Source organism: Leifsonia sp. NPDC056824 (genome assembly GCF_042789575.1).
Classification (GTDB): Bacteria; Actinomycetota; Actinomycetes; order Actinomycetales; family Microbacteriaceae; genus Leifsonia.
Genome location: NZ_JBHUAV010000001.1, coordinates 1,666,665 through 1,775,809 on the forward strand (window position 1 = coordinate 1,666,665; position 109,145 = coordinate 1,775,809).

A 109,145-nucleotide genomic window follows, 5' to 3' on the forward strand; every position below is an offset into this window, starting at 1 on the left:
GGGGAGCCCCGGCGGGCGGAGCCGGTCGACCGGCTCCGCCCGCCGGGGCTCCCCGGCGCGAGGCCGGGGAACTCTGGGTCGGGTCAGGAACCCGGGACCGAGCCGATCTCCGGCGGGGTCGGGATGGCCGAGTCGGTCACGGTGCCGAGCGTGGTCTTCCACGCCTGGCCCCACTGGCCGCCCTTCTGGATGGTCTTCAGCCAGTCGTTGACGAACGACTTGAAGTCGCTGTCGCCGTGCGGGAGGCCGATGCCGTAGGGCTCCTTGGTGAACGGCTGGCCGACCACCTTGATCTGCTTCTCGCTGGCGGCGTCGCTGGCGAGCAGCGTGTAGTCCTGCACGTAGGCGTCGCCGCGGCCCTGGATGAGCGCCTGGACGGCGGCCGGGTCGGTGCCGAACGCCGTGACGATGGCCTTCGGCGCGACCTTCGGCACCTCGGTGACGGCCGGCGTGTTCGCGCCGACGATCACGTTCTTGCCGTCGAGGTCCTTCTCGCTCTTGATCGACTTGTTGTCGCTCTTGACGGCGACCGACAGGCCGGACTCGAAGTACGGGCCGGCGAAGTCGACCTGCGTCGCGCGCTGCGGGGTGATCGTGTACGTGTTGAAGACGACGTCGACGGTGCCGTTCTGCAGCATCGCCTCGCGGGTCTCCGACGCCGGGGGGACGATCTCCACGTTCGGCTTGCCGAGGATGTAGATCGCGAGCAGCTTGGCCAGGTCGGCGTCGAAGCCGGTGATCTTGCTCGGGTCGGTCGGGTCCTGCTGCGAAAGCAGCGGGGCGTCGAGCGCCTCGGCGACGATGAGCTTGCCGCGCTTCTTGATCTTCTCCATCGTGGAGCCGGGGATGATCAGGGCGGCCTTGGCGACGGGGGCGCCGGAGAAGACCGTGTCGGTCTTGGCCGTGGAGCCGGCTCCGTCGCCGGGGAGGGCCGAGGTGCCGGAGGAGCAGGCGGTGACGGCGAGCGTCACGGCCGCGAGCAGGGCGCCGGCGAAGGCGGCCCGGCGGCGGGTCGAGCGGATCGAGCTGCGGGTCATTGCATCCCTTTCAGTGTTCGGACGGGTGTGGTGCTGTGGAGGGGTGGTGCGGAGGCGTCAGTGCGAGAGCACGGAGGCCAGGAACGACTTGGCCCGCTCGGTGCGGGGCGAGTCGAAGAACTCGGCGGGCGTCGCCTGCTCGACGATCTGCCCGTGGTCCATGAAGACCACGCGGTCGGCGGCGCGGCGAGCGAAGCCCATCTCGTGGGTGACGACGATCATCGTCATCCCGTCGCGGGCCAGGGAGGTCATCACGTCGAGCACCTCGCCGACCATCTCGGGGTCGAGCGCGCTGGTGGGCTCGTCGAAGAGCATCACCTTCGGCTGCATCGCGAGCGCGCGGGCGATGGCGGCGCGTTGCTGCTGGCCGCCGGAGAGCTGGGCCGGGTGGCTGCCCGCCTTGTCGGCGATGCCCACCCGGTCGAGCAGCTCGAGGGCCTGGCGCTCGGCCTCGGCCTTCTTGACCTTGCGCACCTTGATCGGCGCGAGGGCGACGTTGTCGAGGACGGTGCGGTGCGCGAACAGGTTGAACGACTGGAACACCATGCCGACCTCTGCGCGGAGACGGGCCAGGTCGGCGCCCTCCTGGGGGAGCAGCTCGCCGTCGACGCGGATCTCGCCGCCGTCGATGGTCTCCAGCCGGTTGATCGAGCGGCAGAGCGTGGACTTGCCCGAGCCGGAGGGCCCGACGACCACCACGACCTCGCGCGGCGCGACGTCGAGGTCGATGGAGCGGAGGACGTGCAGGTCGCCGAAGTGCTTGTCGACGCCGCGCAGGCTCACCATCGAGTGAGCGTTCGGTGTTTCCATCGGTTCCTCGTATCGTCATCGGTCGGGATGCGATGAGCGTACTAAGTAAGTCATGTTCTTGCAATTTCCGAATTTGGTTGGTTCGAAATCGAAGAAAGTCGGTACAGTATTCTCAACCGAGACCAGCACGCGACGGATGCGTGCGAACAGGGGGATGCGCTGAAATGAGCGGCACGCACACCGCGGCACCCGGGAACGCACCGGCGACACCCGGCGGCATCCTCCACCTCGTCCGTTCGGGCCGCGCCGGCTCCCGCGCCGACATCGCCCGCCACACCGGCCTGTCGCCCTCGACCGTCGCGCAGCGGGTCGACGCGCTTCTCTCCGCGGGCTTCCTCCGGGAGGCGGGGGAGGGCGTCTCGCACGGCGGCCGACGCCCGCGGGCGCTGGAGGTCGACGCCGGCTCCGGCGTCGTCGCCGCAGCCGACCTCGGCTCGCACCACGCCACCTTCGGGCTGTTCGACCTGTCCGGGCGGCTGCTGGCCTCCCGCACAGCTGCGATGGACATCGGATCGGGACCCGACCGGGTCCTCTCCTGGATCGCCGCGAGCGCCGAGGAGCTCCGCGCGATGCACGGGGCGCCCGGCCAGGAGCTGCGCGGCATCGGGATCGGCATGCCCGGCCCGGTCGACTCCTCCACCGGCCGGATGGTCTCGCCGTCGCGGATGCCCGGCTGGAACGGCCTCGACGTCGCGGCCGCGTTGGCCTCCCGCACCGGGCTGACCGTCGCCGTCGACAACGACGCCAACCTGATGGCCCTCGGCGAGTTCGACGCCACCGCCCAGACACCGGATGCGCTGACGGCCGACGGCCAGCTCGTCTTCGTCAAGGCCGGTTCGAGCATCGGCTGCGGGATCGTCGCGTTCGGCGGCGTCTACCGCGGCCACCACGGCATGGCGGGCGACATCAGCCATGTCACCGTGCCGGGCGCCCCGGACGTGCTGTGCTCCTGCGGCCGGGTCGGCTGCCTCGACGCCGTCGCCGGGGGCGCCGCCATCGTGCAGGCCCTGCGCCGCGCCGGGGTGGAGGTCGCCGACACCCGCGACGTCCTCGCGCTCGCCAGGGACGCGCACCCGCTCGCCACGCTCATGCTGCGGGAGGCCGGCCTCCGGACCGGCGGCGTGCTCGCCACCATCATGAACTTCTTCAACCCGCAGCGCCTGGTGCTCGGCGGCATCCTCGGCGAGGCGGAGGCGTTCGTCGCCGGGGTACGGTCGGCGATCTACTCCGACTGCCTGCCGATGATCACCGACCAGCTCGACATCGCGGTCAGCGCGGCGAAGCAGGAGGCCGGCATCCGCGGCGCCGGACGGCTCGTGCTCGACGCCCTGTTCGATCCTGCGCAGGTCGACCGCGCGGTGCGATGAGCGGGGAGGCCGCCGCTGCGCACGGCGCGATCGTGGTCGGCGCCGGCCGGATGGGCCACGCGCACGCGGCCGCCTGGGCGGCGTGCGGCGTCCCGGTCCGGTGGGTGGTGTCGCCGCGTCGGCGCCCCGACGTCCCGGACGCGCCGGACGCGCGCTGGGCGACCTCCCTGGAGGAGGCGCTCGCCGACCCCGCCGCCGACCTCGTGTCGATCTGCACGCCGACCCCCACCCACGCCGACCTCGCCGTGCAGGCGCTCGCCGCGGGTCGGAACGTGCTGCTCGAGAAGCCGATCGCGCTCACGGTCGAGGACGCCGAGCGGGTCGCCGCCGCTGCGGCCCAGGCCGCCGGGGCGCTCATGGTCGCGCACGTCGTGCGCTTCTTCCCGGGGTACGCGGCGCTCGCCGAGCGGGTCGCGGCAGGCTCGGTCGGGATCCCCCGCGCCGTGCTCGGGTCGCGCCTCTCGGCCGCACCGGACGCAACGGAGTGGCTGGCCGACGAGTCCCGCTCCGGCGGCATGATCGTGGACTTCGCCATCCACGATGTCGACCAGGCCGGCGCCTACCTCGGCGAGCCGGTCGCGGTCAGCGCCGTCCGTGCGCCGGGCGACGGGTTCGGGACACCCGTCGCGATCACCGTCGAGTACGCCTCCGGCGGCGTGGCCCAGCTCCTCGCGGTCTCCGACCTCCCGGTCGGCACGCCGTTCCGCACCACGCTGGAGGTCGTCGGCGACCGCGGGACCGACACCCTCACCGACCTCCCGGGCGACGCGTTCGCGGCGCAGGCCGGGTACTTCGTGCAGTGCGTCGAGAGCGGCGCCGAGCCGGCCCGCTCGCCGGTGGCCGCCGCGATCGACGCGCTACGGGTCTGCCTGGCGGCGCGGGAGTCGGCGCGAACGGGCGTGCGCGTCGTGCTCGACCCCCGCCACCGCTGAGCGGCCCGCGCCCCGCGAGTAAGGTGGGCGGGTGAGCGAGACATGGTGGAAATCGGCGGTCGTGTATCAGGTCTACCCGCGCAGTTTCGCGGACAGTGACGGCGACGGCATCGGCGACCTCCGCGGGATCATCCAGCACCTCGACCATCTCCAGGAGCTCGGCGTGGACGTGGTGTGGCTGTCGCCCATCTACGCCTCCCCGCACGACGACAACGGCTACGACATCAGCGACTACCGGGCGATCGACCCGCTGTTCGGCACCTTCGACGACTTCGACGAGCTGCTGGCCGGCCTGCACGCGCGCGGCATCAAGCTGGTCATGGACCTCGTCGTCAACCACACCTCCGACGAGCACCCCTGGTTCATCGAGTCCGCCTCCTCGCTCGACAGCCCGAAGCGCGACTGGTACTGGTGGCGTCCGGCGCGCGACGGGCGGCAGCCCGGCGAGCACGGCGCCGAGCCGAACAACTGGGGGTCGTTCTTCTCCGGCCCCGCCTGGCAGCTCGATCCGGCCACCGGGGAGTACTACCTCCACCTGTTCTCACGCAAGCAGCCGGACCTCAACTGGGAGAACCCGGACGTGCGCGACGCCGTCTACGACATGATGAACTGGTGGCTCGACCGCGGGGTCGACGGCTTCCGAATGGACGTCATCAACTTCATCTCGAAGGTGGTCGAGCTCCCCGACGGCGAGATCCCGGCCGGGCGGCTGTTCGGCGACGGTTACCCGTTCTTCGGTCAGGGGCCGCGCATCCACGAGTTCCTGCACGAGATGCACGAGCGCGTGTTCGCCGGCCGCGCCGACCGCATCCTCACCGTGGGGGAGATGCCCGGCGTCTCCGTCGAGGCGGCCCGGCTGTTCACCGACCCGGCCCGCGCGGAGCTCGACATGGTCTTCCAGTTCGAGCACGTCGACCTCGACCACGGGCCCGGCGGCAAGTGGGACGACCGACCGGCGAGCGTGCTCGACCTCAAGCGCAACCTCGCCAAGTGGCAGGAGGGCCTCGCCGACGTGGGCTGGAACAGCCTGTACTGGAACAACCACGACCAGCCCCGCGTCGTCAGCCGGTTCGGCGACGACCGGCCGGAGCACCGCGTCGCCTCGGCGAAGGCGCTCGGTACCGTCCTCCACCTGATGCGCGGCACGCCCTACGTCTACCAGGGCGAGGAGCTCGGGATGGCGAACGTGCCCTTCGAGTCCATCGACGACTTCCGCGACATCGAGTCTCTCAACCACTACGCGGAGGCCGTCGACATCCAGGGCCAGGACGCCGGCACGGTGATGGCGGCGCTGCGCCGGACCAGCCGGGACAACGCCCGCACGCCGATGCAGTGGTCGGCCGCGCCGGCCGCCGGCTTCACCACGGGCACGCCGTGGATCGAGGCCAACCCGGACTACGTGCTGGTGAACGCGGAGGCCGAGCGCCGGGCTCCCGACTCGGTGTTCGCCCACTACCGGCGGCTGATCGACCTCCGCCACAGGTCCGACGTCGTCGCCGACGGCGACTTCACCCTGGTGCTGGCCGACCATCCCCAGCTCTTCGCGTACATGCGCGAGCGGGACGGCCGCCGGCTGCTGGTCCTCGCCAACCTGAGCGGCGAGACAGCGCGCTACGACCCGGCGGAGCTGGACGGCTGGGAGGGCGCGGCGCTCGTGCTCGGCAATCTCGACGACTCGGCCGGCCGGGGCGTGTCCGGCTCGGTGGAGCCGTGGGAGGCGCTCGTCTTCGAATACGCGTGATCCGCGGGGTTGTGCTCCCCGCGCCGTGAGGTGTGTGATGGGCGTCAACGTCGCCGAGGCGGCGACGGGAGCGGGAGTGGCGCGTCATGGGGAACTACGTCGCGAGGGCCGAGGCGGACATCCGCGCGCCTCGACGGGAGGTCTGGAACCTGCTGACGACCAACGGTTCCCATCCCGAGATCCTGTTCGGGGCGGAGGTCGTCTCCGAGTGGAGGCTCGGCTCGCGCATCGTCTGGCGCGGCGAGTGGCAGGGGAAGTCGTTCGAGGACCACGGCCGGGTGATCGAGCTGGACGACCGTGACGAGCCCTGGCGGATCGTGCTCACGCACTTCAGCCCGCTGAGCGGCCTCCCCGACATCCCCGAGAACTACCACGCGCTGCACTTCGAGCTCGACGCGACCCCGGAGGGCACCCACGTCACGCTCGATCAGGACAACAACCCGACGGTGGAGGCCGCCCGGCACTCCCGCGACAACTGGGTCGCCGTGCTGGAGGGCGTCAAAACGGTCGCCGAGCGCTCAGCGGAGCGCCGGCCGGCCTGACCTGGCTGGGCCCGCGGGAGCTTAGCCGATCAGCCGTTGCCCTTGCCCTTGCCCTTCTGAGCCGGAGGCGCCGGCGGCGCGGCCGGCGGGGCCGGAGCCTTGGGCGCAGCCGGGGTGGCCGCCTTCGGCGGTGCGCTCACCCCGAGGAACTTCGGGAGAGGAGCGGGGAACGCCGTCCCGCCGTACGCGGCGTCGAGCGCGGTCTGGATCTGCTTGACGATCGAGAACTTGACGTTGCCGCCGCCGACGCCCTGGAAGGTCTGGCTGCGGAGGGCGACGCCGCCCGAGATGTTACCGACCCAAGTGGCCTGCGCGACCTTCGTCGTGGAGGTCACCAGCCAGTTCTCGACCGAGTTGTCCGTCGTTCCGGTCTTGCCGAAGATCGGGACGCCGTCGTTCGGGTTGGCCGAGGCCGCGGTGCCGCCGCCGCGGAGCACGCCCTGGAGGGCGTAGATCGCGGCCGCCGCGACTCCCGGATCGATCGGGTTCGTCGAGCACTGGGTCTTGGGCACCGCGTGTTCGGCGCCGTCGGTGGTGACGATCTTGTCGATCGCGACCGGGCTGCACGCCTTGCCGTTGTTGGCGATGCCGGCGTACGCCGTCGCCATCGTCAGGGGGGCGATGTAGTTCGTACCGAGCACCGACGACGGGTTGGCCATGTACGGGTTGGTGGCCTCATCCGCGCCGTGGACTCCGAGGGCCTGGGCGCCTTCCTTGATGCCGCAGAGGTCTATCTTCGTGGCCATCATGGCGAAGATCGAGTTGATGGACGCCGCGGTGGCGTTCATCACCGTCGTGGAGGTCACCGACTCGCCCTCGTCGTTCGCGACGTTCCACGGTGCGCCGCCGATGTCGTTGCAGGGGTCGCTCTCGTGGAATGCGGTCTGCGGGAAGACGTGCTGCGTCCCGTTCACGACCTCATTGAGGGTGTGGCCCTCCTTCAGCCATTCGAGCAGGTCGAACGCCTTGTAGGACGAACCGGTCTGGAAGCCCTCCGAGCCGCCGTAGTCGTAGTCGGCGTTGTAGTTGACCGCCGTGGTCCCTGCGGCGGGCGCGGCCGTGTTGTCGTAGGGCCTGTTCTGGACCATCGTGACGATCCGGCCGGTGCCGACCTCCACGGAGACGTTGGACGAGCCGAGGTCGAGGTTGGGGCTGGACGGCGGGATGTACGACGACACCGCCTGCTGCGCCTGGGTCTGGAGGTCGAGGTTGAGCGTCGTGTAGATCTTGAGCCCGCCGCGCGTCAGGTAGCTGGACCGGTCGTCGGCGGTCTTGCCGAAGATCGGGTTCTGCTCGATGGTGCGCTCGACGTAGTCGCAGAAGAACGCCGCGTTGAACTGCTGCGCCGTCATGCAGCCGTTCGACATCTGGCTGATCTTGGGCACCACCTTGGTCGCCTTCGCGACGTCGTGCTCCTCCTTGGTGATCTTGCCGTTCACCAGCATGCGGTCGAGCACGTAGTTGCGCCGGGCGAGGGTCGCCGCGTAGCCGTTCGCCGCACCGTTGTCCTTGCTGTCCGGACGGTCGATGCGGAGGTTGTCCGGGTTGTTGAGGATGGCGATGAGCGTCGCGGCCTGGGGGAGCGAGATGTCCGTCGCCGACACCCCGAAGTAGTACTCGGCCGCCGACTGGACGCCGTAGACGCGGCCTCCGAACAGAGCGATGTTGAGGTAGCTCTGCAGGATGTCGTTCTTCGAGTACTCCTTCTCGAGCCCGATCGCGTAGCGCATCTCCTTGAGCTTGCGCGCCGGGTCGACCGCCGTCGCGTCGTTGTAGCAGGCCTGGTAGGCCTTGTACTGCTTCTTCTGGACGGCGTCCGTCGCGGTCGGGTCGGGCTGCTTGTTCTCGCAGCGCTGCACCAGGATGTTCTTGACGTACTGCTGCGTGATCGACGAGCCGCCCTGCACCGACTTGTGCAGCGCCGTCAGCACCGCTCCGCGGATGGTGCCGGTGACGTCGACGCCGCCGTGCTCGTAGAAGCGCGGGTCCTCCGTCGCGATCGCCGCGTCCTTGAGGTTCTGGGAGATGGCGTCCCAGCCGACCTCCACGCGGTTCTGCGAGTAGAACGTGGCGATCGGCACCGGCTTGCCGCCGGAGGTCGCGTACATGGTGGACGCCTGCGCCAGCGGCTCCACCTTCATGTACTCGGGGAGGCCGTCGAAGACGTTGATGGTCGTGTCCGCTGCCGACCCGGTGAGGGCGACGGCGGGTGTGACCGCGGCGGCCGCGAGGAGTCCGGCGACAGCGCTCAGTGCCACGAATCCGAGCAGCGCGGGCGCCCACTTCCATCTTCTGCGTCCGTCAGCCGTCATGCGCGCAATGATACGCGTGCGCGATGTCGGGTCCCCGAGGGTCCGCCCGCGTTGTGGAGAACTTATTCAGGAATGAGAATGTGGAGGAGGAACGGCCGTCAGCCGTCGCCGCGCAGTTTGTCGCACAGGGCGGCGAGCTGCTCCAGCTCCTCGGCGTCCAGCCGGGTGCCGACGCGTTCGGCGATCGAGCGCATGTGATCGAACGCGACCCGGCGGAACATCTCGAACCCGGTGTCGGTCATCGTGATGACCGTCCCACGCGCGTCGGACGGCTCAGGTCCCTTGATGACGAGCCCGCGGTCGACCAGCCGGTCGATGAGCCTGCTCACGCTGGGCTGGGTGAGGAGGACGTGCTTGTTGAGGTCGCGCAGGCGCAGCGAGCGGTCGGGCTGACGGGAGAGGTTGAAGAGGACGTCGTACTCGTTGAAGGAGATGTCCCTGGTCGGGAACTCGGCGGCCAGCGTCCGCATGACGGCGACCTGTGCGCGGAACAGCGACTCCCACGCCGAGACCGCATTGGCCCTGGATCGCTTGGCCGAACCGGCCGCGGTCGTCCCCGTGCTCATGACCCCACCTCTTCGCGCTCGAGTAGTCGATGCGTTCGCATCTTCTCATCATGCGCCGACAGCGCTCATCCGTGCCAGCACGGCATTCGGGACGGGGGAGGGAGAGGACGGTGGGATTAAAAGATTGAGGGCCGGCCGCAGAGGCTAGCGGCCGGCCCTCTCCCTTGCACCAAGAGTGTCCTGCAATCACATTCCGCGATGGCTGCCACAGCAAACAACCATTGCTCTTGAACTATATAACGAAGAGGTAACGGGTGCTAGTTATCAAGTCGTTATTTTTGCTGCGAGTTCCCTTTGGGGCGGTTATCCCCTTGCTGAGGGTGGACAGGTCGGTCTGAGAGGAGTGCTTGACGCGCTACTCGAAAGCGAATACTCTAAGCAAAGTATTCGGAGGTGAGCAATGACGAAACGAGCGGTGGCCAACCCCCTGGCGCTGGCCGTCCTGGCCTGCCTCTGGGAGAAGCCGATGTACCCGTACGAGATGACGACCACCATGCGCGAGCGCGGCAAGGAGGACAGCATCCGGCTCAACTTCGGCTCCCTCTACGCGGTCATCAAGTCCCTCGAGAAGCACGGCTTCATCGAGGTGACGCAGACCGAGCGGGAGGGCAACCGGCCCGAGCGCGTGGTCTACGGGATCACGGACGCCGGGCGCGCGGAGGCCGACGACTGGATGCGGGAGCTCATCGCGTTCCCGGTCAAGGAGTACCCCGCGATCGAGACCGGGCTCTCGCTGCTGCCCATGCTGTCGCCGGAGGTCGCGGCCGACCTCCTCGAGCGCCGGCGCGACCTGCTCGACGCCGACCTGACGGAGCGGGCGCGGGTCTACGACGCGGCGCTGGCCATGCCGCTCCCCGAGCTGTTCATGATCGAGTCCCGCTACCGCGTCGCGGTGATGGAGGCCGAGCGCGCGTTCGTCGCCGACCTGGCCGTGCGCATCCGCGACCGCTCGCTCGGCGGTATCGACTGGTGGGAGCGGCTCTGGGAGCTGTTCGGCCAGGGCTACGACATGTCCGAGATCCGGGAGCGGATCGCGGCAGGCGACTTCGGACCGGAGGTGACCGAGTTGCTGGGGTCGTAAAACAGAACGATGGCCGGAGAGCGGCAACTCTCCGGCCATCCACACCTTCGATTCGTTCCTTGCGGAACCTGCGTCAACAGTCACCGAGGGCTTTTCCCATGATATGCCCGCGACGGTGGCTGCCCGAGATGAAAGGAAGCCACCCGTGGCATCACAGAACGGCTCGGCGATCGTCGCCGAGCACCTCGTCAAGTCCTACAGCGGAGGCCGGGGCAAGCCCGCCGTCCGCGCCGTCGACGACCTCGGCTTCGAGGTCGCCGCCGGCACCGTCTTCGGACTGCTCGGCCCCAACGGCGCCGGCAAGTCCACCACCATGAAGATCCTCTCCACGCTGACCCGTGCCGACGCCGGCAGCGCGTTCATCGCCGGGATCGACGTGAACCGCAACCCTGGCAGGGTGCGGCGCGCACTCGGGTTCGTCGCCCAGAAGCCGGTGTCGGATCCCAACGACACCGGGGCCGAGAACCTCGTCCTCGCCGGCCGGCTCCAGGGGATGAGCGGCCGCGACGCGAAGGCCCGTGCCCGCGAATTGCTCGACCGCTTCGGCCTCGCCGAGCACGCCAAGCGCCAGGTGAAGGCCTACTCCGGCGGCATGGCCCGCAAGCTGGACGTCGCGATCGGGCTCATGCACCGCCCGGAGGTGCTCTTCCTGGACGAGCCGACCACCGGGCTCGACCCGGAGGCGCGCGCCGAGCTGTGGGCGGAGCTGGAGCGGATGACCGGGGCCGAGAACCTCACGGTCCTCCTCACCACGCACTACCTGGACGAGGCCGACCGGCTCGCTGACCGGCTGGCGATCGTGGACCACGGCCGCGTCGTCACGGGCGGCACTCCCGAGGAGCTGAAGAACGGCCTCCGCGGCGATGCCGTCATCGTGGAGCTGTCGCCGGACGCCGACCCGTTCGCCGCCCTGACGGCGCTCGAGCGCGTGGACGCCCTCCGCGAGGTCGGCGGCGACGGCCGGACGCTGCGCGCTCGCGCGGACAACGGGGCTGCGACCCTCCCGGCCGCGCTCGCCGCCCTCGAGGCCGCGGCCGTCGCCGTCGCCTCCGCCACCGTCGCCCGGCCCAGCCTCGACGACGTCTACCTGCGGCACACCGGCCGCACATTCACGCGGGCGCAGGAGTCCGCCGAGCACGTTCTGGAGACCGCATCATGACCGCCATCGCAATCCCGCCCGCGCGCACTGCACGCCGCTCGGGGCCGACCTTCCTGACCCACACGCTGCTGCTCACCGGCCGTCAGCTCCGCTGGGCGATCCGGATGCCCGCGTTCCTGGTGATGAACCTGGTGCAGCCGGTGATCTGGCTGCTGCTGTTCGGGCAGCTCTTCAAGTCCGTCATCGAGATCCCCGGGTTCGGGGTCGGGCAGAGCTACCTGGAGTACCTGACGCCGGGCGTCGTGATGATGCTCGCGCTGTTCGGGAGCGCGTGGTCGGGCACCGTGTACATCCAGGACATGGACCGCGGCGTGATGGACCGGTTCCTCACCTCGCCGACCAACCGCGGCGCGATGATCGTCTCGACGCTCGTCTACCAGTCCATCCTCGCCGTGGTGCAGTCGCTGATCGTGGTCGGCATCGCGTTCTGGGCGGGTGCGCGCTTCGAGGGCGGGCTGGGCGGGATGCTGCTGCTCCTGCTCGGGGTGGTGCTGCTCACGGCGGTGTTCTGCTCGTTCTCGAACGCGGTGGCGCTGCTCGCCCGCGACCAGACCGCGCTGATCGGCATCTCGCAGCTCATCACGCTGCCGCTGATGTTCCTCAGCTCGGCGATCATGAACACGAAGCTGTCACCGGAGTGGGTGCGGAACGCCGCCGCCTACAACCCGTTCGAGTGGGCCGTGATCGTCGGCCGCGAGGCCCTGAGCGCCGCCCCCGACTGGCCCGCCCTCTGGGCACACGCCGGCCTCCTAGCCGCCCTAGCGGTGCTCATGGCCGCCCTAGCCACCAGCGCCTTCCGCGCCTACCAACGCACCGCCTGAGCCCAGCCAACAATTCCGGAGTTGTGTACGCGACACGCCGTCGCTTTACGTACACAACTCCGGAACTGTGGGTTTCAGAAGAGGTCGGGGGAGGGGGCGCTGGCGTGGCGGATGGAGACGTCCGCGTGGCGGTCGAAGCGGTAGCCGACGCCGCGCACGGTGCGCACGATGTCCTCGTAGCGCGCCAGCTTGGCGCGCAGGCGGCGGACGTGGACGTCGATGGTGCGCTCGTTCGGGATCTCGCCCTCGTCGGCGTTCGACCAGAGCGAGGAGATCAGCTCGGCGCGCTCGATGGTGCGGCCCTCGCGCAGCACCAGATACTGCAGCAGCTCGAACTCCTTGTAGGTGAGCGACACGGTCTGGTTGTCGAGGATCAGGCGCTTGCGCGAGATGTCGACCACGACGCCGGAGGCGGCGCGGTCCTCGTCCTCGTCGACCGTTGCGGTGTGGCGGTGCTTGGCGATCGCGGCCGGGTCCTGCAGGGCGAGGCGGACGACGTCCACGTCGCGTCCGCCGGCGCCGGCGGGGGCCAGCGCCACGGCGGCGTAGGTCTCGGAGGACGGCGCGAGCTCGGCGGTGAGCTGCTTGAGCGCCTCGACGATGCGGCCGAGGTCGGTGCCGGAGGCTGCGGCCTTCAGCTCGTCGATGCCGACGTAGAGGACGAAGCCGCGGGCCTCGGTCCCCTCGGGGACGGCGCGGAGGCGGGGCGCCGGAGCGGCAGGAGCGGCTGCGACAACGGGGGTTGCGGGGCGGAAGGTGTCGACGGTTGCGAGAGACATGGGAGGGGAGTCCTTCGGTGATGATGATGCGTCCGGACCCGGATACGACTGTCCTCCAGCGGTTCAGCTCCGGGAGAGCTGCTGCGGAGGGTGCGCCGGTGACGGGTTTTCCGGTATGACGAGGTGTCCCTGTTCAGAAAGGGACTGATGCACGGGTGCGTTCGTGTGGCGCGCCCGGGGAGCTGTGCCCGGAGCCGACGCTCGTCTGCGTCGGAGGGCGACCGCTCGGCGAAAGGGTCGTCAGATTAGCGACACATTCGGCAACACATGACCGAGTCGCGGCCGGGCATCATCATGCCGGCATCCCCAGGGGCCTCGAAGGAGGTCAGGGTGCGCGAGTTGTCAGTCATGTTGAGAAGTAAACCGTCCCGTGACACGTCGTGTCAAATCGTTACGGATTGTTGCGGAGAGGCTCGACACCCTACACAGTGCCGTACAGACGGTCTCCTGCGTCGCCGAGACCGGGCACAATGTATCCGTTCTCGTTCAGCCGCTCGTCCAGCGCGCCGAGCACGATGGTCACGTCGCGGCCCTCCGTCGCCTTCTCCAGGGCCGCCAGGCCCTCGGGTGCGGCGAGGATGCAGATGGCCGTGACGTCGACGGCGTTGCGCGCGAACAGGAAGTCGATCGCGGCCCCCAGCGAGCCTCCCGTGGCCAGCATCGGGTCGAGCACGAAGCACTGCCGGTCGGAGAGGTCCATCGGCAGGCGCTCGGCGTAGGTGGTCGGCTCGAGTGTCTCCTCGTTGCGCGCCATCCCCAGGAAGCCCACCTCGGCGGTCGGCATCAGCCGGACCATGCCCTCCAGCATCCCGAGCCCAGCCCGCAGGATGGGGACGACCAGCGGACGCGGCTGGCTGAGGGTGACGCCCATCGTCGTGGTCACCGGGGTCTCGATCTGCACGGGCTCGACGCGCACGGCGCGGGTGGCCTCGTAGGCCAGCAGGGTGACGAGCTCCTCCGTGAGCGCCCGGAACACGGGCGACGGGGTCTCCTTGTTGCGGAGCACGGAGAGCTTGTGGGTGATCAGGGGGTGGTCCGCTACGTGCACTCGCATAGGCTCAAGGCTAGCCGAACCCTCCCCGGACGAGGACCCCACCCAGGAGCAGCCGTGACCCTTCCCGTGCCCGCCGACTACGAGCGGTGGATGCGCCGCGCCGTCGCCGACGCGCGGCTCGCCTTCGACACCGGTGACGTCCCCGTCGCGGCGCTCGTGCTGGACGAGCACGGCGAGGTCATCGGCACCGGACGCAACGAGCGCGAGTTGCACCGTGACCCGACCGCGCACGCTGAGATCCTCGCGCTGCGGGCGGCGGCGGCGACGCGGAGTGACTGGCACCTGGAGGGCTGCACGCTGGTCGTGACGCTGGAGCCGTGCGTGATGTGCGCGGGCGCGGTGCTGGCGGCGCGTGTCCCGACCGTGGTGTTCGGCGCCTGGGACGAGAAGGCCGGCGCGGGAGGCTCGGTCTACGACGTGCTCCGCGACCGCCGCCTCAACCACCAGGTCGCCGTCTACCCCGGCGTCCTCGCCGAGGAGTGCGCCGACCTCCTCCTCGACTTCTTCCGCGCCAAACGCTGACCCCCGACTTCCGCATCCATCTCTCCCGGACTTATGTACGCGACATGCCGGTCGGCGGCGTACACAACTCCGGAAACGATGGCTGGGGTCAGTGGGGGAGGGAGTCCAGCCACTCGGAGAAGGCGGCTCGGGAGGCGTCTTGCATTCTGGCCGAGTAGAGCTCGCGGTCCTCGCGGAGGGCCTTGGGGTCGAGGGCGTGCTCGTCCAGTTCGTTGTAGCCGTCGGAGACCCACTGCTCGTGCATCTCGTCGGTGACCTCGGGGTGGAACTGCACCGCCAGCGCGAAAGCGCCGATCGCGAACGCCTCGTTCGAGTAGTCGCTGGAGGACGCCAGCCGGGTCGCCCGCTCGGGCAGCTCGAATGTGTCGCCGTGCCACTCCACCACCGGCACGCCGTCGAAGTGCCGGATGGGCGACGCCGCGCCGGCCTCCGTCGTCTCGACACGGCGGTAACCGATCTGCATGGTGTCGCCCTTGTAGACGCGCTCGCCGAGGGCGCCGGCCATGAGCTGCGCGCCCAGGCACACGCCGAGCGTCGGCCGCTCGGCGTCGAGGCGGCTGCGCAGCAGGTCGCGCTCGGCGGCGAGGAACGGGAACTCGTCGGTCTGGTACGCGCCCATCTCGCCGCCGAGCACGACGACGAGGTCGGCCTCCTGCGGGTCGAGCGCTGAGACATCCTGCGTGGTCACGTCGACGATGCGCAGGTCGTAGCCGTGCTCGACGAGGATCGGGCCGATGTTGCCGAGGTGGATGGACGGGTCGTGCTGCAGGATCAGCGCGGTGCGGGTCACTCGAGTCCTTTGAGGATGATGGTGTCGGTGGCGGGGTGCTGCTCGTTCGGGTCCACCCAGACGTCCGGTTCGATGTAGATGACCCGGGCGACGGGGACGGCGTCGCGGATGCGGCGCTCGATCGTGTCGATCGCGGCAGAGACCTCCAGCATGTTCTGCTCGCCCGCGACGGCGAGCTTGGCGCCGACGAGCAGCTCGTCCGGCCCCAGGTAGAGGGTGCGCATGTGGATGATGCGCTCGACCTCGTCGCCGGCCAGGATCGCCCGCTCGATGGCGGCGACATCCACGTCGGAGGCGCCCTCGCCGACCAGCAGGCTCTTGGTCTCGATGCCGAGCACGATCGCGACCGCGACCAGCAGGAGGCCGATCAGGACGGTCCCGATGCCGTCCCAGACGCCGTTGCCGGTGATGACCGTGAGCCCCACGCCGATCAGCGCGAAGACCAGGCCGATCAGCGCGGCGACGTCCTCCAGCAGCACCACCGGCAGCTCGGGGGCCTTCGCGCGGCGGATGAACTGCGGCCACGACATCCCCTTGCGGAGCGGGTTGGACTCCTTGACCGCCGTGCGCAGCGAGAACGACTCCAGGCCGATCGCGATGAACAGCACCAGCAGCGGCAGCCACCAGTTCTCCAGCGGGTGCGGGTGCGTCAGCTTCTCGACGCCCTCGTAGAGCGAGAAGACGCCGCCGACGGAGAACAGGATGATCGAGACGACGAACGCATACACGTAGCGCTCGCGGCCGTAGCCGAACGGGTGCTCCTTGTCGGCCTTCTTCTTGGCCTGCCGCCCGCCGAGCAGCAGGAGCAGCTGGTTGCCCGAGTCGGCGACCGAGTGCACGCCCTCCGCGAGCATCGAGGAGGAGCCGGAGAACGCCCACGCGATGAACTTGGTCAGGGCGATCCCCAGGTTGGCGGCGAAGGCCGCGACGATAGCCCTGGTACCACCTTCTGCGCTCATGACCTCATCCTAGGATGGGGCCCATGAGCGACACGAAGAACGTCACGCTGCCCACCATCGCGATGCTCGGGGCGGGCTCGATGGGGCGCGCCATCCTGTCCGGCCTGACCGCGCCGGGGGTGACCGTGGACGGCGGCATCCGGGTCACCAACCGGTCGAAGGCGCGCGCTGCGGAGCTCGCCGGCATCCCCGGCGTGACCGCGTACTCGACGGAGCACGACGGCGACGCGAACCGTGCGGCGGTGGACGGCGCCGAGCTCGTGATCGTCGCCGTCAAGCCGGGGATGGTGCCCGACCTCCTGCACGAGATCGCCGACTCGCTGACGCCCGGCGCCATCGTTGTGAGCGTGGCGGCCGGCGTCACCATCAAGACCTTCGAGTCGCTGCTGCCGTCGTCGGTGATCGTGGTCCGCTCGATGCCGAACACGCCGGCGGTCGTGGGCAAGGCCGTCACCGGGATCAGCCCGGGCACCCGCACCGAGCCGGACGACCTCGAGCTGGTCCGCGCCCTGTTCGAGACCGTCGGGGAGGTCGTGGAGGTGCCGGAGTCGCAGCTCGACGCGCTCAGCACCATCTCCGGCTCGGGACCGGCTTACGTGTTCTTCCTCGTGGAGGCGTTGACCGCCGCTGCGATCGAGAAGGGCTTCACGCCGGAGCAGGCGCGGACGCTCGTGAACGGCACGTTCCTGGGCGCGTCCGAGCTGCTGGTCTCCTCCGGCGAGGAGCCCGCCGAGCTGCGCCGCCGCGTGACCAGCCCCAACGGCACCACCGAGCGCGCCATCGCGGTCCTCGCCGACGCCGACCTCCCGGACCTCTTCACCCGCGCGACCTCCGCTGCGCTAGCGCGCGCCCGCGAACTCGCCGCCTCGTAGCCCCCACGCAATCCGTTCCGGAGTTATGTACGCAACACGCCGGTTGCGGGCGTGCATTACTCCGGAACTGATCGCGCGAGTGCTCGGCGGACGGTGAGGAGGGCGCGCGGCACGGGAGGTTTCAGGTCGTCTGCGGTGAGGAAGACGACGTTCCAGCCGCACTCGGTGAGTCGCTCTCTTCTCGCGATGTCCTCGCGGAATGCGCTTTGGTCGGTGCGGTGGATGTCGCCCAGGTATTCGATCGCCACGCGTCGATCCGGGTAAGCGAGATCGACCATCGCGACGGGTCGTCCGTCCCGGAGGACCCGGTAATTCAACTCGGGCTCGGGCAAGCCCGCGCCGACCAGAAGGAGACGGAGGCGCGTCTCCTGAGGCGAGAGCGACCCGTACCGGACGGCCTCGAAAGCCTGACGCAACCGACGGATGCCCGGCCGCCGCGCGTGGTGGCGCACGGCCCGATCGAGATCCACCAGCTCCCACGCGGAAGCGACGTTCGAGTGCGGCTCATCGCCGGTCACGAGCCAGTCGCCGATGACGACCAGATCCTCGAATGGGAGGGTCCGCGAGAGCTGCGCCCAGGTGTCCTCGGCGGCGATCACGCGCAGGCCGTCGACGGTGACCACCTTGTGACCGATCGCCCGCAACTCGTGGCCGACGACCCCGATCATCTGCGGAGGCTTCGCCGGAGCGAACACGGCGACGTGGATGTCTGTCGGGACCGCCCAGTGCGGGAGCGGGAAGCCGTGGATCATCGCTGCGGACTGGTGGCTGAACGTGTGTCGCCCACGCTCGAACGCCGAGTAGGCACGGCACGATTCCGTATGGTCGCGATATTCGATGCCGACGCTGCGCACGCCCCGGAACGGCCGCTGCAGCCCGTCGCCGTCGAGTTGTCGCCGAGTCAGCCCCGCTGCGCGGCCTTGCTCGACCGTGAACCCCGTCTCGTCGACGAGTGTGTCGTACGTCTCCATCCCAAAACCCTGCCGCGCCGACAGTCACGCATCCGACTTATCCACAGCCCAGCCATCTCTCCCGGAGTTATGCACGCAACACGCCGGTTTGAGGCGTACACAACTCCGGAATTGTTGGAGGGGGGAGGGGGCGTGGTACTCGGGGGGTCGTACGACTAGCCTGGGGGGATGGCCGACATCTTCGATGTGATCGCCGACCCTACGCGGCGCGACATCCTCAAAGTGCTGCTCGACCGCAACGCGGATGACGCGCGTCCCGTCGGGGAGATCTCGGTGTCGGAGATCGTGGCCACCCTGGAGCTCAGCCAGCCCACCGTGTCCAAGCACCTCAAGGTGCTGCGCGAGGCCTCGCTGGTGTCCGTCCGCGAGGAGGGCCAGCACCGCTACTACCGGCTCGACCCGACGCCGCTGGAGGCCGTGGAGGACTGGGTCATCCCCTTCACCGCGTCCGAGATCGACCTGTCCGCCTACTCGGTGCAGCTCGCCGACGAGACGCGCGAGTTCGCCAGCACGGTCGGCAAGGTGCTCGCCGACACCCGCCGCCGGGTGGAGCGCGTCACGCCGAAGAAGTGGCGCAGGGACTGATCCGCCGCTGGAGCCCGAGCCCGCGCACGGACTAGAGTTCGCTAGTTCCCCGTCGTCACTACCCGAGTACGATGACGGGCAAGAAAGGGACACCGCATGGTTCACGATGGGGGCTCGAACGCTCTTCGCGAGGTGCGCTTCCTGACGGTCGCCGAGGTGGCCGACATGATGCGCGTCTCCCGCATGACCGTCTACCGGCTCGTCCACTCCGGTGAGCTCCCGGCGATCCGTTTCGGCCGCTCGTTCCGTGTTCCGGAGTCCGCCGTGGCGCAGACGCTGGAGGCCGTGCGGCCGCACCTGGACGGCGGCGTCGCAGACTCGGCGTGATGTCGGGTAGACTGTTTGCTTGTGTCGCCGCGTTCTTCGCGGCAAACCCCTAACTTTGTGAGGTCTACGTGGGTTCCGTTATCAAGAAGCGTCGCAAGCGTATGGCGAAGAAGAAGCACCGCAAGCTTCTTCGCAAGACGCGCCACCAGCGTCGCAACAAGAAGTAGACCTCAGCGTCTGCTGCTCGAGCGCCGGTCCGTGAGGTCCGGCGCTTTCTGCTGTCCGCCGGCGGGTTAGGGTGGATTCCGTGTCCACCGTCACCGTCACGCTCATCGGCAAGCCGGGCTGTCACCTGTGCGACGACGCACGGGAGGCGATCCACGCCGTGATCGGCGACCTCCCCGCCGGCGCCCCCGAGGTGCGCGTGGAGGAGCTCAGCATCCTGGAGGACGCCGAGCTGCACGAGCGCTACGTGGAGGACATCCCGGTCGTGCTCGTGGACGGCCGGCAGCACACCTACTGGCGCGTCGACCCGGCGCGCCTGCGCACCGCCCTGCTGGAGGAGGCCCGTTGACCCTGCGTCACGTCGTCATGTGGAAGCTCGCGTCGACCGTGGAGGCGGAGCGCGCCGATCAGGCCGCCCGCATCAAGGCGGGGCTGGATTCGCTGCCCGCCGTCGTCCCGGAGATCCTGCGCTTCGAGGTGGGGATCAACTCCCTGCCGGTGAACGAGTTCGACGTCGTGCTCGTCAGCGACTTCGAGGACGAGGCCGCGCTGCAGCGCTACGTGGTGCACCCCGAGCACGAGAAGGTCGCGTCGTACATCCGGTCCGTGGTCTCGGGCCGCGCGGCCGTGGATGCCGAGTACTGACCCCATAAAGCACGCGTGCCCGGCGCCTGAGACAGGCGCCGGGCACGGGTGGACGGAGGTCGCTCAGACCACGGGGCTCTCTTCGATGTCCTCGTCGCTGCGGCGGTAGTCCGAGAGGAACTGCGCGAGCGTCGGCGCGTACAGCGCGCGCACCAGGTCGCCGGCCTTCTCGCCGTCCTTCGCCTTGGCGGCATCGTGGATCTCGGTGACGCGCGCCGGCAGCTCGTCGGTGTCGAACGGGCGCTTCCACACGGCGATGTAGCGCAGCACCTGCGGGCTCAGGCCCTCGCTGATCGCGAGCAGCACGTCGTTGCCGCTGTTGCGCTCGAACTCCAGGAAGAAGTCGTTCACCGCACGGCCGAGGGCCGGGAGGTTGCCCGACTTGGCGGCCTTGCGGATCTCCTTGACCGCCTTGTCCTGACGGCCGAGGGCCGCGCTGTCGAGACCGGCGGCCGAGTTCCTGGCCGCGTACTCGTGCAGGAGGCCGGTCGTGTAGATCGCCTCGTCGATCGCGCGGAGGTCGATGGGCGCGACCCGCGTGTAGCGGTTCGGCGCCATCTCGACGAGCCCGATGTCGGCGAGCTTCATCAGCGCCTCACGGATCGGCGTGCGGGAGACGCCGAGCCACGCGGTGAGCTTCTCGTCCAGCAGGGTCTCGCCCGGCTCCAGCGTGCCGTCGAGGATGCCCTCGTAGAGGCGGTTGTAGACGACGTCGCGCAGGAGCTGGCGCTCGACGGGTGCGGAGTCTTTGACGGGGAGCGGCATCAGCGGGCCTCTTTCGTTCCGAACTCGTCCACCACGGTGACGAGCCCCTTGTTCCAGAAGTCGGACACGCCCTTGGCGGCCTTGGCGCCGTTGCCGGCGATGGCCGCGTCGACGGCGGCTGCGAGGTGCGGCGCGCCCTTCTGGTACGCCTTCGACGACGGCGCCGCGATCAGCGCACGGCGCACCTCGGGGAGGTGGCGCGTGAACAGCTTCGCGAGGGTGCGGTTGTCGAGGCGGCGGAGGAAGACGTTGACGAAGCCGTCGGTGAGCACGCGGTCCTTGACGAGCTGCGCCATGTCGTCGCCGTCGCCCACCCGCTCCGTGCAGGCGCGGAGGGCGGCCTTGTCGTTCTCGGTGAGGAGCGGCGTGGCGTCGCGCACGATGCCGACGAGGAGGCTGCCGACGGTGTCGATGAGAGCACGCAGGCGCACGGGGTCGATCGGCGTGACGCGGGTGCGCTTCTGGGGCATGATCTCCACCAGCCCCATTGCCGCGAGCTGGTTCAGGGCTTCGCGGACGGGGGTGCGGGAGACCCCGACCCACTTCTCGATCTCAGCGTCGTAGAGCTGTTCTCCTGGCGTGAGGTCCCCGTCGACGATTGCGTCGAGTAGACGAACGAAAACTTCGTCCCGGATGAGCCGTCGGGGACTGACGGCCTCTGCGATGGGTACAGGCATACATGAATATTACATCCACCTGCGTCGGATGCAAGGCCATCGCGTGATGAAGTCAGGCGTGTCGTATCGCAGGATAGCCTGCCAGGCGCTCAAAAGCGTCCGAGTCGCGCTCAAGAATCGCTGGAGATGTGCTCAGAAACGGTTGCCGAGCGCTTTCGCCTTGAGCGCGTCGAACTCGTTCTGGCTGATCACGCCCTTGTCCAGGAGCGCTTTCGCCTGCTCGATGTCGGCGGCCGGCGTCGCCGACGGCGTGGGGTGCGTGTAGTAGTCGGTGTCCTCCGGCACGGTCCTGCGGTCCCGCGCGTTGCGCTCCGCCATGCCCCGGCCGCGCGCGATCAGGTACACCAGGGCGGTGAGGAAGGGCACGAAGATGAGGAAGATCACCCACACCGCCTTCCACCAGCCACTCAGCTTGTCGTCGCGGAACAGGTCGACCAGGATCGTGAACAGCACCATCAGGTAGGCGACGAAGGCGAACGCCCAGAAGATCAGCCAGATGAAGTTCCAGAAACCGTTCACGACGGGCTCCTCTCGATCGGTGTGCACACCGTAGCCGCGCCGCGGCGCGCCTGGCTAGACGGCAGTGCTCGGCCGTCGCGACGGTGGGCGCGGTTAGGCTGACCGCATGCTCAGCCAGCTGCCCCCGCGCGTATGGCGGGGGAGGACGCCCGGCGGCTGGGCGGCCCTCGTCGCCGGCCTGATCGTCGGCGTTCCCGTCGCGCTCGCGGCGGGGCTGGCGCTGCTCGCGCTCGGTGTCGTCGTGGTCGTCGTCGGTGCCGTGATCGCCATCCTGGCGCTCGCCGCCGAATGGGTCTGGTACCTCGTTCAGCGCGCGTCGCGCGTTCGGTACCCGTTCCCCGTGCCGGCGCCGCGCCGCCGCCGCGCCAGGCGCACGGCGCTGAGCGCCCTCTACCTCACGGCCGCGCCCCGGCTGACCGGCGGGCTCGCCAGGGTCGCCGGCTGGGTGCTCGGGCCGGTCGCCCTGCTGATCGGGCTGGTCGGGATCGTCCTGCCGCGCTGGCGCGCCCGGCCCTACCTCGCGGTCTTCACCCTCCCGGCGCTGCTGCGCAAGACGGTCGCCCTCGGGCGCAGGCGCGGGCTGCTGCGCGACGGGCACGACGCCGTGCTGCTCGGCTACGACGACCTCCTGGAGCGCCGGTTCCCGCTCCTGCACGACTTCCTGACCTGGTGGGGCGACCCGGGACGCGGCGACGACTACACGCCGACGCCCGGCCTCCCCGACGTGCCGGCTGGCCTGCTCGGCCTGGAGCTCGGCCCGTCCCCCGACCCGCTCGGCCAGCCGGGGCTCGCCGCCGGGGCGATGCGGCGCCGGTCGGTGCACACGCTCCGCGACCTGCTGCTCAGCCAGCGCGAGATCGACGACCTCTGCGACCCCGACCTCGACGAGCGCATCGACACCGCGGTCATCCGGCTGGTCGAGCGCGAGCACGAGGGCGTCCGGCACTGGATCGTGCAGTTCCCGAGCACGAAGTCCTGGAGCCCGCGGCCCGGCATCGCGCCCAACGACCTGACCGCCGACCTCGTCATCGGAGCCGAGCACGAGGCGACCATCACGCGGGCGGCGCTGGAGGCGATGCGGGAGGCCGGCATCCGCCCGGGCGAGCCGATCGTGCTGGCGGGGTTCAGCCTCGGCGGGATGGTCGCCTCACAGGTCGCGGTGCGGGCGCACGCGGCGGGCTTCGCCGTGACGCACCTGGTCGTCGCCGGCACGCCGCTCGGGCGCCTGCCCATCCCGGCCGGCATCCGCACCCTGGCCATCGAGCATGTGCTCGACCTCGTCCCGCGCATCGACGGCCGGGAGAACCCGGTGCGCCTGGACCTCGACGGCGCGCGGGTGCTGGTCACCGTCAAGGCCGGCCCTGCGCTCGCGCCCGGCTTCCGGCTCGGCGCGCTGCACCAGGCGATCGCGTACGCCGACACCGCCGGCGCCATCGAGACCGACCCGCCGGGGGACGCCGTGGCCGCGCTCATTGGCGAGCTGAGGCCGTTCTTCGGCCCGGGGCAGCGCGTCCACGACCGCTCGGCGCTGCGGGCGGGGAGCCTGACGGCGCAGTCCGCCGTCCCGCTGTACCTGCACAGCACCGTGGACGAAGGCATCACGCGCGGCGCGCTCCGGCAGTCCCTGCGCCGGCTCGCTGGCGTCTACGCGGTCGACGTGTACCAGTCGCGCGGCGGCCTCGCGACGACGATCCTGTGGAGCGCCGACGTGCTGGTCCGCGCGCTCGGACCCTGGCTGGCCCCGACCAGGCGCGCGGCGATCTACCGCGGCCTGCTGTCGCTGCTCGGCCGGCGGCGCGCGGTCGGCATCCACCTGCGGCTGCAGGCCCGCGAGACGCCGGGACTGACCTGGGAGGCCACGCTCCAGCGGATGCCGGACGGCCGCTGGCGGGAGACCATCGACGTCATCGTGGACGATCGCGCCCGGCCGGAGGACGTGTCCCGGCTGTTCCCGGAGGGCGTGAGGACGCGGGTGGTGCTGCACCGACCGGACGCGTTCGAGCCCGTCCTCGACGCCGCAGGGGTCTGATCGCGTCGTACGATCGGCGGGACGGTCCACCGCGGAGGGTGCGACCCCGTGGCGAGGAGGGGACATGGGACGCGAGACGTTTTGGGCCGAGGACCCCGACCCGCTGCTGCGCGTCGGCGAGGGCTACCTTCTCGCCGACAGCGACACCGCGGGGACGCCGGGGTTCGACGGACGCAAGAAGGACGGCGCGGCGGCGCTCGCCGAGGGCGCCGCTATCCTGGCCGACCTCCAGGAGCGACTGTTCGCGGCGGGGACGCTCGGCGATCGGCGCAGCGTGCTGCTCGTCCTGCAGGCGATGGACACGGCGGGCAAGGGCGGCATCGTGACCCACGTCGTCGGGCAGATGAACCTCGGCGGCGTGCGGTACGCGGGCTTCAAGAAGCCGACGCAGACGGAACTCGCCCACGACTTCCTCTGGCGGATCTGGAGCCGTGTGCCGGCGGCGGGCGAGGTCGGCGTCTTCGACCGCTCGCACTACGAGGACGTCCTCATCGGCCGGGTCCGCAAGCTCGCGCCGGAGGAGGAGATCGAGCGTCGCTACAGCGCGATCAACGAGTTCGAGCTGGAGCTGGCGGAGTCGGGGACGACGATCGTCAAGGTGATGCTGAACCTGGGCAAGGACGAGCAGAAGAAGCGCCTGGCCGACCGGCTGGAGCGCGTCGACAAGCAGTGGAAGTACACCACCGGCGACGTGGACGAGCGGCTCCTCTGGGACAGCTACCAGGACGCGTACCAGGTCGTCTTCGACCGCACGTCGACGGCGTACGCGCCGTGGTACGTCGTGCCCGCCGACCGCAAGTGGTACGCGCGGCTCGCGGTGCAGCACCTGCTCATCCACGCCCTGGAGGAGCTGGAGCTGGAGTGGCCGACACCGGACTACGACGTGCAGGTCGAGAGGGCACGGCTGGCGGCGAGCTAGGGGACCGGCCTGGTGGTCGTCGTCGCTGTCAGCCGAAGGCTTCGACGATCGGGCGGAACTTCATGGTCGTCTCCGCGTACTCCGTGGCGGGGTCGGAGTCGGCCACGATGCCCGCGCCCGCGTAGGCGGTGAGGTCACCGGTCTCGCCGAGCTGCGCGCAGCGCAGGGCGATCGCCCACTCGCCGTCACCGTCCCCGCCGACCCAGCCGACCGGCCCGGCGTACCGCCCGCGGTCGAACGGCTCCAGCTTGCGGATCAGCGCGAGCGCCTCCGGTGTCGGCGTCCCGGCGACGGCGGCCGTCGGGTGGAGCGCGTCCGCCAGGTCGAGCGAGCTCGACCCGTCGCTGAGCGTGCCGGCGATATCGGTCGCGAGGTGCCAGAGGTTCGGCAGCTTGAGGGTGAACGGCTCGTCGCTCGCCCCGAGGTCCGCGCTGTGCGGGCGGAGCGCGTCGAGCACGCTGGAGACGGCGAAGCGGTGTTCGCCCTGGTCCTTGGCCGAACCCGCGAGGGCCAGCGCCGACTCGCGGTCGCTGTCGGCGTCGCGGCCGCGGGACATCGTGCCGGCGAGCACCCGGGCGGTCACTGTGCCGTGGTGCACGCGCACCAGCGTCTCGGGGGAGGACCCGACCAGCCCGTCGACGGCGAACGTCCAGCAGTCGGGGTAGCCGAGGGCCAGCTCCACCAGCGCGCGCCGCACGTCCGACTCGAGCGGCAGGTGCGCGGACAGCTCCCTGGCCAGGACCACCTTGGAGAGGTCGTGCTCGCGGATGCGCGCCACCGCCGTCGCGACGGCGGACTCGTAGCCGCCCTCGTCCAGTCCGGCGGGGAGGAGGCTGAGGCGGTACTCGTCCCCGAACGCGATCGGGCGCGGAAGGTCCTGCGCGCCGCGCGATCGCCGGTCGGACGCGTTCGCCGCCCCGGGGGAGTCGTCCAGCGGCGTGATCCGGGTGATCCAGCTGCGGCCGCCGCGGCGCCCGAGGACGGTCTGCGGAACGATCAGCACGCTCGTGGCCGTGCTCTCGTCGTCGAACGCGAACGTCCCGAACGCGACCAGCCCGGTGCCCGGCGTGCGCACCTCGTCCGAGACGGTCGCCGCCTGGACGGTCGCCCGCCACGCGTCCGACGCCTGCCGGATGCGGTCCGGCCCGCGGAACTCCAGCCGCAGGGCCTCCCCGATGCCGGCGATCCCCTCGCCTTTGCGGACCCACACGAGGGGCCGACGCGAGTCGAGGAAGGGAACGAGATGCCGGACGTCGTCGAGGGGGGTGGTCTCGACCGACAGGGCGGTCACGCCCGTAGCCCGGCGGGTGGTCGAGGGTGCGGTCACCGGACCAGCCTACGCCCGGGCCGCTGGGCGCCGGATGCGCGACGGCTGGGCGTTGGCCCGGTGCCGGATGCCCTGTGCGAGCCCCCGAAATGCACGGCATGTCGGCGCAGCCTAAGCTGGGGGGGTGAGTAAGGCCGACCTCAGCAAGCAGCCCTCCCAGGTCGCCGCCATGTTCGATGAGGTGTCGACCCACTACGACCGGACCAACACCGTCCTCTCGATGGGCAACGCGACGCTGTGGCGGCTGGCGACGACCCGAGCCGTCGGGCCGCGCGCCGGCGAGACGATCCTCGACGTGGCGGCCGGGACCGGCACGTCCAGTGCGTCCCTGGCGCGCAACGGGGCCAGCGTGGTCGCCGCCGATTTCTCGGAGGGCATGATCGAGGTCGGCAGGCGCAGGCAGGCCGGCAACCCGTTCGTCACCTTCGTGCAGGCGGACGCCACGAAGCTCCCGTTCGACGACGACACGTTCGACGCGGTCACGATCTCGTTCGGCCTGCGCAACATCGTCGACCCGCGGGCGGCGCTCGCCGAGTTCTACCGGGTGACCAAGCCGGGCGGCCGGGTCGTGGTGTGCGAGTTCTCCCAGCCTCCTGTGGCCGCGATCCGTGCGGGCTACGGCGCGTACCTGCGCTACGGGATGCCCGTGCTCGCCCGCGTTGCGAGCTCGAACCCGGCGGCGTACGAGTACCTGATGGAGTCCATCGAGGCCTGGCCGAACCAGCCCGCGCTGGCGGCCTGGCTGCGCGAGGCCGGCTTCGAACGCGTGGCCTGGCGCAACCTGACCGCGGGCATCGTGGCGCTGCACCGCGGGTGGAAGCCGGTGGAGGTGGCGAAGCCTGTCGCGAAGAAGCCGGCGGCCAAGAAGCCTGCAGCGAAGAAGCCCGCAGCGAAGGGGCCCGCAGCGAAGAAGCCCACGACCGCCATCCCATCCGAGGGGGAGTAAGTGCCACGTAGCGTTCCGGCCGTGCGGCGACAGGCGTCGCTCAGCAGCCAGCTCGGCCTGACCGAGCGGATCTTCGTCCGCGGCGAGGACCGCCAGGTCGCCAACGCCGTCGACGACGGTCTCGCGCAGGTCGAGGAGGCGCTGCACCGCGAGATGCGGTTCGCCGACAACCTCGCCGACGTCACCACCCGCTACCTTCTGGAGGCCGGCGGCAAGCGCGTCCGCCCGATGCTCACGCTCCTCACCGCACAGCTCGGCGAGGGCAACACCGCGCGCGTCCTGCAGGCAGCACAGGCGGTCGAGATCACTCACCTCGCCTCCCTGTACCACGACGACGTCATGGACGACTCGCAGATGCGGCGCGGTGTGCCAACGGCCCAATTCGTTTGGGGCAACTCCGTCGCGGTCCTCACCGGCGACCTCCTGTTCGCCCGCGCCAGCAAGCTCGTCTCTGCGCTTGGCGAGCGCGCCATCCAGCTCCAGGCCGACACGTTCGAGCGGCTGTGCCTCGGCCAGCTCCACGAGACCATCGGTCCGCAGGACGGCGAGGACCCGATCGCGCACTACATCCGGGTGCTGGAGGACAAGACCGGCTCTCTCATCGCCGTCGCCGCCCAGATGGGCGTGGCGTTCTCGAACGCCGACACCGCCTACGAGCAGCCCGTCGTGACCTTCGGCGAGAAGATCGGTGTCGCCTTCCAGCTCATCGACGACGTCATCGACCTCTCGTCGGTCGGCGTGGCCGAGACCGGCAAGACCCCGGGCAACGACCTCCGCGCCGGCGTCGCTACGCTCCCCGTGCTGAAGCTGCGGGAGCGCGCCGACGCCGACTCCGACGCACGCGCCCTGCTCGAGCGGCTGGAGCGCGACGTCATCGGCACGGCCGAGGATGGCGAGATCACCCCGGAGGCCACCGCAGCCATCGCCGCGCTCCGGGAGCACCCGGTCACCGCGGAGACTCTCGAGGAGGCGCACCGCTGGGCCCGGGAGGCCGTGGAAGCCCTCGAGCCGCTGCCCGACGGCCCCGTGAAGAAGGCGCTCGTGCGGTTCGCCGACACGATCGTCGAACGTTCGAGCTGAGCACGAAGGAATCAACGCATGACCAAACTGCGACTGGCGATCGTCGGCGCCGGCCCGGCCGGGATCTACGCCGCTGACATCCTGCTCAAGGCGGAGCGCGGCTTCGACGTCTCGATCGACCTGTTCGAGGCCCTCCCCGCGCCGTACGGGCTGGTGCGCTACGGCGTCGCGCCCGACCACCCGCGCATCAAGGGCATCATCACCGCGCTGCGCGAAGTGCTCGACCGCGGCGACATCCGGATCTTCGGCAACGTCACCTACGGCGTCGACATCACGCTCGACGACCTGAAGCGCCACTACAACGCGGTGATCTTCGCCACCGGCGCGGTGCACGACTCCGACCTCGACATCCCGGGCATCGACCTCGGCGGCTCGTATGGGGCGGCCGACTTCGTGAGCTGGTTCGACGGCCACCCCGACGTGCCGCGCACCTGGCCGCTGAATGCGAAGTCCGTCGCTGTGATCGGGAACGGCAACGTGGCGCTCGACGTCTCCCGCATCCTGGCGAAGCACGCGGACGACCTGCTGCCGACAGAGATCCCCGACAACGTCTACGACATCCTGAAGGAGTCGCCCGTCACGGACGTGCACGTCTTCGGACGCCGCGGCCCTGCGCAGGTGAAGTTCACGCCCTTGGAGCTCCGCGAGCTCGGCGAGCTGCGTGACGTCGACATGATCCTCTACGAAGAGGACTTCGAGTACGACGAGCACTCCAAGGACGCCATCGCGAGCAACAAGCAGGTGATGGTCATCGACCGCGTGCTGCAGCAGTGGCGGCAGCGTGAGGTGGGCACGGCCTCCCGGCGCCTGCACCTGCACTTCTACGCCAAGCCGCTGGAGGTGCTCGCCGACGAGGACGGGAACGTACGGGCGTACCGCTACGAGCGCACCGAGTCGGACGGCGCCGGCGGTGTGCGCGGGACCGGCGAGATCCGGGAGCTGGAGATCCAGGCGATCTACCGCGCGGTCGGCTACTTCGGGTCGCCGCTGCCCGGTATCCCGTTCGACAAGAAGCACGGCGTCATCCCGAACCACGAGGGCCAGGTGTTGCGCAACCGCGACAACGAGCGGATGTACGGCGTGTATGCGACGGGGTGGATCAAGCGGGGCCCGGTGGGCCTCATCGGTCACACCAAGTCGGATGCGATGGAGACGATCAAGCATGTGATCAACGATCAGGGCAACTGGTGGTCTCCCGCTGACCCCTCCGAGGAATCTGTTGAGAACCTGCTGCGCGAGCGAGGTGTGGAGTACACGAACCTCGAGGGCTGGCACAACCTCGACACCCACGAGCAGGCGCTCGGCGCCGAGCGCGGCCGCGCGCGGATCAAGGTCGTCCCGCGTGAGGAGATGCTGCGCGCGTCGAACGGCACCGCGGTGGAGGCGACGGCGGCGGAGTAGGCCGGGATCCGCCCGTTGGGGCGGACGCCCTCTCGCGTCCCGCCCCTCCGATCTGGCACGCTGGTGACATGGTCGGCCCAGTGGAGTGGCGCCCCGACGTCCTCGGCGCCGGGTTCCAGCAGGCGACGCTCCCGCTCGGCCACGACGCCGAGGGCGAGGTCGTCGCGACGCTCGTGCGCTACGAGCCGTGGCCGCACCTCGCCGACCTCCGGCCCGGCCGTCCGGCCGACGAGACCGACGTGCTGTACGTGCACGGCTGGTCGGACTACTTCTTCCAGACCGGGCTCGCGCGGTTCTGGCACGACCAGGGCGCACGGTTCTTCGCGCTGGACCTGCGCAAGTACGGCCGCAGCCTCCGCCCCGGCCAGACCCCCGGGTTCATCGACTCGCTCGACGCCTACGACGCCGACATCGAGGCGGCGCTCCGCGCGATGGGCCACGCGGAGGGCGAACGGTCGCACCGCCGGCTCATCCTGCTGGGCCACTCGACGGGAGGCCTCACGCTGAGCCTGTGGGCGGACCGGCACCCCGGCCGGGCGTCGGCCGTCATCCTCAACAGCCCGTGGCTGGAGTTCCAGGCGCACTCGGCCGGCCGGGCGATGCTCGCGCCGCTCATGGACCTCCAGTCCCGGATCGAGCCGAAGGCCGCCATGCCGAACGTCGACCTCGGCTTCTACACCCGCTCGGTGTCGCGGACGCTGGACGGCGAGTGGGACTACGACCTGACCTGGCGTCCGGTGCGCGGCTTCGCGGTGCACCCCGCCTGGCTCACCGCCATCCTCGCCGGGCACACCCGCGTCGCGGCCGGGCTCTCGATCGACGTCCCGGTGCTCACGCTGCTCTCATCGCGCTCGACGCTGCTGCCGTACTGGACGACCGACATGCTGAGCTCGGACGTGGTGCTCCTGGTGCAGGACATCGCCGTGCGCGCACTGCGGCTCGCGCCGACCGTGACGGTCGCGCGCATCGACGGCGCGCTGCACGACGTGTTCCTGTCGCAGGAGCCGGCGCGCGTGGCGGCTTACGGGCAGGTCGCCCGCTGGCTGCGCGGAGCGCTCAGCGGAAGTTCACGAACTGCAGGGCCACGTCCAGGTCGGCGCCTTTCAAGAGGGCCATTGTCGCCTGGAGGTCGTCCCGGCTCTTCGAGCTGACGCGGAGCTCGTCGCCCTGGATCTGCGACTTGACACTCTTGGGCGCCTCGTCGCGGATCAGCTTGTTGATCTTCTTGGCGGCGTCCTGCTCGATGCCGTCCTTCAGGCCGACCTCGATGCGGAACTCCTTGCCCGACGGGTAGGGCTTGCCGGTGTCGAGCGACTTGAGGGTGATGCCGCGCTTGATGAACTTGGACTCGAGGACCTCGAGCACCGCCTTCACGCGCTCCTCGGTGTTGCCCTTGAGCAGCACCTTCTCGCCGCTCCACTCGACCGAGGCGCCGACGTTCTTGAAGTCGTAGCGCTGCTCGACCTCCTTGCGGGCCTGGTTGACGGCGTTGTCCGCCTCCATCTTGTCGACCTTGCTGACGACGTCGAACGAGGAGTCTGCCACTGTACTGTTCCTTCCCGCGCAGGTGTCCGGCGATCGGGCCGGACGGCATCCAGTCTACGGGCGGCGCGCGTCGCGCGCGGTGGTCAGGCCGTCTGCTGGAGCTCGGCGTAGTAGGTGACGTGGCAGCCGTCACCGTTGCACTCGACGCAGACGGCGATCTCCTCGGAGTGCTGACGGGGGTCGGCGCCCGTCCCGTCGCATCGTTCGCAAATCTCCAACGTTCTCATGCCCCCGATTGTGCGCGCGGCCACCGACATCGGCGGCAGGAGCCGGGGAGTGTCGCGAAGTCGCGGGCGGCCGCGCGGATTCTGCTGTGGGCGGAATCCGAAAATCGGATCGGCGCGGACGCAGGCGTCCGGCTTAGGCTTCAGGCATGTTGATGCGGCACGCGATCGGCTCCGTGCTCCGCCGCTTGCGGACGGAGCGGGGCGCGACGCTGCGCGAGCTCTCGGAGACCTCGCGCATCAGCATCCCGTACCTGTCGGAGATCGAACGCGGCCGCAAGGAGGCGTCGTCCGAGATCCTCGCGGCGCTGTGCCGTGTGCTCGATGTGACCGAGGGGGAGCTGCTGTCGGAGGTCGTGGCGGAGTTCGCGCGCGTCGAGGTGCTGAGCCTGGTCCCGGAGCGGGTCCACGCGGCGGCGGTTGTCGATGAGCACGCGGTGTCCGACGCTGCCCAGCCCGTGCTGCTGGCCGCCTGAGCCTCCCGCGCGCCGTGCCGCTCAGCCGGCGAGCGCCCGCGTCGAGCCGATGACCTCGTCCACGAAGCCGTAATCCCTGGCCTCGTCGGCGGTGAACCAGCGGTCGCGGTCGCCGTCCTCGATGATCTGCTCGACCGACTTGCCGGTCTGCTCGCTGGTCAGCTCCGCCATCCTGCGCTTGAAGTGCAGGATCTGCTTCGCCTGGGTCTGGATGTCCGCACTCGTGCCGCCGAACCCGCCGTGCGGCTGGTGCATCACGATGGACGAGTTCGGGAGCGCATACCGCTTGCCCGGCGCGCCGGACGACAGCAGGAACTGCCCCATCGAGGCCGCGAAACCCAGCGCGACGGTCGCCACGTCGGCGCGGACGAAGTTCATCGTGTCGTAGACGGCGAACCCCGCGGTGATGGAGCCGCCAGGCGAGTTGATGTAGAGGAAGATGTCGCGATCGGAGGCGATGGAGTCGAGCAGCAGGAGCTGCGCGCAGACCTCGCCGGCCGACTCGTCGTTCACTTCGGTGCCGAGGAACACGATGCGCTCCTTGAGCAGCCGCTGCACGGGGGAGAAGGTCTCAGGAGTGGTCATGGCGTCATCCTGCGACCGGGGGTGAGCGTTTGTCGCGTGGTTCTGCCGTGTGCGAATTCGCGGGAGGCAGACAGGCGGTTGTTGGTGCGGCCCGGCCGATTTCGTGAGACGGCGCGCGCCGAGTATTCTTACATGGCGCCTTTGCGGCGCATGGCGAGTTACCCAAGCGGCCAAAGGGATCTGACTGTAAATCAGCCGGCGTAGCCTTCGGGGGTTCGAATCCCTCACTCGCCACGTTTGTACGAAGGGGACCCGATTGATCGGGTCCCCTTCGTCGTTCTATCGCTACGGGGTCATGCCCTGCCGAATCCAGGTCTCAACGGCCCAGATGATGTTGTAGAGGTTCCACGGGGCGACGTCGTAGGTGTCCCACGGCTGACCCACCCGCGAGGTCCACTCGGGAACGCGGCAGCAGACGCGGTGGCCGAAAACACGGAAGAGCGTGTCGCAGGCGAGGCGTCGAGGTCTCGACGGCGCGGCAGACGTGTGGTCGCCGTCGACAAGACGGACGAGAAAATTATCGAGCGCAGACTTCATAGGGTCTCCCTATTCGGTGTCGCCGGCCGCCGAATGCGGCTAGCGTTGCGTCGCGCTCATGCCGCAAGGATAGCCGCAAGCATGTGAATAGTGTTCGCACCCGATCGATGCCAGGCTTGTCCCCATGCCCACCCCCAACGAGCTGCTCGAGATCGCCACCACCGTCGCGCGTCGCGCCGCCGCTCTCGCGCTGCAGCGCCGCAGGGACGGGGTGGAGATCGCGGCCTCCAAGTCGACCATCACCGACATCGTCACGCGCGCCGACCAGGAGGCCGAGGACCTGATCCGCGGCGCGCTGGAGGCGTCGCGGCCGCGGGACGGGTTCCTCGGGGAGGAGTCCGGCGGCGAGCGGGGGAGCAGCGGGCTCACCTGGGTGGTCGACCCGATCGACGGGACGGTCAACTACTTCTACGACATCCCGGCCTGGGCGGTCAGCGTCGCCGTCGTGGAGGGCGACCCCGATCCGGCGACGTGGCGGACGCTGGCCGGGGCGGTCGTGAATCCGTCGACCGGGGAAGTGTTCACCGCGTCCCTGGGAGGTGGTGCCCGGTTGAACGGCGAGCCGATCCGGGTCAATGAGGGGGTGGAGTTGCCGCTCGCGCTCGTCGGGACCGGGTTCGGGTACGACCCGGAGATCCGGCGCAAGCAGGCGGCGTTCGTGACCGAGCTGATCCCGCAGGTGCGCGACGTCCGGCGGATCGGGGCGGCCTCCCTCGACCTGTGCTCTGTCGCGTGCGGGCGGCTCGACGCCTACTACGAGCGTGGGCTGAACCCGTGGGATCACGCGGCCGGCGCGCTCATCGCGCAGGAGGCGGGGGCGACGGTCGGCGGGCTGGACGGTGCTCCGGCCGGCAAGGCGCTGCTGCTCGCGGCGGCGCCCGGCCTGTACGGGCAGCTCGACCCGCTGGTGCAGGCGTACTACCAGCGCTGGGAGTGACCGGCCGGCCTCCCGAGTGGTGAGGCAGTTACCGTTTCGTTATATTGGGTCGGGTGCCCCAGACCCCGACCCGCCGCGAGTTCCGGCAGCGTGAGCGAGCGGCCCAGCGGGCACGCGAGCCGCGCTTCGGCCGCGGGGTGAGCACGCTCGCGATGCTCTCGGTCCTCGGGATCGCGGTCGCGACCACGGTCCCGGCGATGGCGCTCCTGACCGAGGACCAGATCCGCGCGCGCACCGCCTCGGCCACGTTCTCCAGCGCTCCTGCGTCGGAGGGGGAGGTCCAGGCGCTCGACAGCATCGCTCCGGCCGACCGGGAGGCGATCGTCCGCGACGGGGGTGCCGCGACCTCCGGCGACCAGCTCGCAGCGCTGCGGTCGATGCGGATCGCGGACACCTTCCGCAACAACCCGGCGGGCGCCATCCAGTGGCCGTTCCCGGTCGGCGTGCCGATCACCTCCGGGTTCGGGCCGCGCGCGGCGCCGACCGAGGGGGCCTCCACCGATCACCGCGGTGTGGACTTCGCGCCTGGGGACGGCGTGCCCATCCAGATCATCGCCGACGGCGTGGTGCGGGAGGTCGTGACCGGCGACCGCGGCGGCTGCGGCGTGAACGTCACCATCGACCACCGGATCGACGGGCGGCTGGTCAGCAGCAAGTACTGCCATATGCAGACGGGATCGGTGCGGGTCGCCGAGGGTCAACAGGTGCGGGTGGCCGACATCGTGGGCAGGGTGGGGAACACCGGGGTCTCGACGGGGCCGCACCTCCACTTCGAGATCCGGCTGGACGGTACCGAGGCGGTCGATCCTGTTGTGTGGCTGCGGGCCAACGCGAGTTGAGGGGCGTGGGTAACGGAGGAGATCCGGGCCGCCACGCCGGGCGGGGACAGCTAACGGAGGAGACCCGGGCCTGATCGGGGTGGATCTCCTCCGTTGGGGGCGGCTGTCAGACGAGCCAGGCGGTGGTGTCCTGTGGGAGCATGCCGTCCTGCAGCGGGCCGCTGGCCAGGATGACGGTGCCCTCGGGCAGCGGCAGCGGGGCCCTGCCGAAGTTGACGGCGACGGTGACCTTCCCGGAGCGGAACAGCAGCGCGTCCGCGCCGGCGTTCGACCACTGCAGCTCGCCGAACGCGAGGTCGTGCTCGCGGCGGGCGGCCAGCGCCTCCTGGTACATGCTCAGCGTCGAGCCGGGCACGCCCTCCTGCGACGAGCGGGTGTACTCCGCCCAGGTCGCGGGCTGGGGCAGCCAGCTCTTCGGGCCGGGGCCGAAACCGTACGACGGGTCGGCGCCCTCCCACGGGATGGGCACGCGGCAGCCGTCGCGGCCGTAGCGCTCGCCGTTCGTGCGGAACCAGGTGGGGTCCTGGCGGGCGTCGTCGGGGAGGTCGATGGCCTCCGGGAGGCCGAGCTCCTCACCCTGGTACAGGTACGCCGAGCCGGGGAGCGCGAGCATGAGGGCCGTCGCGGCGCGGGCGCGGCGCAGGGCGAAGGCCGGGTCCGGGATGCCGGTCGACGTCGGGCCGATGCCGTGACCCTGCGGGTTGTCGCCGGTCAGGGCCAGCCGGGTGGCGTGCCGGACGACGTCGTGGTTGGAGAGCACCCAGGTGCTCGGAGCGCCGACGCTGCCGAACACGGCGATCGAGCGGTCGATCACCGCACGGAGCGCGACCGCGTCCCACGGCGTCTCCAGATAGCCGAAGTTGAAGGTCTGCTGCATCTCGTCGGGGCGGACCCAGTTGGCGAGCTTCTCCATCGGCTCCACCCAGGCCTCGCCGCAGAGCACGCGGTCGCCCTCGTACTCGTCGAGGACCGTGTGCCAGTCGCGGTAGATGTCGTGGACGCCGTCCTGCCCGAAGTACGGGGGCGTGACGGGCTCGCCCTCGGCGTGCGCGCTGATCTGCGGCTCCAGCACGATGCCGCCGGTCGTGGTCGCGATCGCGCCGCCGCCCATGCTGCCGGCATTCGCGGGCGGGGTGTAGTCGGGGAGGCCGGCCTCCTTGATCATGCCGTGGGCGACGTCCACGCGGAAGCCGTCGACGCCGCGGTCCAGCCAGAACCGCAGCACGCCGCGGAACTGCTCCCGCACCCACGGGTTCTCCCAGTCGAAGTCGGGCTGCGACTTGTCGAACAGGTGGAGGTACCACTGTCCGTGGGTGCCGTCGGCCTCGGTGATGCGGGTCCAGGCGGGGCCGCCGAAGATGGACTCCCAGTTGTTGGGGGCCTCGTCGCCGTTCGCGCCCGTGCCGTCGCGGAACAGGTAGCGGGCGCGCTCTGCACTGCCCGGAGCCGAGGCGAGGGCCTCCTGGAACCAGACGTGGTCGCTGGAGGAGTGGTTGGGGACGATGTCGATGATGACGCGCAGCCCGAGCCCGTGCGCCGTCTCCAGCATCGTGTCGAAGTCGGCGAGCGTGCCGAAGCTGGGGTCGACGTCGCGATAGTCGGCCACGTCGTAGCCGGCGTCGTTCTGGGGCGACGTGAAGAACGGCGACAGCCACACGGCGTCGACGCCCAGGTCGCGCAGCGCGGGGAGGCGGCTGGTGATGCCGTTGAGGTCGCCCATGCCGTCGCCGTCGGCGTCCGCGAAGGAGCGCGGGTACACCTGGTAGATGACGGCGGAGCGCCACCACTCGCGGCCGGGGGTACTGGGCGAGAGCGTGCGGGAGGATTCGAAAGTAATGGGGATCACCTGTCTTGGCTTCAGGACGGGGAGTCGCTGCGGGCACGCGTGGCGGGAACGATCGGGGGGCGCCGTCGTTCCTCGCACGCCGCCGCTTGCGGCACCGGGATCGGCGCGCCGACGTCGGCGCTGGCAGCAATGCTAGCCCCCTCGACTGGGTGCGGGCTTGTGTGACGGGCTGCGCGGCGTGAACGGGGCGCGTGCAGACTAGCGCGACGGAGTGAGCCAGTGCGACGGACGGTGAAGTGCGGCGGGCAGCCGGGTGCTCGCATCCCCTCGTGCCGCGTCGACCTGGGGCTGAGTGAGGTAGATGGCGCGGTCGAGGACGGTGCCTTCCAGCCGGGCATCGCGGAGGTCGGCGCCGATGAGCTCGGCGGCGGTCAGGTCGGCGTCGCGGAGGTCGGCGCCGATCAGGAGGGAGCCGCGCAGCTCGGCGCCGCGGAGGTCGGCGCCGCGCAGGTCCGCGCCGAGGAGGTGGGCTCCGGGGGAGAGGCGGGAGCGCTTGACGCGGAGCGGGGTGGAGGTGCGTCGGGGTTCGCGGGTCGCTGCCTCGCTCGCTGCCTCGCGGGTCAGCCGGGCGGCCTCCCGGAGCAGGGCTGCCGCGGGGGCGCGGAGTTCGTCGACGTCGAGTTCGAGGATGAGCGCCGGGGCCGCGTCGGCCGCTGCTGCGACCTCGTCCCAGGAGGCACGCAACGCGTCGTGGAGCGGCGCCGCGGCCGGCATCGCGAGAGCCTCGCGGAGGTACCAGAGCAGCTCGTGGAGCTGACGGACGATCGGGAAGACGGCGAACGTTTCGGCGCGGACGCCCGCGTCGTCGCGCCACGACCGGCCGCCGAAGGTGTGGCCGGTGACGAGCTGGCCGGCGCCGAAGCAGTCGAACACCGTGCAGCCCTTGAAGCCGCGCTCGCGGAGCTGCGGGTGGATGCGGCAGCCGAAGCCGTCCTCCAGGTTCACGCACTCCTCGCCTGCCGGCTTGTCGAACGCGAAGTCCGCGGAGCGGGCGAAGGCGAGCGCGACGCAGCAGAGCCCCGAGCAGGAGGCGCAGTCGGCGGCGAGAGCGCGCTCGGGTGCGAGGGCGGGGGACATTCCTCCACAGTAGGGCTGCGCGTGTGACCTCTCCACATCTTCGACACATTCGGAATAGCCACGGACACCCCGCGTTAGCGTGGAAGGACAGCCACGAAAGGATCACGGAATGACTTCACCGCGCCGCGCCATCGGAACCTCCGACCTCCAGGTCTTCCCTCTCTCACTGGGCGGAAACGTCTTCGGCTGGACGGCCGACCGCGACACGTCCTTCGCGGTGCTCGACGCCTACACGGCGGCGGGCGGCAACTTCGTGGACACCGCGGACGGCTACTCGGCCTGGGTGCCGGGCAACACCGGCGGCGACTCGGAGCGCATCCTCGGCGAGTGGTTCACGGCCCGCGGCCGACGCGACGACGTCGTGCTCGCGACCAAGGTCAGCCAGCACCCCGACTTCAAGGGACTGGCCGCCGACAACATCCGCCGCGCCGCCGACGCCTCCCTCGAGCGCCTGCAGAGCGATTACATCGACCTCTATTACGCGCACTTCGACGACCAGTCGGTGCCGCTGGAGGAGACCGTCGCCGCGCTCTCCGGTTTGGTGGACGCGGGCAAGGTCCGCCACATCGCCATCTCGAACTACTCCCCGGAGCGCATCGAGGAGTGGTTTGCGATCACCGAGCGCGAAGGCCTCCACCGTGCGGTCGCCCTCCAGCCGCACTACAACCTGGTCGAGCGCGCCTACGAGGAGAAGTACCGCCCGATCGTCGAGCGCGAGGGCCTCGGTGTTATGCCGTACTTCGCGCTCGCCGCAGGCTTCCTGACCGGCAAGTACCGCGACGGCGTGACCGTCGACAGCCCCCGCGCCGGCGGCGCCGCCAAGTACCTGGACGAGACCGGCCGCAGCGTACTCGCCGCCCTGGACGAGGTCTCCGCCGCGCACGGCGTCTCCGTCGCGACCACCGCTCTCGCCTGGCTCGCCGCCCAGCCGACCATCACCGCGCCGATCGCGAGCGCCCGCACGCTGGAGCAGCTCCCCGACCTCCTGGCCTCGGTGGACCTCGTGCTGACCGCCGACGAACTGGACGCGCTCGACGGCGCCTCGGAGGCAGCCAAGGCCGCGTGATCCCGGTGTGATCCGGGGGTTCGGGTGGTATTTGGCACCCTCGCGAGGATGGTATCCTCGTACGGTTGCCGAAAACGGCCCGGACCATTCCGGATGCCCGGCTTCGCCCCCTTAGCTCATTGGTAGAGCACTTCCTTGGTAAGGAAGAGGTAGTGGGTCCGATTCCCACAGGGGGCTCCGTCTCCCGGTCGCGACACCGGGAGGCTACGGCGGGGTAGCTCAGGTGGTTAGAGCACACGGCTCATAATCGTGGTGTCGCGGGTTCGAGTCCCGCCCTCGCTACAAAACCAGTGAATCACTGGGAACGGCGGCTGTTGAACAGCCGCCGTTTTGTCGTTTGATGGGACGATTCGCCCTAGTCATCCAGTCCCTCGCGCCAGCCGGCCTCGAATGCTTCAGTGCCGCGGAGGGGCCCGAGATGGCGGTCGGCGAGAATGGCGTCGAACGGGTGCGGAGCCACACCCAGCGAGCGACGCAAGCGGGCGGCTCTGGCCGCGAGGGCGCCGGCCCGGCGGGGATCGCCCGTCCGGGCTGCGACATGAGCCTGACCCTCGAGGGTCTCGGCGAGGCCCCAGCGGTCGTCGGCGTCCCTGACGATCGCGAGGCTGTCCTCGAGCTCTCGGGTCGCGCCGTCGAGGTCTCTGGTGAGGAGCCGGACTGCCGCCAGGTGCCTGAGCGCGCGGGCCTGGTACGTCTCGTCGCCGAGTTCGGCGAACATGTCTCGCGCCGCGGAGAATCGGCGGCCTGCCTCGACAAGGTGGCCTGAGTGGGTGAGCCCTGCGCCGTCGTTGAGCGTCGATATGGCTACGAGCCACGGTTCGCCGGCAAGCCCCCGTGCGAGCTCGGACGCCTCGCCCAGCAGCGCGGAAGCTTCGAGAGCTCGACGGTCGGCGAGGGCGATCATGCCGCGGAGAGTGAGCGCGTTGCGTCGTTCGACCGCTCCGACGACCTCGGCAAGGCGTCGCAGCTCGCTCGCGTGGAGCCGCGCCTCGGCGTAGTCGCCCTGGTGGTACGCGAGCCAGCCCGCGCCCCACCGGGCACGGGCAACGAGGGCGGGATCTGCGTCACCCGCAGAGGCCATGGCGGTGCGAAGCCATGCTCGCCCCTCCGAGAGCCCGCCCTCCCACAGCCAGAACATCCACAGCGAGGTGGCCAGCCGCAACGCCTCCGCTCCCCGGCCGGAGTCGGTGAACCGGCGGAACGCCAGGCGGAGGTTGCCGAGGTCTGCCGAGGTCTCCTTGTGGGCTCCGCGCTGGCCCGTCTGCCTGATCGCGGTAGCCGCGGATTCGGCAGCGCCGAGGAAGAATCCGGCATGGCGGGCCCGGGCGCTGTCGTCATCGCCGGATTCCACGGCCCTCGCTGCCCCGAACTCCCGGACGGCGTCGAGCATCCGGTACCGCCCATGCGCGTCGGTCGGTGACGGCGCGACCGTCAGGCTCTGGTCCACGAGGTCGCTCACGTCAGGAAGCGGGTCGCGGTCGAGGACGGCGCGGGCAGCGGCGAGCGTCCAGCCGTCGAACACCGCGAGCTGCTCGAGGGCCTGCCGCGCCGTCTGTCCGAGCAGCGAATAGCTCCACGCGACGGTGGCCTCGATCGTGCGGTGCCGTACGTCATCGTCGACAGGTCCGCCGGTGAGGATCTCGAGCTGGTGGCCCAACCGCTTCAGGAGGTCTTCCAGGCCGAGGTGGGCGACGCGGGCGGCGGCGAGCTCGAGGGCGAGCGGGACCCCTTGCATCCGCGCGCAGATCTCGTCCACGAGGTGCAGCGAGCCCGAGAGGTCGGTTCCCGGCCGCGCGGCTGCGGCGCGCTCGACGAACAGCTCGCGTGCTGAGGGCGCCACGAGTGGTTCGACCGGCTGGAGGTGCTCCGCGACCAGCCGCAACGGCGTCCGGCTGGTTGCCAGAACGCTCGTGTGAGGGCAGCGTGCCAGGATCTCCCCGACGAGCGGCGCCGCGCCGACGACGCCTTCGAAGGTGTCACAGACCAGGAGCAGCCGGCGGTCCCCGATCGCGGCGCACACCATGTCTTCCACAGTTCCGTGCGCGATGTTGGCGCCGACCGCGGTCGCGACGGCGAGGCCGGCCGCGTCGGCGTCGCGGCAGCTCGCGAGCTGGACGAAGGCCACCCCATCCTCGAACAGCGGCGCACACACCTCGGCCGCAGCGAGGGCAAGCCTGGTCTTGCCTACCCCGCCGGGACCCGTCAGGGTCACCAGCCTCGTCGCGGGGTCGCGAAGGAGGGCGACGAGGACGTCCAGGGCCTCTGTGCGCCCGAGCAGCGGGGTCTGGTAGCCAGGCAGCGCCGCCATCCGGCCGCCGGGTCCGACGATCCCGCGGGCAAGGGCAGCGAATTGCTCCTTCTGTGCCTCGCCCAATCCGAGCGCATCGGCAACCCGCGCAGCGGTGGCCGGATAGAGCCGTCGGCGAAGACCGCGCTCTGCATCGCTCACGGCACGAGCGCTGATGCCGGCACGCTCGGCGAGTTCCTCCTGGGTCAGCCCAGCTGCGGTGCGCAGCCGACGGAGCTGATGGGACAACGCCGCCTCTGCCTCCATGGGAACCTTCCTTCAACGCCAAGGCTAGGCCAACTCGGTGGGTAAGTCGGTGGGTTCACGTCGTGGTCCCAGACCTCCGAGCGGAGCACGATGACTTCACCGGAAACTCTGAAGGAGGACCACATGTCAGCAGAATCGCGCACCCTCGTACGCCGCATGTACGACGAGGTGCTCAACGAACGATCCCTCGAGGTGATCGATCAGATCGCCGTCGAGGACTACATCGAAAACGACCCGATGCCCGGACAGGGCGGAGGCCGGTCAGGACTGCGCGATCGCGTGTCGATGCTCGTGACGGCGCTCGAACCGCGCTTCACAGTCGAGGACGTGATCGCAGAAGGCGATCGCATCGTCGTCCGTTGGCGAAACCGCGGGACGCACGTTGAGCCGTTCCTTGGGCTCCCCGCCTCAGGCAGGCAGTTCGACATCGCCGGCATCGACATCTACCGCGTTGCCGGCGGCCGCCTCGCCGAGCACTGGCATGTCGTCGATCAGCTCGCGATGCTCACCCAGCTCGGGTTCATCCCATCGCCCGAAGGAGCGACACCGTGAACTCTGAGCGAACGACGGCGCTCTCACTGCCCGCGCCCGTCGAAGATTCCCCGCCGGTCGCCCCGCCAGCCGTGCTGCATCAATAGAGCTCTTCCCCGGTTCCCGTGACTCGAATCCGTCCTGATTTCGGGATAGTGACGGTGATCGACGATGGCCGCCCCGTTTCGGCGCCCTGCTCTATGGTCACTTCCCCGGGCGCTGCGAGGTGGCCGCCCTGACGCAGGTACTCGCCGAGTCCCGCTGCGGCCGAACCGGTCGCTGGATCCTCCCGTATTCCTCCGCGAGGGAACGGGTTCCGGCTTGCGAAACGGGCCCCGGAGATCCGATGGACGACGGGAATGGTGCCGTCCCAGCCCTGACTGTCCTGAAGGCGCAGCACGGCCTCGGCGTCGTGGTCGAGTCGATTGAGCACGCCGCCCCGGACGGGGACGAGCGGATGTGGATTGCCGCCGCGGATGAACGCGGGCGGCAGCGCGGGATCCAGGTCCGAGGGCGTCAGTCGGAGCGCATCGAGAAGCTCGACCAGCGCCTCGGGGTCTAGGGGTTCGACGGACGTTTCCACAGCCGTCAGGGTCGCTCGATCTGGTGAGACCTCAACCGGCACGACACCCACATTCGTCGACAGCGCGACCATGCTGGCGGCGCCCTGTCGCGCGAGGACGACCCCCGACGCGATGGTCGCGTGACCGCAAAACGCAATCTCGGCCCGCGGGGTGAAGTAGCGCACACGCGCGGAATCGGGAGCGATGTCGAACAAGAACGCTGTCTCGCTGAAGCCGAGGTCGGCTGCGATCGTGAGCATGTCGGCCTCGGACAGCGACTCTGCGTCGATGACGACGCCGGCCGGGTTCCCAGATTGTGCGTCATCGGGCCGGGTGAAAGCGCGGAATCGCAGGATCTCCATGAAACCGTTCTATTGCCACGGCGCTCCTTAGGTCGCGGGCCAATCCTGAATTGCTGGACTCATCTGCGGAGTGCGGGCGGCGTTGGAGCTGTCCTTCACCGAGGGCCCACGAACTCGAACGCCTCGCCTGCCACGTCGGTCCACTCGAGGTCGGACGACGCGTCCACGGACAACCACTCGCGCATCGGCCGTCCCCGGCGTCCGTCGTAGTGATCTCCGAGACCCTCGCGCACCAGCTCCCGTACCCGGTCGGCGGGGAGCTTCACAATGAGCCGATCGTTCGAGAGGAAGGCGAAGATCCTCCCGTTTCGGCGGAGGCTGGCGGAGCCGAACCCGCCGCCGCCCTGTGGGACGGTCACCTCGGGAACGGCGACATAGAGCGCGACGAGGTCGGCGAACCGTTCGTGTGGATTCACGCTCCGATGATCGCGCGCACCACCGACAGCCATCGCGACCGCAGCCGATCAGCGGGCCGGGCGCCTCCACGTCGACCACAGCGCCGCCGCGATCAGGAGGGGCTGGAAGGCGAGTCGGACGAGCCGCTTACGATCCGTGTCGAGCCCGAATGCATCCCGGCGATGTCGCCACTGCGAGAGGTTGCCGGGAAAGACCGCCGTGAAGAACGCCGCGGCGACCCAGCCCATCGTCCTTCGCCAGGGCGAGGCCACCAGCGCCGTCCCCAACGCGATCTCGGCAGCGCCGGACAGCACGACCGTGGTGTCGTCGTCGATCGGGACGAACTCCGGAACCAGCGCAGAGAACTCCCGACGCGCGAAGGTGAGATGGCTCAGTCCGGCGAAGACCAAGGCCGAACCGAGAAGCACGCGAACGAGAGTTCGAAGATGAGACATGCCTGCCATCGTGGCCCACAACGGCCGACGTTGGAATGGTTGCCGCTCATTCCTCCCGAGGAGTAAATTCGCGGCCAGCCGGGGGAAGGCCAATATGAGGGACCGCGGTCTCTTGGACCCGTCGCAACAGATGGTCGGCCCATGTGATCCCTCTTCCAAAAGAAGAGAAGAGAGACAGGGATCGATCATGTCCAAAAGATTATGGAGTTCTGTCGCGGCCGCCGGCCTGCTTTGCGTGGCCGCGATTTTCGTTGGAGCCACGCCGGCGTCGGCGACGACAACCCAAACCGTCCATTCCACTCAGATCAGCGGGGACATCCCCGTGACCTGCGACGGTCCCGGCGACACCGCCTACGCGGGCACGGGCAATTCGGTGTTCCACATCACTGTCAACAACGCGGGAGACTCGTGGGTGACCGGTACCCAGGAGGGAACCGTGACCCTGCAGACGACGTGGGGCGGCGTGACCGGCCTCTGGACAGGTCACATGGCGACGTGGTTCGGCGACGAGTCCAACAACAAGAACAACGTGAATCACGCGACGTTCGATTTCCATGGAACCAGCACGGCTGATCCGACGAAGTCGATCAGCATCCACGCGGCACTTCAAGTCACGTTCAACGCGAACCTGGTCATGACGGTCAACAACGCCACGATCAGCTGTCGCTGACCTGCAGGAAATGCTTCAGAGAGCCCGGCCGTCGGCCGGGCTCTTCGACTGCACCCTGAACAGGGCGCTCACCCCTTGAGCGCCCCCGAGAGCACCCCGTCGATGAACTTGCGCTGGAAGATCACATAGAGGATGAGGATCGGCAGCGCGACCAGGATCGCCCCAGCAGACATCAGGTTGACCTGCTGCGTGTACCGGGTCGCGAACTGCCCGAGGGCGACCGTGACCGGGAGTTGGTCCGGGTTGTTCACGAGCACGAACGCGAGGAAGTAGTCGTTCCAGACCCACATGAAGGTCAGGATGCCCAGCGTGATGATCGCCGGAACGGTGATCGGCAGCACGATCTTCCGCAGGGTCTGGAAGTCGCTCGCACCGTCGATCCGCGCGGCCTCGAGGATCGCCGGCGGGATCGCGCGGAACGACGCTCTCATCCAGAAGACCCCGAAGCTCATGCTGAGACCGGTCTGCGCGATGATCAGCGCCGTCAGGGTGCTGGCGAACGGGGTGGCCTTCATCGCGAGGTAGAGCGGCACGATGATGCCCTCGAGGGGGATCATGATTCCCGCGAGGAACACCGTGAACACCCACTTGTGCCCGGGTGCGAGCAGGATGCCGAGGCCGTAGGCGGCCAGCGGGGCGAGGACGAGTGTGAGCAGCACAGTGGTGCCGCTGACCAGCGTGCTGTTCAGGAGGTGATCGGCGAAGTCCGCTCCCTGCCACGCCCGGAGGAAGTTCGAGAACCGGAGCTGGCCGAGGTCGATGCCGCCGCTCTGGTTCGGGCTGAGTGACGCGCCGAGCAGGAGCACCAGCGGAATGAGGACGACCGCCGCGAACACGATGAGGACGAAGTAGTTGAGCGTGCGTTCGGCGCGACTGATCATAGGGATTTCCGATCGGTGATCTTCACGATGATGAGCGAGATGAGAAGTGAGGCGACCGCGAGCGTCACGCCGATGGCGGAGGCGGCTCCGACGTTCCCGTAGACGAACGCCTGGTTGTAGAGCAGCACGGCCGGGGTGAGGCTCGACGAACCCGGTCCGCCCTTGGTGGTCAGCCAGACGAGGTCGAAGACGCGCAGCGCGCCGATCAGGGTCAGCGTCAGCACCACGGCGAGCTGGGGGATGAGGCCGGGGAGCGTCACCGAGAAGAACTCGCGCACCGGGCCGGCGCCGTCCACGCGCGCGGCGTCGTAGAGCTCACCGGGGATGTTGCCCGTCCCGGCGACGAACATCAGCATGCACATGCCCATCGCGGTCCAGGTGCCGGCGAGCCCGAGCACGGGAAGTGTCCACTGGAAGCTCCCGAGCCAGGGCTGCACCCAGGTGCCGAGCCCGACCGCGGTCAGGGCGTCGTTGATGATGCCGCCGGTCGAGAAGAGCTGCCGCCAGATCACGACGATCACCACGGACGTCAGCACCTGCGGGATGAAGATCACCGACCGGAAGAAGCCGGAGCCTCTGACGCTGGAACGCGAGACCAGCGCCGCCGAGATCAACCCGAGGACGATGGGCAGGAGCGAGAAGAAGACCACCAGCACGCCGGTGTGGGAGAGCGCCTCGCCGATGTCCGGGTCGGTCAGGAAGCTGAGGTAGTTGGTGGCCCCGACGAACGTGGCGCGGGAGACGCCGTCCCAGTTGAAGAGCGAGAACCACACGCTCTGCAGCGTGGGCGACAGCACGACGTACGCGTAGAACCCGAGGGCCGGGATGATGTAGAGCCACGCGATGATCCCGCGCTTGACGAGTCGCCACCGGTTGCCTGGGCGGCGGGAGGGGGCCGCACCGGCCCGAGCCGGTGCGACCTCCTTCGTTGGTGCGGCCGAGGGCGCCGGGGCGACCTCTTCGGTCGGAATCATCCTCAAGGACACGTCGGCCGCCTCGTTACTTCTTGGTCGCCCGGAAGGTGTTGTACTCCGCCTGCGCTGCGGACGTGACGCCCGCCGGAGGCAGCGAACCGTTCAGCAGGAGCGCGACGTTCTTGGTCATCACGCCGGACATCTGCGGGGTGGTCCAGTTGAAGTACGGCACGTACCCGTTGGACTTGGTCACCTGGCTGAGCACCTTGAGCCCGTCGTTCATCATGGGTGAGCTGGTGTTCGCGGAGTAGTTGCCGTAGGCGGGGATGAGCCCGTTGTCGATGGCGATCTGACCCGCGTCCTTGGACGCCATGAAGTTGAGGAACAGGGCGGCCGCGTCCTTCACCTTCGACTTCTCGGCGATCGAGAAGTTCTGCGACGTCGAGGCGACGGAGGTCACCGGGGCCGAGTCGCCGCGGGGCATCGTGAACATGCCGAACTTGTCCTCCTGCGCCTGGTCGGTGAAGGGCAGGAAGCCGGAGTACCAGAAGTAGAACAGTCCGTTCCCGTTGACGAAGCTCTGGCTCGCGTCGCCGGAGGCGGTGCCGACGAAGTTCTTCGGGTAGTAGCCCGCCTTCATCCAGTCGACGTACTTCTGTGAGGCCTCGGTCAGCGCGGTGTTCTCCGCGTTGCCGCTGCCCTTCGAGAACACGAAGTCGGCGACTCCGTTGCCCTTGGCGAGCGACGCCTGCAGCGCGTTCAGCATCGGGAGGGCGCTCCAGCCGTCCTGGACGCCGAGCTGGATCGGCGTGATCCCCGCGGCCTTCGCCTTAGCGGCGTCCGCTTCGAAATCGGACATCGTGGTCGGGACGGACACGCCCAGCTTCTTCATCAGCGCACGGTCGTAGAAGACCGTGATGAGTCCGCCCTGGTTGATCGGAACGCCGAACGCGCTCCCCTCGCCGATGTTCTTCCCGTCGGTGGTCACGAGTCCGTGCTTGTACAGGGAGGCGGGGATGGTCTTGTCCCAGCCGTAGGCCTTCGCGTACCCGTCGAGGTTCGCGATCAGGTTCTCGGAGGAGAAGTCCCCGATGCCGTTCCAGCCGTTGTTGGCCGGCACGATGTCCGGTGTCGCGGCGTCGGCCAGCCGGAGCTTCAGCGTCGACGACGGGTCGGCTACCGATTCGGTCTTGATGGTGACGTTCGGGTACTTCTTCTCGAACGTCTTGACGATCTGGGTGTACCAGCGGTCGATCGGGGAGGTGTTGTCGGAGTAGGTGTTCAACACCTTGACCGTCGCCTTCCCGATCTGCCCGGGGTCGGTGACGACCTTGCCGGAGGCGGCGGACCCGCTCGCGGCGTCGGACCCGGGGGTGCAGCCGGCCAGGGCCAGCATCAGTGCGATCGCGCCGGCAGTGCCGACAACGGCTCTCTTCACGAATAACTCCTTCGTTATCTGACAGATTCGGGACGGCCGGTCCTGGGTAGATCGGTGCCCCCGCAGAGGGCGGGGAGGAGGCGACCGAGTGTCACCGTATCAGAAAAAACGTTTTTGTGAAATGATGTCCACAACGACATGGGAACAAGGAGGAACCAGTGAGGAATGAACCGCTGGGCGTAGCCGTCGTCGGCTGCGGCAACATTGGTCGCACGCACGCGAACACCGCACTCGAGTGCGAGGAACTGCGCGTCGTCGCGCTCGTCGACCCGGTGCCCGCGTCCGCCGACGCGCTCGCCGACACCCTGGAGCAGGGGGGACACCGCCGGCCGGCGACCTATCAGGAGCTGTCCGAGGCGCTCGCCGACCCCGCGGTCGACCTGGTCGTCGTCGCGACGCCGAGCGGGCTGCACATCGAGCAGAGCCTGGCCGTGCTCGCGGCAGGCAAGCACCTCATCGTCGAGAAGCCGCTCGACGTCGACCTCACCCGTGCGCAGGAGATCGAGAAGGCGGCCCTGGCGGCCGCCGAGCGGGGAGTGATCTCGTCCGTGATCAGCCAGCGCCGGTTCGATCCCGCCAGCGTCGTCATCACCAAGGCGCTGAAGGCGGACCGGTTCGGCCGACTCACCTCCGCCGTCGCGACCCTGCCGTGGTGGCGCTCCCAGGGCTACTACGACTCGGGTGACTGGCGCGGCACCTGGGCGATGGACGGCGGCGGCGCGCTGATGAACCAGGGAGTCCACACGATGGACCTCCTGCTCTCGTTCCTGGGCCGCCCGGTCGAGATCTACGCCCGCACCGGGCTGCTGGCCCACGATCGTGTCGAGGTCGAGGACACCGCGGTGGCGACGATCGCCTTCGAGTCGGGAGCGCTCGCGGTGCTCCATGCGACGACGGCCGCGTACCCGGCCCTGCCCAACGGCCTCCATGTCATGGGGACGACCGGGTCCGCCCGGATCTTCGCCGACGAGCTGGAGTACTTCCACGCCGCAGGCGAGGGCGACGACATCGGCCAGATGGGCTTCGGCTGGGGCTTCAACCCGACGCTGGAGGGCAACCAGGCCGACGAGGAGCTGCAGCAGCTCGGCGCACCGCTGACCGTGTCGACCCACTCGGCGTCGCTGGGGCACCTCCGCCAGTACCGCGACGTGCTGAGCGCCATCGAGAACGGCACCCAGCCGGTCGTGCGGGTGTCCGACGCCGTCCTCGCCCTGGCGGCGGTGCGCGCCGTGTATCTCTCGGCCACTCTCGGCGTCCCTGTCGATTTCGACGAGGTCGTCTCGGGCAAGTTCAACGACGTCGTGGTGGCGACGGGTTCGTAGCGGGTCCACAGCGCGAACGCAGAAGGCGGGCAGGGATTCCCTGCCCGCCTTCTGCGTCGCCGCCGGCCCGCTACAGCGACGGAACCGCTTCCGGGACGGCCCAGTCCGCGAGCGGCGTGAACCGGTCGACGCGGAGGGCGTCCGGTTCGATCCCCACGCCGAACGGCGCGTCGACCACGGTGTCCAGCCGGATGCTGCCGTCGCGGATGCGCAGCGTCGGGAAGCCTCCCGGGTGCTCCGCGTAGAGGTCGCCGTGGGCGGTCTGGACCGCACCCTGCAGGTCGTCCGGGAAGCCGCTCAGCCCGCGGAAGTACTGGTGCCCGTTGCGTTCGACGTGGCTCATGCCCAGCGACGAGACCACGGCCAGGTCGTGCAGGAGCGCGACGGGACCGATGTTCGTGAGGTCTTCGGCGGACTGGACGGCGCGATGGCCGGCCCGGCGTCGGCTCTCCAGCAGCATCGCGTTGGCGACGCCTTTGAAGACCCCCTTGCAGTTCTTGTGGCTCGCTCCGATGTAGCCCGACGAGAGCCCCGACGACACCGAGTCGAGCGCGGAGTCCGACTCGTCGATGATCATCTCCGGACGTCCCTCCCACGCCGCGAGGTCGGCCGCGGTGGTCCCCGACAGCGCGACGGAACGGTGCAGGGGCTGCTCCAGGAAGAGGAGCTGCCGGAAGAACCCCGCCAGAGCGGGCGCCGACGTGAGCTCGCCCCAGTACTCGCGGAACTGCGGGACGTCGGTGAAGTGCTCGTTCCCGTCCAGCGTGAATCGCACGTCGCCCTCCCGGACGGCCGTCGACGTGAGCTCGTGGATGCGGCTCAGCCGCTCCGCATCCGCTGCGACGTTCCCGGCGACCTTGATCTTGAGATACGTGATCCCGTACCCACGGAGGTTGGCTTCCAAGGACTGCGGGAGACCGTCGTCGAGCCGTTCCGCCTCCGGGATGTCCGCGTCCGTCAGCGGATCGCCGAAGCCGACGGTGTGGCGCACGCGCAGCGAACGCCTAGCAGCCGGCAGGAGCGACCCGGCCGTCGACCCGGTCAGGCCGGGATGAATCTGCGCCACGTCGAAACCGAGGACGCCGGAGCGGATGGCCGAGTGGAAGGGAACGGACGCGGCCCGGCAGGCGGCGTCGATGAGGGCGCGCTCGACGAGCGACGCCGCGAACGAGGTCAGCAACGGCGCCAACGCCCGCTCGGCACCCCACCGCGTCAGCTCGTGGTGGACGTGGTACCAGGTGTCGAACGCCGTGCCGGCCGGCGCGTCCTCTGCGGCGGAGACCGCGGCCTCCAGCACCGTCTTGAACTCGCGGAGGTCCGCCTCGATGCTCGACGCGGGGTCTTTGGTGAACCACTTGGGAGGCAGGTTGTCGGCCGCGATCCCTTCCACCGAACGGCCGTCGATGACGGCTTCGATCCGCACGAAGGCGTGCGGGAGCACCGTCATCTCGGCGATCCCGTAGCGGAACGGCATGCGGTTGCGCAGCGTCGTGACGAAGACCTCCACTCGCCGCACCGAGATCAGCGCTGCCATGCGGACCCCTCCGCGCTCGGGGATGCCGGCGTCGCCGCCTCACACAAGGGAGACGCCGAGCGAATCGGTGAGACCCCGGAGGGCGCGCGCGGCGCGACCGAACTCGGCGGCCCCGTTGCCGCCCTCGTTGTGCACCTCGGCCAGGTGCGGTTCCAGCGAGGCGAAGCCGGAGTAGCCGTCGTCGCGCAGGGCCGCCAGCGTCTCGCGGAGCTGCCCATCGCCCTCGCCGGCGGGGGTCTCGGCCATGTCGACGGCTCGCGCGTCCTTCACCTGGAGGTATTCGAAGTAGGGCCGCAGGAGCGCGTAGCCCTCGTCGAAGGGGCGTGCCACACCGGCCTGCACGAAGTTCGCGCTGTCCCACGCCACCTTCAGGCTGGCCGAGCCCACCGACTCCACGATGTCGAGGCAGCGGGCCGGGGTGTCCCCGAACAGGCCCTTCTCGTTCTCGTGGAGCAGGATGACGCCGGCCTGCTCGGCGGCGACCGCGAGAGCGCGCATCCGCCTCAGCACCTCGTCGCGCGTTGTCGACTCGTCCACGCCGGCCGGCCGGAAAAACGAGAAGACCCGCACATAGGGCGTGCCGAACTCGCCGGCCACCCGGAAGATCCGCTTCAGGCGCTCGACCTCGTGCTCGACCGGCACCGCCAGGTCGATCTTGCCGATCGGCGACCCGATCGCCGAGACCCCCATGCCGTGCTCGGCGTAGATCCGCTTCAGGCGCTCGACCTCGTCGTCGGTGAGGTCGATCACGTTCGTGCCCCACGCGCTCCGGAACTCCAGGTGGCGTGCGCCCAGTGCCTGGAGGACCGAGAGCTGCACGACCGGGTCCTCCGCGATCTCGTCGCCGAAACCGGAGAGTCGCCACTCCAGCGTGCTGTTGTCCGTGCCGTCCACCGTCATTCCCGAATCTCCGATCTCGTGTGTGAACCAACGCTAGACCAGGATGGCTGATAAGAAAAACGTTTTTATGAGAAGCTATGTCCAGACCTCGCCCACGCCTGTGAACGGAGCACCAATGGAGCAACTCCTCGGCCTCACCTGGAATCACCCGCGAGGGCTCGATCCACTGGTCGCAGTGAGCGCCGAGTACGTGCAGAAGGGCTACGGAGCCGGGGTCCAGTGGGACACCCAACCGCTCTCCGCGTTCGAGGACCGGCCGCTGCGCGAGCGCGCAGCGGGCTACGACCTGATCGCCCTGGACCACCCGTTCATCGGGGACGCGATCCACGAGGCGACGCTGACGCCGCTGGACGAGCTCCTGGGGCCTGAGCTCTTGGATGACCTCGCGACGGACTCACCCGGCCCGACCCAGGCCAGCTACCGGATGGACGGCAGGCACTGGGCCGTCGGGGTCGACGCGGCGTGCATGGTCAGCGCCTTCCGCGAAGACCGGGTTCCCGAGCTCGGCGCGGTACGGACGTGGGAGGACGCCTTCGCCGCCGCCGCGGAGCTCGGACCGGAGCGGGTGCTGATCGCGGCGAACCCGACCCACCTCTACGGGACCTTCCTGTCGCTGTGCGAGTCCGTCGCAGGAGACGGGACCCGGCCATCGCCGTTCCAGCCGACGTGGTGGAGCGCGGCGGGGCTCGATCCCGCGGTGTCCCACGCGGCCATCCAGCAGCTGACACGCCTGCTCGCGCTGTGCCGCGACGACTCCTGGGACACCGATCCGATCGCCGCGCTCGATCGGCTGGCGGAGCCGGGCGGCGAGATCGCCTATGTTCCGCTCGTCTTCCAGTACGTGACGTATTCGCGTGACAACGCCGCTGTGACCTTCGCTCCGGCCCCGTCCGCCACACCCGACCGCAGCGCCGGGACGCTCACCGGTGGAGTCGGGCTCGCGGTGTCCGCCGGCTCGGAGAAACTCGAATCGGCCGCGTCGTTCCTGCGGTTCGTCACGCGTCGCGAGATCCAGTCCGGCACCTTCGCGGCCGCAGGAGGCCAGCCCGCCCGGCTGTCCGCCTGGCAGGACGCCGCGCTGAACACTTCGTCGAACGGGTTCTTCGAACGCACACTGCCCACGCTGTCGGCGTCGTTTCTGCGCCCCCGGTTCCGTGGGTACCCGCTGTTCCAGTCGCTCGCGAGCGAGCTCATGCACACCGTGCTGAAAGGCGGCGGCGACACGGAAGCGCTGGTGGTCGCGCTCAACCAGCTCTGGCGGAGGACGGTCCATGCAGAGTGACGCCACGGCCGCCCGCGTGATTCCGCAGTCGCAGCCTTTCGGTCCTCTCAGTAATACTCTGATCTGATGACAGGGATCGCAGATGTCGCGCGCGCGGCGAGCGTCACGGTCGGGACCGTGTCCCGAGTCCTCAACGAGGACCCGACGGTGGTCGTCCGTCCCGAGACGCGCGAGCGCATCCTCGCAGCGGCCCGTTCGCTGAACTACACCCCGAACCACGCCGCACGATCGCTTCGCCAGGCGCGCGTCGGCGCGATCGGGCTGGCGTTGCACGACGTGGGGAACCCCATCTTCGCCCCCCTCATCCGCGGAGCCCAGCTCGCCGCGTCCGAGGCGGGATTCGCCCTCGTGCTCGCGAACGCGCCGGAGCTCACCGAGGACCCGACGGCGTTCAACAAGCTCGCCAGGAGCGGCCTGATCGACGGGCTGCTCCTGCTGCCGGACGGCGTGCCGGAGGACCGTCAGCTCGCCCAGTCGCTCGCCGGGGTCCTCCCGACGGCGATCCTCAACGACACCTCCACGTTCGTGAGCAGTGTCACCCTGGACGACGCCCACGGGATGGCGCTCGCGACCGAGCACCTGATCGGCCTCGGTCACCGGGACATCGGCCTGCTGCACATCGACGGCGATTCGGAGCGGGCGTCCTCCCGTTTCCAGGGCTGGTCGAGCGCGATGAAGCGCGCCAGGATCGACACCCGCGACTCCTGGGTCCTCGACGGCGGGCACACGATCGAGTCGGGCAGGAGGGCGGCGCTGGACCTCTTCGCGCAGGAGGAGCGGCCGACCGGGCTCGTCGTCGCGAACGTGATCGCCGCCATCGGCGCGCTCGCGGCCGCGCGCGTGAGCAATCTGCGGGTGCCGCACGACATCTCCATCGTCGCCTTCCACGATGTCGCCTTCGCCGACCAGCTCGACCCGGCGCTGACCGTCGTGGCGATGCCGCTCGAGAAGCTCGCGATCGAGGGGGTCGCGGTGCTGCAGCGACTCCTGGCCGGCGGGGAGATGGTGAACACGATGGTGGACTCGCCGGCGCCGATTCTCCTCCAGCGGGCGTCGACGAGCTCCCCCCGGCTCGACGCTCCGTGACGAGACCGCCCTAGCGGCCCAGGAACTGCGGCGGTCGTTTCCCGACGAAGGCGGAGATCCCTTCGCGTGCGTCCTCGGTGGTGAAGACGGTGTCCAGGGCGTCCTGCTCCGCCGAAAGGCCGGCGGCCAGCGGGGTCTCCGCCGCGAGCCGCACGAGGCGCTTGATCTCGCGGAGCGCCACGGGGGCGTTGCCGGCGAGGCGCTCGGCGCGGGTGCGAGCGCGGGCCGCCAGCTCGTCGTCCGGGACGACCTCGGAGGCCAGGCCGCGATGCCAGGCCTCCTCCGCAGAGATCTGGCGTCCGGTCATGATGAGGTCGGCCGCGACCCGCGGCCCGACCGCGCGGGTGAGCCGCTGGGTGCCGCCACCGCCCGGGATCAGGCCGAGGCGCACTTCGGGGAGGGCGAACCGCGCCGATTCGGCGGCGAGCAGGATGTCGCAGCACAGCGCCAGCTCGAACCCGCCGCCGAAGGCGAAGCCGTTCACCGCTGCGATGGTGGGGATGCCGAGGCCGTCCAGCGCGTCGAACACCGCTCTGGACCGTCGCTGATAGCTGCTGAACGCGGCGGGGTCGGCGTCGGCGTACTCGCCGATGTCGGCGCCGGCGACGAACGACCGCCCCGTCCCGGTGAGGACGAGCGCGCGGGCGGAACGGTCCGCGTCCGCGAACTGCTCCCCGAGCGCCGTGACGAGGGAGGACGACAACGCGCCCAGCTTGTCCGTCCGGTCGATGCGGACCGTCCGGACCCCCTCGAGGTCGGACACGACGAGGTTCTCGTGCACGCGTCGCTCGGTCATCCGGCCACCACCGCATCGGCCACGAGCGCACTCACCGCATCCGCGTCGAGCACGGTGGCGAGGATCTCGGCGCTGTGCTCGCCGATGCGGGGCGGCGCGAGCCGCTGCCTCCACGGCGTCTCGCTGAGCCGGATCGGGCAGCCGACGAGCTCGATCGGCTCCCCGTCCGGTCCGTCGACCGTGACCAGCAGGTCCGAGCCGAGTTCGCGGAGCTCGTCGACCGCCTCGCGGGTGGAGCGCACCCGCGCCGCCCACACTCCGGCGTCGAGCAGTCGCGCGACCCAGGCGTCCGCGGTGTCCCCGTGCAGCACCTCCTGGATGGCGTCCTTCGCCTCGTCGCGCTGCGTCCATGCGTCGAAACGCGTGAGGGAGTCGTCCCCGATCACGTCGCCGATGACGTCCAGGGACGCCATCGCGATCGCGATCCAGCCGTCGGACGCCGCGTAGATCCCGAACGGGGCCGACAGCCACGCCTGACCGATGCCGGAGCGGGATCGTTCGTAGTCCATCCGCTGGTTCACGGATGTCGAGATCTCCTGGCACTGCATCGCGATGGCGGTCGAGTAGAGGTCGATCTCGACGCGCTGGCCGACACCGTGCGCGGTGCGCGCGACCAGTGCGGCGAGCACCCCGGTCGACAGCGTGAGGGCCGTGGCGTGGTCGACGATCGCCGTGCCGGCGGGCGTCGGCGGGTCGCCTGCGCGTCCGGTCGCCGCCGCGAGCCCCGACATCGCCTGGATCAGCAGGTCCTGGCCCGGCCGTCCCGCCCGGGAGAACGGGGTGTCCTGGCCCCAGCCCGAACCGGAGCAGAAGATGATGTCGGGCCGCACCCGTTTGAAGTCCTCGTAGCCCAGTCCGAGGCGGTCCATGACTCCCGGGCGGAAGTTCTCCACCACCACATCGCAGGTGGCGCCGAGAGCGAGGAGGGCCTCACGCGCGCGGGCGTCCTTGAGGTCGAGCGCCAGCGAACGCTTGTTGCGGTTCATCGCGAGGAAGGCCGCGGACTCACCGGCGACGTAGCCTCCCATCATCGCGAGGCTGCGCTCCCATTCACCGTCCGGGCGCTCGACCTTGATCACGTCGGCGCCCAGGTCCGCGAGGATCTGGGTCCCGAACGGGCCGAGCATCATCTGGGTGAAATCCAGGACGCGGATGGAGTCAAGTGCTTGCATGGTGGTCGCTTTCCGGAGCGGAGAGCCGCTCGCGCAGTCGGTTGCGGTCGAGTTTCCCCGCGGCGTTGCGCGGGAGGTCGGGGAGGATGCGGACATCGAGGGGCTTCTTGTAGCCGGCCAGGCTCGTGCGCGTGCGGGCGACGAGAGCGGCGAGCAGCCGTGCCCGGCCGTCGTCGCCCGCGTAGCGCTCGTCGTGCGCATCGTCGAGGACGACTGCCGCCACGATCCCGTGACCCCAGCGCGGATGGGGGAGGCCGACGACGGCGACGTCCCGGAGGCCGGGCTCCGCCGCGAGCACGCGCTCCACCTCGCCCGGGTAGATGTTGAACCCGCCGGAGACGACGACGTCGTCCGCCCGGCTGAGGACGGTGAGCCGGTCGTCGTCGAAGCGGACCAGGTCGCCCGTTCTGAACCACCCGTCCGCGAAGACCCTTCGGTTGAGTTCGTCCCGCCGCCAGTACCCGGACGTCACCACGTCGCCCGCGACGACGAGTTCGTCGCCATCCGTCCGTGCCTGCACGCCGTCCACCCAGCGGCCCGCGGAGGACAGCACGTCCGCGGCGCGCTGCTGCTCCCGTGCGTCCCCGGCGAGCAGCCGCACCGCCTCGTCGTGGTCCGCCGGACTCAGCACCGCGAGCGGAGCCAGCGCCTCGGCCAGTCCGTAGAACTGCACCAGCCGGCCGGGCAGGAGGCGCGTCGCGGCGACCAGGTGGGCTGTCGCGATGGACGAGCCGCCGTAGGGGACCGTCCGGAGGCGCGACAGGGCCGCCTCGTGCTCCGGCCCGGCGGTGACGGCGAGTTCAGCGAGCATGACGGGCGCGAGCGGCAGGATCGTGGGGCCGTGCCGATCGAGAGCGGCCAGCAGTTCTGCCGGACCGGCGTAAACCAGCGGAATCGTCGCGGCTCCTGCGGCGGCGCAGTCGAGTCCGATCGAGCCGGCGAAGTGGGTCATCGGCGCCACGGCGAGGACGATGTCGCCGGGGCCGACGGGCGGGAGCTGGCGCATGGCCCGCTCCCACTGCTCGAGCCAGGAGCGATGGCTCACCGTCGCGCCCTTCGGGCGGCCGGTGGTCCCCGAGCTGTAAAGCAGCATCGCGAGGTCGTCCGGCGCCGGCGACGCCGCCGGCGGAGCGGAGACGGCGGCCGCCTGGAGCGTGCCAGGGGTGAGGGGCGCGGCCGTGTCGGCGCAGGAGAGCACGGCGACGTCGATCCCTCGCTCGTCGACGGCTGTCCGGAGTGCGTCGACCGCGTCGGGATCGCAGCACACGACGCGCGCCCCGGCATCGTCCGCGATCGCGGCGATCTCCCTGGCGTGCAAGCGCGGGGAGACGGCGACCCGGACGAGACCGCCCTCGAGGACGCCCTGTTCGAGGATGCGGAGCACCGCCGAGTTTTGCAGCGCCAGGACGACCCGGTCGCCGGCACCGCATCCGGACTCCGCCAGGACGCCCCTGGCGCCGTCTGCCGCTGTGCCCGCCTGCTCGAACGTGAGCCAGCCCTCCGGGGTCAGCAGGCACGGCTCGTCGGCGAACGCCTGCCGGGCGTTCGCGAACTGTTCGGCGACCGTCGTCACGAGCCCGCTCCGGGTTCGGAGGCGAGCTGCGTCAGCTCGAAGGTCAGGACGTACTCGCGCGACTCGCCCGGCGCGAGGACCGGCAGGGTGCCGTTGGCGCGCGCTTCGGCCTGCCCGTCGAGGGCGATCGCGTTGGCCGGCTCGATCCCGAGGGCGTAGCGGCCCGCCGCGGCCTGCTTCCACTGGTAGAGGACGGGGAGCTGGGCACTCTCGAAGCGGAGCGAGAACGCCAGACCGGTGTTCGGGCTGACCAGGCGTGCCGTGACCGTCGCCGGGCCGTCGATCGGGTGGCGGAACACCTGCTCCGGATAGGCGTCCTGGGGAGCGGGCATCCTCGCCCAGGTGTCCGCGCCGGCGGCGGCCGCCTCGTCGCGCGGGATCGGCGGACGGAGCCGTCTTTCACCCGCCTCCGCGGCGACGTGGAGGTCGAGGCTCGCGTCGGCGTCGAGCAGGGGCCAGCCGAGGTTCACATGGTAGAGGATGAGCTGCGGCCAGGCCTCCGGCGCCTCGTTCGTCACCCGGTCGCGCAGCGTCAGCGTCGCCCCGTCCGAGGACAGCGTGATCACCCGGTCCAGTCGCAGGCATTCGCCGAGCGCCGTCACCTGCCGGGTCGTGCCGGAGAACCCGATGCTGCCCTGGTCGCCGAGCGGATCGGCCCAGGTGCGCACGTCGGAGGCGGCGAGAGTGTGAGCGCGGCCGTGCATCGGGAGGTACGCGCCGGCCTCGGATCGGGCCGGCCTCCCGAACTGGTCGAGGCCGCAGGTGGTGACGAGTCCGCCTCCGAAGCCGCGGTCCCAGGCGTCCTCGGAGGCACCGAGGCGCTCTGCGGAGATGAGGCCGGTCGGGGAGCTCCAGGCGAGCGGGACCCCGCGCCAGGAGACCATGCCGAGATCCATCCCGCGATCGGGAAGCACCTCCACGTCGAAGCCGTTCGCCGCCGTGAGCCGCGCGACCCGGGAGCCTCGCCCGGGGCCGTCGAGGAGCTCGAACAGGTCCGCCCGGCCGAGCTGGCGGGGCGAGCCGACGAAGCGACGCAGTTCGGTGGGGTCGGGGCGTGTCATCGCGGGCTCCCCGATACGGGGCGGGTGGAGTCGCGGACGACGAGCAGCGGGGCGGGGGAGGAGACGACCTCGTGTGTGGCTGCGCCGCCGTCGAGCTGCTCGAGGAGCATGCCGACCGCGCGGGCGCCCATCTCCCGGAGCGGCAGCCGCACCGTCGTGAGTGTCGGGCTCAGGTAGGCGGCGAGCCCGAAGTCGTGCATCGCGACCACGGAGAGGTCGTCTGGAACCGTCCGGCCGGAGTCTCGCGCGCGGGAGACGGCGCCGATCGCGGACAGGATGTTGGCGACGAAGACGGCGGTGAAACCGCCCTTCGCCAGCAGGGTGCGCATCCCGTTCGCGCCGTCCTCCGGGGTGTGCCCGCCGTTCGCGATGAGGGCCGGGTCGGGAACGAGCCCGGCCGCGGCGAGGGCGTCCTCCCAGCCGCGTCGTCGCCGGTCGGTGCGGCTCTTCGGGCCGTCCACCTGCAGGAGCGCGATCCGCCGGTGCCCGAGCTCGGCCAGGTGGCTCGTCGCGACATGCGCGGCAGCGTAGTCGTCGACCGCGATGCTGCCGATCGATCCGCGCGTGCGGTCGTTGAGCAGGACGGTGGGCACGGTCCGGGAGGCGATCTTGGCGATGAGCGCGTCGGACTCGGTGCCCGCGCGCTGCAGCAGGAGTCCGTCGATCGCCCCGCCTGCGACCACCCGGCGGAACGCGGCGTCGTCATGGGCGAGGGCATCCACGTCGGCCAGCATCAGGGCGTAGCCGGCTTCGCTCGCAGCGGCCTCCGCGCCCTCGGTGATCGCGCTGTAGATCGGATTGCCGGCGTCGTGGACGCCGATGGCGATGAGTCCGGAGCGCGCCCGCCGCAGGGCTCGCGCGACGGCGTTCGGCGAGTAGTCGAGCTCCTTCGCCGCGGCCCGGACGCGCTCCTCGGTCTCGCTGCGGACGCGCAGGCTGGTGTCGCCGTTCAACAGCCGGGAGACCAGTCCGGGGGACACCTGGGCCAGGCGTGCGACATCGGAGATGGTCGGCGTTGAGTCCCGCATGCGTTCGATTCCTGAGTCGGGTCGAGGCCCGGTCGAGTGAGCGTTAAATCCTTTTACCGCTAGGATAGCCGACAGCGCGGGGTGACCCGCACGGCGAAGGGAATGCGATGAAGCGGCTGCACGAGAGGGCGTACATCGTCACGGGAGCCGGTGCGGGCATCGGGCGCGCCGTGGCCGAGCGATTGGTGGACGAGGGCGCCGCGGTTCTCATCACGGACCTCGACGGGTCGGCCGCCGAGGGTCTCGCACTCGCTGTGCGGGAGCGGGGTGGGCGGGCGGAGGCCCTCGCCGTCGACGTCTCCCGACCGGAGGACGTCGAGGCGATGCCCGAGCGGTGCCTCCGAGCCTTCGGCCGGATCGACGGCCTCGTGAACAACGCCGGTGTCGCTGTGCCGGGGAGCGTCACGGAGCTCGGTCTCGACGCGTGGCAGACCGTGATCGACACGAACCTGCGCAGCATGTGGCTCGCGATGCGCGCAACGCTGCCGCACCTGATCGCTGCCGGCGGCGGAAGCGTGGTGAACATGGCCAGCGGCCAGGCGCTCATGGGCTTCCCCGGGTGGGCCGGATACGCGGCGAGCAAGGGCGGCGTCATCGCCCTCACCCAGCAGGCGGCCGTCGACTATGCGAAGGACGGCATCCGGGTGAACGCCGTCGCCCCGGGCACGATCCTCACCCCGATGAACGAGCGCATCTTCGAGACCGCGCCGGACCGCGACGCGTTGATCGCGGCGTGGGGCCGGCAGCACGCGCTCGGCCGGTTCGGGCGTCCGGAGGAGGTGGCGTCCGTCATCGCCTTCCTGCTGTCGGACGACGCCTCGTTCGTCACCGGCGCGTGCATCCCGGTCGACGGAGGAATGACCATCCTCGGCCCGTCCGCCTAGCCGTCCCCCGGAGCTCGACCCCCGCGCGAGAGGTGAGTAGTTGCGGGTTCGGGGCACGCTTTTACCGCAACTACTCACGTCTCGCTGGTTGGAGGGTGGGGGGAAGGGGTCACTCGGTGCCGAGGTAGACCGTCTTCTCCCAGCTGTAGAAGTGGGTCGCGGTGTGGCCCTGCTCGCGGAAGGTCCCGGAGGACGAGTCCTTGATCCCGCCGAAGGGGACATGCAGGTCGAGGCCGGCGGTGGCGCGGTTCACCTTGATGACGCCGGCGCGTGACCGGTCGGCGAAGTCCGAGGCGTGCGCGAGGCTGGTGGTGCAGATTCCTGCCGTCAGCCCGTACGGGGAGTCGTTGATCGCGGCGAGGCCCGCCTCGTAGTCCGGCACCTCCATGACCGCGATGATCGGCCCGAAGATCTCGTCAGCGGCGAAGGGGGAGGCGTGGTCGACGTCGACGGCGACGACCGGTTCGAAGAACAGCCCGTCGCTCTCCGGACGGCCGTGCAGCAGCGTCGCGCCGGTGTCGACGGCCCGCCGGACGGCTCCGAGGTTCCGCTCCAGCTGCGCGTCGCTCGCCACCACGCCCATGGCCGTGTTCAGCTCCAGGCCGTCGCCGGGCGTGTAGTTCGCTGCGATGGCGGTGAGCTCTTCGAGGAACGCCGCGCGGATTCCGGGGGTCACGTAGACGCGGGAGGTGGCGGTGCAGGCCTGTCCGGTGAGCCCGAAACCGCCCGCGGCCACGACCTGGGCCGCGCGGCGCGGGTCGGCGTCGTCCACGACGAGGACCCCGTTCTTGCCGCCCATCTCCAGCTGGCTGCGGGCGCCGCGCTCGTTCAGGACGCGGCCGATCTGGCGGCCGACCCTGGTCGAGCCCGTGAACGAGAGGGCCGCGATGCGCTCGTCGTGCGTGAGCACCTCGCCGACGGTGCTGCCGGTGCCGTGCACCACGTTGAGGACACCGGCCGGGAGGCCGGCGTCATGCAGCGCGGAGGCGAGGTGGCTCGCGGACATCGGCGTGAGGTCGGAGGGCTTGAGCACGACGGCGTTGCCGGCGAGGAGGGCGGGAGCCGTCTTCCAGGCCGGGATGGCGATGGGGAAGTTCCACGGGGTGATGAGGCCGACGACGCCGAGCGGCTGGCGCCGGGTCGAGATGGTCGTCCCCGGCAGTGCGCTCTCGAAGGTCGTTCCCGTGGCCGCCCAGCCGAGGGAGCCGAAGAACTGCAGCACGCCGACGGCGCGACCGACCTCGCCGGTGGCCTCCGTGAGGGTCTTCCCCTCCTCCCGGACCAGATCGGCCGCGACCTGTCCGGCACGCTCGCGGAGGAGGTCCGCAGCGCGCATCAGGACGGCGCCGCGGCCGGGAGCCGGAACGGCGGCCCATTCGCGCTGGGCGGCCTCCGCCGCCGCGATGGCCGTTTCGGCGTCGGCGCGGGTGCCGGATGCCGACACGACGGCGACCTCGCCGGGTCGCGCCGGGTTGCGGCGCTCCAGCACCGCATCGCCGACGAACTCCCCGTTGATGAGGTGCTGGGCGGTTGCTGTCGATGACATCTGATGGTCCTTCCGATGGGTGTTACTGAGTGCGGACGAGGCCGCCGTCGCAGCGCAGTGCCACTCCGGTGATGTAGCCGGCCCGTGCGCTGCAGAGGAACGCGGCGGCGTCCCCGAATTCGTCCGCGGTGCCGTAGCGTCCGACCGGGATGGTGGATCGCGAGCGGCGGGCCACGTCCTCGGGGGCGACCCCCTCCCGTTCCGCCTGCGCCGCGTCGAGCCGGGCGACCCGATCGGTGGCGATGCGGCCGGGGAGGAGCATGTTCACGGTGACGCCGTCGGCGCCCACCTCGCTCGCGAGCGTCTTCAGGTAGCCGGCCAGCGCAGCCCTGCCGAGGTTGGAGCCGGCGAGGTGGGGGAGGGGCGCGACGACGCCGGTGGAGCCGACCGCCAGAATCCGTCCCCAGCCGCGAGCGCGCATGCCGGGCAGCGTGCGCTGGATGAGGTTGTGTCCCGGCGAGACGAGCTGTTCGACGGCGGCCGTCAGGTCGGCGGCGCTCAGGTCGGCGGCGGTCGACGGGCTCGGACCCGGTCCGTTGATGACGAGGATGTCGATCGGGCCGAACGCCGCTTCCGTCGCGGCGATCGCAGCTGCGCGGGAGGCGGCGTCGGTGACGTCCAGTTCGACCGCGATGGCGGAGGGGAGCGCTGCGGCGACCTCCTGGGCGGCGGCGAGCCTGCGACCGGTGACGACGACGTTCGCGCCCTCGCGTCCGAGCGATTCGGCGACGGCCCGTCCGAGACCGGCGGTGGACGCGGCGACGAAGGCGGTGCGTCCGTGGAGTCCGAGGTCCATCAGCCGGCCTTTCCGATGAGTTCGGCGCGAGCGAGCTGGTCGGCGGCGATCGCGCGCAGCTGCTCGGGGAACGGCGCGGCCGGCGGGCGGACGGCGCCCTCGCTCAGGAGCCCCCGGCGGGCCAGGAGGTCCTTGCGGAGCGCGAGCGCCACCCGGGGCTGCTGTTCGAAGTTGACGAGGGGGAGGTAGCGGAGGAACGCCTCACGGGCGCCGTCCCTGTCACCGGCGTGCCACGCGCTCACGCAGGCGACGAGCGCCTCGGGGAAGGAGAATCCGGTCATCGCCCCGGCGGCGCCCGCGGCGAGCTCGTCGAGCAGGCTCTGACCGCCGAGCCCGCCGAACACGGAGACGTCGACGCGCTCGACGATGCGGGCGATGGCGGCGGCCGTCGGCGGCGCCTCGGCCTTGACCGCGCAAATGAACGGGCACGCTTCGACGATCTCGATCAGGCTGTCGGTGGAGGCCGTGACGTGGCTGGCCACCGGGTAGTCCTGCAGCACGATCGGTGTTCCGACCGCGGCGTGGATGGCGTGGAGGTGTTCGATGACGACCGCGGGGGAGGCGCTGTTGAGCTGCACCATGACGGCGCGGACGCTGTCGCCGACCGCGCTGAGCGCCGACACGATCTCGGCGATCGCGGGCGCGGTCGCGAGGGCGCTCACGCCGACCACCATCGGGAGGTCCGTGGCGTCGGCGACGGTGCGCAGGACGGTCGTGCGCTCCTGGGGGCTGAGCGAGGAGGCCTCCCCGAACACCCCGAGCACCGTGAGGCCGGTGGCGCCGCAGGCCTCGTAGAACCGGACCAGCCGGGTGAGGCTGGGGAGGTCCAGGTCCCGGACCGGCCCGGCGAAGGGCGTGGCGACGACGCCCCACACGCCGCGTTCCAACGGCGCCGCGGCCGTCATCGGCCCTTCCATTCCGGCCGGCGCTTCTCCTGGAAGGCGGCGATGCCTTCGACGGCGTCCTCGCTGTCCAGGGCGGCCATCAGCGCGGGGAGCCGCATCCCGCGCGCCTCCGCGGCGGTGAGGTGCGCCGTGCGGCTGACCATCTGCTTGACGGCGCGCACCGAAGTGGGCGCGCAGGCGAGGATGTCCGCGATCCAGCGCTCCGTGGCGTCGTCGAGCTCGTCGGCCGCGACCACCTCGTTCACGAGGCCCATCGCCGCCATCTCGGCGGCCGACGCCTTCCGTCCCGTCAGCAGCATCCCCATCGCCTGGGTGTACGGAACCCGCCGGACCAGGAGGTGGATGCCGCCGTCCAGGGCGAGCCGTCCGACCCGGGGCTCGGTCAGACCGAAGCGCGCACTCTCGCTCGCGATGACGATGTCGGCGCCGAGCACCATCTCCATGCCGCCGCCGAGAGCGTAGCCGTTCACCTTCGCGATCACCGGGATGTCGAGGGTGCCGCGCAGGCTCAGGCCGCCGAACCCGTTCGGGTCCAGCTCCGCCCAGTACTCCAGGCCGGTCTTGCCGACGCCCGAGGCGGACATGTCCGCGCCCGTGCAGAACGCCTTCTCACCGGCGCCGGTGAGGACCACCGCCCGGACCGCGGGGTCGGCCTCGATGGCGGCCCAGATCTCGTTCAGCCGCTCGTGCGTCCGGCGGTCGACCGCGTTGAGCACCTGCGGACGGTCGATGGTGACGGTCGCGATCCCGCGTGCGTCGAGCTCGTAGCGGACCTCGTCGGTCATCCCAGCACTCCCAGCCCCTGCAGCTTTCCGATGGTCTCCTCGTCGAAGCCGTGCTCGCGCAGCACCTCCACGTTGTGCTCGCCGAGGCGGGGCGCGACGCGGCGCACGGAGGCGGGCGTCTCGGAGAGGTGGATCGGCGCGTTCAGCATGCTGAACCGGCCGGCCACCGGATGCTCGGCTTCGACGATCATCCCGTTCGCGACCGTCTGCGGGTCCGCGAGCGTGTCGGCGAGGGTCAGGACGGGGGCGTTGAGGACGCCCTCCGCTTCGAGGCGGGCCGTCCAGTGCGCCGTGGTGTTCGTCGCGCACTGCCGGGCCAGGAGGCTCTGCAGCTCGGCGCGGTTCTCCACCTGCTTCTCGAACGTCGAGAACTCCGGGCGCAGGGTGAGGTTCTCCCCGAACTCCAGGGCGGTGCTGATCCGCAGGAGCGGGTCGGGGGAGAAGCCGCCCACGAAGCACACCGCCGAGTCGGTCGTGGCGAAGACGCCGGTCAGCGGCATGGCTCCCCAGTTGACCTCGAAGCCCCGGTTGAGCTGCATGGACGCCTCCTGCATCTGCATGTGCAGCATGGAGTCGTACATGCTCACCTCCACCCGCTGCCCCTCACCGGTGGCGTCGCGGGTGCGGAGGGCGAGCAGGATGCCCTGGAACAGGTGCATGCCCGTCGTGTAGTCGCACAGGGTCGTCGGGTAGACCGACAGCGGCAGCTCCTCGGAGCTGCGCCGCCACATCACGCCCGAGTAGGCCTGGTTGATGACGTCCTGACCGCCCAGGTCGGAGTGCGGCCCGGTCGGCCCGAACCCGGTGCCCGACGCCCAGATCAGCCGCGGATTGAGGGACCGGAGCTCGTCGTAGCCGAAGCCCATCCGCTCCATCACGCCTGCCCGGAAGTTGCTGACCACCACATCGGCGCCCGCGATGATCTCCCGGAGCACGGCGCGGCCCTCCTCCTGCTTGGTGTCGACCGTGATGCCGCGCTTGTTGCGGTTGATCGAGAGGAAGATCGGGTTGTCCTTGCCGTGGCGGTCGGGCAGCGAGTTGCGCGACGTGTCGCCTGTCCCCGGTCGCTCGACCTTGATGACGTCAGCGCCGAAGTCGCCGAGCATCTGCGTGCAGCTCGGCCCCATGAAGACCTGCGTGAAGTCGACGACCGTGATCCCGGCCAGCGGGAGTGCGGCGTCGGCGGATTCCTGTGCCAGCGGGGTCATGAGGCGACCTCCACCGACTCGGCGTCCACCGACTCGATGAGCGCGTTGGCGGCGGGGCGGTCGCCGGGGTCTGCGTTGTGCTCGCGCATCCCGCGCTGGATGTCGGTCGCCTCCACCTCGCGCACGGTGATCCCCTTCTGCACGGCCAGGGCGGCGGCCACGGCGGTCGCCTGACCCATCGCCATGCACGGCGGGATCTCCCGCGACGACTTCTGCGCGTCGGAGGTCGCAGAGAAGTGTCGGCCGGCGACGAGCAGCTGGTCGACGTTCTTGGGGAGCAGGGAGCGGTACGGGTAGTAGTAGTCGCGGCCGCGGGCGACCGTGTCCGCGAAGTGGCGGCGCTGCACCACATCGTCCTTCGTCATGACGTACTCGCCCTGCAGGAGCCTGGTCTGCCGCACGCCGATCTGCGGGGCGGTGTCGAGCACGTAGGAGTCCTGGAACCCCGGGAGGAACTCCCTCACGTAGGCGACGGCCTCCACGATGCGGTCACGGCCCGCGAAGTCCGCCTCGGTCAGCGACCGGGGATCGGTGCCGTCGAACCCGCTCATGTGCGGGGCGTTGCACCAGACGACCCCGGGAAGCGGCGTCTTCAGCCACCACAGGTCCCAGGCGCCGCCGAGGATGCGCTTGACCTGCTTGTTGATGGCCCGCGCCTCCTTCGGGTTCTGCTGCTCGTACTCCTCGGCGAGCCGGGTGTCCACGCCGCCGAGCCGGAACACGAGGGTCGTGATGTACGAGCCCTGGATGAAGTCGGCGCCGGCGCGGGACGCCACGTCGATGTCGCCGGTCGTGTCGATCACGACCGTGCCGAGGTGCGCCTCCGGACCGGCCTTCGTCTCGACGATGACGCCCTTCATCACGCCGTCGTCGACGATCGGCCGCGAGAAGAAGGAGTGCAGCACGAGGTTGACCCCGGACTCCCGCACCAGGTCGTTGGAGACGCGCTTCCAGCCGTCCGGATCGAAGGCGGCCGCGTAGCAGATCGGCTTCGGGTGGGAGTGGCTGTGGAAGTCGAAGGTGCCGTACCGGCCCCACTTGTTCCACAGCTCCTGCGACATGGCCCGGTCCTCCGCGGGCGGGACGACGGCCAGGCCGAGCTTCTGCATCCGCTCGATGTACTCCGAGACGATGCCGGTGACGGTGATCTCCTGGCCGTTGATCATGTCGTCGAGCACGAGCACCATCCCGCCCGAGGCGAGGCCGCCGAGGTAGGAGTAGCGCTCGATGAGGGTGACCGACATGCCGCTGCGGGCCGCGGTCACCGCCGCCGACACCCCTGCGGGCCCCCCGCCCACGACGAGCACGTCGGAGCGGGAGACGATCGGGGCGGAGTTCTCGTCCGAGTGGATGAGCAGGTGTTGCGAGGACATTGCTTTTGTTACCTTCCGATGTGGAGGCCGTTGATCCGGCGCGCCAGGACGTAGAGGACGATGCTGATGACCATCAGGACCGCCCCGTAGACGGAGAACAGCCAGGTCTGGTGGATCGAGGCGCACCAGACCACGAGGTACGCGGCCGTGCCGCCGAAGATCGCGACGCCGAGGCCGTAGCCCAGGGCCGTGCCCGCGCCGCGCGACGCCTTGGGCATCAGTGTCGAGGTCACGACGTTGTAGAGGGTCATGTTCAGCACCATGACGATGGAGCCGCCCAGCATGACCCAGGCGAAGGCGCCGATTCCGGGCTTGACGTAGAGCAGGATCAGGAACATCGACGGGACGGCGAGGGCCCGCGTCCAGATGAACCACGTCGAGAGCGCCTTGCCGTCGACCAACTTGCCGACGATGAGGGACCCGACGACCATGACGACGGACAGCAGCGTCGTGATCCCGAAGACGGCGGTGGGGGATTCGTTCATGACGGTCCGCGCGGTGCTCGGCAGCCCGGTGGTCCATGCGTAGTTGTAGACCTGGACCGCGCCGACGACGAAGACGATGGCCAGCACGCTCAGCCAGTTCTTCCCGACGCTGCTCCAGATCGCGCCGGTCGAGGACTCTTCGAGCTCCTCGCGCGTCATGGTCTCCGGCAGGCGGCGTCGCAGGTACAGGACGACGACGCTGCCGACCACGGCGATGGCGAACGGGACGCGCCAGCCCCAGTCCGCCATCGCGGTCGGGCCGAGCACGAGCACGGTCAGGAAGGTAAGGAGGGAGGCGGCCAGGATGCCGAAGTTGACGAACGCGCTCATGGTGCCCGCCACGGTGCCTTCGCGGCCTTCGGGGACGAGCTCGAGGCCTTGCGCGGTCGCGAGCGGCCCCTCCACGCCGGTGGAGATGCCCTGGACGATGCGGGTGAGCAGCAGGATGATGCCTGCCCAGGGGCCGATCTGCGCGTAGGTCGGGCACACGGCGATGACGAGGGTGGTGATCGCCATCAGGCCGATGCTGAGGATCATGATCTTCCGGCGGCCGATGCGGTCGGCGAACGTGCCGAGGATGATGCCGCCGACCGGGCGGAAGAAGAACCCGACGGCGAACACCGCGAGCGCGCTCAGAGTGGCGGCGACGGGGCTTCCGGCGGGGAAGAACTTCGGGCCGAGGTAGGACGCCATCAGGCCGAACAGCATCCAGTCGTACCACTCCAGAGTGCCGCCGAGTCCGAGGGCGGTGAGGCCTCGGCGCGTCTCCGGGGTGAGCCGGGTGCGGGTACTCGGTCGGGTGCTGACTTCGTTGTCAATCAATGTCTTCTCCTCTTCGAGAGCATGGAAACATCACTTGCGCATCGCCCCCGCTGGGGCGGCGCCGCGTACGTCGAAGGTCGGCTCACGAGGGGGTAGCGCCTCGTGCGGACGATCCGGTGGGGGTTCCGGCGTAAGGTTCGTTAACTATATCGAGAGCGTTAAAAATAGTAAAGAAACTAGCCGACGACTTTCCTGGCCTTCAAGTCGGCCACGACCGAGGGGGAGTAGCCGAGCTCGTGCAGCACTTCCGTCGTGTGGGCGCCCAGCCGCGGGGGAGCGTGGCGCACGGCCGGGTCCACGGCGGAGAGCGCGACCGGAGGGGCGATGGTCCGCACATTCCGGCCGTCCTCGTCGACGAACTCGAGGATCATGCCGTTGTGGAGGGTCTGCGCGTTCTGGAGCGCCTGGGAGAGATCCAGCACCGGCCCGCACAGCACGTCCTCGGTCTCGAGCGCGGCCAGCCAGTGCTCCGTCGTCCGCTCGAGGAACCGGCGCGCCAGGATGGCACGGATCTCGGCACGGTTCTCGCGCAGGCCGGCGAGTGTGCTGAAGCGCTCCTCGAGCGAGAGGTCGGGCAGTCCGAGTGCGGCGCAGATGTCGGCGAGCGGGTTGGGCTTGAACGCGCCGATGACGACGATCTCCGCGTCGAGGGTGGGGAAGCAGCCGGTGAGCGGCATGAGGGCCCAGTTGAGCTCCTCGTCGATGGTCAGGCGTGCGGTGGCCTCCTGCATCTGCAGGGCCAGCATCGAGTTGAGCAGGCTGACGTCCACGACCTGACCGACCCCGGTGCGCTCGCGCTGAAGGACGGCGAGGAGGATGCCCTGCACGAGGTGCTGGCCTGCGGTGTAGTCGGCGATCGGCGTCGCGTAGATGGCGATCGGGTGCTCCGGGTCGGCCCGGCGTTTCATGACCCCGGAGTACGCCTGGCCGAGGATGTCCTGGCCGCCTTTGTGCGCGTACGGGCCGCTCCTGCCGAACCCGGAGCCTGCGGCCCAGATGATCCGCGGGTTGATCGCGGCGAGTTCGTCGTAGCCGAGCTCCAGCCGTTCCATGACTCCCGGCCGGAAGTTGCTGACGATCACGTCGGCGTCGCGGACCAGATCACGGACGACGGATCGGCCCTCCGGCGTGGAGAGGTCGATGACGATGCTGCGCTTGTTGCGGTTCAGCGCCGAGAAGACGGGGTTCTCGTCGGCGCCGGCGAAGACCCCGACGCGGGAGAGGTCGCCGGCTCCCGGACGCTCGACCTTGATGATGTCGGCGCCGAAGTCGCCGAGGGTCTGCGTGCAGGACGGCCCCAGCATCACCTGGGTGAGGTCGATGACCCGCAGGCCCTCCAGTGGCAGTGTCATGCGGCTCCGTCACCAGCTCGGCGGCGAGATGACCCAGACGGCTGTGCAGACCTCGTCCGAGGTGTTCTTGTACCAGTGCGGGATCGTCGAGTTGAAGGTGATGGAGTCTCCCGCTTCGAGCTCGTACTTCTCGCCATCGATGAAGACTTCCTTCTTCCCCGAGATGATGATCCCGAACTCCTCGCCGCGATGCGTGAAGGGGGTTCCGCTCGAGTCGTGCCCGGGGGGAGTCTCGACCCAGAGCGCCTCCAGCGTCCCGTGCAGGTCGGGCGAGAGCAGCTCGAAGACCGTGCGGCCGCGCGCCTCCGCCACGGTCGAGAGCAGGTTGCGTCTGTCCGCCTTCCGCACGACGGGCGAGCGGGAGACCGCCTGCTGGGAGAAGAGCTCGCCGACCGGGATGTCCAGCCCGTGGGCGATCTGGGCCAGCGTCGAGAAGGACGGATTCGCGAGCCCGCGCTCGACCTGACTGATGATCGCCGTGCTGAGCCCGGTCCGCTGGGTCATCGCGCTGAGGGTCAGTCCTCGCGCTTTCCGCCGCGCCCGCACGGTGTCCCCGATGCCCTCGAGGATCACTTCCAGTGACGCGCCCTGAGGGGAGTCGGCCTTGCTGTTCGACATTGACCACCCTTTCGTCCTCAGTATCCTAAACGCGTTAACTGAGACGTCGGCGGCCACTCAATCGCGGGAGAGCGTCAGCGCGATCTCGAAGCTTCGCGCCCACGGCAGATCGACCTCGGTCACCCGCCACGGGGACCCGGGCGCGACACGCGTGAGGAAGGCCTGGAGTCCCGCCACGATGCGCTCGCGGGCGACGGCCTGGGCGGCCTCCTCGACCGGGCCGATGCGGCCGCCGAACACGTCGTCGTGCAGCGAGCGGCGGATCGCGCTCTGGTAGGCGCAGTCGTCGAGGACCCGGGTCAGCAGGGCCCGTTCGGCCGCCACTGCGTCGAGCGAGCCCGTCCGCGTGCCGACCCAGCGGGCTGCGGCCTGGGCGACGACGCCTCCGATGGTGTTCCCCGCGGTGTTCCAGCCGCCGTACGACGACAGAGCGAGCAGCAGGCCCTCCTCGGCCAGGCGGTCCACGAGGAGCGGGTCGCCGCCGTTGCTGAAGCGGACATCCGCCAGGGCCACAGGGGTCTCGTCGTCCAGTGCGGCCCGGACGAGTTCCACCGTGCGCTCGACGGCAGCGGGATCGGACAGCGGAAGAGCGCCGAAGCAGTCGCCGCGGCCGGGGTCCGGCGCGTGGACGACGAGCGCGATGTCGCGATGTCCTCCGTCGTCCGCCACGACACCGCCGGCGGCCTCGACCTGCCGGCGCACGCTGTGGATCAGCGGGAGGTTCTCGAAGTTCGGCACCCGATCGAGACCGTCCGGTTCGCCGCACAGCACGGAGAACACGGGGACGGCACCGGAGACCAGCGCACGCGCCACCAGCACGGCGCCGACCTCGTCGGCGCCCGGATACATCATGACGCTGCGGCCGCCGGGCAGCGCGCGCCGCCAGTGCCGCAGCCAGACCTGCTCGGCCGACCCCGCCGAGTGCGGCGCGGTGTCGTCGGCGGTGATCGCCAGAGTGTCCAGGTCGCCGCGTTCGTGGAGTGCGAGCGTCTCCAGGTTCACGAGGTGGTTGCGCAGCCGCCGCAATTCGAAGTCGCGCACGACGTCGCTGGCGATCGGGCAGTCGACGCTCCCCGGCATCCCGTCGGCTCCGGCGACCTCCCGTTCGAGCGCACGATGCAGGTCGCCGCCGAGCCGATGGAGCTCGCGCCCGGCCGTGGACCAGTACTCCGGCTCCTCGACGTCGGAGTACGAGTCGCTCGCACGCACGACCAGGGACGCTGCCGACACCGTCAGGTCCGGGCGAAGGGAACGCAGCTCGCCGAAGATCCCGAGTCGGCCCAGGGCGTCGACGGTCGAGTCGTCGGAGATCCTGGCCGGGATGATCCCGCCGTGGACGACCGTGTCGACGCACGCGATCAGGTGCGTGGTGGCGGGGTCCTGCGCCTGGTCGCGCATCCATTGGTGGAGTCCGCCCAGCGCCGCCGGCGCCCGCATCGCCGGCATCACGTCGGAGGGCGGCGTCGCCAGCGGGACACCCGCGATGGCGGCGACCTGGCGAGGCAGGTCCACATTGACCGGTCGCTCGTCGAGCGGGACGAGGCTGAGGCGCATCGGTGCGCTCCTTCCGCTGGGCCGCGCCTCAGCGGGCGCGACGGATCTCGAGTTCGTAGTGGTAGCGGTCGCCCCGGTAGGTCGACTCTGCGTACTCGATGGCGATGTCGCGCGCGTCGTAGCTGGTCCGCTCCACGAAGAACGCCGGGGAGAACGGTGGCGCGTCGAGCAGCCGCGCCTGGTCCGGGTCGAGGACGCTGGCGCGGATGCTCTGCTCCGCCCACTCCAGCCGGAGGCCGTAATCGTCCTCCATGATCTTGTAGAGCGACTCGGTCCCCACGTTGTCGATCAGGCCCGGGAAGAGCAGCGGGTTGAGGTACGAGTCCTCCAGGGCCATCGGCTCGCCGTCGGCCGTGCGGGCGCGGCGGATGTGGAAGACCTCCGCCGACGGGCTCATCCGCAGCCGCGCGCCCAACTTCACGCCGGCCGGGATCGTCTCGCTGACGAGGATGGTCGAGCCGGGCACCAGGCCGCGCGCCCGCATGTCCTCGCTGAAGGAGGTGAGCTCGACGGATTTCGTGATCCGCGGCGCCGCGACGAACGTTCCGGCGCCCTGGACCCGGTAGACCAGGCCGTCGTGCTCCAGGCGGTCGAGGGCGCGCCGCACGGTGAGCCTGCTGACGTCGAACTCCACAGCGAGGTCGCGTTCGGCGGGCAGCTTGGTGTGCGGCTCCAGCCCCTGGTCGATCACGTCGACCAGGTGCTGGCGGAGGCGCTCCGACTTCGTGTGCTGCTCGGCCATGCGTTCTCCCGCCTGACGGACGTTATTGGTAGATACCATTTTAGGACTTTGGAGGATCTCTTTCGCAAATTTCGTGTCGAGTCGGCGAAATCGTTGACAGCCTCTCATCGAATGGAGTACACCAATCCTAAGCAATCTTCATTCCGTTCCCACCAACCCCCGAAGGATACCCATGAAGAACGGCAGAAACTCGCGGCGCTTCGCTCTCCGCGCCGCAGCGGTCTCCAGCGTCGCCATCACGGCGATCGCCCTCACCGGGTGCGCCGGCGCCCAACCGTCGGGCCCGACCAAGATCACCTTCTCCTACCTGTGGGGAGGCCCCGAGGCCAAGGCCCTCGAGAAAGTCATCGCCGACTTCAACTCGAGCCAGACCGCGATCAAGGTCGTCGGCGTCTCCAGCCCCGACGCCCAGAAGCAGCTCACCTCGATGTCGTCGAGCAACGGCAGCTTCGACGTCTCCGACAACTTCGGCAACGTCACCGGGTCGTGGGCCGCGAAGGGCATCCTCGCGCCGCTCGACCAGTACCTGGCGGGGGACGGCGTCAAGCTCAAGGACTTCGAGCCGGCCGCTCTCCAGCAGATGCAGTACAAGGGCAAGACCTACGCGCTCCCCATTGCGGTGCACACCCAGGAGCTCCTGTACAACAAGGACCTCCTCGCCGCGGCGGGCGTGCAGCCGCCGACCACCACCGACGAGCTCGCGACGGCGATCGCCAAGCTCACCAAGACGGATGCCAACGGCAACATCACCCAGATCGGGCTCGGCAACCCGTCGGCCACGACCCTGATGACCGCACTCGGATACGCGTTCGGCGGCACCTGGGACGGCCCCAAGAACGACAAGCCCAGCCCGGACGACCCGAAGAACATCGAAGCGCTCAACTGGTACACCGACAATGTGACGAAGAAGTTCGGCGCGGCCAAGATCGCGACCTTCACCAGCGGCCTCGGGCAGTACATGTCCGCTCAGGACCCGTTCTACACGGGCAAGGAGGCGATGGTCCTCGACGGCGAGTGGCAGGCCGTCAACATCCCCCAGGTCGCACCGAACCTCCACTACGGCGTCATCGACCTCCCGACGGCGGACCCGAGCCTCGCCGGCACCACGGCGGTCTCCACGAGCACGCTGTTCATCCCGAGCAACTCGAAGCACAAGGCGGAGGCCGCGAAGTTCCTCGCCTACATGATGAGCGACAAGGCGATGACGGCGTTCACCCTGGCTCTCGGCAACCTGCCGTCGAAGACGTCGCTCCTGACGGACTCGGCGTACAGCGCGATTCCGAACTTCGACGCCTGGCTGAAGCCGCTGGGCGGGAAGAACGCGCAGGCGATGGCGAGCCAGCCCTACAGCGCCCAGTACTCGACCGATCTCGGAACGGCCTTCGACGACGTGGTCCGCGGAGTGGCCACGCCGGAGGCCGCGATGAAGTCCGTCGCGGACAAGGCCTCCTCGTACGATGCCGGCTGACGTCCGGCCTCTGCACAAGCGCGGCGCGCGACGCCAGACCCTCCTGGGTCTGGCGTTCGCGTCGCCGTTCATCATCGGCGGTGCGGTCTTCATCGTCTACCCGGTGCTGGCCTCCGCGGGCTACAGCTTCACCGACTTCAACCTGTTCCAGTCGCCGACCTTCGTCGGGCTCGACAACTACGTCAGGATGGTCGGGGACTCGACCTTCTGGAAGAGCCTGGCGAACACGCTGTTCCTCACCGTCCTCGGCGTGCCGCTGACCATCGGCATCGCGATCGCCGGCGCGCACGCCCTGAACTTCCCCGTGCGCGGCCAGCCCCTCTACCGAGCGCTCGTCTACCTGCCCACGATCGTCCCGGTGGTCGTCGGAGGCTACCTGTGGCGCTGGCTGCTCAACAGCCAGTACGGGTTCGTGAACTACTTCCTCGGCCTGCTGCACCTGCCGCAGCCCGCGTGGCTGGAGGAGCCCGACTGGGGCAAGCCCGCCATCCTGCTGATGTGCCTGTGGACGATCGGCGGCTCGATGGTGATCTACCTCGCGGCCATCAAGGAGGTCCCGCGCGAGCTCTACGAGGCGGCGGAGATCGACGGCGCCGGCTGGTGGGCGCGGTTCCGCTACATCACCTGGCCGACCGTGTCACCGATCACCCTCTTCCAGATCATCGTGACCGTGATCGCCTACCTCCAGATCTTCACGCAGCCGTACCTGCTCACCCAGACCCGGCTGAACGCGGCGAGCGGAGGCCCGGGGCAGTCGATGATCAGCTACGCGATGTACCTGTTCCAGAACGCTTTCGACTTCCTGAAGATGGGCTACGCCTCCGCGATGGCGTGGGTGCTCTTCCTGATCACACTGGCGATCACCCTGATCCTGCTGAAGACGTCGAAGAGGTGGGTGCACTATGACTCTGAACGCGACTAGAGACGCAGAGCGGCTGGAGGTCGAGCCGCCGGCTCCGGAGCCGCGCACGCCGCGGCGGCGACCGCTCGGCACAGGCGCGAGGTTCGTCACGGTGTGGGTGCTGGCCCTGGTCTTCGCCTTCCCGTTCCTCGTCATGCTGAGCACCGCTTTCACCAAGCCGGCGGACATCTTCAGCTCGCCGCCGTCGCTGTGGCCCAAGGAGTGGACGCTCGCCAACTTCGAGGCGGTGTTCCAGGCCATCCCGTTCTGGCAGTACCTCGGCAACACGCTCCTGGTCGCGGGGCTCTCGGTCGCCGGGATGCTGATCGCGTCCCCGCTCGTGGCCTATTCGCTCTCCAAGATCGGCTGGCGCGGAAAGCGCCCGCTCCTCATCGTCGTGATGGCCACGATGATGCTGCCGCCGCAGGTGACAATGATCCCGTTGTTCCTGCTGTGGAACGGGCTGGGCGCGACGAACTCGTACCTGCCGCTGGTGGCTCCGGCGTTCTTCGGCACGCCGTTCCTGATCTTCATGATCCGGCAGTTCCTGATGTCCGTCCCCGACGAGCTGCTGCAGGCGGCGCGCATCGACGGAGCGTCGGAGCTGCGGATCTACCTCTCGATCGTTCTGCCGCTCGCGCGTCCCGCGCTCATCACGGCCGCGATCTTCCAATTCGTGTGGGCGTGGACCGATTTCCTGAACCCGCTCATCTACTTGAACGACGCGTCGAAGTACACGCTGTCCATCGGCCTGTACACCTTCTTCGGCGAGCACACGGTCGAGTGGGGGCCGCTGATGGCCGCCTCGGTGCTGTTCACGGTCCCCGCGCTCGCGCTCTTCGTCGTGTTCCAGCGTTACTTCGTAGGGGGGATCAGTGCCGGTGCACTCAAATAGCGAGCAGTACGAACTCGACCTCGAAGGCGCGGCCGTCGCCCAGGAGCCTCGCCTGTTGGTCGAGGCGCTCGCCGGGCGCCTCGTCGTGTCGTGCCAGGCGTCGGCGAACCACCCGATGCGCAGCACCGAGGCGATCGTGCGGATGGCGGAGAGCGCGATCCTGGGGGGAGCGGCCGGCCTGCGGATCAACAGCCCCGACGACGTGCGGGCGGTCAGGCCGCTCACCGGTCTGCCGATCATCGGGCTGGACAAGGAGCAGGGCGCGCGCCGCAACGTCATCACGGCACGCATCGACCAGGCTGCGGAGCTGGTCGGCGCGGGCGCCGACATCGTGGCGATCGACGCGACGACGGAGGTGATCGACGACATCGCAGGGCACGTCCGCAGAATGATCGACGCGATCGGGGTGCCGGTCATGGCGGATGTCTCGACCCTCGACGAGGGCCTCCGAGCCGCGGAGGGCGGCGCGACCTTTGTCGGCACGACCCTCTCGGGATACACGCCGTACACGCAGCGCCTCGACCAGAGTCCTGACGTCGAGCTCGTGGGCGCCCTGGCGGCCTCGGGCATCCGGGTCGTCGCCGAGGGGCGCTACGCCTCGCCCGCCGACGTCAGGAGGGCGTTCGACGCCGGCGCGTTCGCGGTGGTGGTCGGGGGAGCGATCACCGACCCCGTCGCGATCACCCGGCGATTCGTCGCAGCCACGAGGAAGCGGTGATGACCCCGCGCCGCGCGCTCGGCATCGACATCGGAGGCACCAAGATCGCAGCGGCGATGGTGGACGAGGACGGCACGACCGCGACGCCGCTCATCGTCCCCACGCCGGCGGCAGATGGGCCGGACGCGATCCTCGACGCGGCAGCGGCGCTGGCGCGGCGCGTCATGACCGAGGCAGGGTCCATCCCGGAGGCCGTCGGGCTCGGGAGCGCCGGAGCGTTCGACCTGAGGGGAACGGTCATCCATTCGACGGACCACCTCGCCGGCTGGCTCGGCACGCGCGTCGGCCAGGGGCTGGAAGCCCGGCTCGACCTCCCCGTGACGGTTCTCAACGACGTGCACGCGGCCGCATTGGGAGAACTCTCGGTCGGCCCGGATCGCGGCGTCGGCCCACAGCTGTTCGTCGCGGTCGGGACCGGCATCGGAGGGGCGCTCATCGTGAACGACCGATTGATCCGTGGCTCTTCGGGGATGGCCGGCTCCGTCGGGCACGTCCGCGTGCGCTCGGAGCTCTCCCGTCAGTGCTCGTGCGGTGGACGCGATCATGCCGAGGCGTTCGCAAGCGGCCCCGCGATGGAGCGGACGTATCGCGAGCGCACCGGTATCGACGCACGGCTCCCCTCGATCGGCGAGCGATCGCGACGAGGCGATTCCGACGCTGCCGACGTCATCGAGTCGGCGACGGGCCGACTCGCTGAGGCGCTCGCAGCCGCCATCAGCGTCTGCGATGTGGAGACGATCATCCTGGGTGGGGGCGTCTCCGGGTTGGGGACGATCTTCACGGCGCCGCTTTCCGCGTCGCTGCGCGCTGAGCTGGGCGCTCGGTCTCCGCAGGTCCGAGTCGAGCTCGCCGCCCTCGGCGATCGGGCGACGGTCGTCGGGGCCGCGACGGCGGCGTGGCGGATCGGCACCGGGTCGACGATCGAGGAGCTCTTCGTCTGATTCCGGGCGTGGAGCGGCCACGCGGTATCACCGCGGTCGCGGCGAGGTCAAGCCCACCAGGGTCCACTCCGATCTGTCTTAGCTTCGTCGAGAGCGGACGGCACCTCCGACCGCAGCGCTCTCGACAGAAGGAGTCAGTGATGACGATCGCAATGGACCGCCCCGGAGCCGAGCTGACGCCGGCGGACGCGCTCGCGCCTGCTGCGGCCACACCCGAGACCGTGTCGTGGAGCACTCCGGCCCGCTGGCTCTGGGTGGCCGGGACGCCGACCCAGTACGTGGGAATGGTGGATCGCAATCTCGACGGGTATGTCGCCACCGGCTTCGACGGTCACGATCTGGGGGTGTTCGCGGCGCGTTCCGACGCGCAGGCGGCCGTCTGCCGGCACTGGTCCGCGGCAGGTGACGAGGGCTGAAGCCCGTGACACGGCGCGAAGCCGGCGGGGATTATAGAACGTCGATTGCGATTGGGCAACGGTCACGGGTTTTGCCGTCGATACGACACACTGGAGCGAACGACGACACGAGCTGGGAGGTCCGAGGTGCGCAGTGACGACCGTCGCGCCCAGCTGGAGCGCGACCTCCCCGGCGCCGCGAGCCGCGGCGAGATCATCGCCCTGTTCCAGCCGCAGTTCTCGCTGGAGACCGGCGAGGTCGTCGGCGCGGAGGCGCTGAGCCGGTGGATCCACTCACGGTTCGGTCTTATTTCTCCTGGCGAGTTCATCCCGATGGCCGAGCGCCTGGGGCTGGTCGGCGCGATCGGGGATGTCATGCTGCGGCTCGGCTGCCACGCCGCCCGCGATTGGCGGGACCAGGGCCACCCGATCGAGGTCGCCGTCAACGTCTCGATCCTCCAGTTGCGGACGACCGCGATCGTCGACACGATCGCCGGGCTGCTCGACGAGTTCTCCCTCAGCCCCCGGCTGCTGACGCTGGAAGTGACCGAGACCACCCCACTGACCGACGTCCCGGAGGCGATCGACACCGTCCACCGGCTGAGCGAGCTCGGCGTGAACATCTCCGTCGACGATTTCGGAGCCGCCTACGCGTCGCGCGAGCAGGTCATCGCGCTGCAGGCGACCGAGTTGAAGGTCGACCAGTCCCTCGTGCAGGAGACCCAGGGCCCGCACGCCGAGGACCTGGCGCGGGCGGTCGAGTTCGGTAAATCACAGGGGATGCGTCTGGTCGCGGAGGGCATCGAGACCGAGGCCCAGTTGGCACGGGTCCGCGCCCTGCACTGCGATCGCGGCCAGGGGTATCTGCTGTCGCGCCCGACGACCAAAGCGGATGTGGACAGCCTCCTGGTCGGCGCCGGAGGCCCCCTGCTCAAATGATTAACGTGTGGCAACTTGACGATTGCCTCACGAACAGTCACTCTCAACACATGCACTTCGACCGGTCACGCATTTGAGAGCCGATGTGCGCGACGAGGTCGCGCGCATGCAGCCCTTCCCCCGAGCCCTCGTGGACCGATCCCACACCATCGTGGACGCCAACATGGCGCTGGAGGTCTGGGCCAGCCGCCAGTCCGACAAGCTGGTCGGGACGCCGCTCGCCAACGTGCTCGGCGTCGATCCCGACGAGCTGGCAGCGGCGCTGGCGACCGGTAACCCCGGCGGCATCCGGCTCGCGTCCAGCGCCCACGGGTACCAGGAGACGCGGAGCTCGGTGGTGATCCGCGCGGTGCGCATCTCCGGCGGCCACACGATCGTCGCCTTCGACCCGGAGCTGGCCGCGGTCGGCGAACGCACGGTGGCGCTCGGACGACGCGAGAGCGACCGGCTCCAGCTGCTCCTCGCCGCGTCCGTGGCGTTCGCGAAGACGCGGACCGAGGAGGAGCTCGGTGAGCTGCTGTCGGAGACCGCCCGCCGGGCGTTCAACGCGACGGCCTGCAGTGTTCACACCGGCGAGCCGGGCAATTACGAGCTCGTCGCGGGGGAGGCCCTCCTGGAGGCGGAGTGGCCGGAGGACGCCAGGGATGAGAGCGTGCAGCTCGGGAGTGTGGTGACGATCCAATCGCCCGCCGAAGCCGACGTCGTGGCGCCGGGCCTCGGATTGAGCGGCGTCTTCGAACGGTCGGGCGTCTCCGCGATCATCGGCGTGCCGATCATCGAGGACGACATCCTCTACGGCGCGTTCGCCTGCTACTTCGACCAGCCCCGCGCGTTCGACGACCAGGCCGTCCCGCTGGCCGAGGCGTTGGCCCAGCTCGCCGGGCAGGTCCTGGTGCGGCTCCGCCTGGAGGCGCGGCTTCGGCGTGCGGCGATGCTCGACGAGGTCACCGGCCTGCCGAACCGACGCCTGTTCGACGAGAACCTGCAGCAGACCGAGCGCGCCCACGCGGATCAGGTCGCGGTGCTCTTCGTCGACCTCGACGGCTTCAAGGCCATCAACGACACCCTGGGGCACGCCGCGGGCGACACCGTGCTCAAGGAGGTCGCGGAGCGGCTGAGCCGGGTCTTCCGCCAGGAGGACATGATCGCGCGCTACGGCGGGGACGAGTTCATCGCCGCCCTGCACGTCGCCGACACGACGGACGCGCTCGAGCTCGCCGACCGGGCGCGAGTGGCCATCGCCGAAGACTTCGCCGGCATCCCGCCGGAGCTGAGCATCACCGCGAGCGTGGGCATCGCCATCACGGACGACGTAGCGGGCCAGTCGATCGATCACCTCATCCGGCTCGCCGACCAGGCCATGTACGCGGCCAAGCGCGGCGGCGGCGACCAGGCCGTCGTCTACGGAGCCGAGCGGTAGCGGGTCACTCAATACCAGGGACCGGCGTCCCCGTCTACCGGGGGGCGGAGAATTTCCGAATGTCGGAGAATGTCCAATGTGAGTGCACCCGACACCCCGGTCCCCCTCCTGCTCGAACGGTACCGGCCGCAGCGGTTGCTCGCGCGCGGGGGAACCTCGATGGTCTTCCGTGCCCGGGATGAGAACCTGGGCCGCGACGTCGCCGTCAAGCTGTTCACGTCGGGTAGCCAGGGCGATGTCGCGCGCTTCCGGGCCGAGGTGGGCGTGCTCGCCGGCCTCCGCCATCACGGTGTCGTGTCGATCCTCGACGCCGGGGTCGACGACTCGTCGCCGAAGGACCCGCGTCCCTTCCTGGTCATCGAGCTGGTCGAAGGCGACACGCTCCGCGCAGTGCTGAACGGGGGCACGCTGACGACGCGCCAGATCGGTGAGATCGCCTTCGAGGTCGCCGAGACGCTCGAATACGTCCACGCGCGGGGCGTCATCCATCGCGACGTGACGCCGACGAACATCATGATCGTCGACTACGGGACCCGGTTGTCGCGGCCGCGGGCACGGCTGACGGACTTCGGCATCGCTATCCACGCGACCCTTCCCCAGGAGTTCGCGGAGGGCACGTTCGGGACGGCCGCCTATCTGAGCCCCGAGCAGGTGCGCAGCGAGAGCCTGACCCCGGCGTCCGACATCTATTCGCTCGGCCTCGTCCTCCTGGAGTGCTTCACGGGGACCGTCGCGTTCCCGGGGACGCCTGTGGGATCCGCGCTCTCCCGGCTGGAGCGCGACCCGGAGACGCCCGACACGGTCCCCGAGCGCTGGCGCGCGCTCATCCGGTCGATGACGCACGCCGACGCGTCGCTGCGGCCGTCCGCCGCGGACGTCGCGACCGCCGCGCGCGGGGCCCTGCGCGCCGACAGGGAACACGACCCTGCCGCGAGCACCGGATCGACGGACCAGGCGGCATATGATCAACAGGCCGGCGTGACCCGCACCGGCGGCAGCCCTCGGAAGGAGAGCACCGGTTGGGCACTCTGATTTACGGCACCGGCGCGAAGATCGACATCGACGACCGCCTGCTGGCCCACCTCCAGCTCGTCATCACGTCGAAGCTGCGCCGCAACGAGCAGTTCCTCTTCGAGTGGGACCACGACGAGGCTTACTCGCGCGGCCGCACCGCGATCTGGATCAACCCGGCCGTCCCCGTCCACTTCCAGTACGTGGGCAGCCGCCGGCCGGCGCTCAACCGGGCGTGGACGGAAGCGCTGATGGACGCCGCCAACAGCGTCGGCGGTCTGCGCGTCGTTCCAGAGCCTCCGGCGCACTGATGGGGACGCTCTTCTACGGCGACGCGGCGTCGTCGGTCGAGTTCGACGACCGCCTGCTCGCGCACCTGCAGCTCGCGATCGTCACGAAGCTGCGGCGCAGCGAGAGCTTCGTCTTCTCGTGGGACGTCGCGGCCGCGGCCGGGAGCGGCTCCAACTCGGTCTGGATCTCCCCGACCGTGGGCCTGCGCTTCACCTATCCCTCGCACACGCGCGAGCCGATCAACCGGGCGTGGGTCGAGGCGCTGGTCCGCACGGCCAACAGCGTCTCCGGACTCCGCATCGTCGACGAACCTGGAGCGGGCGTAGAGTCGCCGGCGCAGGCCCAGAGCAAGACCGACCGAATGGATGAAGAGTGATCGTCAACAGACTGACCGTCGATGGCAAGGACTACTTCCTGCCCGGATCGGTGACGGAGCTGCGCGAGAAGATCAAGAACGCGATCCAGGCGGGCGGCGACTACGTGAACATCCCGCCGCTGCGCTCCGGCCCCGGCATCGACATCCTGTTCTCGCCGGGCATGCCGGTGGTCTGGAGCCAGATCGACGTCGGAGGCGACCCGATCGCGGACGCCGAGGGCGCGCAGGTCTCGGAGTCGAGCATCGACGACGACACGTTCGACGGGCTGTGAGCTCGGCCGGGGCTCACGAGTAGACCGGGCTCAGCTGCCGGCCGATTCGTCTTATGCGTGCGTGCTCATGACAATAAAGCGCGCCCCTGCGGAGGTGACCTTCAGTTGTCAGCTTCGCCCGTGAACTCCGAAACGGTGTCGCCGAAGGCGGCTTGACTCTCATCCTCCGTCAGCTTCTCACCCAAAGAGAATTCCCCTTGCCGGACCATCCCGAGAACAGGTGCTGGCACGTTGAGCCTGCTCGCGGAACTGTAAATCGACGCCCGAATAAACGGATACGCGGCCATAAACGCAACTCGTTCTGCAAACTCGCGGATCACGGCTTCATCGACCGTGATTTCCTGATCCGCGCTATATACAGCCTCAACATCGGCCACAAACTCCGCCCGCTCGTCGCTGAACACCGACCGAAAACGGAAACGAACTTCTGGGCCTTCCTCTCGCATGCCGAGCGAGTTCGCAGTGATCGGGAACTTCAACTCATCCCGCTGAGAATCGGTCCAATAGATTCGCCGCCCACGCTCTTCGTGCAGGACTATGTCTGTGAGATTGACAGCGGCGACCAAAGCGTGGACGTCCTCGATGCGGAGAGCAACGGGTTCAGTCCTCTTCTTACGCGGCAAGGGCGAAATCCGCTTTCTGCGACGCAGGCGCTGAATAGCTCAGTGTTTGTTCGAAGCGATACGTTCGCGCAGACCAGTCTGCTACGTGGTCATACTGGCCGTTGTCGACTTCAACTTGGTGGGTGACAATCGCCCCGACCGCGTGAGCATACCTCCGAATCGTTGACAGTTTCGGATCCGCGTCTTGCCGTTCGAAGTCAGCGATCGTCGGCTGGGAGACGCCGAGCTTGTCCGCGACGTCCTTCTGCGTCATTCCGCGAGCCTTTCGGACTCCCACAAGCCCAATCAGCAGACGGTAGTCCGCCTTGGCGAGCTCCTTAGCTCGTCGCTGAGAGGGTGACATGCGGTCGGAGAACAGCAGTTCGCTTAGCTTCGACATAGACTCAAGTCTATATCGTGTTTTGCTGTGGTCAATACCATCATGCGCCCCAGTTGCGCGACTCGCCCCCCTTGTACCGCATGATTGCGTGACTGATCTGCTGGTTTTGTAGATCATCGGTGAGCGCCTGGCTGGTCGGAGAGATGTGCTTGATGTGGAGGTGGAGGTTGATCAGATCCTCCGGCAACGTCGGAGGTTCACCGTGATACTGGCGGACCAGAGTCCCCAATTCGTCCCATCGAAGCTCATAAAGATCGGGGTCCCGGCGGATCGGTTTCAGTGAATCTTCGTCGAACTCATCAAGGTCACCAGCAGCAGCTAACTCGCGAAGTGATTTGATTCGACCGATTACGAGTTCCTGGTCGACCTCATTCAGGCCACCGAGCCAATGGAAGAACGAAACCACCTCGTCGTTGTCGTCGTCGACGAAGTCCACCCACCTAAGAGGATCTTCGCGCGGGAAGGTGCATCTGGAGCGCCTTGCCTGGGGCAATCATTCCTCCTTCGGGATACCGACCGTTTTCCAGCTTACGGCCCAGTTCTGACATTGGAAGCGTGGCCCACGGATCGAGCCTCGCCGTAACTGCAGTCCTTAAACTCGAATCGGCGGCTGATGATCAGCCGCCGATTTCGTCGCCCGCGGGTTCTCAGGCCGACCCCGGGTGCGTGCCGAGCACGTAGGTCTGGATGGCGATCACGGCGGCGCCGCGGCACCATTCCAGGTTGTCGCCGGAGGTCGTGATCAGGTCGAGCGTCTTGGCGCGCGGGTCGCGGTCGGCGGCGATGCCCTGGTCTATGGCCTCGCGGGCGATCTCGACCAGGCGGACCCCCTCCCCGCCGAGCACGATCCGCTCGGGCATGGTGAGGTTGGCCACGGCTGCCAGGAGGCGGCCGAGGCCGCGGCCGGCGTCGTCGACGACCCGGCGTGCGGCGGGCTCGCCGGCGGCGGCCAGGGTCAGGGCCTCGTCGTAGCTCACGTCGCGCCCGAGCGCGGTGCCGACCTCCTGCACGATGGCGGCCTGGGTGAGGACGCTGCGGGCGCAGCCGCGGTGGCCTGCAGGGCAGAGCGGGCCGAACGGGTCGAGCGGCCAGTGGCCGATGAGCCCGATGCCCGCGTCGTCGTCGGCCACGATCCCGTCGTGGATGACGAGGCCGTAGCCGACACCCGCGCCGAGGGTGATCACCGCGAAGCGGTCCAGGCCGCGGCCGTAGCCGAACCAGTGCTCAGCCTCGGTGAAGGCGACGACGTCGTTCTCGATCACGGTGGAGATGCCGGTGCGCTGCTCGATCATCTCGACCAGGGGCACGTCCTCCCACTCCAGGAACGCGGCGCTCGCGACGCGCGAGTTGTCGGCGATCCGGCCGCCGAGGCCGACGCCGAGGGCGGTCACCGGGGGCATGTCGCGGGAGAGGCGCGCGGCCAGCTCGCCGATCGCGTCCGCGACCGTCTCGGGGTCGCGGGAGCCGAACTCCACCATGTCCGTGGCGATGACGTTCGCGCGCAGGTCGGTGGCGACGCCCTGCACCCGGTCGGCCATCAGCTTCATCCCGAGGAAGTGGCGCGAAGTCGACACGACGTCCAGCGGGCGGGAGGGGCGGCCCGTCCGTCCCTCGGCCAGCTCGCCGGTCTCCACGAGCAGCCCCGTCTCGATCAGCGGCGCGCTCAAGCGGGTGAGGGAGCCGGGGGAGAGGTCCAGTCGCCGGGCGATCTCGCTCCGGGAGAGCGGGCCGTTGAGGAGGACCTCGAGCGCGACGGACCGGGAGGCGCCCGCCTCGGGCGCCCATGTCGGTGCGGTGACGGTCACTGGTCCTCCTCGTGTGCGATTCCCTCACTCTGGCATACCGAGATTGTTTCGTCAATCAACGAACTCGGCCCAGAATTGCCGATTCAAAAGGTTGTTGACAGGGAGTTGTTTTTGTCATAGAAATAACTCCACACCGTGGGGCCCGCACCGAGCGCCCCCTTCCGACAGGAGAACTGCAATGAAGCGTTCCACCGCACTGGCCGCGACGGCGGCGCTCGCGGCATCCATCGCACTGGTCGCCAGTGGATGCTCCGCCACCTCGGCCGGCTCCTCCGACGGCTCGTCCAGCCACCCGGTCACCCTGACGTTCTGGGGCTCCTACGGCAACGGCGGCAACTCGGCCCAGCAGGACGCGCTGAACAAGACCCTCATCCCCGCCTTCGAGAAGGCCAACCCGGGCATCACGGTCAACTACGTCGACATCCCCTACGACAGCCTGCACCAGAAGCTGACCACCAGCGCCGCGGGCGGCACCCTCCCCGACCTCGTCCGCTCCGACATCGGCTGGGTGCCGCAGCTCGCCCAGCTCGGCGTCCTCACCCCGCTGTCCACGTCGATGTCCGACTTCGGCGCGCTCTCCAAGGCGGTCTACCCGGGGACGCTGACGACGAACAAGTACAAGGGCAAGTACTACGGCCTTCCGCTGGACACCAACACCCGGGTGCTCATCACCTCGCAGAAGGCGCTCGACGCCGCGGGCATGAGCACGCCTCCGAAGACTTTCGACGACCTCAAGCAGATGGCGGCCAAGCTCAAGGGCACCGGCGTCTCCGTCTTCGCCGACGGCGGCCTCGGCGGGTGGAATCTCTTCCCGTGGATCTGGTCGAACGGCGGCGAGATCACCAACGGGAGCCTGACCAAGGCGAGCGGGTACCTCGACGGCTCCAAGTCCGTCGCCGCGGTGCAGATGCTGGTCGACCTCTACAAGGAGGGCCAGATCCCGAACCTGATCACGGGCAACCAGGGCGCGACCTCCACGTCCGACGGCCTGCCGACCGGCAAGTACGCGACCATCCTCGACGGGCCGTGGATGAAGGCGATCTGGGCCGGGCAGTACAAGGACTTCCAGCCGATCTACGCGCCGATGCCCAAGGGGGACGGCGCCTCCACGAGCGTCGTGGGCGGCGAGGACATCGTGCTCACGGCCACCTCGAAGAACCAGGCGGCGGCGGAGAAGTTCATCCGCTTCACCCAGTCCGAGAAGTTCCAGATCGAGATGGCCAAGACCGGGCAGATGACGGTGGTCCCGGCGTTCGCCTCCAAGCAGGCCGCGATCGACCCGTACTTCACGACCTTCGCCGACCAGCTCAAGACGGCGAAGTCGCGGCTCGCCATCCCGCAGGGCGACAAGGTCGACGGCATCCTGAACGCGGCGCTGGTCCCGGCCTTCACCGGCACCACCAGCGTCAAGGACGCGCTCGCCACGGCTGCCCAGCAGATCGACCCGCTGCTGACCGGAAAGTGAACCGGTGAGCACCACGACAGAACGGACCGCGCGCGCGGTGGGGGTCGCCCCCACCGCGCCGCGGCGCTCGTCAGCGGCACAGCGCCCGCAGCAGGGACGGCGGAGGTCCGGCCGGCTCAGCGGGGGAGCGACCCCGTACCTCTTCATCGCTCCCGGCTTCATCCTCTTCGCGGTGCTGATCCTGCTGCCGATCTTCCAGGCCGTGCAGATGAGCTTCTTCGACTGGAAGATCATCCCCGGCGCGGTCAGCCAGTTCCTCGGCCTGGACAACTACGCGCGCGCGTTCCAGGACCCGCACTTCTGGCTGAGCCTCACCAACAGCGGCATCTACATGCTCTTCACCGTGCCGCCGCAGATCGTGCTCGGGCTGTTCATCGCCGTCCTCCTGAAGCGGAGGAGCCCGACGCAGCCGGTGTTCCGCGTGCTGTTCTATTTGCCGGTCGTCACGAGCTGGGTGGTCGTCTCCCTGCTGTTCAAGTTCCTCTTCGCGGACGGCGGCCTCGTCAACTTCACGCTGCACGACTTCCTGCACCTGATGAACTCCGACGTGTCCTGGCTCTCCGGCCGCTGGACCGCGCTCGTCGCGATCTGCGCACTCGGCGTCTGGAAGGGCGTCGGCTGGGCGATGATGATCTTCCTCGCCGCGCTGCAGGGGGTGCCGCAGGCGCTGGAGGAGGCGGCGACGATGGACGGCGCCGGCCGCTGGCAGCGCTTCCGCGTCGTCACCCTCCCGGCGATCTGGCCCTCTGTGGTCTTCGTCACGGTGATGCTCGTGATCGGCGGCTTCAACGTCTTCACCTCGGTGCTGCTCATGACCGGGGGCGGGCCGGGCGGCCAGACCGACGTCGTCCTCACCTACATGTACGACCAGGCGTTCGCGAACCTCGACTTCGGCTACGGCTCGGCGCTCGCCGTGATCCTCGCCGTGATCGTCTTCGTGCTCGCCGTCATTCAGCTGCGCGTCTTCCGCGACCGCGGAGAGGAGCTCTCATGACCGCCGTCTCGAACGGCCGGCGCATCGGTCGGCGCATCGCCCGGCCCCGGTTTCGGACGCGGCGGAGGCTGGGCGCCGGCGTACGGATCGCCGTCCTCGTCGTCGGCGCGGCCATCATGGTGACGCCGTTCCTCTATATGCTGTCCACCAGCTTCAAGGGCCAGGCATACGTGCTGACCGTGCCGCCGCAGTTCATCCCGAACCCGGCGACGACCGAGAACTACACGCAGGCGCTGACCACGCAGGACTTCGGGCTGTACTTCCTCAACTCGACGGTCGTCGCGGTCGTCTCCACCGCGCTGTCGGTGCTGATCAGCTCGATGATGGCGTACGGGTTCGCGCGGTACCGGTTCGCCGGGCGCGAGACGATGTTCCGCATCCTGCTGATCGGGCTGGTCGTGCCGGCGATGATGCTGATCATCCCGCAGTTCGTCATCGCCAAGTACCTCGGGCTGATCGACTCGCTCGGCGGCCTGATCGTTTTCTACGTGGCGGGCTCGCTCGCGCTCAACACCTTTCTGCTGCGCGGCTTCTTCGCGTCCATCCCCGCCGAGCTCGACCAGGCGATGCAGGTTGACGGGGCGAACGCGTGGACCCGCTACTGGCGCCTGGCCCTGCCGCTGGCCAAGCCGGCGCTCGCGACGGCGACGATCTTCACGTTCCTGTCCTGCTGGGACGAGTTCGCGTGGGCGCTGACGATCATCAACAGCCCGCAGAACCGTACCGTCCCGATCGCGATCCGGCTGTTCCAAGGCGAGAACGCCACGCAGTGGGGCCTGGTCTTCGCGGCGTCGGTGATCGCCGTGGTGCCCGTGATCGTGGTGTTCCTGGTCTTCCAGCGGTACTTCGTGCAGGGCCTGACCTCCGGGGCGGTGAAGGGATGAGCGAGCTGCTGCCCGAGCGCGCCTGGTTCGGCGCGGGCGACGAGGTCCGGGTCGAGGTGCGCGGCGTGACCGGCGCCGGGGAGCTCACGCTCTGGCGTCTCGGTGAGAAGCAGGGTGTGTGGGCGACGGACGGCCCCGGGTTCGTCTCGCTCGGAACTCCGGTGCCCGGAGGCTACGGCGTCGAGTGGACGGACGGGACCGTCCTCCTCCGCACGGCCGTCCAGGTCGCCGGAGCCGACACGACGCGCCTGCGATACGGCTTCACCGTCGACTACACGCCCGACCGCGACCGGCAGGGACTGGTCGACACCGTGCGCCGCCTCCACCTCACCGATGTGCAGTTCTACGACTGGGCCTACCGCCACGCCGACCTTCTGGGCGGCGGGGAGGACTACGAGGATGCGCTGGGCCAGCCGGTGTCGCTGGCGACGGTGCGGCGACTGGCCGACGGCGTCCGCGCGGCCGGAGCGCGCGCGCTCGGGTACGCGGCCGTGTACGCGGTCGGTCCGCGTGAGTGGGACGGCTGGAAGCAGTGGGCCCTCCTCGACGCGGCCGGGGAGCCGTATGCGCTGGGCGACTTCCTCTTCATCGTGGACCCAGCCGCCGTGCCGTGGCTGTCGCACTTCCGCGACGAGCTCGCCGCCGCCGCCCGGACGGTCGGCTTCGACGGGTTCCACCTCGACCAGTACGGCTACCCGAAGCACGCGCGACGCGCCGACGGCCGCGCGGTGGAGGTCGCGCGGTCATTCGACACGCTGATCAACGGGGTGCGGGACGCCCTCCCGGACGCCCACCTGGTCTTCAACAACGTCAACGACTTCCCGACCTGGACGACCGCGGCGAGCCCGCAGGACGCCGTCTACATCGAGGTCTGGGACCCGCACCTGACGCTCGGCTCGCTCGCGTCCGTCGTCATCAGGGCCCGCGCGGCCGGCGGGGACAAGCCCATCGCCATCGCGGCGTATCAGCACGTCTACGACTCGGCGCCTGCCGTCGCGGCCGACCGGGCCACCGCCTTCACGATGGCGACGCTGTTCTCGCACGGGGCCACCCAGCTCCTCGCGGGGGAGGCCGACCGCATCCTGGTGGACCCGTACTATGTGCGCAACCACGTCGTCGAGGACTCCACGGCCGACCTCCTGCGGCGCTGGTACGACTTCATGGTCGAGCACGACGAGCTGCTGTTCGATCCCGCGATCGTGGACGTCACCGGTTCGTACGCGGGGAGGTACAACGACGACCTCGACGTCACCTACGCCGAGGCCGAGGTCACCGGCGAGCCCGTGGCCGGAGCGGTCTGGCGCCGGGTGGTGCAGACGAAGCGCGGCCTGGTCGTCCACCTCATCAACCTGGCCGGTCAGCCGGACGCGCTCTGGGACGCGCCCAAGGACGCCGTCGGGGACGTCGGGCCGGGGACGCTGCGCCTGCGTGCGATCGCCGGCGCCACACCGCGCGTCCGCGTGGCGGACCCCGACGGGTCGCCGCGGCTGACCGACCTCCCCGTCCACGCGGACGGGACGCACGCGACGGTCGTCCTGCCGCCTCCCGGCGCCTGGCAGGTCGTGCTCGTTGAACTCGAACCGGATGGAGCACCATGACCGACCTGACCCTGAACCCCGCCGGCCACGCCGGTGCGCCGGCGGCCGACGACCAGTGGTGGCGTTCCGCCGTCGTCTACCAGGTCTACCCGCGCAGCTTCGCGGACAGCGACGGCGACGGCGTCGGCGACCTCCGCGGGATCATCCAGCACCTCGACCACCTGCAGCTGCTCGGGGTCGACGTCATCTGGTTGTCGCCCGTCTACGCCTCCCCGCAGGACGACAACGGCTATGACATCAGCGACTACCAGCGGATCGACCCGGCCTACGGGACCCTGGAGGACTTCGACGAGCTGCTCGCGGACATCCACATGCGCGGCATGAAGCTGGTGATGGACCTGGTGGTCAACCACACGTCGGACGAGCACCCGTGGTTCGTGGAGTCCGCGTCGTCCGTCGACAGCCCGAAGCGCGACTGGTACTGGTGGCGGAAGCCGAAGGCCGGTTTCGCCGCCGGTGCCCCAGGCGCAGAGCCGAACAACTGGGGGTCCTTCTTCTCCGGCCCTGCCTGGCAGTTCGACGAGGCGTCGGGGGAGTACTACCTCCACCTCTTCTCGCGCAAGCAGCCCGACCTCAACTGGGAGAACCCGGAGGTCCGCGAGGCCGTCTACGACATGATGAACTGGTGGCTGGACCGCGGAGTCGACGGCTTCCGGATGGACGTCATCAACCTGATCTCGAAGGTGCCGGGACTCCCCGACGGCGAGGTGCCGGCCGGGGCGATCCACGGCGACGGGTTCCCGTACTACGCGCAGGGGCCGCGCATCCACGAGTTCCTCCAGGAGATGAACGAGCGGGTGTTCGCGAGCCGCACCGGCGACTTCCTCACCGTCGGCGAGATGCCCGGGGTGACGGTCGAGCACGCCCGGCTGTTCACCGACCCGGCGCGGCGCGAGGTCGACATGGTGTTCCAGTTCGAGCACGTCGGGCTGGACCACGGGCCCGGAGGCAAGTTCGACCCGGGCGCTGCCACCCCGCGGGACCTGAAGGCGTCGCTCGGCCGCTGGCAGGAGGGCCTCGCGGAGACCGGCTGGAACAGCCTGTACTGGAACAACCACGACCAGCCGCGCGTCGTCAGCCGGTTCGGCGACGACGCCGGCGCATGGCGGGAGTCGGCGACGGCGCTCGCCACGGTGCTGCACCTGATGCGCGGCACGCCGTACATCTACCAGGGCGAGGAGCTCGGCATGACGAACATGCCGTTCGCCGACATCGCCGAGTTCCGCGACATCGAGTCGCTCAACCACTACGCGGTGGCGGTCGCGGTGCAGGGCCAGGCGCCGGAGACCGTGCTCGCCGCGCTGCGCGTGATGAGCCGCGACAACGCACGCACGCCCGTCCAGTGGTCGGACGGGCCGGCGGCCGGGTTCACCTCCGGGACGCCGTGGATCGCGGTCAACCCGAACGCCGCACGGATCAACGCTGAGGCCCAGCGCGATGATCCCCGGTCGGTCTTCGCTCACTACCGCGCGCTCATCGCACTGCGCCACAGCGAGCGGGTCGTCTCGCACGGCAGCTTCGAGCTCGTGCTGGCGGAGCATCCCACCGTGTTCGCCTACACGCGCACGCTCGGCGACCGGCAGCTGCTCGTGATCGCGAACCTGTCCGGCGAGCGGGCAGAGTACGACCTCCCGGACGCCGTGGACTGGCGCGACGCGGAGCCGGTGCTCGGCAACCTCGAGGGGCGGTTGCCGCGGGTGGACGGGTGGTGCGAGCCGTGGGAGGCGCAGGTGTTCGTGCGGAAGGTCGTTGACTGACTAGTGCCCACCATCCACCTGACCGAGGGTGTCCGTGGCGAGCGCCGTGCGCACCCGGGCGACCGCGGCCGGGTCCTCGAGCACGATCGACTGCCCGTCCGCGGAGGTCCCGGTGCCGGCGGTCGGGAGCGTGAAGGTGTGGATGCTCCCGGCTCCCGAGAGACGCAGGCTCGCCGTGAGCGACAGCATGCTCGGGAGGTCGAACTGCGCGTCCACGCTGACCGCGGAGCCGGCCGCCTTGGCGAACGCCAGCATGGCGCCCGGGTTGGTCAGCACCGAGCGCTGGATGAGGGTCGTGGCGAAGCCGCGCAGGAGCGCCTGCTGGTCCGTGACCCGCTGGTAGTCGGCCGTGGGGAACGCGTACCGCTCCCGAGCGAACGCGAGCGCCTGGTCCCCGTTGAGATGGTTGATCCCCTGGACGAAGTGGTAGTGCGGCGCCTTCACGGTGGTGAAGGCGAGCGGGCTGTCGACGTCCACGCCGCCGATGGCGTTCGTGATGTCCTTCAGCCCGGCGAAGTCGAGGATCACGACGTGGTCGATCCGCACGCCGAGGAGCTGCTCCACCGTCTCCACGGTCAGCGGCGTGCCGCCCCAGGCCAGGGCCGCGTTGATCTTGGCGGTGCCGTTGCCGGGGATGGGCACCCAGAGGTCCCGCATGATCGACATGACGTAGACGTCGCGCCGGTCCGCGTCGATGTGCACGAGCATCATCGTGTCGGAGCGCTGATCGGAGAGCGCAGTGGGACCGACCGCGGTGGGTGCGCCGCGGGAGTCGGAGCCGAGCAGCAGGATGTTCATCGCGCCGGGCGCGGCGGGCGGCGTGGTGGCGGCGGGCGTCGGCACGGCGGTCGGGAGCGCGTTGGGGAGGCGCGTCACATGGGAGTCGAAGGTGTTGGCGACGCTGCCGGCGTAGAGCGCTGCCGCGCTGAACGCCGCGCCGATCGCCACCAGGACGACCATCGCGAGCACGATCAGGAGGCGGCCCCACCGCCCGATGTGACCGCGCGGGTGGATGTGTACGGTGTGGATGGCCATCCGGCTCGCCCCCCTCGTGCCGGGGGTCGGGTCCGGCACCAGAGATTAAATGAGAGTTACTCATCTCTGTTAATGGGGACAGTATAAGCAGTCTGTCCTCATTTACGAGGACACAATCTGAGACTGTGCTCAGATCGTTGCGGAGCCGCCGTCGCGCAGCGCCCGCACCATGCTCTGCAGGCTCGCGAACGCGGTGGACTGCTCGGCCGGCGTCATCCCGGCCAGCATCCTGACCTCCACCGAACGCACCGCCGCGCTCGCTGTCGCCAGGCTGCGCCGGCCGCGCGCCGTGAGCCGCGCGGGCAGAATCTTGCCGATCGGCGCCTCGGCGGGGCGGGTGACGAAGCCGTCGCGCTCCAGCGCCTGGAGGAGCACGTTCATCGTCTGCCGGGTCACGAAGGCGCCGCGGGCGAGCTCGGAGTTCGACAGGCCGGGGCGCTGGGCCAGGAGTTCGAGGCAGGAGTAGTGGGTGACCGTCATCCCGAGCGGGCGGAGGACGTCCTCCATCGCCGCGCGGAGGGCGCTGGAGGCCTCCTTGAGCAGGTAGCCGAGGGATGTCTCGAGGTGGATTCCGTCGTCGGGGCCGCTCATGTCAGTAGTCTGACATAGGCTCCCGTTGTGTCAGAAAACTGACACACGAGAGGAGTTCCACATGTCCGCCATCGGCCCCGATTTCATCTCCCTCCAGGTGCGCGACCTCGACGCCTCGCAGGCGTTCTACGAGCGGTACCTCGGCCTCGTTCGCTCACCCGCCGGCCCTCCGCACGCCGTCGTCTTCGCGACCGAGCCGATCGCGTTCGCCCTCCGCGACCTCGTCCCCGGCACCGACCTCGACTCGGTCGCAAGGCCCGGTCTCGGCGTCGCGCTCTGGCTCCGCGCCACGGACGTCCAGGCCATCCACGACGCGCTGGCCGCCGATGGGCGGACCATCGTCTCCGCCCCGATCGACGGCCCGTTCGGCCGGACCTTCACCTTCGCCGACCCGGACGGGTACCACATCACCCTCCACGACCGGGCCTGAGGACCCGGGCCTTCGAAACCCGCGCTTGACTTCAAGCGCTTGAGGTCTGTTCTGATGGGGACATGACCAGTTTGAGCATCCAGGACGTGTCCCGGCAGAGCGGACTCAGCGAGCCCACCCTGCGGTACTACGAGGAGGTCGGCCTCCTCGGCCCGATCGCCCGTGATGTCAGCAGCGGTCACCGGCGCTACAGCGAGGGCGACCTCGACACGGCGCAGGTGCTCGCCTGCCTGCGGGCGATGGGCGTCGGGATCGAGGACATGCGAACGTATCAGGCGAACCGCCTCCGCGGGCACGATGCCGCGGGCGAGCAGCGCGACATCCTGCTGCGGCACGCGGTGCGCGTTCAGGAGCAGATCGTTACGCTGCGCACCCACCTCGACTACCTGCGGACGAAGGCCGCGCTGTGGGACGCCCGCGCGCGTGCGGACGTCGCGGGCGAGGCCGAGGCGCAGCTCGAACTGGAGGCCATCCTTCCCCGACTCGAGGAGACATTCCGATGAACACCACCCCCACCACTCTGGTCACCGGAGGCAATGGCTACCTCGCCACGCGCCTCATTGCCGACCTCCTCGCCTCCGGGACCGACGTGCGCGCGACCGTCCGATCCCTCGACCGAAGAGATGAGGTCCGCGCGGCCGTTCGACGCGCAGGCGCCGACGACAGCGGGCTCACCTTCGCGGCCGCCTCGCTCACCGACGACGACGGCTGGGAGGCCGCACTCGCCGGGATCGAGGACGTCTACCACGTCGCCTCGCCGATGATCCAGACGGCGGACCCGGCGGAGGTGGTCGTCCCGGCACGCGACGGGTCGCTGCGCGTGCTTCGCGCCGCCCGCTCCGCCGGCGCGAGGCGCGTGGTGCTCACCTCGTCGTTCGCGGCGGTCGGCTACTCGCCGAAGCCGGTCCGCGACTACGACGAGTCCGACTGGACCGACCCCGAGACGCCCGGCCTACCCGCGTACCCGTTGTCCAAGGCGGTCGCCGAGCGCGCCGCGTGGGACTTCATCGAGCGGGAGGGCGGCGACACCGAGCTGGTCGTGGTCAACCCGACTTGGATCGCCGGCCCGACGCTGACGGCCGCGGCGCGATCCTCCCTCCAGCTCTTCGTGGGGATGCTCAGCGGCGCGATGACGGCGGTCCCGCGCCAGAGCTTCGGCATCGCGGACGTGCGCGACGTGTCGACCGCCCACATCGCGGCGATGACGACGGCCTCCGCCGCGGGGAAGCGTTACCTGGTGCTCGCGGACGGGCCGACGATGACGTTCCTCGACGTGGCGAACGTCCTGCGCGCCGAGCTCGGCGACCGGGCGCGCCTGGTGCCGACGGAGGAGCTGCCGGGCGACGAGCCCGCGCCGCTCGTCATCCACAACGAGCGGGCGAAGGCCGAGCTCGGGCTGCGGCCGCGGCCGGCAGTGGAGACCATCGTGGCGACGGCGGAGAGTCTGGGGGAGTTGGGGATGCTGGCGGCCACGCGCGGCTAGGCGCGTCCCGGTCGTCTGACAGACACACGAACGCCCCGCCCGAACCTGAGTCCGGGCGGGGCGTTCTTCGTCATCCTCAGGCCAGCGCCTGGCTGACCTGCAGCGTCCCGCCGCGCGCGACGAACGGGTGGGAGGCGAGGATGGCCGCCGCGGCGTCCGCGTCGACGGCCTCGATGATCGAGTAGCCGGCGATGTCGGCGACGGGCGCCGGCTCACCGGACGCGACCTGGCCGGCCAGGTTCAGGGGCGCACCCGGGTCGACGACCGTGGGGCCCTGCTCGGTGAGCCAGGCCATGAACGCGCTGCGGGCCTGCTCCATCTCGGCAGGGTCCGGGTGGCCGGAGCCGTGGTAGGTGACCAGGAATTTCGTCATCGTGCGCCTTCCGTGCGTTTTGTGGCGGGCCGTCCGGCCGCGCCGACATACATGGTCGCCCGCGACCATCGGGGTCGCAACGGCTGCGGAGGAGGTTGAACGGGTTCGCAGGTGGCGTCGCTAACGGAGGACATCCGCGGCGACACGCCGGCGGGAAGCGGCCTGCGGAGGAGGTGGGCGGGCGTGTCGGGGCGGATCTCCTCCGTTAGCTGCGGGAGGGGGGTCAGCGGAGGGCGGGCGCGGACGGATACGACACGTACGCGAACCGCCGCGAGTCCGGCGACCAGCTGTTGACGTTGATGGTGCCCTGACCGCCGGGCAGCGGGATGCGCTCCAGCGGCGCCTGCCAGTCCGCCGTGTCGACCACGACGAGAGTGACGTCGAGGTCCGCGGGGTGGCCCTCGGTGCCGGGAGGGAACTCTATGTAGACGGCGCGGGTCCCGTCGGGCGACAGGTGCGGGAACCAGTCGACGGTGTCGCTCACCACCAGCCGCTCCAGCCCGCCGCCGGTCTCGCGGATGCGGGCGAGCTGCGCGTGGCCGGGGCGGGCGGCCCAGTGCTCGCTGTTGAGGTAGATCCACTCGCCGTCGGGCGACCACTCGGGTCCGTCGATGTGGCCCGCGCCGGTGTCCAGCACCGTGGTCTCGCCTCCGGTGGCGGGCATCACCGCCAGCCGTCCCGGCTCGTCGAACGTCGTGATGCGGACGTAGGCGAGGCGCTCGCCGTCCGGGGACACCCCGTGCAGGAAGTGCCAGACGCCCTCGTCGGAGGTGACCCGCTCGGCCGCACCACCCGAGAGAGGCACCCGGTAGATGTGCCGGTCCATCGCCGAGACGTAGATCGCCTCGCCGGAGGGGTCGAGGACATGGTCGTTGTTGAGTGCAGGGAGCCCCGGATGGACGATCTCCTGCGGCCGCGCGCCGGCCTCGGGCGCGAGCGACCAGAGCACGCCGTTGCCGTTCAGCAGCAGGCGCGTGCCGTCGAGCGACCAGTTGGGCGCCTCGTAGAGCACGTCGTCGCTCTCGTGGATGACGACGTCCTCCCCGGTGCGGGTGTCGTGGAGGTGGACCCGCGCGGTCTGGCCCGGCTCGAGGGTGCGGTAGGTCATGGTGGGCTCCTGCGGGGGTTCTGGTCGCGTGTTCACTGCGCCCCGCCGCTCGCCCGCAGGGCGGCGAAGCCGTCCCGCACCGCGGCGACGAGGTGGCGGACGGCGGGGGAGGGGCGGCTGGCGTCCTCCGCGGGCGTCGCGACGAGGATCGAGCGGACGAACGACGGGTCGTGGATCGGGAGCAGGACGATGCCGGGGTGCGCGGCGGCCGTCGCCAGGCCGGGGATGATCCCGACCACCATCCGGGCGGCGGTCATGCCGAGGAGGACCTGGAAGTCGTCGGTCCGGATCGCCACGTCCAGGACGTGCCCCTCGGCCGCGAACGCGTCCGCCACGACGCGGTCCATCGCGTCCTCCGCGGAGGTGGCGAAGACCCAGCGCTCGCCGCGGAGCGAGAGCACGGCGGCGAGGTCGACCGACGGGCGCGACGCGAGCGGGTGGCCGACGGGCAGCGCCAGCATCAGAGGGTCGCGGTACACCTCCATCGTCACCACGTTCGGGCGGAACGGCAGCTCGTACCCGGGCACCGTGTAGACGAGCGCGGCGTCGAGCGCGCCGCGGTTGATCCGGTCGACGAGCGTGGGGACCTCCTCGAAGGTGGCATCGATCTCGATCCCGAGGTCGCCGACGCTGTTCGCGACGAACGGGAGGATGCTCGCCGCCGCCGTCGCGAAGGTCCCGAACCGCAGTCGCACCCGTCCCAGCTCGCTGAACTCGCGCGCGTCCGCAATGGCCCGCTCGCTGAGCGTCAGGATCTCTTGTGCGCGTTCGAGGAGGAGCATGCCGACCGGGGTCAGCCTGCTCCCGCGCGGCGAACGAACGAGCACGGGCGTGCCGACCAGGCGTTCGAGGTTCTTGAGGTGGTAGTCGACGGTCGGCTGGCCCCAGCCCAGGCGGCGGGCGGCGGCCGTGACGGAGCCCTCGGCGTGCACTGCCCTGAGCGCCTCGAACTGTCGCAGATCCGCCATCGGAAGCCCTGTCGTGAGGTGAATGAGTCACATACAGTCTATGTGGGTAGGGCGAACTTCGGGGGATTCCGACCGCGGGACGCCACCCGCACGATGGAGGAATGGCCCCCACCCGTTCGTCTGCGACCGACTCGCGTCCGCTGCCTCCCACCGCCGACCTCCGTCACTGGGAGACGCCGTACGCGGACGCGCTGGAGCGCCACGCCGCCCGGTCGCCGCTCCCGCTGATGGTCCCGGGGCACGGCGGCGACGAGCTCGGCCTCAGCGCACGGCTCGCCGACTTCCTCGGGCCGCGGCCGCTGCAGCTCGACGTCCCGATGCTGGTGGACGACATCGATCTGGGCGAGGACTCGCCGCTGAGCCGGGCCCTGGACCTCGCGGCGCACGCGTGGGGCGCGCGCCGCACCTGGTTCCTGACCGGCGGCGCCTCGCAGGCCAACCGGATCGCGGCGCTGGCCGTGCGGGGGCTCGGCCAGAACATCCTGTCCCAGCGCAGCGCGCACTCCAGCTTCAGCGACGGCGTGCTCTCGGCGGGGCTGGCGCCCTCGTTCGTGCTGCCCTCCCTCGACGCCGGGCACGGGGTCGCGCACGGCGTCTCGCCCGCCTCTCTGGAGGAGGCGCTGACCGCCGCCGCGGGCGCCGGACGCCCGGCCGACGCGGTCTACATCGTGTCGCCCAGCTACTTCGGCTCCGTCGCGGATGTCGCGGGGCTCGCCCGGGTGGCGCACGCGCACGGCGCCCCGCTCATCGTGGACGGCGCCTGGGGGCCGCACTTCGGGTTCCACCCCGACCTCCCCGAGTCGCCCGCCCGGCTCGGCGCGGACCTGGTGGTCTCCAGCACCCACAAACTCGGCGGCTCCCTCACCCAGTCCGCCATGCTGCATCTCGGCCACGGACCGTTCGCCGACGCCCTCGAACCGCTCGTGGAGCGGGCCGTGTCGATCACCGCGTCCACCTCCACGTCGGCGCTGCTGCAGGCCTCCCTCGACATCGCCCGGCACGCGCTCGCGACCGGCGCCGAGCTGATCGGCCGCTCGATCGCGGTCGCCGACGGGTTCCGCGACGCGCTGCGCGCCGACCCGCGCTTCGGCGTGCTCAGCGACGGGTTCGGCGCGTTCGACGACATCGTCGCCGTCGACCCGCTGCGCGTCGCCATTGACGTGTCCGGCACCGGGGTCAGCGGGCACTGGCTGCGCCAGCGGCTCATCGACGCCGACGGGATCTTCTTCGAGATGTCGACGGCGACCACCCTCGTCGCGCTGATCGGCGCGGGCAAGACGCCGGACCTCGCCCGGGCGCACCAGGCGCTCGCCGCGGCGGCCGACTCGGCGGAGGCCGGCGCCGAGCGCGCGGCCGGCGGCGCAGACGAGTTCCCGGCTCTGCCCGAGGTCGGCGCGCTGCGCATCCTGCCCAGGGACGCGTTCTTCGCCGAAACCGAGCTCGTGCCGGCGGCTGAGGCGGTCGGCCGGATCTCCGCCGACACCCTCGCCGCGTACCCGCCCGGCATCCCGAACCTCATCCCCGGTGAGGAGATCACGGAGCAGACCGTCGCGTTCCTGCAGGCGGTCGCGGCGTCCCCGACCGGGTACGTGCGCGGCGCCGTCGACCCCCGCGTCGAGCTGTTCCGCGTGACCGCCGGGGACTGAGCGACGGATTTCGGAAACCCCCACCAATCAAAGGAGACTGGTAGATATGCCCACAATCGCTCAGCAGCTGCTGCGCAGAAAGCCCACGACGCCTCCCGGCGCCGGAGAGGCGCACCTGCGGCGCAGCATCGGCCTCTTCTCGCTGACCATGATCGGCGTCGGCGGGACGCTCGGCACCGGAATCTTCTTCATCCTGTCCCAGGCGGTCCCCGTCGCCGGTCCCGCGGTGATCTGGTCGTTCGTCATCGGCGGCGTCGTCGCCGGGTTGACCGCGCTCTGCTACGCCGAGATGGCAGGCGCCGTCCCGGCCTCCGGATCCACCTACTCGTACGCCTACGCGACGCTCGGTGAGGGCACGGCGATGGCGGTGGGAGCCTGCCTGCTGCTGGAGTACGGCGTCTCCACCGCGGCCGTCGCCGTGGGCTGGTCCCAGTACGTCAACCAGCTGCTGCAGAACCTGCTCGGCTGGCAGCTCCCGGTGCAGCTCTCCCAGGCGCCGGAGCAGGGCGGCATCGTCAACATCCCCGCGGTGATCGTCATCGTGCTGTGCTCGCTGCTGCTCCTGCGCGGGGCGCGCGAGTCCACGATGGTCAACAGCATCATGGTGGTCATCAAGATCGCCGTCGTGCTGTTCTTCTGCGCCGTCGCCTTCACCGGGTGGAACAGCGACCACTTCCACAACTTCGCGCCGGCCGGCTTCGCGGGGATCGTCGGCGGCGCCGGGATCATCTTCTTCTCGTTCGTCGGGCTGGACGCCGTGTCGACAGCGGGCGAGGAGGCCAAGAACCCGAAGCGGAACCTGCCGCTCGCGATCATCTTCGCGCTGGTGATCATCATCGTGCTGTACGTCGCGACCAGTCTCGCCGCTCTCGGCGCGCAGGCTCCGGAGAAGTTCGCGAACCAGGACGCCGGGCTCGCCGCGATCCTGCAGAACATCATCGGCTCCACCTGGCCGGGGACCATCGTCGCGATCGGTGCGATCATCTCCATCTTCTCGGTGACGCTCGTCGTCATCTACGGGCAGACGCGCATCCTGTTCGCCATGTCGCGCGACGGGATGATCCCGAAGGTGTTCGCGAAGGTCAACCCGCGGACGATGACGCCGGTGAAGAACACCGTCATCGTCATGATCGCCACGAGCGTCCTCGCGGCCGTCGTCCCGATCGACTTCCTCGCCGAGATGACGAGCATCGGCACGCTCGTCGCGTTCCTCGTCGTGTCGCTCGGCGTCATCATCCTGCGCGTGCGGGAGCCGGAGCTGGAGCGCGGTTTCCGCCTGCCGCTCGGCTGGACGATCCCGATCCTGTCGATCGCGGGCTGCATCGCGATCATCACCCAGCTGCGCCTCATCACGATCATCGTGTTCCTGATCTGGACGGCCGCCTTCCTGGTCTTCTACTGGTTCTACGGCCGCAAGCACTCCACGCTGCAGACCGGGACCCCGGTCGCCGGCGCGGACGCCCCGTACACGAGCAACTTCGCGCAGCCCAGCAAGACCGAGATCCGGGAGGCCGCCGAGCGCAGGAAGGCCGGCCGGCGATGAGCATCGTCGTCGGCGTCGATCCCGCGCACCGCTCGGCCTCCGCGCTGCACCTGGCCGCGATGCTCGCCCGATCCTCCGGCTCCGACCTGATCGTGGCCGCGATCGTCCCGCCCGCCTGGCCGACGACGGCGGGCGGCGCGGACACGGAGTGGCGCGGCTACACCCGGGACAACGCGGACAGCGCCCTCGACCACGCCGCGGCCGTGCTCGGCGGCTCGGTCGCCGCGGAGTACCTCCTCCACGAGGCTCCCTCGGCCCGCCGCGGCCTCGTGGAGCTCGCCGAGCAGCGCGAGGCCTCGCTGATCGTCGTGGGCTCGGCGACGGACGCGCAGGCGGGGCGGATCGGCCTCGGCTCCGCGAGCGACACCCTGCTGCACGCATCGCCTGTCCCCGTCGCGATCGCGCCCCGCGGGTACCGCACAGAGGAGGGCGCACGCGTCGGCCGGGTGACCGCCGCCTACCGCGGCACGGGTGCGTCGACCGGTCTCGTGTTCGGCGCGGCCGGAGTGGCCGCGTCGGTCGGCGCGGACCTCCGCGTCGCCTCCTTCGCCGTCGTCCCGCGCGATGCGGGCACCTCGGGCGCCGGGCTCGACGCCGAGCAGGCCGTCGCGGACACCTGGGCCGCCGACATCGAGCGGCACGCCGCCGCGCTGGTGCGCCGGGTGTCGGACCTGCCGGACGCTCCGCCGGTCTCCGACGTCGCGGTCGGGAGGGGCGAGACGTGGGAGTCCGCCCTGGCCGACGTCGGCTGGGAGCCCGACGAGGTGCTTGTCGTCGGATCGAGCACGCTCGGCCCGATCGCCCGCGTGTTCCTCGGCTCGCACGCGGCCAAGATCGTCCGCCACGCGCCCGTTCCGGTCATCGTCGTCCCGCACGGCGTCACCGGCCCCGAACGCGGCTGACCTCCCGCGCGACTGACCTCCCGCAGCGCCATCTGATCCGAATCCGACCCAAGGACACCGCCATGCCCCACCCCCTCGTCGACCTCTTCCCGGCCGGTGCGACCGTCGACCCCGACGGAGTCCTCGTGATCGCGGGCTGCCGGGTCGACGACCTCGCGCGCGAGTTCGGCACCCCCGCGATCGTCGTCGACGAGGCGGCGCTGCGGGCCAGGGCGCGCGAATACCGCACCGTCCTCACGTCGCGCCGGCCGAACGCGCGGGTCGTCTTCGCGTCGAAGGCGTTCCCCGCGACCGCCGTGCAGCGGGTCATGGTGGAGGAGGGGATCGGCCTGGACGTCGCGGGCGGCGGCGAGATCCTCAGCGCCCTGCGCGCGGGGGTGGACCCGGCCCTCCTGGTCATGCACGGCAACGCCAAGACGACGGAGGAGCTGCGGATCGCGGTGGAGGCCGGGGTCGGGCTCGTCGTCGTGGACAACGCGGACGACGTCGACCGGCTCGAGCAGCTGGTCGCGCCGGGGAACGTTCAGCGCGTCCTCGTCCGGGTCGTCCCCGACGTCGTCTCGTCCACGCACCCGCACGTCCAGACCGGACAGGTGGGCTCCAAGTTCGGGCTCACCGTCGGCGCGGCACGCCTCCTCATCGCCCGGATCGAGGCGAGCCCGCTGCTCGAGATGCGGGGCGTGCACGCCCACGTCGGCTCGCAGATCATGGACCCGGCAGAGCTCGCCGCCGCCGTCGCACCGCTCGCGGCCCTCGGCGACTTCCCGGTCTACGATCTCGGCGGCGGCCTCGGCGCCCGCTACACGATCGACGACCGGCCCGCGTCCGTCGACGAGTACATCGACGCGCTGCTCGCCGCCGCGGACGAGCACCTGCCGGCCGACGCCGAGCTCATCATCGAGCCCGGCCGCAGCATGGTGAACGCGTCGGCCTTCACCCTCTACACGGTGACGACCGTCAAGCGCGACGCCCGCACCTTCGTCGCCGTCGACGGCGGCATGGGCGACAACCTGGAGGTCGCGCTGTTCGGCCAGCGCTACGAGGCCGTCCTCGCCGGCCGCCTGCACGAGGAGGACGCCGAGGAGGTCGTGGTGGTCGGCCGGCACTGCGAGTCGGGGGACGTGCTCATCGACCCGCTGCGGCTGCCCACCGCCCGGGTCGGCGACCTCCTCGCCGTGCCCGCGACCGGCGCGTACACGCACACGATGGCGAACAACTACAACGGGTACCGCCGTCCGCCGGTGGTCTTCGTGCGCGACGGCGAGGCGCGGGCCGTCATCCGCCGGGAGACGTGGGAGGACCTCTTCGACCGGGACGTCTGAGGACGTTTGATCGATCCGGCTCATCACTGGCAGAGAAAACAGTTGTTGGACTTCCGAATGCCGCCTTCGTAGCGTGGAGGGACGTCCGTCCGGGCGTGCCCCCCATCGCTGTCCAGAAGGGACGACCCGTGCGAACATTCACGTTGCCCGGCACCGAGATCACCGCGCCCAATGTGGTGCTCGGCCTGATGCGCATCCAGGACAAGTCCGACGAGGAGGTGCGCACGCTCGTGCGGACCGCCAGGGACGCCGGCATCACCTTCCTCGACCACGCCGACGTGTACGGCACCCCGCTGCACGGCTGCGAGCGCCGGTTCGCCGAGGCGATGAAGCTGAGCCCCTCGGAGCGCGAGGAGTTCGTCATCCAGTCCAAGGCGGGCATCGTGCCGGACGGGCCGTACTTCGACTTCTCGGCCGAGCACATCCTGGAGTCGGTGAACGGCAGCCTGGAGGCGCTCGGCACCGATTACCTCGACATCCTGCTGCTGCACCGTCCCGACGCCCTGGTCGAGCCGGAGGAGGTCGCGCGCGCCTTCGACGAGCTGGCGTCCTCGGGCAAGGTCCGAGCGTTCGGCGTCTCGAACCACACGCCGGGCCAGATCGACCTGCTCCGCAGGTACGTGACGCAGCCGCTCGTCGCCAACCAGCTGCAGCTCTCGATCACGCACGCGCCGATCATCGCCCAGGGCGTGGCCTCCAACATGCAGGCCCTCGACCAGTCGATCAGCCGCGACTACGGCATCCTCGACTACTGCCGCCTCAACGACATCACGGTTCAGGCCTGGTCGCCGTTCCAGGCGGGCTTCTTCGACGGCCCGTTCCTGGGCTCGGAGCGCTACCCCGAGCTCAACGCGGTCGTGGACCGGCTGGCCGGGGAGTACGGCGTCCCCGCGGAGGCCATCGCGGTCGCGTGGATCACCCGTCACCCGGCGCGGATGCAGGTCGTGCTCGGCACGACGACGCCGTCGCGTGTGGCCGCCGCCGCACTCGGCTCCGAGCTGCCGCTGACGCGGGCGGAATGGTACGAGCTGTACCGGGCGGCGGGGTACCTGGTTCCCTGACTCGCCGCGCCCTAGCTCACCGTGCCGTAGCTCACGGTGCCCTAGCCGACCGCGCGGGGGCGGACCTCGATGACGGTCTTGCCCCTGCGCCGATCGGCCGGGTCGAGCGCGGCGACCGCGTCGGCGAGAGCCGCGACATCGCCGATGTTCGTGCGCAGCCGGCCGTCGCGCACGCGCTGGACGATCTCCACCAGCTGGGAGGGGACCGACTCGACCACGAAATCGACCGACCGGCCGTCCTTCGGCCGCACCCCGGCCAGCCCGGTGACGGTGACCAGGGCCCCGCCCGCGCGGACCAGGCGCGCGGACTGCTCCTGGATCGCGCCGCCGATGACGTCGAAGACGAGGTCGACCTCCCCGACGTCCTCGAGGCTGTCGTGGGCGAGGTCGACGAACTCGTGCGCGCCGAAGTCGAGCGCCTTCTCGCGGTCGGCGGAGCGCCCGGTGCCGATGACGTGGGCGCCGGCCTCCCGGGCGAGCTGCGTCACCATCGTGCCGACCGCCCCGGCGGCGCCGTGCGCGAGGACCGTCTGGCCCGACGCCAGCCGGCCGTGGTCGAACAGCCCCTGCCAGGCGGTGAGCCCGGAGATGGGGAGGCTGGCGCCGACCGTGAAGTCGACGTCGCCGGGAAGCGGCGCGAGGTTGCGGGACTCGACGGCGACGTACTCGGCCAACGTGCCGTCGCGGTGCCAGTCCGCGATCCCGAACACCCGCTGCCCGATGGTGAGGCCCGTCGTGCCGTAGCCGAGCGCGGTGACCACACCGGCCAGCTCGTGCCCGAGGATCGCCGGCGACCTATCCCGGCCGGCGCGATCGGTCCAGGTCGACGACCAGCCGACCTCGGTCGGGACGTACCCGGCCGCGTGGACCGCGACGATCACGTCGTTGATCGCCGGCGTCGGCTCCGGCACGTCCGCCAGCCGGATTCCCGCTGTTCCCTGGGTCTTGTCGTCGACGACGATCGCCTTCATGGGACCACCCTGCCACGCGCGGTCACCGCCCCGCCAGGGAGCCTCCGATCCCGCCCACACTGAAGTAGCGGTTGAGCACGGCGAAGACGATGATCGGCGGGATCATCATCACCACCGCGACGCTCATCACCGGCCCCCAGTCGGTCTGGTTCTGCTGGAAGAAGGTCTGCAGGCCGATCGGCAGGGTGTAGTTCTGGTCCGATCGCAGGAAGATGACGGCCACGAGGTAGTCGTTCCAGGCCAGCAGGAAGGCGAAGATCGCCGTCGAGAGCACGCCGGGCAGCGAGTTGCGCAGCACCACCCGCGTGAAGCTGCCGAACACGGAGCAGCCGTCCATCCAGGCCGCCTCCTCCAGGCTGATCGGGATCGAGTCGAAGTAGGCCGCCATCATCCAGATGGCGACGGACAGCGTCCCGCCCACGTACAGGATCACGACACCGCCCAGGGTGTCCACCAGCCCGATGTTCGCGAACAGGATGAACAGCGGGATGACCGCGGTCACCACCGGCAGCGACTGGATCACGAACAGCGTCAGCGAGAAGCCGGCCACCAGCCTCCCCCGCCCCCGCGAGAGCACGTACCCGGCCGGCGCCGCGATGACCACCGCGACGACCACCGTCGCGAGCGTGACGACGAGGCTGTTGGCCACCCAGACGCCGAGGTCGGTCGAGGTGATGACGGCGACGTAGTTGTCGAAGGTCACGCCGGTCGCGGAGCTGCCGAGTCCCGGCTGCAGCGAGAGCAGCACGACGGCCGCGAGCGGCACGAGCACGAGGGCGGTGACGACCGCGAGGAGGCTGAACCGCCACCACCGGCCGCGGTCGCCCTCCGCCCGGGGCCGCCGGACAGCCGCCGGTGCGGTCTGCTGAGCCACAGCCGTCATTCGATGGCCGCCTTTCTGATCTGCCGGTAGAGGGTGACGCTGACGATGACGAGCACGATCGTCATCAGGAAGGCGATCGCGACACCGGGGCCGGTCTGGAAGTTCTGGAACACCGTCGTGTACGCGAGCACGACCAGGGTCTGCGTGGAGTTCACCGGGCCGCCGCCGGTGAGCAGGAAGATCGTCGGGAAGTCGTTCACGCAGAAGATCGTCATCAGGATCCAGGAGATGAAGGTGGACCGGGCGATCATCGGCAGCGTGATGAACCGGAAGGTCTTCCAGCGGGTGGCGCCGTCCACGCGCGACGCCTCGTAGACGTTCGTGTCGACCGACGCGAGCGCGGAGGACATCATCATCATCATGAACGGGAAGCTGACCCAGACCTTGAAGACGCAGACCGTGACCTGCGCGAGCAGCGGGTCGGCTAGGAAGAGCACGTCCCCGAACCCGAGCGCCTTCGCCAGCATCGGCAGCGGGCTCTGCGGTGTGGCGACCAGCCAGTTCCACGATGTGGAGGAGACCACGATCGGCACGACCCAGGGGAGCAGCAGCAGGACCTTCAGGATGCCGTTCGCCGGCACACGGGTCCGCAGCAGTAGCGCCAGCCCGAGTCCGATCGCCCAGCTCCCGAAGACCCCGACGACCGTGAAGACGACCGTGAACCAGGCCGCGTGCCAGAACTCCGGGGAGGTCAGCACGGTCACGTAGTTCTGCAGGCCGACGAACGTGCCGGCGTCGACCAGATCCCCGTTGCGCAGGGACTGCTGGCCGGCGTACAGCACCGGGTACAGGTTGAGCAGCAGGAGCAGCAGGACGGCCGGGGTCGCGAACAGGACGAGGGTGAGCGCGCTCGAGCTCAGCCGACCGGGCGGCCGCGTGCCCGGCCGACCCCTGCCCGCGACCGCGACGCCGCGGCGCGCGCGCCGGACCGACTCCAGTGTCGTTGGGGTGGCCATGGTCTACTTCTGCTGGGAGGTCAGGGTCTTCTGCAGCGTCTGCAGGGACTCCTTGGGGGTGGCCTTCTGCGACAGGACGCTCTGCGCCCAGGTCGTCATCGCCGGGGTGCTGTCGACCAGGGTCACGTCGGCGAACAGCGCGTCGCCGCCCGGCGCCGCCCAGGTCTTGCAGATGGGCTGCCACTTCTCGATCATGGCGACCGCATTGGGGTCGGACCGGAACTCCTTCGTCGCCGCGATCGACTTCAGCACGGGCAGGCCGATCCCGGTGTTCTCGGTCCAGAGCGGCGCCATGTTCTTGTAGTAGTAGGTCAGGAACGCCTCGGAGCCCTTCTGGCTGGGCGTGTGCTTGTACATCATGATGTTGTTCGGGAAGGAGAGCGCGCCCTTGCCGCCGCGTGCGCCGGTAAGCGGGTCGCTGACGGCCATGTCCTGCACGAGCGAGCCGCCGAGCACCTGCGCGAGACCGGGGCTCTCGAAGCCCATGCCGAACGTGCCGGCCTTCCACTGGGTCTGTGCGTTGGTCGTGGAGTAGCTGACGCTCCCCGGGTCCATGTAGCCCTTGCGAACCATCTCGACCACGAACTCCAGCGCCTCGATGTTGGCCGGGGTCACGCAGTCCGGCTTCTGGTCGGCGTTGAACAGGCCGCCGCCGTTGTTGATGAGCAGGCCGGTCAGGACTTGGAAGCCGTTGCCCTGCGCGCCGGACGCGATCCCGAAGCCGTAGACGCCGATCTTCTTGAGCGCTGCGCAGACGTCCAGGTAGGACTGCCAGTCGGTCGGCGCCTCGACTCCCGCCTTCTCCAGGAGCGACTTGCGGTACCAGAGCACGCGCATGTCGAGGTTGTACGGCACCGCGACGTAGCCCTTGCTCGTCTTCATCGTGTCCAGGACGCCCGGCAGGAAGTCGTCCAGCATGCCGTTGGACTTCCAGGAGTCGAACAGGGCGTCCGCGTACGCGATGTAGTTCTTCTCGGCGAACTGGAACGCCTGCGTGCCACTGCCGCTGCTGACCGCCGGGCCGGTGTTCGACGCGATCGCCGAGGCGAAGGTCGTCGTGAAGTTGGACCACTGCACCGCCTGGTACCCGGCCGCGGGCAGCCCGCTCGCCGGCTTGTAGGCCAGCGAGATCTTCTTGTCCAGCGGCGAGAAGGCCGTGCCTCCCCACGGCATGTTCCAGAACTTGACGGTCGAGGACGCGGTGCCGCCCGGCGAGCTGCAGGCGGCGAGCGCGGCGAGGACGGCGAGTCCTCCGGTGCCGGCGAGTAGTCCTCGCCGGGAGACGGTTCCCGAGAGCAGGCCGTTCGTCATGCGTGTCTTCTCCTCCATCGGCCGGAGCGTTTCCGGCGGCTTTCTTCGTCGAACACCTGGAGAGGTGGACCGCCGCAACCGATGATTTGCGCAAATTCGCACTGGTGATTGGGGCGATTTGGTCATGTTTTCAGCAAAGCAGCGGGAGCGCAAGACATCCGATTTACGAAAGTTTGCGCAAGCATCGGCGCCCTGGATATGCTGCGGTCATGGGTGACGAGGGTCTCAGGCGCGAACGGCCGACCCTGTCCGACGTCGCGGGGATGGCCGGCACGAGCGTCCCCACGGTGTCGAAAGTGCTCCGCGGAGGGACCGATGTGTCACCGGCGACGCGCGACCGGGTGATGGCGGCGGTGCACGCCGTCGGGTACGCGCGAGCGTCGCGGGCGACCACGCCGCGGGCGAGCGCTGCGGAGCCCGACGCCTCGGCGATGATCGACCTTGTGGTCGACCACGTCCACGGAACGTGGGCGAACGGCGTCCTCACCGGCGTCGAGGCCGCCGCGACCGCGGCCAACGTCGACGTGGTGATCACGATCGCCCGGCCGGACGGCAACTGGGTGTCCCGCCTCCTTCGCCGTCCCTCGCGCGGCGCGGTCGTGGTGCTGGTCGATCCGGCCCCAGGGCAGTTCGCCGCGCTGGAGGCCGCGCGCATCCCCGTCGTGCTGGTCACGCCGATGAGCGAGCCGGCCGCTCCCGCGATGCGCGTCGGCGTCACGAACTGGGACGGCGGGCGCGCAGCGGCCGAGCACCTGCTCGGGCTCGGCCACCAGCGGTTCGCGGTCGTCGGAGGCAGCAGGATGCATCTCTACAGCCGGGCCAGGATCGACGGGTTCCGGTCCGCGCTCGAGGTCGGTGGCGGAGCGGAGCCGACGGTCGTGCACGGCGATTGGGACCGTGCGCGCGCCGCGGAGGCCATCGCCCCGATCCTCCGGCGCCCTGACCGCCCGACCGCGGTGTTCGCCTGCTCCGACCTCATGGCGATGGGGGTCTACGACGCTGCGAAAGCA

At 70.0% G+C, this 109,145-nt stretch carries 113 protein-coding genes and 3 tRNA genes (1 of these 116 only partly in view); 59 read left to right on the forward strand and 57 right to left on the reverse strand.

Annotated elements, in window-relative coordinates; all coding sequences use genetic code 11:
• Positions 1-83: 83 nt before the first annotated feature.
• Both ACFRFH_RS08405 and ACFRFH_RS08410 read right to left on the reverse strand, forming a co-directional pair.
• Complete coding sequence (locus ACFRFH_RS08405; protein WP_382462526.1) at positions 84-1,037, reverse strand: glutamate ABC transporter substrate-binding protein; 954 nt, start codon at positions 1,035-1,037, stop codon at positions 84-86.
• 57 nt (positions 1,038-1,094) lie between these two features.
• The gene (locus tag ACFRFH_RS08410) at positions 1,095-1,847 is read right to left on the reverse strand and encodes an amino acid ABC transporter ATP-binding protein (protein ID WP_382462527.1); all 753 of its coding nucleotides are present in this window, start codon (positions 1,845-1,847) and stop codon (positions 1,095-1,097) included.
• 164 nt (positions 1,848-2,011) lie between these two features.
• Between ACFRFH_RS08410 and ACFRFH_RS08415 the strand changes: the two genes are divergently transcribed.
• The 4 genes from ACFRFH_RS08415 (at position 2,012) to ACFRFH_RS08430 (ending at position 6,429) form a co-directional block, all read left to right on the forward strand.
• Positions 2,012-3,214 carry an ROK family protein gene (locus ACFRFH_RS08415; protein ID WP_382462528.1) on the forward strand — a complete coding sequence of 401 codons (1,203 nt, stop codon included), beginning with the start codon at positions 2,012-2,014 and terminating at the stop codon, positions 3,212-3,214.
• A complete protein-coding gene (locus ACFRFH_RS08420; RefSeq protein ID WP_382462529.1) occupies positions 3,211-4,146 on the forward strand; it encodes a Gfo/Idh/MocA family protein in 936 nt (311 codons plus the stop codon). The genes ACFRFH_RS08415 and ACFRFH_RS08420 overlap by 4 nt, the downstream gene beginning before the upstream one ends.
• Before the next feature lie 31 nt (positions 4,147-4,177).
• Positions 4,178-5,887: an alpha-glucosidase gene (locus tag ACFRFH_RS08425; RefSeq protein WP_382462530.1), complete on the forward strand. Its 1,710-nt coding sequence runs from the start codon at positions 4,178-4,180 to the stop codon at positions 5,885-5,887.
• An 86-nt stretch (positions 5,888-5,973) separates the two neighbouring features.
• Positions 5,974-6,429: an SRPBCC domain-containing protein gene (locus ACFRFH_RS08430; RefSeq protein WP_382462531.1), complete on the forward strand. Its 456-nt coding sequence runs from the start codon at positions 5,974-5,976 to the stop codon at positions 6,427-6,429.
• Between the two features lie 29 nt (positions 6,430-6,458).
• Here ACFRFH_RS08430 and ACFRFH_RS08435 read toward each other — a convergent pair whose 3' ends face one another.
• Both ACFRFH_RS08435 and ACFRFH_RS08440 read right to left on the reverse strand, forming a co-directional pair.
• On the reverse strand, positions 6,459-8,741 hold the full coding sequence (locus tag ACFRFH_RS08435; RefSeq protein WP_382462532.1) for a transglycosylase domain-containing protein: 2,283 nt from the start codon (positions 8,739-8,741) through the stop codon (positions 6,459-6,461).
• A 98-nt stretch (positions 8,742-8,839) separates the two neighbouring features.
• The gene (locus tag ACFRFH_RS08440) at positions 8,840-9,307 is read right to left on the reverse strand and encodes a MarR family winged helix-turn-helix transcriptional regulator (RefSeq protein WP_382462533.1); all 468 of its coding nucleotides are present in this window, start codon (positions 9,305-9,307) and stop codon (positions 8,840-8,842) included.
• Between the two features lie 400 nt (positions 9,308-9,707).
• On the opposite strand from ACFRFH_RS08440, the gene ACFRFH_RS08445 reads away from it, so the two are divergent.
• The 3 genes from ACFRFH_RS08445 (at position 9,708) to ACFRFH_RS08455 (ending at position 12,368) form a co-directional block, all read left to right on the forward strand.
• Positions 9,708-10,388, forward strand: coding sequence for a PadR family transcriptional regulator (locus ACFRFH_RS08445; RefSeq protein ID WP_382462534.1), 681 nt, complete (start codon positions 9,708-9,710; stop codon positions 10,386-10,388).
• 145 nt (positions 10,389-10,533) lie between these two features.
• Entirely contained in the window at positions 10,534-11,547 is a 1,014-nt protein-coding gene (locus tag ACFRFH_RS08450; RefSeq protein ID WP_382462535.1) for an ABC transporter ATP-binding protein, read from the forward strand.
• On the forward strand, positions 11,544-12,368 hold the full coding sequence (locus ACFRFH_RS08455) for an ABC transporter permease (protein WP_382462536.1): 825 nt from the start codon (positions 11,544-11,546) through the stop codon (positions 12,366-12,368). Before ACFRFH_RS08450 ends, ACFRFH_RS08455 begins: the two co-directional genes overlap by 4 nt.
• 74 nt (positions 12,369-12,442) lie before the next feature.
• Here ACFRFH_RS08455 and ACFRFH_RS08460 read toward each other — a convergent pair whose 3' ends face one another.
• Both ACFRFH_RS08460 and upp read right to left on the reverse strand, forming a co-directional pair.
• On the reverse strand, positions 12,443-13,147 hold the full coding sequence (locus tag ACFRFH_RS08460) for a winged helix-turn-helix domain-containing protein (protein ID WP_382462537.1): 705 nt from the start codon (positions 13,145-13,147) through the stop codon (positions 12,443-12,445).
• A 421-nt stretch (positions 13,148-13,568) separates the two neighbouring features.
• The gene (gene upp / locus ACFRFH_RS08465) at positions 13,569-14,201 is read right to left on the reverse strand and encodes a uracil phosphoribosyltransferase (RefSeq protein WP_382462538.1); all 633 of its coding nucleotides are present in this window, start codon (positions 14,199-14,201) and stop codon (positions 13,569-13,571) included.
• 54 nt (positions 14,202-14,255) lie between these two features.
• Between upp and tadA the strand changes: the two genes are divergently transcribed.
• Positions 14,256-14,723, forward strand: coding sequence for a tRNA adenosine(34) deaminase TadA (tadA, locus tag ACFRFH_RS08470; RefSeq protein ID WP_382462539.1), 468 nt, complete (start codon positions 14,256-14,258; stop codon positions 14,721-14,723).
• A gap of 88 nt (positions 14,724-14,811) precedes the next feature.
• Here tadA and ACFRFH_RS08475 read toward each other — a convergent pair whose 3' ends face one another.
• Together ACFRFH_RS08475 and ACFRFH_RS08480 are read right to left on the reverse strand one after the other, a co-directional pair.
• Positions 14,812-15,513 (reverse strand): glutamine amidotransferase, encoded by a 702-nt coding sequence (locus ACFRFH_RS08475; RefSeq protein ID WP_382462540.1) that lies wholly within the window; start codon positions 15,511-15,513, stop codon positions 14,812-14,814.
• Complete coding sequence (locus ACFRFH_RS08480) at positions 15,510-16,472, reverse strand: cation diffusion facilitator family transporter (protein ID WP_382462541.1); 963 nt, start codon at positions 16,470-16,472, stop codon at positions 15,510-15,512. Before ACFRFH_RS08480 ends, ACFRFH_RS08475 begins: the two co-directional genes overlap by 4 nt.
• A gap of 23 nt (positions 16,473-16,495) precedes the next feature.
• On the opposite strand from ACFRFH_RS08480, the gene proC reads away from it, so the two are divergent.
• A complete protein-coding gene (gene proC / locus ACFRFH_RS08485) occupies positions 16,496-17,344 on the forward strand; it encodes a pyrroline-5-carboxylate reductase (protein WP_382462542.1) in 849 nt (282 codons plus the stop codon).
• Positions 17,345-17,400: 56 nt separating this feature from the next.
• Here proC and ACFRFH_RS08490 read toward each other — a convergent pair whose 3' ends face one another.
• Complete coding sequence (locus ACFRFH_RS08490) at positions 17,401-18,315, reverse strand: hypothetical protein (protein WP_382462543.1); 915 nt, start codon at positions 18,313-18,315, stop codon at positions 17,401-17,403.
• 168 nt (positions 18,316-18,483) lie between these two features.
• On the opposite strand from ACFRFH_RS08490, the gene ACFRFH_RS08495 reads away from it, so the two are divergent.
• The 5 genes from ACFRFH_RS08495 (at position 18,484) to ACFRFH_RS08515 (ending at position 20,037) form a co-directional block, all read left to right on the forward strand.
• Positions 18,484-18,900 (forward strand): ArsR/SmtB family transcription factor, encoded by a 417-nt coding sequence (locus tag ACFRFH_RS08495; protein WP_382462544.1) that lies wholly within the window; start codon positions 18,484-18,486, stop codon positions 18,898-18,900.
• A gap of 96 nt (positions 18,901-18,996) precedes the next feature.
• The gene (locus ACFRFH_RS08500; RefSeq protein WP_345840141.1) at positions 18,997-19,227 is read left to right on the forward strand and encodes a helix-turn-helix domain-containing protein; all 231 of its coding nucleotides are present in this window, start codon (positions 18,997-18,999) and stop codon (positions 19,225-19,227) included.
• Between the two features lie 68 nt (positions 19,228-19,295).
• Complete coding sequence (locus ACFRFH_RS08505; protein WP_003792170.1) at positions 19,296-19,394, forward strand: 30S ribosomal protein bS22; 99 nt, start codon at positions 19,296-19,298, stop codon at positions 19,392-19,394.
• Positions 19,395-19,474: 80 nt separating this feature from the next.
• Positions 19,475-19,741: a glutaredoxin family protein gene (locus ACFRFH_RS08510; RefSeq protein WP_382462545.1), complete on the forward strand. Its 267-nt coding sequence runs from the start codon at positions 19,475-19,477 to the stop codon at positions 19,739-19,741.
• A complete protein-coding gene (locus ACFRFH_RS08515) occupies positions 19,738-20,037 on the forward strand; it encodes a Dabb family protein (protein ID WP_382462546.1) in 300 nt (99 codons plus the stop codon). Before ACFRFH_RS08510 ends, ACFRFH_RS08515 begins: the two co-directional genes overlap by 4 nt.
• 63 nt (positions 20,038-20,100) lie before the next feature.
• Here the strand turns inward: ACFRFH_RS08515 and ACFRFH_RS08520 are convergent, their stop codons facing one another.
• The 3 genes from ACFRFH_RS08520 to ACFRFH_RS08530 form a co-directional block, all read right to left on the reverse strand.
• Positions 20,101-20,802, reverse strand: a complete 702-nt coding sequence (locus tag ACFRFH_RS08520) for a GntR family transcriptional regulator (protein WP_382462547.1) — start codon at positions 20,800-20,802, stop codon at positions 20,101-20,103.
• A complete protein-coding gene (locus tag ACFRFH_RS08525; protein ID WP_382462548.1) occupies positions 20,802-21,479 on the reverse strand; it encodes a GntR family transcriptional regulator in 678 nt (225 codons plus the stop codon). Before ACFRFH_RS08525 ends, ACFRFH_RS08520 begins: the two co-directional genes overlap by 1 nt.
• A gap of 132 nt (positions 21,480-21,611) precedes the next feature.
• Positions 21,612-21,998 (reverse strand): SHOCT domain-containing protein, encoded by a 387-nt coding sequence (locus ACFRFH_RS08530; RefSeq protein ID WP_382462549.1) that lies wholly within the window; start codon positions 21,996-21,998, stop codon positions 21,612-21,614.
• 106 nt (positions 21,999-22,104) lie between these two features.
• Here ACFRFH_RS08530 and ACFRFH_RS08535 point away from each other — a divergent pair, with 106 nt between their 5' ends.
• On the forward strand, positions 22,105-24,027 hold the full coding sequence (locus ACFRFH_RS08535; RefSeq protein ID WP_382462550.1) for a hypothetical protein: 1,923 nt from the start codon (positions 22,105-22,107) through the stop codon (positions 24,025-24,027).
• 64 nt (positions 24,028-24,091) lie between these two features.
• Positions 24,092-24,946 (forward strand): PPK2 family polyphosphate kinase, encoded by an 855-nt coding sequence (locus ACFRFH_RS08540; RefSeq protein ID WP_382462551.1) that lies wholly within the window; start codon positions 24,092-24,094, stop codon positions 24,944-24,946.
• A gap of 28 nt (positions 24,947-24,974) precedes the next feature.
• On the opposite strand, the gene ACFRFH_RS08545 is transcribed toward ACFRFH_RS08540, so the two are convergent.
• Positions 24,975-26,273, reverse strand: a complete 1,299-nt coding sequence (locus tag ACFRFH_RS08545) for an isochorismate synthase MenF (protein ID WP_382462552.1) — start codon at positions 26,271-26,273, stop codon at positions 24,975-24,977.
• Positions 26,274-26,397: 124 nt separating this feature from the next.
• On the opposite strand from ACFRFH_RS08545, the gene ACFRFH_RS08550 reads away from it, so the two are divergent.
• The 4 genes from ACFRFH_RS08550 to ACFRFH_RS08565 all read left to right on the forward strand — a co-directional run bounded on the left by ACFRFH_RS08550 (position 26,398) and on the right by ACFRFH_RS08565 (position 30,851).
• Positions 26,398-27,219, forward strand: coding sequence for a demethylmenaquinone methyltransferase (locus ACFRFH_RS08550; protein WP_382462553.1), 822 nt, complete (start codon positions 26,398-26,400; stop codon positions 27,217-27,219).
• Positions 27,220-28,299: a polyprenyl synthetase family protein gene (locus ACFRFH_RS08555; protein WP_382462554.1), complete on the forward strand. Its 1,080-nt coding sequence runs from the start codon at positions 27,220-27,222 to the stop codon at positions 28,297-28,299.
• 18 nt (positions 28,300-28,317) lie between these two features.
• The gene (locus ACFRFH_RS08560; protein WP_382462555.1) at positions 28,318-29,700 is read left to right on the forward strand and encodes an FAD-dependent oxidoreductase; all 1,383 of its coding nucleotides are present in this window, start codon (positions 28,318-28,320) and stop codon (positions 29,698-29,700) included.
• Between the two features lie 68 nt (positions 29,701-29,768).
• Positions 29,769-30,851: an alpha/beta hydrolase gene (locus ACFRFH_RS08565; RefSeq protein WP_382462556.1), complete on the forward strand. Its 1,083-nt coding sequence runs from the start codon at positions 29,769-29,771 to the stop codon at positions 30,849-30,851.
• Here the strand turns inward: ACFRFH_RS08565 and ACFRFH_RS08570 are convergent.
• Both ACFRFH_RS08570 and ACFRFH_RS08575 read right to left on the reverse strand, forming a co-directional pair.
• Entirely contained in the window at positions 30,757-31,245 is a 489-nt protein-coding gene (locus ACFRFH_RS08570; protein WP_370055954.1) for a YajQ family cyclic di-GMP-binding protein, read from the reverse strand. The two genes, ACFRFH_RS08565 and ACFRFH_RS08570, sit on opposite strands and share 95 nt — an antisense overlap.
• An 83-nt stretch (positions 31,246-31,328) precedes the next feature.
• Positions 31,329-31,472, reverse strand: a complete 144-nt coding sequence (locus ACFRFH_RS08575) for a hypothetical protein (RefSeq protein ID WP_345840153.1) — start codon at positions 31,470-31,472, stop codon at positions 31,329-31,331.
• Between the two features lie 146 nt (positions 31,473-31,618).
• Here ACFRFH_RS08575 and ACFRFH_RS08580 point away from each other — a divergent pair, with 146 nt between their 5' ends.
• Positions 31,619-31,945: a helix-turn-helix domain-containing protein gene (locus tag ACFRFH_RS08580; RefSeq protein WP_382462557.1), complete on the forward strand. Its 327-nt coding sequence runs from the start codon at positions 31,619-31,621 to the stop codon at positions 31,943-31,945.
• A gap of 21 nt (positions 31,946-31,966) precedes the next feature.
• Here the strand turns inward: ACFRFH_RS08580 and ACFRFH_RS08585 are convergent, their stop codons facing one another.
• On the reverse strand, positions 31,967-32,587 hold the full coding sequence (locus ACFRFH_RS08585) for an ATP-dependent Clp protease proteolytic subunit (protein ID WP_382462745.1): 621 nt from the start codon (positions 32,585-32,587) through the stop codon (positions 31,967-31,969).
• Between the two features lie 95 nt (positions 32,588-32,682).
• Between ACFRFH_RS08585 and ACFRFH_RS08590 the strand changes: the two genes are divergently transcribed.
• A tRNA-Tyr gene (locus tag ACFRFH_RS08590) sits at positions 32,683-32,764 on the forward strand.
• Between the two features lie 51 nt (positions 32,765-32,815).
• On the opposite strand, the gene ACFRFH_RS08595 is transcribed toward ACFRFH_RS08590, so the two are convergent.
• A complete protein-coding gene (locus ACFRFH_RS08595) occupies positions 32,816-33,067 on the reverse strand; it encodes a hypothetical protein (RefSeq protein WP_382462558.1) in 252 nt (83 codons plus the stop codon).
• A gap of 124 nt (positions 33,068-33,191) precedes the next feature.
• Here ACFRFH_RS08595 and ACFRFH_RS08600 point away from each other — a divergent pair, with 124 nt between their 5' ends.
• Both ACFRFH_RS08600 and ACFRFH_RS08605 read left to right on the forward strand, forming a co-directional pair.
• A complete protein-coding gene (locus tag ACFRFH_RS08600) occupies positions 33,192-34,004 on the forward strand; it encodes an inositol monophosphatase family protein (protein WP_382462559.1) in 813 nt (270 codons plus the stop codon).
• A 53-nt stretch (positions 34,005-34,057) separates the two neighbouring features.
• Positions 34,058-34,843 (forward strand): M23 family metallopeptidase, encoded by a 786-nt coding sequence (locus ACFRFH_RS08605; RefSeq protein WP_382462560.1) that lies wholly within the window; start codon positions 34,058-34,060, stop codon positions 34,841-34,843.
• Between the two features lie 106 nt (positions 34,844-34,949).
• On the opposite strand, the gene ACFRFH_RS08610 is transcribed toward ACFRFH_RS08605, so the two are convergent.
• Both ACFRFH_RS08610 and ACFRFH_RS08615 read right to left on the reverse strand, forming a co-directional pair.
• Complete coding sequence (locus ACFRFH_RS08610) at positions 34,950-36,686, reverse strand: glycoside hydrolase family 13 protein (protein WP_382462746.1); 1,737 nt, start codon at positions 36,684-36,686, stop codon at positions 34,950-34,952.
• 201 nt (positions 36,687-36,887) lie between these two features.
• Positions 36,888-37,766, reverse strand: a complete 879-nt coding sequence (locus ACFRFH_RS08615; RefSeq protein WP_382462561.1) for a pentapeptide repeat-containing protein — start codon at positions 37,764-37,766, stop codon at positions 36,888-36,890.
• 109 nt (positions 37,767-37,875) lie between these two features.
• Here ACFRFH_RS08615 and ACFRFH_RS08620 point away from each other — a divergent pair, with 109 nt between their 5' ends.
• From ACFRFH_RS08620 to ACFRFH_RS08630, 3 genes are all read left to right on the forward strand, one after another.
• Positions 37,876-38,832: an aldo/keto reductase gene (locus ACFRFH_RS08620; RefSeq protein ID WP_382462562.1), complete on the forward strand. Its 957-nt coding sequence runs from the start codon at positions 37,876-37,878 to the stop codon at positions 38,830-38,832.
• A gap of 105 nt (positions 38,833-38,937) precedes the next feature.
• Positions 38,938-39,009 (forward strand) — tRNA-Thr (locus ACFRFH_RS08625).
• A 31-nt stretch (positions 39,010-39,040) separates the two neighbouring features.
• Positions 39,041-39,114: transfer RNA gene (locus ACFRFH_RS08630), tRNA-Met, on the forward strand.
• 73 nt (positions 39,115-39,187) lie between these two features.
• Here the strand turns inward: ACFRFH_RS08630 and ACFRFH_RS08635 are convergent.
• Positions 39,188-41,386 (reverse strand): ATP-binding protein, encoded by a 2,199-nt coding sequence (locus tag ACFRFH_RS08635; protein ID WP_382462563.1) that lies wholly within the window; start codon positions 41,384-41,386, stop codon positions 39,188-39,190.
• A gap of 123 nt (positions 41,387-41,509) precedes the next feature.
• Here ACFRFH_RS08635 and ACFRFH_RS08640 point away from each other — a divergent pair, with 123 nt between their 5' ends.
• Complete coding sequence (locus ACFRFH_RS08640) at positions 41,510-41,938, forward strand: ester cyclase (protein WP_382462564.1); 429 nt, start codon at positions 41,510-41,512, stop codon at positions 41,936-41,938.
• Positions 41,939-42,017: 79 nt separating this feature from the next.
• Here the strand turns inward: ACFRFH_RS08640 and ACFRFH_RS08645 are convergent, their stop codons facing one another.
• The 3 genes from ACFRFH_RS08645 to ACFRFH_RS08655 all read right to left on the reverse strand — a co-directional run bounded on the left by ACFRFH_RS08645 (position 42,018) and on the right by ACFRFH_RS08655 (position 43,702).
• On the reverse strand, positions 42,018-42,842 hold the full coding sequence (locus ACFRFH_RS08645; RefSeq protein ID WP_382462565.1) for a PhzF family phenazine biosynthesis protein: 825 nt from the start codon (positions 42,840-42,842) through the stop codon (positions 42,018-42,020).
• Between the two features lie 95 nt (positions 42,843-42,937).
• Entirely contained in the window at positions 42,938-43,258 is a 321-nt protein-coding gene (locus ACFRFH_RS08650) for a hypothetical protein (RefSeq protein ID WP_382462566.1), read from the reverse strand.
• Between the two features lie 48 nt (positions 43,259-43,306).
• Complete coding sequence (locus tag ACFRFH_RS08655; RefSeq protein ID WP_382462747.1) at positions 43,307-43,702, reverse strand: MauE/DoxX family redox-associated membrane protein; 396 nt, start codon at positions 43,700-43,702, stop codon at positions 43,307-43,309.
• Positions 43,703-43,880: 178 nt separating this feature from the next.
• Here ACFRFH_RS08655 and ACFRFH_RS08660 point away from each other — a divergent pair, with 178 nt between their 5' ends.
• Positions 43,881-44,363 carry a hypothetical protein gene (locus ACFRFH_RS08660; protein ID WP_382462567.1) on the forward strand — a complete coding sequence of 161 codons (483 nt, stop codon included), beginning with the start codon at positions 43,881-43,883 and terminating at the stop codon, positions 44,361-44,363.
• Between the two features lie 68 nt (positions 44,364-44,431).
• On the opposite strand, the gene ACFRFH_RS08665 is transcribed toward ACFRFH_RS08660, so the two are convergent.
• From ACFRFH_RS08665 to ACFRFH_RS08675, 3 genes are read right to left on the reverse strand one after another with little or no spacing between them, the layout of a single operon-like run.
• Positions 44,432-45,244: a carbohydrate ABC transporter permease gene (locus tag ACFRFH_RS08665; protein WP_382462568.1), complete on the reverse strand. Its 813-nt coding sequence runs from the start codon at positions 45,242-45,244 to the stop codon at positions 44,432-44,434.
• The gene (locus tag ACFRFH_RS08670; protein ID WP_382462569.1) at positions 45,241-46,218 is read right to left on the reverse strand and encodes a carbohydrate ABC transporter permease; all 978 of its coding nucleotides are present in this window, start codon (positions 46,216-46,218) and stop codon (positions 45,241-45,243) included. Before ACFRFH_RS08670 ends, ACFRFH_RS08665 begins: the two co-directional genes overlap by 4 nt.
• Before the next feature lie 25 nt (positions 46,219-46,243).
• The gene (locus tag ACFRFH_RS08675) at positions 46,244-47,596 is read right to left on the reverse strand and encodes an ABC transporter substrate-binding protein (protein ID WP_382462570.1); all 1,353 of its coding nucleotides are present in this window, start codon (positions 47,594-47,596) and stop codon (positions 46,244-46,246) included.
• A gap of 158 nt (positions 47,597-47,754) precedes the next feature.
• Here ACFRFH_RS08675 and ACFRFH_RS08680 point away from each other — a divergent pair, with 158 nt between their 5' ends.
• Positions 47,755-48,918: a Gfo/Idh/MocA family protein gene (locus tag ACFRFH_RS08680; RefSeq protein ID WP_382462571.1), complete on the forward strand. Its 1,164-nt coding sequence runs from the start codon at positions 47,755-47,757 to the stop codon at positions 48,916-48,918.
• Between the two features lie 70 nt (positions 48,919-48,988).
• Here ACFRFH_RS08680 and ACFRFH_RS08685 read toward each other — a convergent pair whose 3' ends face one another.
• Both ACFRFH_RS08685 and ACFRFH_RS08690 read right to left on the reverse strand, forming a co-directional pair.
• A complete protein-coding gene (locus ACFRFH_RS08685; RefSeq protein WP_382462572.1) occupies positions 48,989-50,452 on the reverse strand; it encodes a hypothetical protein in 1,464 nt (487 codons plus the stop codon).
• 39 nt (positions 50,453-50,491) lie between these two features.
• Complete coding sequence (locus ACFRFH_RS08690; protein WP_382462573.1) at positions 50,492-51,352, reverse strand: sugar phosphate isomerase/epimerase family protein; 861 nt, start codon at positions 51,350-51,352, stop codon at positions 50,492-50,494.
• 175 nt (positions 51,353-51,527) lie between these two features.
• Here ACFRFH_RS08690 and ACFRFH_RS08695 point away from each other — a divergent pair, with 175 nt between their 5' ends.
• Together ACFRFH_RS08695 and ACFRFH_RS08700 are read left to right on the forward strand one after the other, a co-directional pair.
• A complete protein-coding gene (locus ACFRFH_RS08695) occupies positions 51,528-52,634 on the forward strand; it encodes an extracellular solute-binding protein (protein WP_382462574.1) in 1,107 nt (368 codons plus the stop codon).
• Between the two features lie 66 nt (positions 52,635-52,700).
• The gene (locus ACFRFH_RS08700) at positions 52,701-53,720 is read left to right on the forward strand and encodes a LacI family DNA-binding transcriptional regulator (protein WP_382462575.1); all 1,020 of its coding nucleotides are present in this window, start codon (positions 52,701-52,703) and stop codon (positions 53,718-53,720) included.
• Positions 53,721-53,730: 10 nt separating this feature from the next.
• Here the strand turns inward: ACFRFH_RS08700 and ACFRFH_RS08705 are convergent, their stop codons facing one another.
• Genes ACFRFH_RS08705 through ACFRFH_RS08725 form a run of 5 tightly spaced genes read right to left on the reverse strand, consistent with a single transcriptional unit; the run spans position 53,731 to position 59,350 of the window.
• The gene (locus ACFRFH_RS08705; protein ID WP_382462576.1) at positions 53,731-54,516 is read right to left on the reverse strand and encodes an enoyl-CoA hydratase/isomerase family protein; all 786 of its coding nucleotides are present in this window, start codon (positions 54,514-54,516) and stop codon (positions 53,731-53,733) included.
• Positions 54,513-55,688: a CaiB/BaiF CoA transferase family protein gene (locus tag ACFRFH_RS08710; RefSeq protein ID WP_382462577.1), complete on the reverse strand. Its 1,176-nt coding sequence runs from the start codon at positions 55,686-55,688 to the stop codon at positions 54,513-54,515. Before ACFRFH_RS08710 ends, ACFRFH_RS08705 begins: the two co-directional genes overlap by 4 nt.
• A complete protein-coding gene (locus tag ACFRFH_RS08715; protein WP_382462578.1) occupies positions 55,675-57,261 on the reverse strand; it encodes a class I adenylate-forming enzyme family protein in 1,587 nt (528 codons plus the stop codon). The genes ACFRFH_RS08710 and ACFRFH_RS08715 overlap by 14 nt, the downstream gene beginning before the upstream one ends.
• Complete coding sequence (locus ACFRFH_RS08720) at positions 57,258-58,322, reverse strand: aldose 1-epimerase family protein (protein WP_382462579.1); 1,065 nt, start codon at positions 58,320-58,322, stop codon at positions 57,258-57,260. Before ACFRFH_RS08720 ends, ACFRFH_RS08715 begins: the two co-directional genes overlap by 4 nt.
• Positions 58,319-59,350, reverse strand: coding sequence for a LacI family DNA-binding transcriptional regulator (locus ACFRFH_RS08725; RefSeq protein ID WP_382462580.1), 1,032 nt, complete (start codon positions 59,348-59,350; stop codon positions 58,319-58,321). Before ACFRFH_RS08725 ends, ACFRFH_RS08720 begins: the two co-directional genes overlap by 4 nt.
• 107 nt (positions 59,351-59,457) lie before the next feature.
• On the opposite strand from ACFRFH_RS08725, the gene ACFRFH_RS08730 reads away from it, so the two are divergent.
• Entirely contained in the window at positions 59,458-60,234 is a 777-nt protein-coding gene (locus ACFRFH_RS08730; protein WP_382462581.1) for an SDR family NAD(P)-dependent oxidoreductase, read from the forward strand.
• A gap of 109 nt (positions 60,235-60,343) precedes the next feature.
• Here the strand turns inward: ACFRFH_RS08730 and ACFRFH_RS08735 are convergent, their stop codons facing one another.
• From ACFRFH_RS08735 to ACFRFH_RS08785, 11 genes are all read right to left on the reverse strand, one after another.
• Positions 60,344-61,780 (reverse strand): aldehyde dehydrogenase family protein, encoded by a 1,437-nt coding sequence (locus ACFRFH_RS08735; RefSeq protein ID WP_382462582.1) that lies wholly within the window; start codon positions 61,778-61,780, stop codon positions 60,344-60,346.
• A gap of 22 nt (positions 61,781-61,802) precedes the next feature.
• Entirely contained in the window at positions 61,803-62,576 is a 774-nt protein-coding gene (locus tag ACFRFH_RS08740) for an SDR family oxidoreductase (RefSeq protein WP_382462583.1), read from the reverse strand.
• The gene (locus ACFRFH_RS08745) at positions 62,576-63,481 is read right to left on the reverse strand and encodes a dihydrodipicolinate synthase family protein (RefSeq protein WP_382462584.1); all 906 of its coding nucleotides are present in this window, start codon (positions 63,479-63,481) and stop codon (positions 62,576-62,578) included. Before ACFRFH_RS08745 ends, ACFRFH_RS08740 begins: the two co-directional genes overlap by 1 nt.
• Entirely contained in the window at positions 63,478-64,266 is a 789-nt protein-coding gene (locus tag ACFRFH_RS08750) for an enoyl-CoA hydratase-related protein (RefSeq protein WP_382462585.1), read from the reverse strand. Before ACFRFH_RS08750 ends, ACFRFH_RS08745 begins: the two co-directional genes overlap by 4 nt.
• Positions 64,263-65,474 (reverse strand): CaiB/BaiF CoA transferase family protein, encoded by a 1,212-nt coding sequence (locus ACFRFH_RS08755; protein ID WP_382462586.1) that lies wholly within the window; start codon positions 65,472-65,474, stop codon positions 64,263-64,265. The genes ACFRFH_RS08750 and ACFRFH_RS08755 overlap by 4 nt, the downstream gene beginning before the upstream one ends.
• On the reverse strand, positions 65,471-66,847 hold the full coding sequence (locus ACFRFH_RS08760) for an FAD-dependent oxidoreductase (RefSeq protein WP_382462587.1): 1,377 nt from the start codon (positions 66,845-66,847) through the stop codon (positions 65,471-65,473). The genes ACFRFH_RS08755 and ACFRFH_RS08760 overlap by 4 nt, the downstream gene beginning before the upstream one ends.
• An 8-nt stretch (positions 66,848-66,855) precedes the next feature.
• Positions 66,856-68,154, reverse strand: a complete 1,299-nt coding sequence (locus ACFRFH_RS08765) for an MFS transporter (RefSeq protein WP_382462588.1) — start codon at positions 68,152-68,154, stop codon at positions 66,856-66,858.
• Between the two features lie 176 nt (positions 68,155-68,330).
• Positions 68,331-69,506 (reverse strand): CaiB/BaiF CoA transferase family protein, encoded by a 1,176-nt coding sequence (locus ACFRFH_RS08770; protein WP_382462589.1) that lies wholly within the window; start codon positions 69,504-69,506, stop codon positions 68,331-68,333.
• 9 nt (positions 69,507-69,515) lie between these two features.
• Positions 69,516-70,124 carry a helix-turn-helix domain-containing protein gene (locus ACFRFH_RS08775; protein ID WP_382462590.1) on the reverse strand — a complete coding sequence of 203 codons (609 nt, stop codon included), beginning with the start codon at positions 70,122-70,124 and terminating at the stop codon, positions 69,516-69,518.
• Positions 70,125-70,181: 57 nt separating this feature from the next.
• Positions 70,182-71,678, reverse strand: a complete 1,497-nt coding sequence (locus tag ACFRFH_RS08780; protein ID WP_382462591.1) for a DUF4127 family protein — start codon at positions 71,676-71,678, stop codon at positions 70,182-70,184.
• A gap of 28 nt (positions 71,679-71,706) precedes the next feature.
• Positions 71,707-72,420, reverse strand: a complete 714-nt coding sequence (locus tag ACFRFH_RS08785) for a GntR family transcriptional regulator (RefSeq protein WP_382462592.1) — start codon at positions 72,418-72,420, stop codon at positions 71,707-71,709.
• A 172-nt stretch (positions 72,421-72,592) separates the two neighbouring features.
• Between ACFRFH_RS08785 and ACFRFH_RS08790 the strand changes: the two genes are divergently transcribed.
• The 12 genes from ACFRFH_RS08790 (at position 72,593) to ACFRFH_RS08845 (ending at position 82,047) form a co-directional block, all read left to right on the forward strand.
• Entirely contained in the window at positions 72,593-73,888 is a 1,296-nt protein-coding gene (locus ACFRFH_RS08790; RefSeq protein ID WP_382462593.1) for an ABC transporter substrate-binding protein, read from the forward strand.
• Positions 73,878-74,810 (forward strand): carbohydrate ABC transporter permease, encoded by a 933-nt coding sequence (locus tag ACFRFH_RS08795; protein ID WP_382462594.1) that lies wholly within the window; start codon positions 73,878-73,880, stop codon positions 74,808-74,810. The genes ACFRFH_RS08790 and ACFRFH_RS08795 overlap by 11 nt, the downstream gene beginning before the upstream one ends.
• Positions 74,791-75,684, forward strand: a complete 894-nt coding sequence (locus tag ACFRFH_RS08800) for a carbohydrate ABC transporter permease (RefSeq protein WP_382462595.1) — start codon at positions 74,791-74,793, stop codon at positions 75,682-75,684. The genes ACFRFH_RS08795 and ACFRFH_RS08800 overlap by 20 nt, the downstream gene beginning before the upstream one ends.
• A complete protein-coding gene (locus ACFRFH_RS08805) occupies positions 75,665-76,402 on the forward strand; it encodes an N-acetylmannosamine-6-phosphate 2-epimerase (RefSeq protein ID WP_382462596.1) in 738 nt (245 codons plus the stop codon). Before ACFRFH_RS08800 ends, ACFRFH_RS08805 begins: the two co-directional genes overlap by 20 nt.
• The gene (locus ACFRFH_RS08810; RefSeq protein WP_382462597.1) at positions 76,402-77,343 is read left to right on the forward strand and encodes an ROK family protein; all 942 of its coding nucleotides are present in this window, start codon (positions 76,402-76,404) and stop codon (positions 77,341-77,343) included. The genes ACFRFH_RS08805 and ACFRFH_RS08810 overlap by 1 nt, the downstream gene beginning before the upstream one ends.
• A gap of 140 nt (positions 77,344-77,483) precedes the next feature.
• Positions 77,484-77,759, forward strand: a complete 276-nt coding sequence (locus ACFRFH_RS08815) for a hypothetical protein (protein WP_382462598.1) — start codon at positions 77,484-77,486, stop codon at positions 77,757-77,759.
• Between the two features lie 126 nt (positions 77,760-77,885).
• A complete protein-coding gene (locus tag ACFRFH_RS08820; protein WP_382462599.1) occupies positions 77,886-78,677 on the forward strand; it encodes an EAL domain-containing protein in 792 nt (263 codons plus the stop codon).
• Between the two features lie 106 nt (positions 78,678-78,783).
• Positions 78,784-80,097: a diguanylate cyclase gene (locus tag ACFRFH_RS08825; RefSeq protein WP_382462600.1), complete on the forward strand. Its 1,314-nt coding sequence runs from the start codon at positions 78,784-78,786 to the stop codon at positions 80,095-80,097.
• A gap of 78 nt (positions 80,098-80,175) precedes the next feature.
• Positions 80,176-81,129, forward strand: a complete 954-nt coding sequence (locus ACFRFH_RS08830; RefSeq protein WP_382462601.1) for a serine/threonine-protein kinase — start codon at positions 80,176-80,178, stop codon at positions 81,127-81,129.
• Positions 81,117-81,419 (forward strand): ATP-dependent DNA ligase, encoded by a 303-nt coding sequence (locus ACFRFH_RS08835; protein ID WP_382462602.1) that lies wholly within the window; start codon positions 81,117-81,119, stop codon positions 81,417-81,419. Before ACFRFH_RS08830 ends, ACFRFH_RS08835 begins: the two co-directional genes overlap by 13 nt.
• The gene (locus ACFRFH_RS08840; protein ID WP_382462603.1) at positions 81,419-81,775 is read left to right on the forward strand and encodes a hypothetical protein; all 357 of its coding nucleotides are present in this window, start codon (positions 81,419-81,421) and stop codon (positions 81,773-81,775) included. The genes ACFRFH_RS08835 and ACFRFH_RS08840 overlap by 1 nt, the downstream gene beginning before the upstream one ends.
• Positions 81,772-82,047, forward strand: coding sequence for a hypothetical protein (locus ACFRFH_RS08845; protein ID WP_382462604.1), 276 nt, complete (start codon positions 81,772-81,774; stop codon positions 82,045-82,047). The genes ACFRFH_RS08840 and ACFRFH_RS08845 overlap by 4 nt, the downstream gene beginning before the upstream one ends.
• Positions 82,048-82,148: 101 nt before the next feature.
• Here ACFRFH_RS08845 and ACFRFH_RS08850 read toward each other — a convergent pair whose 3' ends face one another.
• The 4 genes from ACFRFH_RS08850 to ACFRFH_RS08865 form a co-directional block, all read right to left on the reverse strand.
• On the reverse strand, positions 82,149-82,670 hold the full coding sequence (locus ACFRFH_RS08850) for a hypothetical protein (protein WP_382462605.1): 522 nt from the start codon (positions 82,668-82,670) through the stop codon (positions 82,149-82,151).
• Positions 82,660-83,166 carry a helix-turn-helix domain-containing protein gene (locus ACFRFH_RS08855; RefSeq protein WP_382462606.1) on the reverse strand — a complete coding sequence of 169 codons (507 nt, stop codon included), beginning with the start codon at positions 83,164-83,166 and terminating at the stop codon, positions 82,660-82,662. Before ACFRFH_RS08855 ends, ACFRFH_RS08850 begins: the two co-directional genes overlap by 11 nt.
• The gene (locus tag ACFRFH_RS08860) at positions 83,090-83,485 is read right to left on the reverse strand and encodes a hypothetical protein (RefSeq protein WP_382462607.1); all 396 of its coding nucleotides are present in this window, start codon (positions 83,483-83,485) and stop codon (positions 83,090-83,092) included. Before ACFRFH_RS08860 ends, ACFRFH_RS08855 begins: the two co-directional genes overlap by 77 nt.
• 211 nt (positions 83,486-83,696) lie before the next feature.
• Positions 83,697-84,854: an ROK family protein gene (locus ACFRFH_RS08865; protein ID WP_382462608.1), complete on the reverse strand. Its 1,158-nt coding sequence runs from the start codon at positions 84,852-84,854 to the stop codon at positions 83,697-83,699.
• A gap of 178 nt (positions 84,855-85,032) precedes the next feature.
• On the opposite strand from ACFRFH_RS08865, the gene ACFRFH_RS08870 reads away from it, so the two are divergent.
• From ACFRFH_RS08870 to ACFRFH_RS08890, 5 genes are read left to right on the forward strand one after another with little or no spacing between them, the layout of a single operon-like run.
• Complete coding sequence (locus tag ACFRFH_RS08870; protein WP_382462609.1) at positions 85,033-86,319, forward strand: extracellular solute-binding protein; 1,287 nt, start codon at positions 85,033-85,035, stop codon at positions 86,317-86,319.
• 4 nt (positions 86,320-86,323) lie between these two features.
• A complete protein-coding gene (locus ACFRFH_RS08875) occupies positions 86,324-87,313 on the forward strand; it encodes a carbohydrate ABC transporter permease (RefSeq protein ID WP_382462610.1) in 990 nt (329 codons plus the stop codon).
• A complete protein-coding gene (locus ACFRFH_RS08880) occupies positions 87,310-88,197 on the forward strand; it encodes a carbohydrate ABC transporter permease (protein ID WP_382462611.1) in 888 nt (295 codons plus the stop codon). Before ACFRFH_RS08875 ends, ACFRFH_RS08880 begins: the two co-directional genes overlap by 4 nt.
• Positions 88,194-89,795, forward strand: coding sequence for a glycoside hydrolase family 66 protein (locus ACFRFH_RS08885; protein ID WP_382462612.1), 1,602 nt, complete (start codon positions 88,194-88,196; stop codon positions 89,793-89,795). Before ACFRFH_RS08880 ends, ACFRFH_RS08885 begins: the two co-directional genes overlap by 4 nt.
• Positions 89,792-91,552: an alpha-glucosidase gene (locus ACFRFH_RS08890; RefSeq protein ID WP_382462613.1), complete on the forward strand. Its 1,761-nt coding sequence runs from the start codon at positions 89,792-89,794 to the stop codon at positions 91,550-91,552. Before ACFRFH_RS08885 ends, ACFRFH_RS08890 begins: the two co-directional genes overlap by 4 nt.
• Here ACFRFH_RS08890 and ACFRFH_RS08895 read toward each other — a convergent pair whose 3' ends face one another.
• Both ACFRFH_RS08895 and ACFRFH_RS08900 read right to left on the reverse strand, forming a co-directional pair.
• On the reverse strand, positions 91,553-92,587 hold the full coding sequence (locus ACFRFH_RS08895; RefSeq protein ID WP_382462614.1) for an LCP family protein: 1,035 nt from the start codon (positions 92,585-92,587) through the stop codon (positions 91,553-91,555).
• Between the two features lie 129 nt (positions 92,588-92,716).
• The gene (locus tag ACFRFH_RS08900) at positions 92,717-93,178 is read right to left on the reverse strand and encodes a MarR family winged helix-turn-helix transcriptional regulator (protein WP_382462615.1); all 462 of its coding nucleotides are present in this window, start codon (positions 93,176-93,178) and stop codon (positions 92,717-92,719) included.
• 61 nt (positions 93,179-93,239) lie between these two features.
• Between ACFRFH_RS08900 and ACFRFH_RS08905 the strand changes: the two genes are divergently transcribed.
• The 3 genes from ACFRFH_RS08905 to ACFRFH_RS08915 all read left to right on the forward strand — a co-directional run bounded on the left by ACFRFH_RS08905 (position 93,240) and on the right by ACFRFH_RS08915 (position 95,091).
• The gene (locus tag ACFRFH_RS08905; RefSeq protein ID WP_382462616.1) at positions 93,240-93,608 is read left to right on the forward strand and encodes a VOC family protein; all 369 of its coding nucleotides are present in this window, start codon (positions 93,240-93,242) and stop codon (positions 93,606-93,608) included.
• A 62-nt stretch (positions 93,609-93,670) separates the two neighbouring features.
• Entirely contained in the window at positions 93,671-94,111 is a 441-nt protein-coding gene (locus tag ACFRFH_RS08910; protein ID WP_382462617.1) for a MerR family transcriptional regulator, read from the forward strand.
• Positions 94,108-95,091: an NAD-dependent epimerase/dehydratase family protein gene (locus ACFRFH_RS08915; protein ID WP_382462618.1), complete on the forward strand. Its 984-nt coding sequence runs from the start codon at positions 94,108-94,110 to the stop codon at positions 95,089-95,091. Before ACFRFH_RS08910 ends, ACFRFH_RS08915 begins: the two co-directional genes overlap by 4 nt.
• 76 nt (positions 95,092-95,167) lie before the next feature.
• On the opposite strand, the gene ACFRFH_RS08920 is transcribed toward ACFRFH_RS08915, so the two are convergent.
• From ACFRFH_RS08920 to ACFRFH_RS08930, 3 genes are all read right to left on the reverse strand, one after another.
• Positions 95,168-95,464 (reverse strand): hypothetical protein, encoded by a 297-nt coding sequence (locus ACFRFH_RS08920; RefSeq protein ID WP_382462619.1) that lies wholly within the window; start codon positions 95,462-95,464, stop codon positions 95,168-95,170.
• 223 nt (positions 95,465-95,687) lie between these two features.
• Positions 95,688-96,572, reverse strand: a complete 885-nt coding sequence (locus ACFRFH_RS08925; RefSeq protein WP_382462620.1) for a TolB family protein — start codon at positions 96,570-96,572, stop codon at positions 95,688-95,690.
• Between the two features lie 32 nt (positions 96,573-96,604).
• Positions 96,605-97,540, reverse strand: coding sequence for a LysR family transcriptional regulator (locus ACFRFH_RS08930; RefSeq protein WP_382462621.1), 936 nt, complete (start codon positions 97,538-97,540; stop codon positions 96,605-96,607).
• Between the two features lie 101 nt (positions 97,541-97,641).
• On the opposite strand from ACFRFH_RS08930, the gene ACFRFH_RS08935 reads away from it, so the two are divergent.
• From ACFRFH_RS08935 to ACFRFH_RS08955, 5 genes are all read left to right on the forward strand, one after another.
• A complete protein-coding gene (locus ACFRFH_RS08935) occupies positions 97,642-99,186 on the forward strand; it encodes an aminotransferase class I/II-fold pyridoxal phosphate-dependent enzyme (RefSeq protein ID WP_382462622.1) in 1,545 nt (514 codons plus the stop codon).
• A gap of 46 nt (positions 99,187-99,232) precedes the next feature.
• The gene (locus tag ACFRFH_RS08940; protein WP_382462623.1) at positions 99,233-100,729 is read left to right on the forward strand and encodes an amino acid permease; all 1,497 of its coding nucleotides are present in this window, start codon (positions 99,233-99,235) and stop codon (positions 100,727-100,729) included.
• The gene (locus ACFRFH_RS08945; protein ID WP_382462624.1) at positions 100,726-101,631 is read left to right on the forward strand and encodes a universal stress protein; all 906 of its coding nucleotides are present in this window, start codon (positions 100,726-100,728) and stop codon (positions 101,629-101,631) included. The genes ACFRFH_RS08940 and ACFRFH_RS08945 overlap by 4 nt, the downstream gene beginning before the upstream one ends.
• A gap of 62 nt (positions 101,632-101,693) precedes the next feature.
• On the forward strand, positions 101,694-102,953 hold the full coding sequence (gene lysA / locus ACFRFH_RS08950; protein ID WP_382462625.1) for a diaminopimelate decarboxylase: 1,260 nt from the start codon (positions 101,694-101,696) through the stop codon (positions 102,951-102,953).
• 128 nt (positions 102,954-103,081) lie between these two features.
• Positions 103,082-104,014 (forward strand): aldo/keto reductase family oxidoreductase, encoded by a 933-nt coding sequence (locus ACFRFH_RS08955; RefSeq protein WP_382462626.1) that lies wholly within the window; start codon positions 103,082-103,084, stop codon positions 104,012-104,014.
• A gap of 41 nt (positions 104,015-104,055) precedes the next feature.
• Here the strand turns inward: ACFRFH_RS08955 and ACFRFH_RS08960 are convergent, their stop codons facing one another.
• From ACFRFH_RS08960 to ACFRFH_RS08975, 4 genes are read right to left on the reverse strand one after another with little or no spacing between them, the layout of a single operon-like run.
• Positions 104,056-104,985, reverse strand: coding sequence for an NADP-dependent oxidoreductase (locus ACFRFH_RS08960; protein WP_382462627.1), 930 nt, complete (start codon positions 104,983-104,985; stop codon positions 104,056-104,058).
• A 22-nt stretch (positions 104,986-105,007) separates the two neighbouring features.
• The gene (locus ACFRFH_RS08965) at positions 105,008-105,859 is read right to left on the reverse strand and encodes a carbohydrate ABC transporter permease (RefSeq protein ID WP_382462628.1); all 852 of its coding nucleotides are present in this window, start codon (positions 105,857-105,859) and stop codon (positions 105,008-105,010) included.
• Between the two features lie 5 nt (positions 105,860-105,864).
• A complete protein-coding gene (locus ACFRFH_RS08970; protein ID WP_382462629.1) occupies positions 105,865-106,824 on the reverse strand; it encodes a carbohydrate ABC transporter permease in 960 nt (319 codons plus the stop codon).
• A gap of 3 nt (positions 106,825-106,827) precedes the next feature.
• Positions 106,828-108,153, reverse strand: a complete 1,326-nt coding sequence (locus ACFRFH_RS08975; protein WP_382462630.1) for an ABC transporter substrate-binding protein — start codon at positions 108,151-108,153, stop codon at positions 106,828-106,830.
• Between the two features lie 191 nt (positions 108,154-108,344).
• Here ACFRFH_RS08975 and ACFRFH_RS08980 point away from each other — a divergent pair, with 191 nt between their 5' ends.
• Positions 108,345-109,145, forward strand: partial view of a LacI family DNA-binding transcriptional regulator gene (locus ACFRFH_RS08980; protein WP_382462631.1) — the 5' portion only. It continues 243 nt past the right edge of the window; 801 of the gene's 1,044 nt are visible here — the first part of the coding sequence; the start codon lies at positions 108,345-108,347; its stop codon lies off the right edge, out of view.

Excerpts from the sequence above, each read along its gene's own strand:
- ACFRFH_RS08405 (WP_382462526.1), bottom strand. The coding sequence starts at position 1,037 with ATGACCCGCAGCTCGATCCGCTCGACCCGCCGCCGGGCCGCCTTCGCC.
- ACFRFH_RS08410 (WP_382462527.1), bottom strand. The coding sequence starts at position 1,847 with ATGGAAACACCGAACGCTCACTCGATGGTGAGCCTGCGCGGCGTCGAC.
- ACFRFH_RS08415 (WP_382462528.1), top strand. The coding sequence starts at position 2,012 with ATGAGCGGCACGCACACCGCGGCACCCGGGAACGCACCGGCGACACCC.
- ACFRFH_RS08420 (WP_382462529.1), top strand. The coding sequence starts at position 3,211 with ATGAGCGGGGAGGCCGCCGCTGCGCACGGCGCGATCGTGGTCGGCGCC.
- ACFRFH_RS08430 (WP_382462531.1), top strand. The coding sequence starts at position 5,974 with ATGGGGAACTACGTCGCGAGGGCCGAGGCGGACATCCGCGCGCCTCGA.
- ACFRFH_RS08435 (WP_382462532.1), bottom strand. The coding sequence starts at position 8,741 with ATGACGGCTGACGGACGCAGAAGATGGAAGTGGGCGCCCGCGCTGCTC.
- ACFRFH_RS08440 (WP_382462533.1), bottom strand. The coding sequence starts at position 9,307 with ATGAGCACGGGGACGACCGCGGCCGGTTCGGCCAAGCGATCCAGGGCC.
- ACFRFH_RS08445 (WP_382462534.1), top strand. The coding sequence starts at position 9,708 with ATGACGAAACGAGCGGTGGCCAACCCCCTGGCGCTGGCCGTCCTGGCC.
- ACFRFH_RS08455 (WP_382462536.1), top strand. The coding sequence starts at position 11,544 with ATGACCGCCATCGCAATCCCGCCCGCGCGCACTGCACGCCGCTCGGGG.
- ACFRFH_RS08460 (WP_382462537.1), bottom strand. The coding sequence starts at position 13,147 with ATGTCTCTCGCAACCGTCGACACCTTCCGCCCCGCAACCCCCGTTGTC.
- upp (WP_382462538.1), bottom strand. The coding sequence starts at position 14,201 with ATGCGAGTGCACGTAGCGGACCACCCCCTGATCACCCACAAGCTCTCC.
- ACFRFH_RS08480 (WP_382462541.1), bottom strand. The coding sequence starts at position 16,472 with ATGAGCGCAGAAGGTGGTACCAGGGCTATCGTCGCGGCCTTCGCCGCC.
- proC (WP_382462542.1), top strand. The coding sequence starts at position 16,496 with ATGAGCGACACGAAGAACGTCACGCTGCCCACCATCGCGATGCTCGGG.
- ACFRFH_RS08490 (WP_382462543.1), bottom strand. The coding sequence starts at position 18,315 with ATGGAGACGTACGACACACTCGTCGACGAGACGGGGTTCACGGTCGAG.
- ACFRFH_RS08495 (WP_382462544.1), top strand. The coding sequence starts at position 18,484 with ATGGCCGACATCTTCGATGTGATCGCCGACCCTACGCGGCGCGACATC.
- ACFRFH_RS08500 (WP_345840141.1), top strand. The coding sequence starts at position 18,997 with ATGGTTCACGATGGGGGCTCGAACGCTCTTCGCGAGGTGCGCTTCCTG.
- ACFRFH_RS08520 (WP_382462547.1), bottom strand. The coding sequence starts at position 20,802 with ATGCCGCTCCCCGTCAAAGACTCCGCACCCGTCGAGCGCCAGCTCCTG.
- ACFRFH_RS08525 (WP_382462548.1), bottom strand. The coding sequence starts at position 21,479 with ATGCCTGTACCCATCGCAGAGGCCGTCAGTCCCCGACGGCTCATCCGG.
- ACFRFH_RS08535 (WP_382462550.1), top strand. The coding sequence starts at position 22,105 with ATGCTCAGCCAGCTGCCCCCGCGCGTATGGCGGGGGAGGACGCCCGGC.
- ACFRFH_RS08540 (WP_382462551.1), top strand. The coding sequence starts at position 24,092 with ATGGGACGCGAGACGTTTTGGGCCGAGGACCCCGACCCGCTGCTGCGC.
- ACFRFH_RS08560 (WP_382462555.1), top strand. The coding sequence starts at position 28,318 with ATGACCAAACTGCGACTGGCGATCGTCGGCGCCGGCCCGGCCGGGATC.
- ACFRFH_RS08565 (WP_382462556.1), top strand. The coding sequence starts at position 29,769 with ATGGTCGGCCCAGTGGAGTGGCGCCCCGACGTCCTCGGCGCCGGGTTC.
- ACFRFH_RS08575 (WP_345840153.1), bottom strand. The coding sequence starts at position 31,472 with ATGAGAACGTTGGAGATTTGCGAACGATGCGACGGGACGGGCGCCGAC.
- ACFRFH_RS08580 (WP_382462557.1), top strand. The coding sequence starts at position 31,619 with ATGTTGATGCGGCACGCGATCGGCTCCGTGCTCCGCCGCTTGCGGACG.
- ACFRFH_RS08595 (WP_382462558.1), bottom strand. The coding sequence starts at position 33,067 with ATGAAGTCTGCGCTCGATAATTTTCTCGTCCGTCTTGTCGACGGCGAC.
- ACFRFH_RS08600 (WP_382462559.1), top strand. The coding sequence starts at position 33,192 with ATGCCCACCCCCAACGAGCTGCTCGAGATCGCCACCACCGTCGCGCGT.
- ACFRFH_RS08615 (WP_382462561.1), bottom strand. The coding sequence starts at position 37,766 with ATGTCCCCCGCCCTCGCACCCGAGCGCGCTCTCGCCGCCGACTGCGCC.
- ACFRFH_RS08620 (WP_382462562.1), top strand. The coding sequence starts at position 37,876 with ATGACTTCACCGCGCCGCGCCATCGGAACCTCCGACCTCCAGGTCTTC.
- ACFRFH_RS08635 (WP_382462563.1), bottom strand. The coding sequence starts at position 41,386 with ATGGAGGCAGAGGCGGCGTTGTCCCATCAGCTCCGTCGGCTGCGCACC.
- ACFRFH_RS08640 (WP_382462564.1), top strand. The coding sequence starts at position 41,510 with ATGTCAGCAGAATCGCGCACCCTCGTACGCCGCATGTACGACGAGGTG.
- ACFRFH_RS08645 (WP_382462565.1), bottom strand. The coding sequence starts at position 42,842 with ATGGAGATCCTGCGATTCCGCGCTTTCACCCGGCCCGATGACGCACAA.
- ACFRFH_RS08655 (WP_382462747.1), bottom strand. The coding sequence starts at position 43,702 with ATGGCAGGCATGTCTCATCTTCGAACTCTCGTTCGCGTGCTTCTCGGT.
- ACFRFH_RS08660 (WP_382462567.1), top strand. The coding sequence starts at position 43,881 with ATGTCCAAAAGATTATGGAGTTCTGTCGCGGCCGCCGGCCTGCTTTGC.
- ACFRFH_RS08665 (WP_382462568.1), bottom strand. The coding sequence starts at position 45,244 with ATGATCAGTCGCGCCGAACGCACGCTCAACTACTTCGTCCTCATCGTG.
- ACFRFH_RS08670 (WP_382462569.1), bottom strand. The coding sequence starts at position 46,218 with ATGATTCCGACCGAAGAGGTCGCCCCGGCGCCCTCGGCCGCACCAACG.
- ACFRFH_RS08685 (WP_382462572.1), bottom strand. The coding sequence starts at position 50,452 with ATGGCAGCGCTGATCTCGGTGCGGCGAGTGGAGGTCTTCGTCACGACG.
- ACFRFH_RS08690 (WP_382462573.1), bottom strand. The coding sequence starts at position 51,352 with ATGACGGTGGACGGCACGGACAACAGCACGCTGGAGTGGCGACTCTCC.
- ACFRFH_RS08700 (WP_382462575.1), top strand. The coding sequence starts at position 52,701 with ATGACAGGGATCGCAGATGTCGCGCGCGCGGCGAGCGTCACGGTCGGG.
- ACFRFH_RS08705 (WP_382462576.1), bottom strand. The coding sequence starts at position 54,516 with ATGACCGAGCGACGCGTGCACGAGAACCTCGTCGTGTCCGACCTCGAG.
- ACFRFH_RS08710 (WP_382462577.1), bottom strand. The coding sequence starts at position 55,688 with ATGCAAGCACTTGACTCCATCCGCGTCCTGGATTTCACCCAGATGATG.
- ACFRFH_RS08720 (WP_382462579.1), bottom strand. The coding sequence starts at position 58,322 with ATGACACGCCCCGACCCCACCGAACTGCGTCGCTTCGTCGGCTCGCCC.
- ACFRFH_RS08725 (WP_382462580.1), bottom strand. The coding sequence starts at position 59,350 with ATGCGGGACTCAACGCCGACCATCTCCGATGTCGCACGCCTGGCCCAG.
- ACFRFH_RS08730 (WP_382462581.1), top strand. The coding sequence starts at position 59,458 with ATGAAGCGGCTGCACGAGAGGGCGTACATCGTCACGGGAGCCGGTGCG.
- ACFRFH_RS08735 (WP_382462582.1), bottom strand. The coding sequence starts at position 61,780 with ATGTCATCGACAGCAACCGCCCAGCACCTCATCAACGGGGAGTTCGTC.
- ACFRFH_RS08740 (WP_382462583.1), bottom strand. The coding sequence starts at position 62,576 with ATGGACCTCGGACTCCACGGACGCACCGCCTTCGTCGCCGCGTCCACC.
- ACFRFH_RS08745 (WP_382462584.1), bottom strand. The coding sequence starts at position 63,481 with ATGACGGCCGCGGCGCCGTTGGAACGCGGCGTGTGGGGCGTCGTCGCC.
- ACFRFH_RS08750 (WP_382462585.1), bottom strand. The coding sequence starts at position 64,266 with ATGACCGACGAGGTCCGCTACGAGCTCGACGCACGCGGGATCGCGACC.
- ACFRFH_RS08755 (WP_382462586.1), bottom strand. The coding sequence starts at position 65,474 with ATGACCCCGCTGGCACAGGAATCCGCCGACGCCGCACTCCCGCTGGCC.
- ACFRFH_RS08760 (WP_382462587.1), bottom strand. The coding sequence starts at position 66,847 with ATGTCCTCGCAACACCTGCTCATCCACTCGGACGAGAACTCCGCCCCG.
- ACFRFH_RS08770 (WP_382462589.1), bottom strand. The coding sequence starts at position 69,506 with ATGACACTGCCACTGGAGGGCCTGCGGGTCATCGACCTCACCCAGGTG.
- ACFRFH_RS08775 (WP_382462590.1), bottom strand. The coding sequence starts at position 70,124 with ATGTCGAACAGCAAGGCCGACTCCCCTCAGGGCGCGTCACTGGAAGTG.
- ACFRFH_RS08780 (WP_382462591.1), bottom strand. The coding sequence starts at position 71,678 with ATGCGCCTCAGCCTCGTCCCGCTCGACGAGCGACCGGTCAATGTGGAC.
- ACFRFH_RS08785 (WP_382462592.1), bottom strand. The coding sequence starts at position 72,420 with ATGGCCGAGCAGCACACGAAGTCGGAGCGCCTCCGCCAGCACCTGGTC.
- ACFRFH_RS08790 (WP_382462593.1), top strand. The coding sequence starts at position 72,593 with ATGAAGAACGGCAGAAACTCGCGGCGCTTCGCTCTCCGCGCCGCAGCG.
- ACFRFH_RS08795 (WP_382462594.1), top strand. The coding sequence starts at position 73,878 with ATGCCGGCTGACGTCCGGCCTCTGCACAAGCGCGGCGCGCGACGCCAG.
- ACFRFH_RS08800 (WP_382462595.1), top strand. The coding sequence starts at position 74,791 with ATGACTCTGAACGCGACTAGAGACGCAGAGCGGCTGGAGGTCGAGCCG.
- ACFRFH_RS08810 (WP_382462597.1), top strand. The coding sequence starts at position 76,402 with ATGACCCCGCGCCGCGCGCTCGGCATCGACATCGGAGGCACCAAGATC.
- ACFRFH_RS08815 (WP_382462598.1), top strand. The coding sequence starts at position 77,484 with ATGACGATCGCAATGGACCGCCCCGGAGCCGAGCTGACGCCGGCGGAC.
- ACFRFH_RS08825 (WP_382462600.1), top strand. The coding sequence starts at position 78,784 with ATGCAGCCCTTCCCCCGAGCCCTCGTGGACCGATCCCACACCATCGTG.
- ACFRFH_RS08840 (WP_382462603.1), top strand. The coding sequence starts at position 81,419 with ATGGGGACGCTCTTCTACGGCGACGCGGCGTCGTCGGTCGAGTTCGAC.
- ACFRFH_RS08855 (WP_382462606.1), bottom strand. The coding sequence starts at position 83,166 with ATGATCTACAAAACCAGCAGATCAGTCACGCAATCATGCGGTACAAGG.
- ACFRFH_RS08870 (WP_382462609.1), top strand. The coding sequence starts at position 85,033 with ATGAAGCGTTCCACCGCACTGGCCGCGACGGCGGCGCTCGCGGCATCC.
- ACFRFH_RS08880 (WP_382462611.1), top strand. The coding sequence starts at position 87,310 with ATGACCGCCGTCTCGAACGGCCGGCGCATCGGTCGGCGCATCGCCCGG.
- ACFRFH_RS08885 (WP_382462612.1), top strand. The coding sequence starts at position 88,194 with ATGAGCGAGCTGCTGCCCGAGCGCGCCTGGTTCGGCGCGGGCGACGAG.
- ACFRFH_RS08890 (WP_382462613.1), top strand. The coding sequence starts at position 89,792 with ATGACCGACCTGACCCTGAACCCCGCCGGCCACGCCGGTGCGCCGGCG.
- ACFRFH_RS08895 (WP_382462614.1), bottom strand. The coding sequence starts at position 92,587 with ATGGCCATCCACACCGTACACATCCACCCGCGCGGTCACATCGGGCGG.
- ACFRFH_RS08900 (WP_382462615.1), bottom strand. The coding sequence starts at position 93,178 with ATGAGCGGCCCCGACGACGGAATCCACCTCGAGACATCCCTCGGCTAC.
- ACFRFH_RS08905 (WP_382462616.1), top strand. The coding sequence starts at position 93,240 with ATGTCCGCCATCGGCCCCGATTTCATCTCCCTCCAGGTGCGCGACCTC.
- ACFRFH_RS08910 (WP_382462617.1), top strand. The coding sequence starts at position 93,671 with ATGACCAGTTTGAGCATCCAGGACGTGTCCCGGCAGAGCGGACTCAGC.
- ACFRFH_RS08915 (WP_382462618.1), top strand. The coding sequence starts at position 94,108 with ATGAACACCACCCCCACCACTCTGGTCACCGGAGGCAATGGCTACCTC.
- ACFRFH_RS08920 (WP_382462619.1), bottom strand. The coding sequence starts at position 95,464 with ATGACGAAATTCCTGGTCACCTACCACGGCTCCGGCCACCCGGACCCT.
- ACFRFH_RS08925 (WP_382462620.1), bottom strand. The coding sequence starts at position 96,572 with ATGACCTACCGCACCCTCGAGCCGGGCCAGACCGCGCGGGTCCACCTC.
- ACFRFH_RS08930 (WP_382462621.1), bottom strand. The coding sequence starts at position 97,540 with ATGGCGGATCTGCGACAGTTCGAGGCGCTCAGGGCAGTGCACGCCGAG.
- ACFRFH_RS08935 (WP_382462622.1), top strand. The coding sequence starts at position 97,642 with ATGGCCCCCACCCGTTCGTCTGCGACCGACTCGCGTCCGCTGCCTCCC.
- ACFRFH_RS08940 (WP_382462623.1), top strand. The coding sequence starts at position 99,233 with ATGCCCACAATCGCTCAGCAGCTGCTGCGCAGAAAGCCCACGACGCCT.
- ACFRFH_RS08945 (WP_382462624.1), top strand. The coding sequence starts at position 100,726 with ATGAGCATCGTCGTCGGCGTCGATCCCGCGCACCGCTCGGCCTCCGCG.
- lysA (WP_382462625.1), top strand. The coding sequence starts at position 101,694 with ATGCCCCACCCCCTCGTCGACCTCTTCCCGGCCGGTGCGACCGTCGAC.
- ACFRFH_RS08960 (WP_382462627.1), bottom strand. The coding sequence starts at position 104,985 with ATGAAGGCGATCGTCGTCGACGACAAGACCCAGGGAACAGCGGGAATC.
- ACFRFH_RS08970 (WP_382462629.1), bottom strand. The coding sequence starts at position 106,824 with ATGGCCACCCCAACGACACTGGAGTCGGTCCGGCGCGCGCGCCGCGGC.
- ACFRFH_RS08975 (WP_382462630.1), bottom strand. The coding sequence starts at position 108,153 with ATGGAGGAGAAGACACGCATGACGAACGGCCTGCTCTCGGGAACCGTC.